This is a genomic window from Lentilactobacillus kisonensis DSM 19906 = JCM 15041, from assembly GCF_001434135.1.
GTDB classification, from domain to species: Bacteria; Bacillota; Bacilli; order Lactobacillales; family Lactobacillaceae; genus Lentilactobacillus; species Lentilactobacillus kisonensis.
Window position 1 is genome coordinate 1 of record NZ_AZEB01000005.1, and the last position, 115,343, is coordinate 115,343.

A 115,343-nucleotide genomic window follows, 5' to 3' on the forward strand; every position below is an offset into this window, starting at 1 on the left:
TATCGCTTTTGACAACTATTTAATATTATCATGATGCTGCATATGTGTCAACAACTTTTTGTAATCCGTTAACTTTCAAAAAATGGATTTATTAAAAGCCGCACTAAATAATATACCGGCTTTTAATTACGATGTCAACAAAAAAAGGTAAATCAAATTGATTTACCTTAAATAACTATTTAACTCGTGCTAAGAAGTAACGTTTCTTTCCTCTTCGAACAATCACAAACCTACCATCAAACTTAACAGATGGATCAATCATAAAATCAACATCCTGAACTTTTTCACCATTAATTCTAATTGCCCCATTTTTGATATCTTCTCTTGCTTGACGCCGAGATGATTCAATCTTCGTGGTGTCTACCAACCACTGCACAATATTAAGGGGTTCCGCTGAAACTTCAACCGTTGGCATATTCTTGAAGCCCTGTTCAATTTCAGTAGTGGTTAATTTTGATACATCACCAGAGAACAGTGCCGCTGAAATATGCTCTGCCTGCTCAACTGCAGCCTTACCATGCACAAATTCAGTCACTTCTTCAGCAAGTCGTCGCTGTGCTTCACGCTTCTCTGGCTCTGTTTCAACTTTTTTAGCCAACTCGTCGATCTCATCTTGATTCAAGAAGGTAAAGTACTTGAGATAGCGAACCACATCCCGGTCATCTTGGTTAATCCAGAACTGGTAAAACTCATAAGGCGTCGTCTTTTCTGGATCAAGCCAAACATTGCCGCCCTCTGATTTGCCAAACTTAGTACCATCAGCCTTGAGTAGTAATGGAATTGTCAATCCATAAACCTTAGCATCAGCACCTTCCACTTTATGAATCAAATCGGTCCCCGAGGTAATATTGCCCCATTGGTCGGCGCCCCCAAGTTGAACCTGAACATCGTTATGTCGATATAAATGAAGAAAGTCAATTGACTGCAAAATTTGATAAGTAAATTCGGTAAATGAGATTCCAACTTCTAGTCGACTAGCAACAATTTCCTTGTTAAGCATCGTATTGACATTAAATAATTTGCCATAATCGCGAAGAAAATCCAAAAGAGATATTTTGGAAAGCCAGTCATAGTTATTAACGATTTCAAACTTGCCATCCTGGCCAAACAGTTTCTCCATCTGACTAGTAAGGGCCTTTTCATTATGCTTAACCTGATCCATCGTCTGCAAAACCCGTTCAGACTTCTTCCCACTGGGATCGCCGATGGCACCAGTCCCACTACCAATTAAAATAACGGGATGATGTCCAGCTAACTGAAATCGCTTCAAAATCATAAATGGAATCAAATGTCCAATGTGCATACTATCACCAGTGGGATCAATGCCGGCATAGATGCCAACGGACTTTTGGTTTACCAACTCATTTAAACCATCATGATCTGTTTCTTGATTAATTGCACCACGCCATTTCAATTCATCCAAAATATTCATCAATCAATTCCTCCTAAAAAATAAGTGAGCGGATCCAGGCGCTTAGAAACCGGAGTGTAAGTCTCCTTCGAGGGAAATTCCTGGTTCTGGAATTTTTCTCGGAGGTGCTTACGCGCAGGCTTCTGCCTGGAGGAGCTGTCCTAGAATAAGTGAGCGGAGCAGAGCGTTTAGAAACTGGAACATAAGTCTCCTCTAACAGAAATCCCTGGTTTTGGGGGATTTTTGTTAGGGGTGCTTATGTGGAAGTTTCTGCTCTGCGCAGCTGTCCTAGAATAAGTGAGCAGAGTCAGGCGGTTAGAAGCTGGAATATAAGTCTCCTTGGTCAGAAATCCCTGGTTTTGGGATTTTTGATCAAGGTGCTTATCATGGAAGCTTCTGCCTGACGCAGCTGTCCTAGTATAGTGATCAAAACACTTAGGGATCAACACGGAAGCCTTCTCTACAAAAGCCCCTAAATCTAGGATCCTTGTAGAGGTGCCTACATGTAACCCTCCTGCTTTGTTGGGTAGTAGTCCAAATAAAAAAGTCCCTGACATCAACTGCCAGGGACGAAATTTCCGCGTTACCACCCAAGTTATTGCCAGCCAAAGCCAACAATCTCTCATATCATTGATAACGAAATGACTCGTCTAAATAAACCTAACGGACTCAACAGTCGTAATTTCATTAACTAACCGCCCGGTTCACATTAACCACCGAGTTCCTGAATTCTCAAATCAGCTAAATACTTCACTGTATCAACATCCACAAACGATAATTTAATGATAGATGGTCAGCTAATCAATGTCAATGGATTCAGGAAACAAATTAAAGCTGTCCATGAAGCATTTGCTGGTAATACAGTCCTTTATTAGATCGATAGTGACTAAACTCTGTCGGAGACATGCTCCGTGTCTTTGATAGTGTCCATTTTGCCAATTTGGCATCAAAACTTCTAATGTTAGTAGAATAGTTTCCACCCATAATCGTTTGTTTTTTAAAAACGCCTCTTAATGTGGCGTCAGGATAATTATATAAATCCTTTGTCCCAAACGTGTGCCCCAATTCGTGAATGATCACAGCACGCTGCTTTTGTTTGTTATACCGGTTCATCCACGACGTGTTTAAAGCAATGACGCCGCTATTAATCTCAGCCATGCCAGCATACCCACTGGCAAGTTTGTTTGTCCCGGTAAACACAAGTCGTGAGTCAGTCAAGCTAGTTGTTTTACGCAGCACTTTTTGCCCCAGCGCCTTATTCCAGCGATTAGCTGCGTAATCAAGATTGGCTTGATACTTCTTCGCATCCCCCTTGACGTAATACTTAATTGTGCCATTATAAGTCAAATTCTTGTTAGTATGCATTTCACTGGTAAACTTAATAGTTTGGGCTGCTGAAACGTCATCCGACTGGACTGCCAACCCAACAAAGCCAAACAAAGCTACCATCACAACAAAAAAATGCTTAAAACTAAACATTTAGCTCCCCCTTGAATAAATGTCGTCAGGTATCATATTCTCAAATTCATTTAATTTGTCAGAGACGGTGTGCTATGTGAACGCACCTAAGTGAAGAACTTCAAACATCAAAGTTAACCCGTAGCCTTTCAACTGAACCCCCAGCTATTCTCACTTAATTGCGACTTACTTTCCTTCCCCTTGACAATAAATATACAGTAATTCCCAACTTCCCTCAAATTTAAACTCTACGTTTTTTCAAACCTTCTTCACAAAAAATTCAAAATACTGATTGTTGCCTTTTTTTGATCAACAACCTAGAATAAATTTGTAAGTAGAATTATGATCGCTTAATTGATCCAGACTATTTATAGAAAGAAAGCGAGCTAATGTTAAAAATAACCTACGAGGACGGCGGTGCTACCGAAACCATCCAGTACGACTCAGCTAAGGACTTTATGGCAAATCAACGGCTTGAGGTTCCTGACTTGGAAGATTACTACAAAATCCAAAACGTTACTTTAGATGGCAAGCCAATTGATTTAGACGATAAGACAATTATTGGACTATACAAACATTTTGACGATCAAGGCGTCTAAATCTCTTAACGACCCCAGCAAAAAAACATCCGCCAAGCAACTATTGAATCTGCTTAGCGAATGCTTTTTAATTATACGGTTTTAATGTGATTGTGACGCCACGTCCTTAATTTCAAAAGACGTTTCGCCGCCTTGGTCAATCACGCCATAAACGTGTTTATCGTGATGATGATTGAGATAGCCAAAATCCAGGAGAGTTTTATCATCAGATATGGTCACGCCCTTTAACTGACCTCTAAGAAATTTCCTAAGAGCAGGAATTTGCGCATCAAATTTTTGAGCGTGATCAACCGCAGCTTGCAGCGTAAACCCTTGTTCAATGAACCGATTAATATGAAAAATCAAAAATAACGTCCGCAGTGAATACTGCCGAGAAACACCCTTTTTCTGGTCAAGTGGTGAAATATACTTTTGCGCCTCCCAGTACCTGAGCTGGCGGCCGGAAACACCCGTAATTTGCTGGACCTGACCAATTCCAAAGATTAATTTATTTGTATCGATGAATGACTCATCGGGGCTGAAATCTGTCATCATAATTCACCTAATTTGAATTTTATCGTGAATACTCACTCGTGGTCATTATATCAAATCGCCTTCGATTGGCAAACCAGCGTGCGGAACCAAGCGACTAGCAATCAGTTCATAAGTCTCCGCAACTAAAAATCCCGGATTTGGATTTACAGTTGCGGTGCTTATGAGCAGATTGCTGCTTAGTGTAGCACGTTTCCGCTAGGTCATCACAGCCACCATAGCACAGATGAAATTCACAGATCTCGGCTTTTGGCGGTACTTACGCGCAGACCCCTGCTTTACGCAGCTGTCCTACACGAGTACCAATTACCCGGAATCTCTCAAAGTAAGAAATTTTTTTAAATACTTAGGTAACTTCGCTTCCTAGGTTAATATTTTTGCTATAATGCTAGGGATATTAAGAAAGGAATGACTATCATGGGATTTTCTCCAAGACTGATCGTTGCAGACGTATCACTAATCATTTCCATTTTAATCGCAGTTTTGATTCAACGGTCCGCATTTGCTGATAACGTTAAAGTTGGTTTTATTATCCTCGCAGGAATTTTCCTGTTAATTTCCGTTGTCATCAACATTATTGAGGCCAATCAGCGCAGGAAGGATAAAAAGTAGCCCTCAGCAAAACCAACACGATTTAAAAATTTGGAACCCACTTCGCTTATTCTCCCGTCAACCCAAAAGTGATCCACTAATTGATCCTTCATTGGCAAGTTTCAATGATCTATTGATTATCCTGACCAACATCAAACAACAATTTACACAAAGCTTCGGTCAAAAATCCCAGCCATTCCAAGACCAGGAGTGATTGGGATTTTTCGTTACATTCTGAGATCAAAACGCTTATTGCCAAAACGTTGCTAAACTCCGCAATCTAAGCATCTGTTGATCCGGTCTCATCATACAGTTTAATTAACCCCTGAGTCCCTAAATCTCCCATTTTGTTAGCAACCACCATCTTTTCGTACAAGTCCCTAGCCAGCTTCGTCGCAGGAAGATCAATCGCCATTTCATCAGCAACGGTCAGTGCAATCCGCAAATCCTTCAAAAAGTGCTTGGCGGCAAATCCGGGCTTCAAATCACCATTAAGGATTCTGGGGCCATAATTTGCCATACTCCAATTAGCTGCTGCACCGCCATTGATGGTTTGGATCGCTTGTTTAAGATCCAAACCAGCTTTTTTAGCGTATACCAACGACTCAATCATTCCAGTCATCGTCCCCGCAATCATAATCTGATTCGCCATCTTGGCGTTTTGACCTTGACCAGCATCACCAAACCGGCGAATTGAGCTCCCCATTGTCTTAAGAATTGGCTCAACCCTTTCATAAAGAGCAGCATCCCCGCCAACCATAATTGTTAACGTACCATTTTTGGCACCAACGTCACCACCTGAAACTGGGGCATCCAAAACGCCCACTTGATGTTGCTCACCATATTTGGCAATTTTCTTTGCTAAAATCGGCGAGCTGGTTGTCATATCAATGACGACATTTCCTGCCTCAGTACCTTTGAATATTCCATGATCACCAAAATAGATTTCCTCAACATCCTTAGGGAACCCAACAATGGTAATAATCACGTCACTCGCCTTGGCAACCGTCTCTGGTGTATCCAGCCAAGTAGCACCATTGTCCAATACAGTCTGGGCATGAGCCTTGGTCCGGTTATATACCGACACTTCAAACCCAGCACCAAGTAATTGATTAATCATACCTGTTCCCATCACGCCTGTTCCAATAAATCCAATTTTCATATTCTCACCTCAAAATTTATCGATTCTTTACCCGCGCAACCAGTGGTCGCCACCAACGCTCATTTTGAACATACCATTCAATCACTTGATGAATGCCAGTCGTAAAATCAACTTCTGGATGCCAATTCAATTGCTGCCGAATTTTCGTGTCATCAATTACATATTGCTGGTCGTCACCTGGACGGTCTTGAACAAACTGAACTTGGGATCGTGGTAAATCAAGTTGCTTAACAATTAAGTCAACAATATCACGATTACGATGATAATTTTGACCAGCGACATTATAAATTTCACCCGGAATCCCGTGACGAAGAACCGCGTCAATAGCTCGGCAATTGTCCCAAACATTTAACCAATCCCGGTAATTATTGCCATCACCATATAATGGCAGTGGTTGCCCCAAAATCCCCCTTGAAATCATAAGTGGAATTAATTTTTCCGGAAATTGATACTGCCCATAGTTATTTACGGATCGAGTAATATTCACATTGATGCCAAAGGTTTTGTAATATGCTAATACCATCAAATCGGCGCCTGCCTTGGTCGCCGCATAAGGCGACGTTGGATTAAGCGCGTCCGTTTCACGAAATTTTTGGTCAGCTTTTGAACTACCATAAACTTCGTCAGTGGATACCTGGACAAACTTCGTCACTTTAGTATCTCTAAGACAATCCAGCAAACAGCTTACCCCCACATAATTACTGGTTACAAATGACTGGGGATGAAGGATGGACCGATCAACGTGCGATTCCGCCGCAAAATTGACAACTGCTTGGATATGATATTGCGCAATCACCCGTTTAACAATTTTGGGATCAGCAATATTCCCGTGAACAAATATGTACCGAGAATCATTTTGAATCGTCGTCAAATTATTGAGATTTCCCGCGTAAGTGAGTGCGTCAAGATTAACCACTCGATCCTTGATATTGTGACCCAACAAATAGTGAATGAAGTTAGCGCCAATAAAACCAGCACCACCAGTAACCAGGATATTCATCAGTTACCTCCTTAATAACAAACCCAAGAAGATTATAGCTCTAATTTAGCCTCCCTAGCAAAATATAAACAACTTAAAAATCCCCTAAACCAGCCTATATTAGGCCTAGCTTAGAGGACTTCTTTTAGAAACGGTGATGATTGACTGACAACCACGTAATTAATTAATCAATATCAATGGCATCTTCATTTACCCAATACTTAGATGCCTTATTGCTGGCTGAGGTCCTAATTCGATAAAAATCCTCAGTATCCCGTTCACCGTCACCTTCGCGATAATATACCTTGGCCTTCATGTCAACATAAACCCGTTTACCAGATCTGGCTTTAATTTTTGACCAATTGTAGGTCCGATTGTTCTTCTTGGAACCCGGAGCGTATCGATAAAGCCGCTCTTCTCGATAATCGTCATCAAGGGTCGTTTTTAAGTTGGCTTTGCTATAGGTGACACGGTAAACTCTCGACATACTGAAATCCATCGGTTCCACCTTAAGGGATCCATTAGTATTCCCTGCAGCATATTCAGTGTCGGTTGCCGTGGCAATGTCGTTTACGTGAGCTGTTTGTGATGTCCGAATCGTGCCCTTGTCACCGTCAATGCTAAGTGAAAAGCCAACGATGCTGAGCGGGATAAGCAAAAGTACGGCGGCATCGATCAATAGTCCCTTTTTCATGTTCTTCACCTTCCAATGTAAAAATCGAAATTTAAAATCGCATTCTTATTAATATCATAATTATATCTGAATACAAGCGAAATGTCATTAATTAAGTTTAAAAATATTTATTATAATAATTAGACAGAAATGATATAAAACGCTTCCTAAGCTTTCCCTTACGGCTATTCCAATCGCAATGAGATTATAAATAAGTCCCCCTCGTTAAATAATCCTAACAGGATATTTAGTGAGGGGGACTTATTTCAATTCAACAAATAATTATGATGCTTAAATTACTTCATATCATAAGCTTCTTGGAATAGCTTAACGATGTCTTCCTTGGTTCCCTTGCGAGGATTTGAAAAGGCATTACCATCCTTCAACGCATTTTCAGCCATCATTTCAAAGTCTTCTGGCTTGGCACCGATTGCCTTAATACTCCGTGGAATATTCACGTCATCACACATCTGCCGCATTGCCTTAATTGACAGATCAGCTGCTTCACGAACGGATAAGCCGTCCGTATTTTCACCCATGACTTTGGCTAACTGAGCAAACCTTTCTGGGCAAGCAATAATATTGTATTTTTCAACGATTGGCAACAACATTGCACAACAAACACCATGTGGCGCATCATACTGGCCACCAAGTTGATGGGCCATTGCGTGAACATAGCCAAGATCAGCGTTATTAAAGGCCATTCCACCAAGCATTTCTGCTTCAACCATCTTAGTCCGGGCTTCAACGTTATGTCCGTTTGCGTATGCTTCTCGCAAACTTTCTTCAACCAACTTAATGGCTTCGACACACTGACCGTCAGTAATTTCATTTCGATTGGTTGAGACGTATGGTTCAATTGACTGAACAAATGTGTCCATCCCAGTCGCAGCAGTCAAATCAGCTGGCACATCGAGCATTAACATTGGATCATTAAACGATACCAACGGAATATTCCGCCATGAAACCACCACAAACTTCAACTTAGTTTTTTCATTTGTGATCACACAGTGACGGGTTAACTCAGAAGCCGTCCCAGCAGTCGTATTAACGGCCATCAGTGGTGGTAATGGGTTATCCAATGTTTCAATACCAGCCAACTTAGTGATATCATCACCATTAGTCAAAATAATACCGATTCCCTTACCACAATCATGTGAAGAACCACCACCGACAGTAATGATGCTATCACAATCGTTATCTAAGTATACTTTCTTTCCTTCTTGAATATTTCTAATTTTAGGATTAGGTTCAACCCCGTCATAAATCACATAAGGAACCCCTGCCTTATCCAATGATGCTAGTGTCTGGGCAACGGGACCATTTTCCATTGACCGAAGAAAGCTCCCAGTAACAATCAAAGGCTTCTTCATATTCAACATCTTGGTACGATCACCGATTTTTTCAATAACACCCTTGCCAAAAAAGTTCACGCTGGGCATTAAAAAGTCAAAATTCTCTTTCATTACAAATATCCTCCTAAAAATAAGTGAGCGAAACAAAGCGGTTAGAGATCGGAGTGTAAGTCTCCTATCGAGGAAATTCCTGGTTTTGAAATTTTTTCGATAGGTGCTTACGCGCAGATCTCTGCTTTGCGCAGCTGTCCTAATAAAGTGAGCGAAGCAAAGTGGTTAGAAACTGGAACATAAGTCTCCTCCGACAGAAATTCCTGGTTTTGGGGGATTTTTGTCGGAGGTGCTTATGTGGAAGTTTCTGCTTTGCGCAGCTGTCCTAATAAAGTGAGCGGATCCAGATTTCTGCTTTGCGCAGCTGTCCTGAAAATAACCACTCAGATTTGAAACCAATTACATGATAGCATCATCCCATCGTTATGTAAATATTTTCACAAATGTTTACTATTTAATTATTATTTTAAATAAAAGAGTATAATTGCCTTAATATCAAGGTCTGATGTGACATTAATTACCATTAATACTGAAGTGTTGGCGCCAAGGGCAAACGTTTGTGCTTTCAAACTTGTGAACTAGGAAACTCACTTCCACATCCTTTTAAAAGTTGTGCATATGCCGATCGAGGAAGCTTGGTATTTGATACTTTATCATTTCTAATAGTAACTTTGATTGCCATCAAAACAGGTTTTACCAAGTAGTAATTAGTTATGCACCCTAGCAACAAACAACAGATTGCTATTATCTTAACGAAAAGGCCATCATTCCCAAAAAACAGGAATGGTGGCCCTTCATCGTTAACCCTAGAATCCAAACAGCTATTCCTAGATTAACTCTTATTATCAAAAATATTCATTAAATCATCTGGTTCAGCATGATCAGCTAGTTTAACGTAAAAATTAGCAAATGCCAATTGGGCGTATGGCTCAACCCAAAACGATAGGATTCCAAACGACAACCCCTCAAGAATATACCAGCCAATAAAGCTTAGTGCCAAGACAAAATAGTCCATTTTGTGCCCGGCCATCATTTGACGGCTCTTTGTGATGGCCTCAAAATAACCAATCGGCTTTCCCTCATCCAATGCATCCCGATAAATATTAATGGCTTGAACATACGAAAAGCTCTTAATAATGCCAGGAACAATGAACAACATCGACCAAAGCAAAGTTAACACGGTCGTGATAATTCCCATTATAATTGTGCTGATAAAGTACGTCCCGTCATTTAAAATCGTAAATGACTTTGTCACCGGGGCCTCAAATTTCGCCTGGTTTCGTATCAAATCAATACTAGCAAACCGCATTCCAACGGTCAGCAGACTAATGATAAGTGTTAGGCCAGTCAAAATAATTAACAGCATCATCAAGTTTTCAGTATTGGGGTTAAATTCACCTTCCAGCAACTGCGTATAATCCCGCATAAATGTTGGTGACTGCGGATCCATCATCGAACTGGCAAGTGAATATCCGAATTGGAGGATGATAACTGGTAAAAATAGTAGGACAAAGAACGGAAAGTGGCCTGAAAGCAACCGCTTTGATTCTAATTTTAGACTTATTCGATCCATAGAGCCTCCCTTTAGCGCCTTAATCATTAATAGGTTCATTTTACACGTTTCACTTCTTCGATTGAACTAATTTTTTAACCATCTTATTCAAACTCACAACTAATAAAAGGGCAACAACCGCATAAACGGCGCCACCAGGGCCAACTCCCATCAAACCAGCATGAGAAACGATGACCCCACCAGTCGCTGACCCCAACGCAATTCCAAAGTTAGAAAAGATGGAATTTAACGAAGAAGCCAGCACAATTGACTGTGGATAATCCGTTTCAGCAACCTGAAGGAAGAATAGTTGAACCGGTGAATTTAATAATGGCATGGTGAAAATGACTAGAAAAAGCACAACAACCCCTAACCAACTGACGTTAAAGACAATCGGCATCAACATCATCAACCCAAATTGCGCGATAAAGACCGTTGGCATTGCCCGCATTCCTGGCCCTTCGCTTAAACGGCCACTTGCTAAATTACCAATAATATTAGAAATGCCAAACACAGATAATAGAATTGTTAGGGTGCCAACCGAAAAATGCAATTGGTTGGTAATGATCGGCCGCAAATAGGTATAGAAGACATAAATCGCTGCTAAGTTAAACATTGGCAGCAGCATGCTAATTCGAATTCGCTTATCTTTAAAAAGGGAAATTTGACCTTTAACACTGCTTTCCTTAACTTTTAGATCCCGTGGCAGGCTGAGAATAATCAGTCCAATCGTTAATAAGCTAATAATAATGACCGTTAAAAACGACATTCGCCAGCCCAAATTAGTGGAAATCCAAGTCCCAAGGGGCACACCAACGACTGATGCAATGCTAAAGCCTGAGAAGACCCATGATAACAACCACCCACGCTTAGCCATTGGCGCAATGTACCCCACGAAAGTTAGCGCAATTGAAATCGCAGCGCCAGCGACAGAAGCAGTGATAATCCGCGAAACAGCCAGAAAAACAAAGTTCGTTGCTAAGAAGCTCAGAACATTGCCAAGCGTAAAGATCCCCATCATTAAAAGCAAGCCGCCAAATAAATTATATTTTCCAAGTAGAATGGTAATAAACGGGGTGCTAATGGCATAAACAATCGCAAAAATTGTGACAAGATAGCCAACGGTTGCAACAGGAACGTTGAACTGGGCGCCCAAATCATCCAAAATCCCCACAATCAGGAATTCGCTGAACCCCAATACAAATGCAATTAGAACTAGAACAAAGCTTCGAACTTTAAACTGTTTCATTGATTTTCATCTCCTCTATCCATAGTGAGTGGAGCCAGGCGGTTAGAAACTGGAATATAAGTCTCCTCACCCAAAAATTCCTGGGTGAGGAATTTTTGGGTGAGGTGCTTATATGGAAGATTCTGCCTGACACAGCGGTCCTTCATTTTTAGTAACCTCAACCTTTCACATCTTACAGGGTTTTATAGAAAGTATCTAGGTTAATGTTTACTAAAAACGCTAACATGAAGAGGATTTAATGTGGCTGTAATATAAAGTGAGGGCGTCAGGCGGTTAAAAACCGGAGTATAAGTCTCCTTAGGCAAGAATTCCCGGTCTGGAACTTTTGCCTAAGGTGCTTATACGCAGGCTTTTGCCTGGCACAACTGTCCTAAATAAAGTGAGCAGAACCAAGCAGTTAGTAACCGGAGAGTAAGCCTCCATTGAGAAAAATTCCCGAGTAAGGATCTCCACACTTACTAGAAAATAAAAAAGGCCACCGTAGTAGCCCATCTCCCATCATCCTACCTGCCAGTTCCTTCCGCCCATAACCGAACCACCTCAGCAAGGTGATTAAATTCAATTGGCGAAATTGACCCATCATGATGAATCTCAACCAAAACTGGCAATTGGCTGGGTAGTGTATACAAATTCAGTTTTGACAAAATCGTCTGGTACTGCTCATTAGATGCCTGAGAAGCATCAAAATAATCGATTGTCACTGTATTTAACTTGCCAATTGCGGCTAACGCTGGTAGTATTTTTCGACTTAACACATCATTTGGCGAGCCAATGAATAATAACGCCTCTCTATGATCATCAATAGTCGCTGTCAATCCAGCCAAATCAATTGGTGCAATAAACTTAGCATTCTTAAGATTTCGTTTATATCGATGCGTCTCTGAAAACAAAACTAACCGTTCAAATAACTGCCACTTAAACAGTTTTGATGAAGTTAACAAAATAAATAACGGTAATGCCAATATGTAATTAACCAAATAAATCAACAATGATTCAGCATTTTTAAAAAGGGCCGTATCAATTCCCTTGGGTACAAACGCAGAATGATCATTTTGGCCCATTGAAAAATAAGTGGCGCCGTTTCCCATATCCATTGGTAGTGCATCGAGTCCTGAATGATACCCAGCTTCTGAGAAAATTTTTCTAAGCCACATTGAAGAAACTGGAAAAAGGACGCCCGCATTAGTCAGGTTGAGGACGTTTAAAATTATCGTCGATCCACTCGCCCCTCCCGATGCGTTTGATCGGCTAAATACCCAAAAGATGAGTGCATAAAATAAACTCACTGTATATGTTGCTAGCCACTTCGCTATGGATGCCATCAAAATCACTCCCAAATGGATTGTTCAAATAAACCCTAATAATACAAAAAAGCCGACGATTATTATTTCGCCGGCTCCTTCTCGTGAACATCAACTATTTTAATTCGTTCTCCACAGCTGATGCTTTATGAGATATTCCACTTGTCAAAAAGCATCACCTCCTTTTTTGATTGACCATAATATACAACCTTCAAAAGAAAATTGCAACCATTATCATCGATCAATCATCAAAGTCGTTTTCGTGGTCATCCTGTAAGGCATCATCACTCACCCAATACTTTTGGTTCGCATGATTACCAATCTTAATTCTAAAGAACGTTTCATGTTCGGCCTCGTGATCATCTTCATCTTTAAAAGTAGCAATGGCCCGCTTATCCACGTGGACTTTTGTTTGCGAGGAAACGTTTTTAGAATCCCATGAATAAGTCTTATTTCGATCAACCGACCCCGGAACGTATTTATAAAGATGCTCCTCATAGTATTCGTGGTCTAATGTCGTTGTAAACGATTCATCTTGATACTGCACTTTTAAAGCCCGCGGGCTATTAGAATTATTAGCAGTCGTTACCGAGCTGCTCTGAGAGTCACTCTCTGCAGCAGTCTGACTATTACTTGAACTACTAGACTTTGAAGTGTCTTGATTATTTGATTGAGTTGAACAGCCGGCCAAAGCAAGTGGTACAACCAGTATTGCAACCATCGTTACTAATGATTTCTTCATATTATGGCCTCCTTTTAATAATTAGTCAGTAATATTGCTTTGAACCAATTATATCTAAAAGGAACCCTAAATACGAATAAAGTAACTACAACAGCCATGGAACTTCAAGGCACCACACATTAGAATTGTTCCAACCTCTGAGTGCTTTACTACGTTCACTCTTATTAGTCCAACACACTATAGGAAAAATTGTGATAGTACTTATTCGTTGGAAAAATATGATAGCTACCCACACCCTTGTACTTGACCAGCACGTTTTTATAAGTATTATCAATTAACTTTTTCTTAGTCTTATACTGTCCCAAGTCCTTGGAAGCTGACTTTGTCTTATTAAACGAGTACCACGTTCCCCATTTTGATACTTGAAGCTTCTGGTATCCCTTTTTGGATGGACTGTACGTTTTACCGTTATTTGTAAAACTATGTGCCGTTATTTTGATTATATTAAATTTCTTGTCACCCTTATATTCATACCAAGTTCCCCGGAGTTTCTTTGGGGTAGTCGTTGACGAACTCGCTTGGGCTTCGACCGGGTTCGTCGCCAGACTCATCCCCAACACAACCAGTGCGGCGAGAACCAACAAACGTAACTTTTTCATCATCGTACCTCCTTGCGTGAACTACTCGTCACTAAAGTAACGAGCTTCTAGGAACACCGCGGACTTACCAAACATTACCAGAATGTTCAGCAGCGGTTACGGCTATTAACTAAGGGCCGTCCCAGCCCAGATTCGTTTTTCAAGCACTCAAGATATTCTTGGCGGCATTAATATCACGATCATGATTAGTCCCACAATTAGGACAAGTCCATTCCCGAATATCGAGGGCATGGTGACCATCATCGTAGTGGCAATTAGAACAGACTTGGCTGGTTTTCCGTGGATTCACCGTGATTAATTGCTTGCCATACCATTCGCATTTGTAGGCTAACTGTGATCGCAATGCTCGCCAAGCCTGATTCGCAATTGCCCGGGCCAATTTATGATTTTTAAGCAGATCTTTGGTTTTCAAATCTTCTATTTTAATCACATCAGACTGTTCAACTAATTTCTTAGTTAAGTGATGCAGATAATTTTGCCGTTGGTTCGCAATCTTTTCCGCGTACTTCGCCGCCATCCGTTTAGCCTGCTGGTAGTTTCTGAAATCACCAAGGTCGCGTGGAACCAGCACACGATTATGCTTTTCCCAAGCGATTACCTGTTGGGCTTGACGTCTTCTGCGGGCTAACCGTTTTTCCCAATAATGTTTTCTTTGAGACAACTGCTTATCAAATCGGATGGTGGGATATTTAACCCCATCACTGGTAATCATTAAATCGGTGACTCCCAGATCAATGCCGACTTTTTTGCCAGTTTTAGCTAACTGCTCGATTTCTGTGTCCACTAGTAAAATCGCATAGAACTTGCCAGTGGCCGAAAGCCGGATGGTGACGTTTTTAATTTTACCAGCAACTTGCCGGCCGCTGCAGCGCACAACGCCCAATTTAGGCAATTTAAGATGTCTTTCATCAATCAGCTTGATACCCATCCAGGACTGATAACTCTGCTTGGGGAATTTCCGCGATTTAAATTTCGGAAAACCATGTCGGGATTGAAAAAATCGCTGGTAGGCGGTAATTAAATCGTGATTGGTAGCCTGCAAACTGGTACTCTCAGCGGCTTTCAACCAAGGGTATTCCGTTTTTAACGCAGGCAATAGATTGTTCAGCGCAAAGGCATTCGGCAAAGGCGCTTGAGGATTATTCTCATGGCGCTTAATGAGCATGTTTAACATTTGATTCCAAACAAACCGATTATAGCCAAAGTTCAGCTTAATTTTGAGCTGCTGGACCTGATTTGGATAGATTCTTAACTTCACCCCGGCCAAAACCATTGGGATCCCCCCTGATACGCAGATTCGATAATCATATTATATCATGGTGCTAACAATCTTTGGAAGCTAAAGACAGCCAAACTAGGAGGAAATTCAGCACGATCATCACGAATTCATTTTCCAAAAACCACCCGACAGCCACAGCGCGTTAAAGTCGTTGATTCATCTCGGCATTAAAACACCGAGTTTTCTCAACATCTATGTTATAAAAGTATAGCATGCATTCAATCATTTCAATTTAAACATCTGACTACAATTGTTTTACAAAAAGACACCGCCGGCAATTAATACTGCCAACGGTGTCATAATAGTGATTCACAATTATTCAAAAAGCTGTTCAAATCTATTTTTAACAATAATCTTGCTTATTTTTTCAGTAATATTACTGTTTGACAACAAAAGTCACAACCAATAATTGAAGACGAAACTTGTTCGATCGCCTCCTAAGACAGGTCCACGCGTCAGTATCAAAAAAACCACCGGCTAAATTAAACGCTAGTGGCCCTCCAGTGACACATCGCCTGGATCCACTCACTTGGTTATCAAATATTCATATAGATAGAAAGAAACATGGTTAGCGTTCCCGCCATCACGAAAAAATGCCAAATCAAATGCAGGCCTGGGATCCTTGGAAAACTATAGATAACCGCTCCCAGCGTAAAGATCACGCCACCGGCAACGAGTAACCAAAACCCACTAAGGCTCAGGTTGGTATATAATACTTTGCCAAGAAACATACATAGCCACCCCATCAATACGTATATCGACGTTTCAGTTTTTTGGTATTTACCATGAAAAACGATGTGGCTAATGATGCCCGCAATTGCCAAGGCCCATACACTTGCCAAGAGGATATTTCCCCAGATATTGTTTACAAAAATAATGCAATAAGGTGTATAAGTGCCCGCAATTAGTAAAAAAATATTACTATGGTCGAGAATCTGAAATACCCGTTTTGCCCGGGTAAAAACAAAGCAATGCAACAAGGTCGACGCCAAATAAAGTGAAAGGACCGTCACACTATAAATAACCAAACTGATCATTGCCCCTCGCGACAGATTATCATGGTAGGCCCGCATGAATAGCAACCCCGATAATATGATACTTACGATAAAGGAAACCCCATGCGTGATGGCATTTAAAGTCTCGTAGACGATTTGCTGTTTGGTTACAATGGATTGATTTTTCATCATAGTGCCTCCTACTAAAGTGAGCGGAGCAAAGCGGTTAAAAGCCAGAATATAAGTTCCTTCTGGAGAAATTCCTGTTTTTGGGGATTTTTCCAGAAGGTTCTTATATGTAGGCTTTTGCTTTGTGCAGCTGTCCTGTCAACCAAAATAATAAAGCATATTAGTCATTAAGTCAAGGTAACGTAGATATTAAATCTACGTTCTTTATTTTTCCTTAACGATATGTGATAATAACCATATTCAAATCAAGGGAGTTGCTTAGATGCTCAAGCAAACAATCAGTCAAAGATTAGCTAAATTGTCACTGCCATCGTATGACCAATTACCAACAATTGCACTTTATATGGATCAAGTAATTGACCAAACGAATCAATACTTAACACCGCTTACCAATACCAGTATCACGAAATCAATGATCAATAGTTACGTAAAGAAGGGATTGGTTGCCCGGCCGATTAAAAAGCGCTATTCCAAAGACCACCTCGCAACAATTCTTGTCATCAGTGTTTTAAAACAAATTCTGCCACTAGACACTGTCGCCGATGCAATCAAAATTGCTTTGGCCTCAAACCCTGTCCCCAAAGCATATAATCAGTTTGTAACGTTATTCAATTCAGAACTTAAAACAATTGACGATAATCACCCAACTGCCGAACAATATCAGTTAATTGCCATTAAATCACTTCTATATAAGTTGATCGTCGAAGACTTAATCAGAAATAGCATCAAGAAATGAGGACTACCTATGAAAATTACAATTATTCAACACGTTTCCTTTGAAGTCCCTGGGCTTATTGATGAGTGGATTAAGACCCATCATTATCAGTGCCAAATTATTAAATTATTTGAAAACGGCTACCACTTGCCCTCACCTGAAACCGTGGATTTTTTAATTGTAATGGGCGGCCCCATGAGCGCTAATGATCAGCTTCCCTGGATTCAAGCAGAGAGGATGCTTATCCGCCAAGTAGTGACTGCTGGTAAACCAATGCTTGGTGTTTGTCTTGGCGGTCAGCAACTGGCGAAAGCATTTGGCGCAACCATTGTCCCCACCACCAAAGAAGTTGGCTTTGGCCCAGTGATAACGAGCGCCCTCGCCAGGACACGACTGACCACTAAACCTAAGTATCAGGTTCTCCACTGGCACGGGGAAGGCTTCACCATGCCCAGCAACTCCGAAGGCCTGTTTTCAAGTCCCAACTGGCCTAATCAAGGTTTCCAACTCGGTTCGGCAATTGGCCTTCAATTTCACCTAGAATCAACCCCGGCTACCTTAGGCGAGCTGGTTAACGTGGATAGTGACTTTATCAATGGGTCAGTGTTGCGTGAATCTCCTAGTCAGATTTTACAAACCAAATTTGATCCCAATTGCAAAGTTTTGTTGTTCCACATTCTTGATTACCTATCCCATTTTAACTATAACAATGAGTAAATTCATGAATAGTTTGTTAATGCAGCCCAACCTTTTATTACATAATAACGTCAAAAGCACAATGCTTTGACATTGATTTGTAATATTGTATACTCAAGTTGGTTTCAGAGATTGGTTGGAGGACAGCTTCTAACCGCTTGGATCCGCTCACTATTTTCAAAAAGGGGGAGAAAGTTATGCGTAAATTTGCAACTATCATAGCCAGTGCCATTTTAGCAGCGCCATTTATCGGGGTCGCACCATTAAACGCAAATGCTGCCAAGACCAAGAGCTATAAATTTTCAATGACATCATCCAAATTTTTCAAGGCAAAGACTTACCATACTAAGGATAATGCCATTACTGTCTATAAGGGTGCCATTAGTGCCGATACCCCAAATATCGTCTTTACGGTAAAGGGGAAGATCAAGCCAAGCACCACCTTTAAGATCGACAAGACTATTACCGCCAAAAGCTTTGCAACCAAGAAGAACAGTTCCTTCTCTTACGTTAAGGGGCAAGGCTGGGTTAAAACTAACTTGATTACAAAGGGCGCTTTTCATTACGCTGACCGATAAAACAGTCGGATTAATCAATCAGCACGCAATCTCATAAAAGTCACTTTAGGTGCAATGTTCTTTTCGAGCATCGCACCTTTTTCATTAAACTAATCATAGCTGGGAGTTGATTATGATGGATAGACCTACATTAAAGAAGGATGCTAAGAGCATCTTGAATAGCCATTTTCAATTTTATTTTCTTCTCTGGTTGCCGGTATTCATCCTCGAAATCATTGGTGGCTTCTTATATGCACCAGATGTTAGGGATGGCGACGCCTTTACTGCTTCGCAAGACATTGGCCTGTTTATTACATTATTAGCTGCCATTATGGCAATCGGTATTTATTATGTTAGTATCGACGCCATTCGACAGACGCTGCAGTATGACAAGCCGTTGCAAAAATCGTTTACGGTGTTTGCCCGCGGTGAATATTTCCTAGGAACGATTCTGCTATATATTTTGATCTTTATCTTTACTTTCCTATGGTCCCTGTTACTTGTCATTCCCGGTATCATCAAAGGAATTGCTTACTCACAAGCCTACTACATCTATCGTGACGCAATTGATCAAGACAAACCAATTAGCTACCTTGAAGCGATTACCCGCAGCCGAGAATTAATGAATGGTCATAAATGGGAATACTTTGTAATGTCACTCAGCTTTATTGGCTGGCTGCTAGTCGTATTGATTACAGCTGGGATCGCAACTATCTGGGTTCAGCCTTACATGGTATTGAGTTTTGCTAACTTCTATAATGAATTAATCGAACAGTCGGCGGATCAAGACAACCAGCCAACCATTGAAACTACTGGGCCAACCAATTCAAGTGATTCAGATCAGTAATGACTATTACCCACAACCCCAAGAATGGGTGAAAAGAGATATTAGTCATTTTTTGAGCGATAACTTTGATCACTAGGCTATTAACTAAACGAGACCGGCGACAACCAGCTTAATGGTCCACATTTCCATCGAGATGTGAACTCAAGTAGTTACCATTCCCCCTCTCGATCGCTTCCTCCCCAAATTCTTCGTTTACCAGTCATCCAGCAAAAGTTATGATAACAGTAAAGCAAATCATCGACACACACTCAGATTGGAGACATTTACATGCACGTAACAACTTTTGGTGAAATCATGCTCCGGCTAACGACACCGGTAAATCAAAAATTGATTCAAGCAACCCATTTTGACAGCAATTACGGCGGGGCTGAAGCGAACGTAGCCGTGTCACTTGCCCAACTCGGCAATCAGGTCGCCTTTATTACCAAACTTCCTAAAAATGATCTTGGTAATGCTGCCGCCAGTGCTGTCAGCCAATTTGGCGTGACCACAACTCATATTAGCCATGGCGGCAGCCGGCTGGGACTTTACTTTCTGCAACAGGGTAATGGGATCCGCGCCAGCAACGTGATTTACGATCGGGCGAATAGCTCGTTTGCAACCTCTAACGCCACTGACTACAATTGGGACGTCTTATTAACCAATACAAATTACTTTTATATTTCGGGGATTACGCCTGCGCTTTCTAGTGGGTTACAGGAGACCCTATTAACGGCGGTTAAACTCTGTCAACAGCACAACATCACGGTTGTCTATGATGCTAATTATCGAAAAAAGCTGTGGTCGTCAGCCGATGCGGTCGCCTTTAATGAACAACTCATGCCCTATGTCAATATTTGTCTCGTTCATGATGAGGATATTTCCGAGGCGTTTGGTATTGAGACTGCCTTCGACGGTGACCGCCAACACGTGATTGATCAAAAGTCATCGTTCAAAGATAGTATGAGCCTTATTACTGATATGTATCCCAATGTTCATACAGTTGCAAGCATTGTTCGAAACCTTTATTCGGCACAACACGGAAAGTGGACGGCCCTTTTGCTGCGAGACAACCACTTTTATGAAAGTCCCATCTATGATATGACCGTCAACGCAGAAGTGGCTGGTGGTGATGCATTTGGAGCAGCCATCGTTCACGGCTTTCTTCACCACTTTGCTCCCCAGGACCAGCTTAATTACGCCCTGGCCGCCGCAGTTCTCAAATTAACCATCCCAGGTGACTTCAATTTAGCCAGCGATGCTGAAATTCGGGAAGTGATGCAGTCATCTGGTCACTTAATGAATAGATAGTCCAAGCGACCAAATTGTCTTACCAGATTATTTCAAAAACATTAATATTCGGTACCACTCTTGGCAATCTACATTTGGATTGCCTTTTTGCTGGTCTTTTGCAGGGATGGGTCGAACCCACTCCGTTACAGTTTAGTTAAACCATAGAATCACGAATGCGCAACATGTTACAATTTTCATTAGTAATTTAAAAAGGAGCGAATTTATATGAAATTTAGTCAACGGCTAAAACTTGTCCTCATCTCTTGCACCATGATCTTTAGCTTTACGTTTGGTCTGGCTTCCCAATCAGCCACTGCCAACGCAAAGGGGCCTACCCTTACATATGCCAGATCGGCAACTGCCTTAAACGTTAATACCGGTAAAGTTGTTTACTCTAAGGCTGGTGGCACGGCCCGGCCAATCGCCTCACTGACCAAGCTCATGACGTTGTATCTGGTTCGAGAAAAGATCGCAAACGGTGACGGTACTTGGAACTCGAAGGTAAAAACTAGCAATGCCGGGCTAAAAAAGCTTGGCAAATCCAGCGTTTTTGGTGGTTTCAAGTTCACCAAAAATTCCTATACGGTTCGCCAGTTGTACTTAGCCGGTTTAATTGAATCTTCAAATAACGCCGCCATCGCGTTGGGCCAATGGGTAGCGGGCGGTTCAACCCCTAAATATAACAAGAAGTTTATTTCAATGATGAATACCCAGGCAAAACAATGGAAATTAAAGCATACCCACTTTGTTTCGGCCTCTGGCATGGAACAGAATAGCTTATCACCATACGGCTACAATATCGGTGGTGCCAACGCCAATATGGTTTCGTCAAATGACATGGCTAAAATTGCTAAGTATTACGTTACTAACTTTGACGATGTGTTAACCGACGCTTCGGTTAAATCAATGACCGTTAGTGGCCAAACCCTTTATAATTACAATAATCTGTTACCAGGCCGAAAGTATTATCAAGCATCCCTCAACGTCGACGGCCTCAAAACCGGTTACACCGATCCTGCCGGTTACTGTTTTGTCGGTACCGGCCAAAAATCCGGTCACGACCGGATTGTCACGGTAGTATTACACGACGCCAATGAATTCACGGAAACCCGTTCGCTAATGAATTACGTTTACAATAATAATCTCGCGTAATTTGGTGGTTTCCAGGTTAAACTGATAAAATGACCATTTTACAAACAGACTAAACAGAAAGCACCTGAAAACATCGTTTGAATGTCTTCAGGTGCTTTTTTGTCATTTAGAGTGGCTTCCTCATATATTAAAACGGACTGCGTTCAAGTGATTAAACGCAGTCCGTTCACATTTTAATAAGCCTACTCGCTTAATTGATATTTTTTCGTGGTCGGCCAGTCCCCTGACCCTTGTCCAAAATTTCTGGATGATCATTACGGGCGTATGCATAAGCATGTGGCCCCTGGGTATTCTGATAACGATTCGTGCGGTTACGTGATTGGGTGTTTTTGAAATAGTAATAACCGGCAATTGCTGCCATGGCTAAAATTAAAAGTGTCATTGAATACCTCTTTTCATTATTTACTTCCTAAAAAGTTTTAGGAAATTGTCATTAGTTTACCGCGTATTCCAGAAGAGTCAAGATATTTACTTTGATTTTAGCAAGGATCATGGCTACTCCCTACAGCTCAAAGAGATTAGGAATTATTAAATGTTTATTAAACCGCTTTCAAATAGCGGGGTTCCTGTTAAAGTCTCACTGATGACCAAATAACCACAACCATTCCAAATCGAGAATGATTGTGGTTATTTGGTCATTTCTGATATTAAAGTTACAACGTCCAATCCTTCAATTGCAACTTAACAACACCCCAAATGTACGCTGGTATTCATACCCTTAAATATTCCCCTATACAGACGGATAGCGCCATATTTAAATGCATCAATCCAGCTTAAATTTAAACTGTTGCTGACCATCAATTGAATCGACGTTTTCTACCGCGCCGTCAACAGGTGCATGCGTGATCAGGAAGCTGGGATGGAGGTGACTATAAAATTCAAAATCATAAGCCATCCCACCCTTCTCCTTCTTAGCCTGCATAAAACCATTGGTACCATCGGATAACCTCACAGTTTGTTGCTTCTTCTTGGACGGGTCTACATAAATTGTTGTCAATGTTCGCACCTCCACCATTCATTATAGCAGTGAACAAGTAAGATCGTTGAATTTGCCGATATTAAATCGTTTTCATTAAAAATCTCTGGTTCAATAATTTTTTCAAATGACTATACTGGATCTATAGTCAAAATAATGACTCATGATTTGAAAGGAGAACTCATGAAACAATACCATAATCAATATTTCGAAGGTGAACGCCCCCTGTTTGCTGAAACCAATGCCGTCATCGAAGGTACCACGTTTGGTAAGGGTGAGTCTCCACTTAAAGAAAGTCAAAGCATTCAATTAAAAGACGCCATTTTTACCTGGAAATACCCGCTGTGGTATAGCCGCCATGTGCAAGTTGACCATAGCATCTTAGAAACAATGGCCCGATCCGGAATCTGGTACACTCACGATATTTCAATCAACGATAGCGCAATTCAAGCGCCTAAAATTTTTCGGCGCAGTTCTGGTATTAAATTAACTAACGATCACTTTGCAAACGCCGAAGAGACCCTTTGGAACTGTGAGGATATTACGTTAAACAACGTCCAGGCCAGTGGCGATTATTTCGGCATGAACAGCTCAAATATTTACGTTGACCATCTGAATTTAATTGGCAATTACGTTTTTGATGGCGCTAAAAACGTCGAGGTACACAATTCCACGTTTGTTTCCAAAGACGCCTTTTGGAATTGCGAAAACGTTACAATTTACGATTCCACCATCAACGGTGAGTATCTGGCCTGGAACACGAAAAACATCACCCTCATTAATTGCACCATTGAAAGTAACCAGGGTCTTTGTTACATCGATCACCTTAAAATGCGTAACTGTCGACTACTGCACACTGATTTGGCGTTTGAATACTGTTCAAACATTGATGCCGAGATTAATTCCAATATCATGAGTGTTAAAAACCCATTAAGTGGGCGGATTCACGCCCACTCAATTGCGACAGTTATCCTTGATCCAACCAAGGTTAACCCAAGTCAAACAACAATTATAACTGACGATAAAGTACAGGGAAAGGAGACTGCTTGATGTACGACTTCACTTCAATTATCCCCCGACGAAACACCGATTCGGTTAAATGGGATGTTCAGGACAACGAGCTACCAATGTGGGTCGCTGACATGGACTTTAAAGCAGCCCCAGAAATTATCGCTGCCATGAAGAAAAAAGTTGAATTTGGCGTTTTTGGCTATGAAGAACCCCACGCAGATTATTTTCAAGCAGTTGCTAATTGGTACAAACAGGAACATCACGCCGACCCGGCCACTGATTGGATGCTATTTTGTACCGGCGTCGTCCCAGCAATTTCATCAGCGGTTCGGCGTGTCAGCAACGTTGGCGATAACGTGGTCATTCAAGCGCCGGTCTATAATATTTTTTATAACGCCATTATCAATAATGGCCGCCACGTCCTATCCAGCGACTTAACGTATGATCAGCGAACTCACCAGTACAGCATCGATTTCGCTGATCTAGAACAAAAATTAGCAGACCCATTAAGCACCATGATGATTCTCTGCAATCCCCATAATCCAGTTGGCAAGGTTTGGTCAAAAGATGATCTGACTAAAATTGCAAAACTATGTAACCAGTATCACGTCACGTTATTAAGCGATGAAATCCATGGTGATTTGGTATTTGGCCAACCTGATTACACCCCGCTTTTTTCCCTGCCAGAAGCCTTAATTCAGAACGCAATCATCTGCGTATCGCCAAGCAAGACGTTTAACGTGGCTGCTTTACACGCTGCAACGGTGATTGTTCCTAACGAAGCCCTACGAAACAAGGTCAACCGGGGAATTAATACGGATGAGCTCGGTGAGCCAAACTTACTGGCAATTCCCGGGACAATCGCTGCTTACACAAAGGGGCATCAATGGTTAGCCGAGTTGAGACAACAGATCAAGCACAATCACCAAATGGTTGTCGATTTCTGCGCAAAAAACATTCCAGCAATCGCCGTAGTGCCATCCCACGCGACCTACTTAGTTTGGCTGGATTGCTCCCAGCTAACTGATAATACTGATAAGCTTGAGACTTTCATCAGAAAGGAAACTGGCTTATACGTTTCTGCCGGGTCCGAATACGGTGGTAACGGTAACCAGTTCTTACGAATGAACATTGCCTGCCCAGAAACAATGTTGGCCGATGGTCTGCAAAGACTGGAAAAGGGCATCCAGCTATTTCAAAAGTGACCTTCGGGTGAGTCATTGAGATCACGTTTGCTCAGAATAATGATAAGTTCGCAATTTGGTTAATTGTTAAAAATGACTCTAAATTCTCCAATTTTGGGAAGATAAAAGGACCAGCTAGAAACTGAAATTATCAGTTTCTAACTGGTCCTTATTTTTAATTACAATTATGGCCGATAACACCACAAGGCTCTTTTACTTCACCTGATTCACAGGCCACTGTGGCTGTTCACCATTGAGTACCCGTACGACCTCGCTGGCAGCATCGGTTGCCATCCGGGAAAAGCTTTCAACGGTGTTCGAACCAATATGCGGCGTTAACAAGACATTGTCAAGCTCAAAGAAGGGGCTATCTTTTGGTAACGGCTCCCTTTCGAAGACATCTAGTGCCGCCGCAGCAATGGTCTTGTTTCGTAACGCGGCAATCAATGCGGCTTCGTCAATTAAACTGCCCCGGCCTAAATTGATAATCACACTAGTTGGCTTCATTACTGCCAACTCAGCTTTGCCAATGATGTGCTTCGTTTGCGGCGTCGATGCCAAATGAAGCGTTAAAACGTCGCTTTTTTGAATAATCGTATCAAAATCGACAAATTGCCCATAAGGTGACTCTCTTGGGGTCCGATTATAAATTAAGATGTTCATATCTAACGCACTGGCCTTTTTGGCAACCCAATGGCCAATTCGACCGTAACCCACAATTCCAAGCGTCTTGCCTGCCAAGTCAAAGCCTCGGTGCTTCATAGCATAACCCGCATCCCCGCGACACATCGCCATAGAAATATTAGTGAGGTTTTTAGACAAGTCAAACATGTCGGCAATGGTGGTTTCAGCCACCGTAGCCGCATTTGCATGGGGCGTAATTGTCACCCAAACCCCATGATTGGCACCAGCTTTTAGATCAACGTTATCATAACCAACCCCGTGACGGGCAATGATTTTCAAATTCGGCATTTGTGAGATTACTTCTTCGCCAATCTGGTCCACGAATAAAATAATCCCATCAGCATCTTTACCGTACTTCAGAATATTTTCACCACTGGTCGTTGGAACTTCGATTAACTCAATTCCCCGATCAGTTAAATATTGCTTGCCATCTTCTGACAACGTTTCTGGAATCACAACCTTTTTTGTCATAACTGCCTCCATCCATAACATTTCTTAACGTTATATTCTCGCAAATTCACTTACTAATCAAGTAAGCCATTAAAGTTGGATTACTTCACAATTTTTCGATTTGGATCTAGCCAATTGATAATTAAAACAATCAATAGCATGATGACGACAGCCGCAAATACCATGTGTAGTGCGGTTAAAACAATTGGTGCGATGGTCGCCTCGTTGGCAACTGGGGTGGCCTGCTTCGAGCTAATAATACGATTGACCTTAGCAAAGGTAATCCCCCCATGTAACTGCAGCCGAATGACAAAATTCAAAATTGCCCCGTAGACACCAGCCATGACGGTTTGTCCGAGCGAACGGCCGAGGGTTAATACCGAAGTGGCTGAACCAACCATATTTGTGGGTACCAGGTGTTGGCTTAAAATAGTATTCATACTGATCACAATGCCCATACCGGTTCCATTTAACATTGCAATGACGTAAAAGCCCCAGACTGGAAATGAATGGCCAGCAAATATCAGGCCAACATAGCCAATTAACAAAACGCCAATGAGACTAACCGCAATCCACTTAGGGACAAATTTTGCAATCAGGGTCCCAACGGCAAAGGACGCCAGTAGCCACATGATTGAACTGGAGGTGACCACCAAGCCAGCTCCGGTCGCTGACACGTGGTACAGCGATTGCAGCCAAATCGGGAAGTAAACTTGATACCCAATTAGAACCCCGCTTAAAATCATTGCGGTCACGATTTGAATCGTAAAGGTTTTCGAGCGAAACATCTTGGGCGACATTAAAGGATCGGCAAAGCGCCGTTCCTGCCTAAACAATAAGCCAAGGCCAACAAACGCGACGAGGAATAACCCCAGGGCAGTCAACGGTCTCGTATCAATGAATTGAATAGCCAGCAGTAACCCAATTAAGAAAACGGCTAACCAGATAATGCCAAACCAATCAATGATTAACTGCGGCTGGCGGACACCCTTTTCGTGATAACCAAACCATACGAATAATGCCACTAAAATCCCTAATGGTACGTTAACAAAAAATACCCAATGCCACGATAGTTGATCAACCAAAAAGCCACCAATTAAGGGTCCTACCAAAGCGGATAGTCCCCACGCAGTGTTGTTAAAGGCCAGAATATTTGCGCGTTCTTTAAAGCTAAAGTTATCAGCAATAATCGTAAACGTTAGCGGCATCACCGCCCCAGCACCGATTCCTTGAATAGCCCTGGCAAGAATTAAAATTAAGATTGACGGTGCCAACCCACTTAAGAATGATCCGAGGGTAAAAATGATAACCCCCCATTGAAAGACGTTCCGCCGGCCTAAGGTATCCGCTAGCTTGCCATAAATTGGCGTCGTAATGGCCGTTGTTAATAGGTATGCACTCATAATCCAGCTTTGAAACGCTAAGCCGTGCAGCTCACTAATGATTGACGGTAGTGCCGTCGTAACGATTGTCACCTCAACTGACGTCATAAAGGTCGCGATAAACACCGCCGTCATAATAACCCAACGTTTATTGTGGGTCGTACTAACACTTTTTTCTCCATTCATTTAATCCCATCTCACTTCTAATCAATGTTACCATTATACTATTCTAAGTTACCTGAACAACAGCACCCAGTTAAAAATAACGCTAATGAAATGGAGAAGATCAACTTGGTTATTAGCTATCAACCAGCAAAATTAAGCCAGCTTCAAGAAATCATGGCAATCGAAATGACCGGCTTTTCCCCGGCGGAAGCGGCAACTAAAATCGCAATGGCCGATCGAATCAAGCTATACCCTGACACGTTCATTGCTGCCAACATTGATGACAAAGTTGCCGGCTACGTTGTCGGTCCTGCAACTGATCAACGCTATTTAACCGATAACCTTTTCGACCAATCTCATCCTAATCGACCAAACGACCCTTACCTGGCAATTCTTAGTTTAGTCGTTCACCCAGATTATCGTGGTCAAGGGATCGCTGGCCAGTTGTTGTCCCATTTGGCAACAGTCGGCAAAGCGCAACACCGAAGTGCAATTACCCTAACTTGCCTTAAAAAGCTGATTCCCTTTTATGAACAACATGGTTATATCAATGAAGGGGTCTCAACCTCGCAGCATGCCAATGAGATTTGGTACAACATGATTTGTCCTCTGTTATCATAAGCATCTCACCTAAAAATCCTCAAAATCAGGGATTTTGGAGTGAGGCAACATAGTTGAAACGTGCTACACCAAGCAGAAAGCTGCACCTAAGTCACTCCGTTCAAAAATCCAAACCCAGGATTTCTGAACGGAGTGACTTAGGCTCCGCTTTCTAACCGCTTGGTTCCGCACTCTGACCGCTTTGCTCCGCTCACTCATTAGGACAGTTTCTGACCACTTTGCTCCGCTCACTCATTTTGAACTTACGCTCATTCCATGATATGATTCAGCTGACACTTGAAACGCCTACAATTGGGGATGATAAGGATGTTCCAACTTAAGAAAAGTTTCGTTATTGTAAGTTTAATGGCTGGCTTCTTCGCCACAGCAACTGTAACTAGTACCTCCGTTACTTCTACACCACTAAACGCTTCCGCAAAGTCAACGAGCACCAAATCTACGATTACTCACACTATCAAAAGAACGCCGGACCTTAACCCAACTAGTCAAGTCCGGCACTATTCAGCTAAAACCTATTACACCTACTTTAAGTTATTTAATAAAAACTATAATGTTCAGCGGATGAGTAAACCAAGCGTGTTCAAAAATAACCACGCGACCGTTTACGTGCCGTCAGCCCAACTCAGAGAAAGTGGTTACGTGACCGCAGCAATGAAAAATTGGAACGCCGCGTTAGGTACAAGTGTCTTTCGAGTCGGAACGGCCGCCAACCATACTATTACGGTTAATACCAAGAATGGTCCGACTTCCGCAGATGGCTCTTGGGATGGCTACTATCAAACCAACAAAGTTTACGTTAATTCAAACTTTTTCAATAATTCAGCTTACCTGCCAGCCGTTTACTTTGATTTAACGGGTGAAAAAATGGCTGAAGCGGATGCCCCAAATTCGGCGGCCTATCAACAACAATATAAAGAATACTGGACAGCAGTAATCACCCATGAGCTTGGTCATAGCTTAGGTCTGGATCACACTCCTTATGCTAACGACATTATGGCCTCAGAATCTGAAACAGCCGGGGCTGATTTTAAATACAGTTGGCGTGATTATAGGCTTAGCGATAATTCATTTGCGATTTTGACGGATAAACTATCGTCAAGGGATATCAACCGGGCAAAATTGACTCGAGTGATTGGCTACTGGTAAGCAGCGTGATTAACGATTATGAACTTCCTTTCACACCATGTTTTGTCACCCTAATATTGGGCATACCAAAAAGAGATTGAGCAAAAACATTTTGTTCAATCTCTTTTTAGCGTCTAAATAAAGGCTACAAAATAAGGTTATTTTATGTGGATCACTCAGATTGAGTAACGGCAAAGCCCCACGCAGCTACTTCATCGTCCTATCAAAGAACAACACCATATCATCCCACACATCATCCAAATATCCCTTAGCATGGCGGCTGCCCGGAATCATTCTGGTCTGGTATGGAATTTGATGGTCGGTTAAGGCCTTAGCCATATCCAACACGCCACTGGTCGGTACGAATTCATTCAATGAGTTTGCTAGATACATTTGCCCCGTTTTATCGGTTACCCGGTGAACTGGCGTTGCTTCCTCATATTGATCAGTCCGGCCATTAAAGTAGTTAGTTACAAACCATTTATAAAATGGATCATTAGCCCCATCCTGATTAATCTTGGCACTAGCGGTTGAATTGAAGCCACTGGTATCGCCCTCTGCGGCAACAACCGCTTCATGCTCACCTAACCACTTATCAATATCTAAGATTCCAGATAATGACGCAATTGGAATGCCGTATTTGATTGCCAATTCAACGGTCATATTCCCACCAGCGGATGACCCAAACGCCCCAATGTGGTCATGGTCAAATGGTAAATCTGACTGTCGCAGCCACTCATACAAATGATCCATATCTTCCAGCGGCGCCGGGTAGAAGGCCTTTGGTGTAATCCGATAAGCGGGTGTTACAACCAAGTAACCTTCATCCACAAATCGTTTTGATGAATCAGCATCCTTTGACTTGTTACCGCGGAACCAGCCACCACCATGAATATCAATGATTGCTCCCCGACTTTGTTTCAAGTCACCATCATAATAAATATCAGTCAACTGATGATTAATAGAATCATATTCAACGTCTGTTTTGATTACATAGTTTGTCAACATCATTGCCTCCTAAAAGATAGTGAACGGATTTAAGCTCTTGGCAACAGAACATCAGTCTCTTTCGAGGGAAATTTCCGCATTTGGCATTTTTCTCGGGAATGCTTAGGCGCAGGTCGTTGCTTGGAGAAACTATCCGACAAATACTTAACAATTCACAACTGAAGTATCCACCCAGATAATTTAGGAGTCAATCAAATCGACTTATTATAACTATCGAAAATCATTTGTAACTCGCATGGTTACGCTACATCTTCTCTAAGGCTTCCCAAATGCCCGTTAAGTAAGTAATTCCCAAGGCCCGATCATACAACCCATACCCAGGCCGACCGTTTTCACCCCAAATATTTCTACCATGATCCGGACGAATATAGCCATCGTAATTAGTATCGTGGAGGGCCTTCATAATTGCGAACATGTCAAGTGATCCTTCAGATGACAGATGCGCTGATTCATGGAAGTCACCTTGCTTGTCAACAAACTTAATATTTCTAACATGCATAAAGGCTACGCGGTCTTTGGGTACAAAGGCTCGAATAATCTTTGGTAAATCATTTGCAGGATTCTCACCTAGACTGCCAGTACAAATCGTAAAGGCGTTACAGCGGGATTCGTGAAGCCTTTCAATTCGTTTCATATCAGCCATGTTCTTATAAATCCGCGGTAGCCCAAACAATGGCTTGGGAGGATCGTCTGGATGCATGGCCATTCTAACATCGTATTTCTCACAAGTTGGCATAATTGCATCTAAAAAGTATTTGCAGTTTTCAACTAGTTTAGCTTCATCAACATCCTGATAGGCGGCAAAGAGTTCTTGTAGCGTTGCTAACCGCTCTGGCTCCCATCCTGGCAGCGAAAATCCGTTTGCGCCAGTCTTCATTTGCGTCATCAATGCCTCGGGGTCTTTGGGCAGTTTAGCTTGTTCGTACATCATGGCATTTGAGCCGTCTGCTAGTTGGTGATGCAAATCGGTTCTCAGCCAGTCAAATACTGGCATAAAATTATAGCAAATCACCTTAATACCCGCTTTGGACAAATTTTTGATTGTTTGGATGTAATTATCAATGTATCGATCTCGGCTTGGTAAACCGATTTTGATATCATCATGAATATTAACAGACTCAATCACTTCGAGTTTGAGGCCTGCGTCATTTACTTGTTTCTTCAGTGTGTCAATCTCGTCTTGCGGCCAAACTGCACCCACAGGGACATCGTACAATGCACCAACGACTTGTTTTGTCCCTGGAATTTGCTTAATTTGAGACAAAGAAATGTTATCATCCTGCTCCCCAAACCAGCGGAAGCCCATTTTAAGTTGTGACATGATTTTCCTCCTATAAAAAGTGAGCGGAGCAAAGCGATTAGAAACTGGAACATAAGTCTCCTCGGACAGAAATCGCTGGTTTTAGGGGATTTCTGTCCGAGGTGCTTATGTGGAAGCTTCTGCTTTGCGCAGCTGTCCTAAAATAAGTGAGCGAAGTCAGGCGATTTTAGAAACCGGAGTGTAAGTCTCCTTCGGGGGAAATTCCTGGTTCTGGAATTTTTCTCAGAGGTGCTTACATGTAGATTTCTGCCTGACGCAGCTGTCCTAAAATTTGTAAATTTAAGTTTAGTATGACAGCTAGTGCTAAATATCTCAAATTTCTCTTTAAAAGCTAGCATTCCATCTCATCTTTAATCGAAATGAACCGTCATCCATTCAGTGCTCAGGACCCGATATATCATGGTGAAAACAAATGAACAAAACGCAGCAATGAACCACCAAATTGGTCGTACTCATTTGCTGTGCCTTATTCAATATTGTTTATTTCTGCATTAAAGGTAAACCACTCAATTTGTCGCCTCAGGTTGGTTAGCCGTACTAGTTTGCTGTTCTGATTTTCGCGGATTATGATGCCCCGTTACCAAGAAGAACGCGCCAAAGACAGCAAATGCTGAGCAAATCACCCCAATGATCAGGTAGGTTGAGTGAAAGCCGAGTTGATCGTAGCCAGCACCGATAATCCCAGAGAAGATGGTCTGGGAGATCTGAACAGCTGCACCCGTACTCAATGATTGAATCGTTGCAAACTCATTCTTGTTGAAGACTGAGAAGATGTATCCCATCGGGCAGACGAACCAGAATGGAATATAGAATCCAGCTAAGATTTGACCCAATCCAACAAGAACCCAATTGCGGGCAAAAGCAAAAATCAATAAACGAACTGCCATAATCATTGACATAATAACCAGGCCGTTTCGGTAGCCGACCTTCTTAATAATAATCGGAATAATCAGCATCCCTAGAAAGGCAATAACTTGCTGAATTGTGGTGGCATATGAAAATAACATTGTGCCATGGGCAGTATTGAAATAAGACTGAAAATAATTAGATACCTGTTGATCAGCAATTTGTGACAACGGCACGGTTCCAAGAAGAAAGATAACGAAGAAAATGAATGGCTTAGATGCCATGCTCTTCAAAATTCCTTTAACATTAACCTTGTCGTGCTTCTTATCGTGGAGAACAGCTAAGTTACTGCTATCATGCTTGATGAAAAATACGGCCATTACCATGTAAATGAGACCACTGATCGTTAAGCTCCAGAAGAACATTCGGGGTACAACTGAGAGAACATAGCCACAAATTAATGGCGCAATAAAGCCAATAATCGTGACCCCAGAGCGAACCCAACTGTATTGGAAGTTGTTCACAAAGCTCATCCGTTGTTCGTATTGTTCGTTAACACCAGTCCCACCATTCATAACCAGGCCAATTACAAGCCCCATAATGATTGACATCATGTAAGCATTTCCATGGACCGGTAAAATGATCCACTCCATGAATGGTCCCATTAAGACCAATAAAATGGCGGTAATATACAATAAATATTTCTTTTCAAGGACTTTATCGCCAATATAGCCAATGAACGGACCGGAGATTAACCCCATCAATGACATCATCGAAAAGGCCAACCCAACATTAGCGTGAGAATAGTTAGCATATTTAACCAGCCAGAGTGCTGAATAGGTCTGAACAACTGGCCAAATAAAGTTAAACGACATTTCAGAAATAATATACGACCAAAATTTTCCAAACGAATTGTATGGTGCTTTAATTTTTGCCAACATACTTGTCATAGTAATTCCTTCCCTACGCAATTAGTGAGCGACGCAAAGCGCTTAGAAATCGGAGCCTAAGTTTCCTCATCCGGAAATCCTGGGTTTGGATTTTTGGGTGAGGGGACTTAGGCGCAGGTTTCTGCTTTGCACAGCTGTCCTAAAATTATTCTATAACCATTTAGTAACCGTTTACATTTATACTTAAAAATGAAACCAAGCACATTAGTATCATTTAGTTGATTCTCTTTAAGAACCAAGATGTCTTTTTGCTTCTCTATTATCATTTCCAAATAACTACTAGGTTCCGTGCTTGGTTTCCCACTGTTGCTTCGTATTTCTAATAACCTAACTTACCCAATCAATCATGATTTGATTGTTATTGACACCACACTCTTCGCCGGCAAATCAATCACTAATTGACCATTTTTTAAGCTTGCGCCGGTAAATTTCTTTTCAACAACTTCATTCGGATCGTCAAACGTATTATGGGCGTCCATCTTGTTACCAGTGATAATTGATGCATCGCTAATATCTCGATAGGTATCCGAGAAAGTAAAGACAATTTGTCGATCCTGAGTCAGGTCGTAATTTCCAAGTGACACGTTAAGCTCACCGTCTTTCTTGGAAGCTGTATAAGTCACTCTTTCTGGCACATCACCCTCGCCATCAACTAACTGAGCATCCATATGGCGCTGATACATATCAAATACATAGTAAGTTGGCGTCTTAACCATTTGATCGTCCTTGGTTAAAATCATTGCTTGTAAGACATTAATCATCTGGGCAATATTAGCCATGGATACCCGATCAGCATGCTTTTGGAAAATGTTCAGGGTGATTGCCGCCGTTAAAGCATCCCGTAGTGAATTTTGCTGATATAAGAAACCTGGATTAGTATTTTTCTCCACGTCGTACCAGGTGCCCCACTCATCGACAATCAAGTTAACCCGCTTTTCAGGATCATATTTATCCATAATTGCCGTGTGCTTGGTAATCAATCGGTCCATCAATTGCGCCTTAGCCATTGCTGAATACCATAGTGAAGCTGGGAAGCCGGTCGCGCTGCCTTTACTATGATCCCAATCACCAGTTGGCAATGTGTAATAGTGCAAGCTAATGCCATCTAAATACTTGGTGGCATTCTTCATTAACGTCTCTGTCCATTCATAGTCGTCTTCGTTTGGCCCACAAGCAACTTTATAAATAGGATGTTTGGCATCATACTGCGGCAAGAATGTCTGATATTGCCGATAAACATCTGAGTAGTACTCAGGCCGCATGTTACCGCCACCACCCCAAGATTCATTACCGATACCAAAGAATTTCAACTTCCAGGGGTCTTTTTGACCGTTTTTTCGTCTTAAAGTGGCCATTGGTGATTCGCCAGGCATTGTCATGTATTCAACCCATTCAGCCATTTCCTGAACCGTACCACTACCAATATTGGCATTGATGTATGCATCTGCGCCAAGTTGTTTTAACAATTCAAAGTATTCATGAGTGCCAAATGAGTTGTCTTCAGTGACGCCACCCCAATTGGTGTTAACAATTTTTTTACGGTCTTTTTGCGGACCAATGCCCTGCTGCCAATGATACGTATCCGCAAATAACCCACCAGGCCAGCGTAAAACTGGTACATGAATCTGTTTCAAAGCATCAACGACGTCTGTTCTCAGCCCATTGACATTTGGGATATCAGAATGCGGTCCTACGTATAAACCACCATATATCCCACGGCCAAGGTGTTCTGAGAATTGACCATAGATATATTTGCTAATATGAGGCCCTTTTTCTTGATCTAATAATTTGATAGCCATGCACAATACCTCCTTAGTTAATATTTTTATTAATTGACGCAAGGATGATTACCGGTATATCTCCTGTCGACATTAATATAGCGCTTACATAATCGCTTGTAAACCCATTTATAGCGGTTTTATGTAGAAAAGATATTTATTATTGTTACGATTAACTTCCATATTAACTTTAACTAGTGACAATTCGTTTTAAGTGGTCTATTATTAATATAAGCATTACCAAAGGAGTGATCACATGGACCTCGACATTTCTAAAGATTCTCTCGCTGTTTTTGCTGCGTTGGACAGCGACGTCCGAATCCGAATTATTCAATTACTCTCAAAAAAACGACTAAACGTTTCAGAGATTTCAAGTGCCCTGGGGCTCAGCAGCCCTATCACGTTGATGCACCTAAACAAGCTGGAAAAAGCTCATATTATCCGGACTGTTAAAAAGGGGAAACAACGGATTTCCGTTCTCAAGATCGATACCATTAACATTTCATTTCCGCAACAGTTGTATACAACTTACGAGAACTGGAAAGTCGAACTGCCGGTTGGCCAATACACAAATTTCCACGTCGCCCCAACTTGTGGGCTAGCCGGTCCTAAGGGCTTCATTGGCAAAGTTGATAACCCCAGCTACTTTATGGACCCAATGCGTTCCCAGGCGGGCATGCTGTGGTTTGCTAAGGGATTCGTGGAATATCAAATTCCCAACTACTTGAAGTCAGATCAGCAGTTAGAAATGATTGAGCTTACTGCCGAATTAAGCTCTGAATTTCCATTTTCTAATAACCACTGGCCATCTGATATTACCGTTTCTCTAGACGACCATCTAATCGGTGTTTGGACGAGCCCTGGCGATTTTTCCGACACTCGGGGCCGTTACACACCGGCTTGGGTGTATAACGATATGAATCAATACGGGTTATTGGAGTCGTTTCGCATTTCCAAGCATGGCTCATACATCGATGGTCAGCATGCTTCCAACACGTTAATTAGTGATATTGACACCGACAAGCCCTCTTGGACACTTCGCTTCGAGGTAAAATCGGACGCCAAACACGTTGGTGGCTGCACTATTTTTGGTAATAAATTTGGCAATCATGATCAAGGCATTCGCAGCACCTTTTATTACAGTGAAAAAGAAGATCATGATTAAATTAATTGTGAGAGAACAACTCGTCAGAAACGCCAACAATCACATTAGTAGGATACAAAAATGGATCTGAACGAATTTTTATTCGAACAGACCCATTTTTGTTAACCCTTCATTATTTTAAAACCAAAGTCAATATCTTTGCCAGCTGGAATATGGTACTTTGATTCAACATCACTTCCCCAACTGTCAATGCCACCAACTCCCCTTACCGCACCAAGAATTGTCACAACGGTCCGCCGTGGTACCGGGAGTTCTTCTATGTGAGTCGCGTTTTCCAATTCTTCAGCGGTATATGGCAGACAGCTAAACGCAAATGGGGTGCCTGACTCCTCAAATCTAAGGCTAAATGCCCGCTCAGACCGGTCAGCATTATTCTTGGTCCAATCACGGGTAATCGTCACGGCATCGGTATTCATATGAACACCGCAGTCCTGTGGAACTAAGTATTTCGTTACGGGTAGACCAGCCACCTTATACGTGCCTCGTTGGCCGCCAGCCATTCGATCCGGATAGGTTTCTCCAGATAAGCCATCGTATTTGAACCCAGACGCAACGGTTGGCATGAGAAACCGCATCCCAAACACCGGTAAATCTGGCAGGGCAATATTTCCTTTGTAATGAACTTGAACACCAATCGTGCCGTCACCGATAACGGTGTAACTGACACTCACATCGGTTGTCGGCTTAGTTGCCGTTACAAAGTGATAACTAACTTCAATCTTATCCACATACTCATTGTTTGAATATTGATTATTGACCTTGGCCCCTGGAAATTTGATGAGCTGATCATCGACCTTGACGTCAACCCCAACCGATTGGGAGAATAAATCAGCACCTAACCACTGGGCAGACTTTTGTGAAAAACCATTTCCACGGTCATTATCGGTCGTAGCCCGCCAAAAAGTCGGCTTGGGTTCACGATATAGCCATTCCTTGTTATCAATTACGAGCGATTCAATGCCACCCCGACTGTAGCTAAACAGGTAGTGAAACCCGTCCCCACCAACGCCGAGATCGCCGTCACCATAGATCACATGTAACTTGTCAGTTGTATTGACCATAATAGTACTTTACCTCCTGCATTGCGGGCTTCGGTGTTCGATCCGAGAAGAGCAAGCCATCCCCCGAAAATTCGTAATCAGCTGGACGATCATCAAAGTCGCCACCATATCGGAGCACGGCTTGACCAGTCACTTCATCCTTAACTTCAATTGCCTGATCGATAAAATCCCAAATGAACCCACCTTGATACATTGGGTACTTGTCAATTAAGTCTGTATAAGACTTCATACCACCAAGGGAATTGCCCATGTCATGCATATATTCGCATAATATGAAAGGCTTTTGGGGATTGTTTTCTAAATAATCGCGAATGTCAGTCGGAGTTGCGTACATGCGACTTTCAACATCCGAAATCTGCGGTTTATACTTTGGATTGTGAAAAACACCCTCGTAGTGAACCAAACGGTCGGGATCTACTTGTTTATAGTAGCGATTCATGGCCGCAATATCGTCGCCGGCATACGACTCATTTCCCAGTGACCAAAATAGGATACTCGGGTGATTTTTCAGCAATTCATAATTGTTCTTAGCCCGATCTAGCACGGCGGCCTGCCATTGAGGCAGTGACCCGGGAACGTTATACGATGGTTCAACTCCTCCCAGCTTTTGCCACGTTCCATGAGATTCTAGGTTATCTTCGGCCATCACATAAATGCCCTGGGTGTCGCAAAGCCGGTACCATTCAGTGTGGTCAGGATAGTGACAGGTCCGGACAGCGTTGATATGGTTCTCACGCATGACCCGAATATCTGATTTCATATCGTCACTGGTAATTACCCGGCCAGAGTGGCAGTTCCACTCATGACGATTGACACCGTTAATAATCAACCGTTTGTCATTTAACTCAATGATTTTATTGTTAATCTCAATCTTTCTGAACCCAAATTGATAAGGCACCACTTCCAAGACCTTACCAGTGCCATCATCAATTTCAATCAGGAGTTGGTACAGATACGAATGATGAGTATCCCAGAGGTGACACCGTTTAATAACTTGATTGTTAACTTCTAAACGGTTGTTTGCCGGCTTGATGTCTTCAAATAACCGATTACCGTCGGCGTCCCTTACCACAATTTTGACCCTAGCCCGTGGATCCTTAACGGTTAATTTAGCCTGAATCGTCAAATCGCCATCCTCAAAATGATTGATCGGCACTGGCTTAATCAGAAGATCTTCCACGTGAACTTTTGGCTGGGCCATCAGTGAAACATCCCTAAAAATACCGAAGAACCTAAACATATCCTGATCTTCCAGGAAGGCAGCGGTACTTAGCTTGAACACTTCAACTGCCAGCTTGTTTTCACCCGCTTTCAAATACGGGGTCAGATCAAACTCCGAGGGGGTGAAGCTATCCTCAGCGTACCCCAAAAAGTGGCCATTTAGCCAAACATACATTGCTTTTTCAACGCCTTCGAAACGAACCCGGACCTGCATACCCTGCCAATCTGGATTCAGCGTAAATGTTTTAATGTAAGAACCCACTCGGTTATCCTTGGCCTGACTGAACATCCCTTTACCCTCATCATCAGGGTTCAACGCGTACGCGGGCCGGCGAAAAACGTGGCCTTCCCATGGATATAACGTGTTAATATAATGAAATCGATCATACCCAGCAAACTCAATGTGTTGGGGAACTTTGATTGTGTCAAAATCACCGCTGTCAAACCCAGCTTCATAAAAACGGCTAGGGCGGCTCATTGGATCTCGAGAAAATTTGAATTGCCAATTCCCATTCAGGTTTTCAACGTAACTGCTACGATCATTTGTAATCTCATTATTATTTCGATAATAATGATGATCACTATGAGCTGGTATCTGACCAACCCGAAAAACTTCGGGATCATCCAACCAGCTAATATCTGGCTTCATCAACCTATCACACTCCAATCACTTTAATAATCAAATTTGAAACAGCCGTTTTAACCCGACCTGTTTTATCGTAGCCGTTGTCAACACCGCTATTAGTTGTATTATATTGTAACTATGGCAGTATTAATATCAAGTTTCCATCAAAAAATAGGTTATTTTAACCCTAATCACCTGACATTATCCAACCGCCAATATCAAATGAATCGGCACATTAGGTCCCTGCCATCTGGTGCGGCACTACTGATCATCACGCTTATATTTATAAGCCGCGACAAACGTCAGCCCCCGTCGTTTAACAAAGGAGGGTCATTATCCCAAACTAGGAATAATGGCCCTCCTTTGTTCAGTTCTGAGATCTAAGCACTTAACTTCCCAGTCGCTTGATTGCTAACTAATTATTCATCCCGTTTAATATGGGCATTTGGTTCACTTGCTAGCATCTTTGAGAATACATCTGTCAGGGTTTCGCTTTGATCCGCAAACTTCTTGTTAAGAATCAATTGACGGAACTCCTCAATCGAAAGATGTTCCAGATCTTTAAAGGGAAGCGCTGGACTAGCGTTTGTCGTTTGATTTAACCCAGTCTTTAGCGTAATTACCAGCCCGTCCTTGCTATCTAAGGTGACCGTGTAATACTCATAGTAACTTGGTGTCTCATAATTACCAGTCAGTTCTTTGTGACTTTTAAAATAATCACTAATAAAGTCGGCAAATTCATCTTTTGATTGAAGTGCGTTTTTCCAATTCTGTTCATCTGATGACATCGATTATCCTTCTTTCCATGACGGTAAAATCAATCAGCTGCCTAATATTAACGAATGCCTTTAATGGCAAAGATTAGCAGGCCACCGACAATTTCCATTCCTAAGGCAAACATGAAAATTGCACCATAACCAAATCCTTCAACAATCGCCGAAGCCACCATGGCTCCAAGCATTTGCCCAAGGGTATTTGCTAAGTTGATGAGGCCCAGATCCTTACCAGCAGTATCAGAAGATGGCAAAACATCCATGTTCAAGGCACCATCAACGGAATTATATAGTCCATTACCAAAGGCAGCGATTACAGCGTAGGCAAACATTGCCCAGGCTTCCTTAATGAACATTGGGAAGATTGCAGCCAACCCAAGGGCAAAGGTTGCAATTACAACTGGTGCTTTAACCCGCTTCATCTTATCAGCAAGTGGCCCACCAACTAAGGCGAAGAGAACCCCAATGACTAACATAATCATTGAGAAAATTGAAATTGAAGCACCGGCTGATTTAGTATTTTGACCGATATAATCAGTAAAAATAAATAGCTGGAAAGTCGTAACAATGGTTGACCCAACAACCATGAAGAACTTACCACCCAAGGCAAGATAGAAGTTTCTTGCCCCATGGGTTGGGAAGAAGAAGTATTTCTTTAACGTATCCTTGTTAAACTGAACTTTAGGTTCATCTAGGTTACCCTTTTCTTGAATGAGTAATTCATGAATGATTGCCAAGACAACGGTTGTAGCTGCCATGACATAGATCCCGAATTTAACGTTTCCTAAGAATTGAGCAGCTAGTAGGGCAAACCCTTGCTGAGCAATTGTGAAGCCAACCCCGTAAAATGTCGATACCGTGCCTCGCCATTTAGGTGCAACCCGGTCAGAAATCTGAGGGTAAATCGCCGCGGCAATCGCGTTCTCGGCCGCCGCTGCAACAATCCAAACAAGAATGATCCCCACAACCGACTTCATGTTAGCAATGATGACCAAAGAAATCGCAATCGCAATGGTTCCTAATACAATGTATGGTTTCCGTTTACCAAACCGAGAACGCGTAACATCTGAAAAGGCCCCAAACATTAAGTTCGCAATCGCACCGGTAATTGAAGCGATCGTTGCCAAAATTCCGACTGCCCAAACCTTGTGAACCGGATCAATTTGAGCAAATAACTGTGGAATTAAAACACTTCGAGTCGACCCAATCGGCCCATACCAGCAAAGTGGTGCAAGAAACATCGCTGATGAAACTAGCCAGGGTAGCTTTGGTTGTTCAGAATCCTTAACCTTGGCGTTGGAAATTTCACCAACCGCCGTTTCAACTACCTTAGGCTTTTTTGTATCTTTATTTGCCATTATTTTCACTCCTATACTGTTCCGTTTTCTACTAAATCCGCTAAACCAAGAACTGGTTAACTCGTATCCTGACTGGCTAACACATTCAGACACCTTCCTATAACGTTGAATTGACTGCGATGGTTAACAACGACGATCACATGTTTTTGCTGGTTAACCGCTTACATTTAAGCTTAGATATATAAGTCCCCAGGTAGCTAACTTTCACGAACCCAAAATATATTGCAACGTTTCATTTTACTTAAGAAAAAGTTTTCTAATCAGTGTAAAAGTTATTTACCAATATTAATACGAGGGGATACTCATATATCAGCACCTTTAATATAGCTTTATGTGTAAGCGTTGTCAATATTATTTTTGCTATTTTTACTAAAAATAGCACGACAGCCAAAAGTTAACTAGTAATGGCTAAGTTGTAACTTGCTTCGTATCGCTTTACACGTCTATGTTTCAAAGAAATCTAGTCAGTGCCTAACGATCATCCCCTAATAACGCCTAAAAGTCAGCCAATTAATTTTAAACAGATTTTTTGTATCTGATATACCACAGTGATTGACCGTCATCAAATTTTTCTTTATTTTAGTAAACCGTTTTTAACCTATTAAAAAAGACCATTGGCAACATTATGACGCATTACCGATGATCTTCTATAAGCAATGTCAGGACATTTCTCCGAGCCTCGCTTGAAGCCCAGAAAGTGATCTTCTGCCCCTTTCAACATTGTAGCCTCATACTCACTACATTTTGTGTCTCACCCGTAGCAAAACCAGCAGCCAAACAATCGCAAATAACGATATCCCGATCACAATCAACCAAGCACTGCTGAAGGTTGCTAACGGGAGCTTGACGTTCATGCCATAAAATCCCGTAATAATTGTCGGCACCGCCATCGTTAGTGACCAAATTGTCAGAAATTTCATCGTATCGTTTAAGTTATTATTGGCAATACTATTAAACGTATGATCAATTCGATCCACCACTTGCGTTTCGATTTCAACCATTCGTTGGACCTGTTCAGCTTCAATGGTCACGTCCTCAAACAGATCCCGCTTTTCCTGGTCAGCGCCCTTGCCAAAATGGCTACTCGGCATCCGTCGCAGTAAGCTCAGGTTAAGCTGAACCGCACTGGTTAAAAAGGTTAATGTCTGCTGTAAATGAGACAGGGCAATCAAATCAGCATTTTTGGTTTTCCGATTTAACATCTTATCCAGCAAATTCCGTTTCCGAGTGACTGACCTTGCAATTGGAATATAACTATCAATCAACAAGAACAAAGCTTCGAGGATAAACGAGTCCGTGGTCTTAACTTCTGGGTTTTCAAAGGCCGACTGAAAGGCCTCGTTCACTTCCGTCATGTGACTTTGATTAAACGTGAAGAGGATCCCCTTATGAATCAAGATTCCAAATGGTTGGGTAATGTAGCGAATATCTTTTTTGTTCAACGCATAGGGCGCCAGCATGATAAACAGTTGGTCATCTTCATTAGCGTCATAAACATAATTGGTACTCTCGTCTTTATCAGTAACGTATTCGATAATATCCTCATCGATACCGTAATCATCTTGAAGTTTTATTTGTTCATCGGGCGTTAACTTGATGGTTTCGATCCATTTTGTTCCATCAATGGTTTTTTCAGGTTTAATCATATGAGCAGTCCCCTTATTTTTAACTACTTTTATCTTACCCTAAAAGAAAAGAAGCTGCAGGCAAAATTGCCAAGCAACTTCTCGTTTTCTTAAATACTTTTATAAAGAGTGCGCGTCACTAAGAAATGATAGTCGGAGCATCCTGTTCTTTAGGTGAAGGATCAACGTCCGCATACTTTTTATAAAGGAATTTAAGCTCTTACTTCACTATTCCAAGTGATTGAAAAATCAAGTAAATGTTCAACACAATCAGCACAATCGTTGCAATCCAAGCTGCATACTTCACCCAAGCGCGATTGACAAATTCACCCATCAACTTCTTGTTACTGGTGAAGAGTACTAGTGGGACCACCGCAAATGGCAAGGCAATACTCAAGAATACTTGGGACAACGTCAGTAGGTCCTCTATCTTGGCTTCATTGCCGTGATAGTAAATTGCAAAGGCAATCACTGGTGAAACTGACAGGAGCCGGGTTAACAACCGTTGTGCCCACAAAGGCATCTTTAAGTGAATGAACCCTTCCATGATGATTTGACCTGAAAGCGTTCCAGTAATCGTTGAACTTTGGCCCGATGACAGTAAGGCAACGGCGAACAACATACTCAACAGTGGGCTGGCAATTGATCCAACAATATGGGAGTTACTCAAGGCGTTGAACAGGTCGACAAACCGGCCGAGTTGGCTGTCCGTTCCGAAGAATAATGCAGCTCCAAGTACCAGTAACAAGCTGTTAACAACAAAGGCAATCGTCAATTGAATATTTGAATCAATCGTCGTGAACTTGATAGCCTTCTTAACAGCGCCCCGATCATTGCGGTCAAGTGCACGGGTTTGAGAAATTGACGATCCCAGGTAAAGGTCATGGGGCATTACCGTTGCCCCAACAATCCCAAGGGCTAAATACAACATTGACTTGTTAGTGACAATGTCAGTTGATGGGAAGTAGCCTTCCAATAGTTCGGTTACTTGCGGTCCTGATAAGAAAACTTCATATGAGAAGACCAGTAGGATAACTGCAACCAAGGTCGCCACAATTGCTTCAATCTTTCGGAATCCTAACTTCATTAATAATAGCAGGATCAACACGTCAGCACTCGTAATCAAGATTCCAACGATTAAAGGAATATTGAACAATAACTTAATCGCAATCGCAGAGCCAATAATTTCAGCAATATCGGTTGCCATAATTGCTAACTCGGTAATTATCCAAAGTACAAATCCAACCCGCTTAGAGGTCTTCTCACGGGTTAATTGAGCTAAATCCTTCCCAGTAACAATCCCTAATCTAGCAGACATTGCTTGCAGCAGCATCGCAATTAAGCTTGAAATCAGGACAACGGACAGCAAACTATACTTAAACTGAGCACCACCGGCGATTGACGTAATCCAGTTCCCTGGATCCATATAGCCGACTGCAATCAGGATTCCCGGTCCGGTATAGGTGAGTAACGTCTTCCAGAAGCCGGCATTGTCTGGTACCTTGATACTGCCGTTAACTTCATCCAGACTCTTACTCGGTGTTTCTTCAAATGAAAATAACTTCTTCTTTGGTTCCATAGTGTTCTCTCGCATTTCGAAAGCCCTCTTTCCATTGGTTTGAAATTCAGGTCAGTTATTTGAATGAACTCAACTAATTGCCGATAGTTATTATAGGCTGATCCTATTTTTAGTCAACCCTAAACTATTTGTGATAAGTGGGTGAAAATAAATGCTACCGATTACATCATTAGCAAATCCATCTTTCGAAGCTTTCTTTTTTATTTTTGATCCATATTCATTATAACCTCTTTTGGTGATAATTTAACCGTTATATTATAGATGGAATTCATATTAAGCAGGTCCGCCTTTAGCCACAAAATCCATCAGTCCCTGGTATCCTTTTTGGACTTCATCATGTTTTTTTGACTTATCTGGTCTAAATCATTGCTATTTTGGATGATGGCTGTTAAAGTATAGATAATGTATTTATACTTCGAAACAAGGTACACCGTTCTATTAAGAATGATCCCTATTTTCAAGTTTCAAATGCAAATATAACGGCGCAAAGCGCATGGAGGTTTCATTCTTATGGAACAAGGTACAGTTAAATGGTTTAATGGCGACAAGGGTTACGGATTTATCACTTTAGAAGACGGCAAGGACGTATTTGTTCACTTCTCAGCTATCAATGCTGACGGTTACAAGACCCTTGAAGAAGGCCAACATGTTACCCTTGACGTTGAAGACAGCGACCGTGGCCCACAAGCTGCTAACGTTTCTGTTGTAAACGACTAATTTAATTTAGTAATAAAAAGTCTCCTGTGAGGGGCTTTTTATTTTGCTTAATTTTAAGTAAGACAAAAAACGGGTTACACCCCAGCTGAGGTGCAACCCGTTTTTTGTCGATTATCCAAACAAACTACTTTTTGGTAACTGATACATATTTTTGATTTGCTGTGACATAGTCGCCATTAGTTAACTGGAATCTGGTGACACTGCCTTTTACCACGATTCGCTTGACTTTGAGTGTCGTTCCTTTCTTGAGCCGTTTGCCTTGCTTAGAAGTCAATCGGCTGTTCTTATATTTGAAGATTCCCTTGGTATTCTTGACGGTTACTTTATAACCAGTCAACTTGCCGGTGTAGTATGCCTTTTTAACCTTGGTTCCCTTTACGAAGCCTTGGCTAGCCGTGACATATTTACCGTTTGTCAGGAGATATCTTGTCGTTTTACCAGAACGAACGATCCGAGCGACGTGTAGAACAGTACCAGCCTTTACATAACGTCCCTTCTTAGCCTTCTTGAACGTCTTACCAGAATACTCATACAACCCCTTGGCATTAGCTACATAAAGAACTGAATTCTTGTAGAGATCGTCATTGTACTTGGAAGCAATCGTCGTAAAGCCGGTAAAGGTCTTCAATCCAGTTACATGAGAACCATCAGTCAAAATCAACTGCGTCTTATCGCCGACTTTTTCAACTCGTACCACATGCAAAACTGTACCAGCTGGAATGTAGTTGATTCGTTTACCACTTGCCGTGTAACGATACAATCCCTTTCGAGTAGTCGTTGTCTTGCCAGAAAGCGTTGTCCAGTAATTATTGGCAGTCTTAGCAGCCGCACTCGACGTACTAGTAGAGGCACTAGTTGATGGCGTTGCTGATGAAGAAGTGGCCGATGAGCTGGTATTGGCTGATGTTCCAGAACCGCCAGCAATACCACCACTTATTGAACCACCGCCATTTGTCGATGTCGTCGCAGCAGCACTAATTGCTTGGGCAGCACTTGTTGCAGCACTGGCAGCCGTACTGTTTACAGCGGCACTAGCAGCACTCGCAGCTGAAGTAGCAGCGGAGGCAGCAGCCGAGGCAGCGGCACTCGCTTGTTCTGAAGCATCTTTACCAGCTGCAGAAGCACTCGCAGCAGCCGAAGCCGCCGCACTGGCTACAGCAGCACTGGCACTTGTAGCGGCACTCACTTGAGCACTTGCAATTGCGGCACTGGTAGCAGCCGAAGCCGAAGCAGCAGCGCTCGCTACGGCAGCACTCGCAGCACTATTCTTTTCAACAGCCTCGCTAGCAGCTGCGCTAATAGCAGCACTAGCTGAGTCCGCAGCACTGGTTGCTGCCGTTGACGTTGCAGTGGAAGCAGCGGAGGCAGCTGTAGATGTCGCAGCAGAAACAGCGGCACTGACTTGCTCTGATGTCGTCTTGCCAGCAGAACTGGCCGAGTCGGCAGCACTCTTTGCAGCGGAAGCAGCAGCACTCGCAGCGGCAGATGAAGCATCAGCAGCACTTTGAGCGGCACTCGCAGCAGCACTGATTGCTTTGACAGCACTTGTTGCTGCACTAGCCGCAGCTGATGAAGTAGCAGCCGAAGCCGAAGCAGCGGCACTAACTGCCGCACTTGTAGCAGCAGAGGCAGCAGCACTTGCTTGCTCTGAAGCATCCTTGCCAGCTGTAGAAGCACTAGCAGCAGCAGAGGCAGCAGCACTCGCAATTGCGGCACTCGCACTAGCAGAACCACTGGCGGCAGCACTGGCAATCGCTTCACTGGCAGCAGTAGAAGCGCTCTTTGCGGCACTCGCTGCGGCACTGGCAGCTGCACTACCCTTTTCGGCAGCTTCACTAGCAGCAGCACTGATTGCGGCTGAAGCCGAAGCAGCGGTGCTTGCGGTAGCAGCACTTTGAGCGGCACTCGCAGCTGAATTGGCAACTACTGCAGCAGCAGAGGCGGCAGCACTCGCTTGTTCAGAAGCGTTCTTACCGGCCGCGCTTGCTGAAGCAGCAGCACTCTTTGCAGCACTGGTAGCGGCATCTGCAGCAGCACTGGCTGAATCTGCAGCACTTTGAGCAGCACTGGCGGCATCACTGATTGCTTTAGCGGCACTCGCAGCGGCGCTCGCAATTGCTTCACTTGTAGCGGTAGAAGCAGCACTCGCAGCGGAAGTAGCAGCACTGGCGGCAGCGGAAGCAGCAGCACTCGCTTGTTCTGACGCATTCTTGCCAGCTGCACTAGCAGAGGCAGCAGCACTCGCAGAATTTGCCGCGCTGGTTTCAGCACTGACAGCAGCACTGGCTACCGCTGCACTCGCGGATTTAGCAGCACTCGCAGCAGCTTCACTGGCAGCACTTCCCTTTTCAGCAGCAGCACTCGCAGCAGCACTGATTGCGGCACTGGCGGAAGCCGAGGCAGCAGAAGCAGCACTCGCAGCGGCGCTTTGAGCAGCACTGGCAGCATCGCTGATTGCTTTAGCGGCACTGGCGGCAGCACTGGCAATTGCAGCACTTTCAGCGGCGGAGGCCGATTTAGCGGCAGAGGCAGCAGCACTCGCAGCTGCAGAAGCAGCAGCACTCGCTTGTTCAGAAGCATTCTTACCGGCAGCACTAGCTGAGGCAGCAGCTTCACTGGCAGCACTACCCTTTTCAGCAGCGGCACTCGCAGCGCTACTAATGGCAGCACTAGCTGATTCGGATGCGGCAGAAGCAGCAGCCGAGGCAGCAGCACTCGCACTTTCAGCAGCGGAAACAGCACTCGCTGCAGCACTGGCGGCAGCGGAAGCAGCAGCACTAGCTTGCTCAGAAGCATTCTTACCTGCAGTCGAAGCTGAGGCAGCAGCACTTGCTGCAGCAGAAGCAGCGGCACTGGCGGCAGCACTCGCAGCTTCACTTGCTTTTTGAGCATTAGTCTGAGCAGCAGAAGCAGCAGTAGAAGCTTTTGACGCTGAAGCAGCAGCACTTGCAGCTGAAGCGGCAGCACTCGCAGCAATATCTTTTGCAGCACTCGTACCAATCTGATCAGCAGCAGCACTCGCACTTTCAGCAGCAGAAGCCGCGCTTGCAGCAGCGACACTTGCTGACTTAGCAGCAGAAGCAGCAGTAGAAGCAGCATTTGATGCCGTTGTATTATCACCATCACTAGCCGCACTGGCTGCAACGTTAGCGGCACTCGTAGCCAAGCTGGCAGCGGCACTCGCTTGAGCAGAAGCATCACTTGCCGCCACAGAACCCGCATTAATGGCCGCCGAAGCGCTGGCACTGGCAGCTGTGCTAGAAGCTACTGCACTAGTATACGATTCACCTGCTTCACTAGCAGCCGTCGCAGCGGAGGTAGCATTAGCTGCGGCGCTCTTAGAATTTGCCAAAGCCGCACTAGCAGAAGCCACTGCAGCAGAAGCACTCGCTGCAGCTTCAGGAGTCTTAGCAATCGAGGCAGCAGCTGAAGCAGCTGAAGCGGCGGCACTCGCAGCTGAAGCGGCAATGCTGGCACTGGTAGCAGCAGAAGCAGCCGCACTCGCTGCATTCCTTGCAACAATTGAAGCAGACTTAGCGTCAGAAACGGTTGCCGCACTTTTGGCAACTGCCGCGGCACTAATTGCAGATGAAGCATTTACTGAAGCAATATTAGCAGCGGAGGCAGCAGCTTCACTCGCAGCACTAGCAGCGGAAGCACCACTAGTTACTGTGGCATTAGCTGAACTGATAGCGGCACTGTCTGCGTCTGCGGAACTTTGAGCAGCACTGGCAGCATCACTAATTGCTTTAGCAGCACTCGCTGTTGCATCAGAAATTGCAGCACTTTCAGCAGCAGAAGCTGATTTGGCAGCCGAGGCAGCGGCACTGGTAGCAGCCGAAGCAGCAGCACTCGCTTGTGCCGAAGCATCTTGACCAGCAGCCGAAGCACTCGCTGCAGCTTCACTGGCAGCAGCGGAAGCAGCAGCACTCGCGGCATTTGCAGCGGACGTTGCAGCACTTTCAGCCGCACTCGCTACCGCAGCACTCGCTGATTTAGCAGCCGAGGTGGCAGCACTCGCTGCGGCACTCCCCTTTTGAGCAGCTTGACTAGCGGCATCGCCAATAGCCGCACTCGCAGAGGCCGAAGCAGCGGAGGCAGCAACACTCGCTGCAACACTAGCCGAGGCAGCAGCGGAAGCAGCACTCGCTGCGGCACTGGCGGCAGCGGAAGCAGCAGCGCTGGCTTGTGCTGAAGCATCTTGACCAGCAGCCGAAGCACTCGCAGCAGCGGCTGATGCAGCCGAGGCAACGGCGGCAGCAGAAGCTGAAGCAGTATTTGCAGCACTTTGAGCGGCACTGGCAGCATCACTAATTGCTTTAGCAGCACTCGCGGTTGCATCAGAAATTGCAGCACTAGCAGCGGCACTGGCTGATTTGGCAGCCGAAGCAGCGGCACTCGCTGCGGCTGAAGCAGCAGCGCTGGCTTGTGCTGAAGCATCTTGACCCGCGGCCGAGGCACTGGCGGCAGCAGCACTCGCGGCAGCGGAAGCAGCAGCACTCGCGGCATTTGCAGCGGACGTTGCAGCACTTTCAGCCGCACTCGCTACAGCGGCACTCGCTGACATGGCAGCTGATGCGGCAGCACTCGCAGCGGCACTTCCTTTCTGAGCAGCTTGACTAGCGGCATCGCTAATAGCAGTGCTAGCCGATGCTGAAGCTGCGTTCGCAGCATCGGAGGCAGCAGCACTGGCCGAAGCAGCCGCAGAAGCAACGCTCGCGGTCGCACTGGCGGCGGCAGAAGCAGCGGCGCTGGCTTGTGCTGAAGTGTCTTGCCCCGCAGCACTCGCACTCGCTGCAGCACTCTTGGCAGCACTCTGAGCAGCACTAGCCGCACCCGATGTAGCAGCACTAATTTGATCAGCAGCAGAGGTAGCAACACTCGCTGCGGAAGCAGCACTTTCAGCGGCGGAGGCAGCACTGGCCGCAGCAGCACTAGCACTTTTAGCAGCTGCACTCGCTGCACTGGTTCCTGCTTGACTGGCCGCACTAGCCGCACTGGTTGATGCACTAGCGGCACTAGCGGCAGCAGCACTCGCTACAGCGGCAGCACTTCTAGCAGCACTCGCTGCGGCACTCGCTGCGGCACTCGCTGCGGTATTATCAGAAGCAGCTGAAGCGGAGGTAGCAGCACTCGCTGCGGAGGCAGCAACACTGGCAGCACTCGCAGCTGAAGCACTCGCCGTCTTGGCATTATCAGCAGCTGAGTTAGCGGCAGCAGAAGCACTCGCAGTTGTTGTCGCATCAGAGATAGCTGCACTGGTATAAGCATCTGCAGCTTCACTAGCAGCAGTAGAAGCAACCTTGGCAGCACTAGCAGCGGATTTAGCATTATCTAAAGCCGCACTGGCTGATTTAGCAGCACTGGCAGCAGCTTCACTCGCAGCTGGCGTTCCTGCAACAATTGCAGCACTAGAAGCAGCGGAGGCAGCAGTAGAAGCATTTGCAGCAGCAACACTAGCACTCGTGGCAGCGCTATTAGCCGCACTTGCCGCAGCGCTGGCAGCAACTGAAGCAGATTTAGCATCACTGACGGTTGTTGCCGTCTTGCCAGCAGAAGCAGCACTCGTTGCTGTGGCTTCATTTTCAGCAGCAACACTCGCAGCATTGCTTGCAGCAACACTCGCACTTGCTGCCGTATTTGCGCCACTGGTTATCGTCGAAATTGCGGCACTCGTGGCAGCCGAAGCCAAATCGCTGGCAGTTTTAATAGCTGCAGAAGCACTAGCAGCAGCACTGGTTGCCACACTTTGAGCAGAAGCGGCAGCACTATTTGCCGTGCTAGCAGCTGCAGATACAGCATCACTAACAGCAGCAGATGCACTCTTTCCTGCTGAAGTAGCTGAGGCAGCCGCAGAATCGGCAGCCGACTTAACAGCAGCACTAGCGGAATTAGCAGCTGAAGCAACGGCATCACTAGCAGCATTAGCGGCGCTTGTAGCAATGCTTTGAGCCGAACTTCCAGCAGAATCGGCGGCTGATTGGATCGCAGCACTGGCCGAGGCAGAGGCTGAATTAATGGCATCACTAGCAGCCCTTTGAGCAGCTGAAGTAGCAGCAACAACTGCTGCACTCGCTTGTTCAGAAGCATTCTTTCCAGCCACACTAGCGGAAGCAATGGCCTCAGAAGCGGCTGTGCTAGCGGAAGCTGCTGCAGAGGTTTGATTTGCCGTACTCTGGTTAAGTGCCGCAATTAATGAATCAGTGGCCGCACTGGCAAACTCGGAAGCTGACGCAGCACTAGCCGAAGCAATCTTGGCAGCACTAGCAGCGGCACTGGCTGCGGAACTAGCCGAATTAAGGCTTGCCGAAGCGGCGGACGTATTGCCTGCCGCACTCGCAGCGCTTTGAGCAACCGCAAATTCACTGGCGGTCTGATTAGCTGCACTGGTTGCTATGCTAGCAGCAGCCGATGCAATAGCGGCAGCACTCGTTGCAGCACTCTTAGCCAACGTTGCTGAGGTGACATCCCCAGCCTTAGCAGCCGAAGCCGCACTGGCTGCAGCGGCACTGGCACTTTGATAAGCAGCCGATGCAGAAGCTACCTGATCGCTAGCAATCGCAGCCACACTCTGGGCATCGCTAGCAGCCGACACAGCAGCTGATTCAGCCTTCGTTTTAGCTTGAGCATTTGCAGCACTAGCAGCTGATACGGCATTGTTATATGCGGCACTGGCAGCTGCGGCACTGGCAACCGCGTTAGAAGCGGCCGCACTTGCAGATTGATAAGCATTCGCCGCACTAGTAGCCGCACTGGCAGCCGAGCTAGCTTGATCCTGGGCGTCCGCATATGAAGCATCACTTGTCGAAATTGTTTTGGCAAGATCAGCAGCACTGGCAGCGGCTGCTGAAGCCGCACTCGCAGCAGTAGAAGCAGCCAAAGCAGCACTGGTGGCATTACTTCCAGCAGCACTCGCAGCAGCACTTGCTACGGCTGCTGAAGTTAAATCACCGTTTTTAACAGCAGTGGTAATTGAATCACTGGCAGCACTAGCAGCGGCAGAAGCACTTTGAGCAGCACTCGCAGCCGTACTTGCATTCGCCGCTTGGGCATCAGCATTGGCTGCAGCTGAAGTGATCGCCTGCGTATTTGTCTGGGAAACCAATGCCTTTACAGCATTATTTAAGTTAGTGGTTGCTGTTAGAATATCTGTAGCACTCACTTTACTCAAATCTGCTTTAGCACTGGCTGAAAGCGTTTCAGCGGCCGCTAATGCAGTTTTAACCGCATTATAACTAGTCGTCGTGTACTTGGTTGAATCAATCGCGCTCGCAGCACTAATTGCCTGATCCAAACCAGAGGTACTCTTAGTAGCTTCCGTTAATGCCTTATTCAACGCAGCCGCAGCTGAATCTGCACTACTCTGTGTCACAGCAGCCGAAGTTGTCATTTGGTTTTCAGTGGCTTGCGCAGAAGTCAAAATGCTTTGAGCATCCGAAAGTGTCGATACCAAAGCATTCCATTCATCCGAAGTTGCCTGAGTAGAACCTTGTCCGGCAGCAACAGCAGCACTAGCAGCTGAAACAGCAGCACTCAATGCACTGGTATCAGTTGGTACATAGAAGTGCCCAGTAACGGTATTTTCAAGACCGCTGACCGTTGTCCCACTCGGTTGAATATCATTATTCCCGGTTGAAATACCGGTTTGAACCCGAGTCGTTGCATCCACGTATTGACCAGCCTTCAAAGCAGGGATCGAAATTGACCACTTGCCGTTGGCGTCCGCTTGGATGGTTGATTGGTATGCCCGGGATCCATCAGAATTGTAAATTGAAACTTGAACGGTATAAACGTTAAGGTCGCCTGAAGCAAGCGAGCTAGTCTTCGAACTACTAATAGCATCACTAAAGCTAGTACCAACTGGTGTGATCGTCGTAATCGTCCCGTCAAGGGTTTGTGATCCTTGGCTCATTGAATTAAAGTCAACGTTAACGTACGGCGTTTGACCATCTTGCAGGCCATTTGACAAATAACCTACAGTACCATTCGTAACCTGGCCAGATGCACTAACTCGCTGAACCTGAGCTGTAATGACGTCACCAGTATTCAAGGTGGTCCCAGAAACAACGTTGCCATTCTTATTACCAAACGATGCTGAGAAAGTACCGTCGGAATTAACCGCCGTGGTAACTGTTTGCCCTGTGGTCTTATCAGTAACGATCACCTGCAGCACATCGCCACTATTATTAGAAGCAGCCGCTGCAGAGAAGGCAGCTGAATCAAGTTTGCCACTAACGGTGTTTGTCCCTTCAGCAATCACTCTGGTCAAGCTGCCACTGGTAACTGCTGGAACGGCACTTTGAATACCTGCAGACAAGGTTGCCAATCCACCGGTGGCGCCAGAACTCCAATCAGTGCCAGTTTGAGAACTACCAGAAGTCGTGCCGTAAACGTTGGCAAAAGTGGTGGCATCACTGAGGGTCTTCCCCTGGGTCGTTGAAAATCCAGTGGCACCAGCAGTAACTGTAATCGTGTTGGCCGCCGTTACAGCATCTGAACTAGCATCGCTCGCGAGCGTTACTCGTTGCAAATATGTGCCAGTATCAGCAGACCATGTCTTTAAATTCAAAGTAAAGACATAGCCAGCAGCAGTGGTCCCACCACCAATCACTTTACTATTAACGGTGAAGACTGTTTGCCCTTGGCTATTAACAGAAGTCGTAACTTGAAAATCACCAGTATTAATTGCATTAGCCAGAGTAGTTGTTTTAGTGGTATCCAAAACGGACACAGTAGTTCCAAGAATATTTATACCACCTGAGGTGACCGATTTCATTCCGGTACCGGCACTACTACTACCACCCGCTTCATAGTAAGAAGCTGTAACATACTTTTGCCAGTCACTACTATTGAAAAACGTTGTCAAGGTAGTTGGCAAAGTAAACGTTGTTGTATAACCGTTTCCCACTGAAAGTAAATTGGAAATTGAGGAAGCATCCCCAAAAGTAATGGTCCCAGCGCTAGCATTAATCGTGTTAGTTGCCTGACTTTCTAAACTATCATCTTTGAGATCATTGTTCGTCCCATAGACATAGAAGTAAACACCAGTATTCAAACTAATCGACCCACCACCAGTCTTAGACAAGTTGGCGGTATAAAAGTTCACGGTGTTATATGCCGTTTGCAAGGTCCCCGCGTCAGTCGTGCCACTGTTCAATGTGTTGATAGCTGTTTGAATCGCGTTCTTCAAATTCGTAATAGAATCTGAAGAGACCCCAGACATCACTGTTGAATTCGATGCAGTTGACTGAGCAGCGGACAAGGCTGTCTTCAATTGGTTCTTATAAGCAGCTGCAGAGGCGTCGGTTGGCACCGTTGCCCAAATAGCCGTTGTCAGCTTAGCGGTATCGCTTGCCAAAGTTGACGCATTGGAATCGTTATAGCGCGCATATTGGGCATTGGCTAAAGCAGCAGAAAGTACTTTATAAGAATCAGTAGTCACACCATTGCTACCGGCACTGCTAATACCACTTGCCGTATTGATAAACTGATCCAAGCTATCAATCGTAACTTGGAAAGTAGTTTTAAGATCGTTAATGGCACTGGTAATTGCCGCAGAAGCAGCTGCAAGCTTATCAGGTGTACTTGCACTATCACTTAACACTGCCGTGGCGGAGGTAATAGCCGAACTCAATGCACCAGTTGTCGAAGCATCGAATGCTGATCCGGAACCAGCGTTAAGCAACGTTGTCCCACCGGAAATTGCATCACTCAAGCTACTCGTATAAGTGTCCTTGCCATTTCCAAACAATGCCTGGTAGGCTTTATTTAGTGAAGCCGTGGCGTTACTAATTTGATCAGCAGTTGCCCCAGCATTGTTCAAAACTGAAGTCGCATAGACATAGGCACTTGAAAAATCGCCCCATGTACTTGAAGCGTAATTAGCTGAAGCGCCGGTCGCTTGATAGGTAACCTTAGCTGTGTTAATTGCAAATGATAGATCAGTTAAGCTGGCTGCCTTAACTAACCCGCTAACTGCTGCAGACAAATTACCCATTGCGGTCTTAGCGGTATCTGCAGCCGTTGAATCGGTAACGGCACTAGCAGCACTTAAGGCGGATTTTAATGTGTAATTGAAGCTGATGTATACGAACCGGCACTGGCAATCGCAGCACTTGCTGAAGCCGCTAATGAACTGTAACCGCTGGTAACTGCTTTGGTCGTCGATTGATTAAGAGTTGTAATGGCATCTTGTAACGCTTTGTAGATAGCCGCTGCCCGATCACCGGTAGCAGCAGAATTAGCAGCCGTACTTGTCGCAGCAGAAAGAGCCGTGTTGTATGCCTTCCAAGCTTCTGAAGTGTAGCTAGCCGAAGCAGAAGTCGGAAATTCTGCGTTAGCTGAAGTAACGGCATCGTTCAAAATAGCAGTGGTAATTTGTTTGCCGTCACTGGTAGCCGTTGGAATCAAACTCTTAACTGCGGTATTAATCAACTTTGTTGCTGCATTAAGAGCCGTTAAGCTTGAGCTGGCCGACAATTGATTCAAATCACTGACGGTCTCACTCATTTCTGCATAGGACTGACCGGTATAATTACTTGCCGTCGATGGAACGCTATTTAAAGCATTTGAGTATGCGGCATAGGCAGCTGATTTAGTAGTGGCAGCACTCAAAGAAGCCGTGGCTGCTAGTACATAAGCAGCTGCGCTTGGTGCCACAACAGCTGCAGAATCAGCATAGGTCTGGGCAAGAATTGCTTGTGCGCTAGCAAGCGTTGCAGCTGTCACTGAAGCAGCATCACTATTTAAAGCTGAAGCTAAACTGCTAGCGGCACTGGCAGCAGCGTTCGTCAATCTAGCTGAACTAGCCGCTAAAAGAGCTTGATCAGATGCTACGGTTGAAGCAGACTTGGCAGCTGACAACCCAGCACTAGCTTTAGCAACGTCACCAGTTGGAACTGCAGCAGAAGCAGATGCTGCCCCTGCGCTGGCACTAGTGACTGCCTTTGAAGCAGCTAGTGAAGCCGCGCTAGCAGCCGAAGCCGCAGATGCTGCGATACTGCCAGCAGCAGATGCCTTCGCATCAGTAGCGCTTCCTGAAACGGCCGCTGACAAAAGATCCGTCCCTGATTCACTGGCCGCCTCAATTGACGTTAAACTGGCACCTAGAGCAGCTGTCTTAGTTGCCGATTTAGTCGTTGCAGTCGATGAGTCAGTCTTACCCGCACTACTATTCGTGCTTGTGCTGGTCCCAGACGTAACCGACTGATCGGAAGTTGATTGAGCCGAGGAACCGCTTGTTGTACCGCTCTCATCGCCGGTCGATGAACTACTTTGCTGGCTTGAATTAGCTGATGCTGTGTCTTCAGCCGCTGAAGACGTACTAGTAGTCGTTGTCGTCTTTTGATCAGCGGCGGATTGAGTGGATGAATCAGCTTGCTTAGCAGTTGAACTTGAGGCATCCGATTGAGTCTCACTAGTGGAAGCAGCACTTGACTGAGCGCTACTTTGATCTGATTGAGTCCCTTCAGAACCAGAAGTTTGATCGCTGCTTGAAACAGTTGAGGTTTTACTTGAACTACTGGTGGTCGAACCGGTTGTTACTTCAGCGGTCGTGCCATCAAGCGAAATAGCTGAATTTGAAGTATTATCGTCTGATGGTTCAATCACTGCCGTATGATCGCCGGTTGATCCCCCTGTACTTATTGATTGGTTGGTTGAAGATTGCACATTTTCAGTCTTCGCAGCCTCGGTGCTAGCAGAAACAGACGTTGAGTCAACAACTGCCCCACCAAGTGAAAATGTCACAACGGTGATCGCGGCAAACAGCCACCGCTTACCACTCTTGTACATTTTATAGTGCTGCTTTTGACTAATAATACTGTCTTCAACCATTTTATTGTGTTTTGACAATATCTGTTACCTCCCCAAAAAACGAGCTTATAATAGTCTCTAGAATCAAGTTATTTGTCGCGCATTCCTCCTTTATTTATACATCTGATAAGCATATTATTTAATTTAGAAATTGTTAATGACGTATTAACTTTTGCTTATATTAAAAAATAAACCGTTTTCATTGCAATAATTTTAATCAGATGAAGTTTTACTTAACTATATGTGTTTCTAGTTGATTATTAACCCAATAACAACTACACTACATGAAGTAGTTAGCTATGTTACTAATGAAATAGCATTAATTACATAGTTGTAACAAATGTAGTGGTAAACTAGTCATATAATGAACGCCATTAACAACTTCATTAGACGGATTTTAACACATAATCACAAAAATGGCTCAAATTATTATCATTTTTTAGTTACTTTTTGTTAATGAATTTTTATTCATAATAATTAATAAAATCAACTGGAGGTATTTTTATGTTATATTTTGTCAATTTCAATATGCCAGTGAACAAATCAGGAATTGAACACGCTCAACTCAAACGAATTGCCCTATTTAAAGCACATAAGGTACCCGCAAAGATTGTCACTAGGGATTATGACCCGCAACTGCATTACAACCTCAAATATACCGACTTAACTGACGACGATATTTTAAATGAATTTGATTACTTTCAAAAAGCTACTCACGTCAAAACCAAAGAAGTTACGCCGGCTGACGTTAAGATACCCGCAAATTTCAGCGATCACGTCGTCAAAAACTGGGTTGCCGACCAAAATTACTACGAATACTATCACAACCAAGCTATTTTCATGCGGGTTGCGGTCTTTCCAAATACTCAGCAAGTCGCTGCCGTCCACTACTTTGATACACTGCAAAATTTATACCGAGTTGATTATTATGATCGACGAGGCTTTGTCTCAAAGGAGCAGTACTACACACCTGATAACAAAGTCAACATGGAGCAGCTACTGCGCCCGGACGGTTCAGTGGCTGTCCAGCAATTTTACCGCTTTGACCGGTCTATGAAGCGGACAACTTCCCAATTCCGGGTGGTTAATTACCAAGGTAAAGATTACGAATTTAACACGATTTCCGAACTACTGCGCTTTTGCCTGGACGAACTTGCCAGAAAGGACCCCCAAGTCAGTATTTTCGTGTCAGACCGATCCTTAGTTGATGATTGGTCGATCATGCACATGCAAGAAAAGTCTTATAAAGTGCTGCATCTCCACAACTCACAAACCAATGACGCCAACGATCCAATGCATTCCGGGCTTAATTACAATTATGAACTTGGCTTAAATAATCTCGATAAATGGAACGCCATTATCACCGCCACCAAAAAGCAAGCAGATAACGTAGCCGCTCGGTTTAAGCCACAAATTCCAATCTTTGTCATCCCGGTTGGCATCGTCCCAAATTTAGTTTTGACAGAAAATCGGATTCCAATGACTCAGCGAACAGCTGGCAAGGTCATCGCCGTTGCCAGAATTTCTAATGAAAAACGCCTGGACGATCTTGTTCGGGCGATTGGTCAAGCTCGCGAATCGATTCCAAACATTACGTTAGATATATATGGTTACGAAAATAGTGAAAACGACTACGCTGAGCCTAAAAAAGTCCGTCGGGTTATCAAAGAACTAGGATTGGAGGACGTTGTCAAGCTCAAAGGTTATACGAATAATTTGCTGCCGGTTTACCAGCAGGCCCAGGTCTTTGGCCTTACGAGTCGAATGGAAGGCTTTAACCTGTCGTTACTGGAAGCTATTTCACATGGCGTAGTCGGTGAAACCTACGACGTTAATTACGGCCCCAACAGCATTGTTAAGGATGGCATCAACGGCCATATTGTCGCGTTGGGCAACTGGCATCAAATGGCAAATAACTTTGTCAAACTGTTTAAGAACCCCGCGCTGCTACAAAAATTGAGTGATGGTGCTTATCGGTCTGCGGAAGAATACTCGCCAGACAATATTTGGGCGACATGGATCAATCTTATTCAAGATGCCAACCAGAAGATTTCAGACAACTAAGTGGGAAGGTGCAAGTATGTATTATCTTTTAATCAATAGTTTAGGCGAAGACAACATTGAAATTAACAATAATATCAAGCAACAGCTTCGAGTTTTCAAAGCGTATGACAAACCAGTAAAGATTGTGACCCGAAATTACGACCGCTTCCAATCACAGCGTTGCGAGCAACTTGGTATTAGTCAAGCAGACGTCATTAATATGTTCGATTATTTTCAGGAAACCGTTACGATTGACCATAAAAAGCCGACCATCCATGACCTGCCGCAAATTTCTAAACGTGCTTATGAAATTCAACCTCACGGCCCCAACTATCAAGAATTGCGCGACGGTGGCCGACTCATTGCCCACGTTCAAATTATGCCAACCACCGTTGGTCAGGTGAATGATATTCAATACTTCGACGAATTTGGCAATATTTCCGTCACCCAAAATTACGATTGGCGCGGCTTTAAATCATCGGAAGACTATCTTCACCCCGATGGTAATTTTGCCTATACCTTTTGGTTTAATAAGGCGGGGCAACGGGTTTTACAATTAGTTCATATGTATAATGCCGACAAGAAAGTAATTCCCACTAGCTATCATCTAGAAAACTATCACAATAACGATTACTTATTTAGCAATATTGACAACTTATTTAGCTTCTTCCTGGATCAGCTCATCAAAAATGACGATCAGGCAACCCTGATCGTCAATAACCCTGAGGATCTAGCAACCGCGGTTCAAAGTTTAGACAGTCATCCACGGATTTTTCTACGCTACCAGCATCTTTTTGACCCCCAGCAAGTGATTACCAATTCAACCAGTAATCGAATTACAGACACTATCGTCAGCAACAGTAGTCAAGCGGCCGCTCTGCGGGAACATTCAGACCAAGTGATGCCTGCCGTAATCGCAGATATGAGTCTTTCAGACACCGAACTTCATGCTGAATACACCCCGATTGCCAAGCGGACGCACAACAACGTCGTCGCGTTTACTGATTTCACAGACGATATCTCGTTTGTCACTATTTTGAAGGCTTGGCACCTTGTAAGGGAGACCATCCCCGATGCCAAATTAACGCTATGCAGTAAACCGGACTCCCGGGTTGATCTGGTTGCCGTTTTCAAAAAAATCAACGCCGAACATTTGCAAAAGATTGTTAACGTCGTCATTGACCAAAATGGGATCGACCAGGCAGTCTCAACCTCAAAGCTCATCTTATTCTTATCAAAATTTGCCGCAACCCCAACAACACTGTTATACAGCTTCAAAGACAGAATCCCGGTTAGGGCAACGTTAAGCAGCGAATTGGCGCCATTAATTTCAGATATGGGAATCGGCACCCCGATCTCCAGTAACGCGGAAGAAATTGCTAAATCTGTGATTAACTTACTACAGAATGAATCGGAACAAGCAACGGCCGTCCAAACTATCGAAACCGCACGAAACCAGTTAACCATCGATCATTATTGGCAGGCCTGGCAGAAAGTCTTGGATTAACAAACTGGAATTATGCCCGGGCTGAAAGCCATTTAAGTTTTTAATAATAACAAATAGATGCCGAATTCAGACTCAATTGTGAGTTGCTGAATTCGGCATCTATTTGTCTTTTTACATCTTGATTTTTACCCTTTACCATCCTTAAAGGCTGGATACAACGTCATGCCCCCGTCAACAAACAATGTGATGCCAGTTACGTAGCTCGATTCTGTCGATGCTAACCATGCGGCAGCGGCGGCAACTTCCTCGGGTTTCCCAATTCGATCCATCGGCACCATTGCAACTGTTTGATCGTATTGCGCCTGATCCGCAAACTTCTCCGCGTTGATTGGCGTATTAATTGCACCGGGACCAATTGAATTCACTCGAATACCGTCCTTTGCATATTCCATCGCAATTGACTGGGTAAATAACTTAATACCACCTTTAGCCGCTGCGTAGCTCGCAAACGTCGGCCAAGGAATTTGTTCGTGAACCGAAGACATGTTAATGATATTACCATGCTTATTAGTTTGCTTGAAATAGGTTAAGGCTGCCTTTGACCCAAGAAAGACGCCCGTTTGGTTAACGGAAATCACTTTGTTCCAATCAGCTAACGAAAGCTCAGTGGTTGGGGATTTAATCTCCATACCGGCGTTATTTACCCAAACGTCGCAGCTGCCGAAGTTAGCAATCGCCGCCTTTAACAATGCCTGGCTACCATCCTCAGTTGAGACGTCAGCTTTAACGATAATGGCTTCCCCACCATTTTCTTTGACTTCGGCCGCCGTCTTTTTTGCATCGGCATCACCACTATTGAAATTAATCACAACCCTCATATGTTCCTTACCAAACCGTTTGGCAATCGCACTACCGATTCCCTTCGAGCCGCCAGTAATAACAGCAACTTTGTTCTTCAAATCTTCGTACATCCGTATTCCCCCTGTTTCATTAAAATATCGTTGTAATAACAGCACCGGCAACGATCAATACTAATCCCATTATTGTATACATCAATTCACGGCGGCTCTTAGTCTCATGCATCCAGACCATCCCAAGCAATGTTGAAATCACCACTGAGACTTGCGAGACAACAAACGCGGTATTCACACCATTTGCTTTAACCGAAAGAATATATGTAACCGCCGCAAATGAGAAAATCAGGCCGCCGATAATATTAGTCCAGCTAGTTTTCTCCTTAAAAACGTTTCCCTGCTTAGTTGCCAAAATGTAAATGACCGCAGCGAGTACCATCCCAATTGACTCAGGTAAAAAGATTGCTAAGCCGGATTCACTTAATCCCCGGGGAATTGAGTTATAGACCCAGTAGCCAGCCGAAGTTAGAATCAACATAATAATCGTGTTGACCCGCTGCTTATTTTTTCCCTGTTGTTTACGATCGGTAATTGATGTAAGCCAAATACCGATAATCAGCAATAAGACCCCAAGCGCACCAAACGCTTTTTCAACGACCGTCGACCATTCGCCAAAAATGAAGACCCCAATCAGTGACGTCCCCACTAACTGTAACCCAGTAGAAATCGGCATTGTTTGGGAAACGCCTATTTTTTGATAACCATGATACTGGCCAACTTGACCAACAATCCAAAAAGCGCCTGCAAACGCTGCCAATAAAAAGCTCTGTAAAGTGATTTGGGGCCGTAAAACAATAAACACCCCAACACTGGCGATCAAAGTTCCCAACGCCGTTCCTAAAATTTCGTTTGATGGTTTCCCACCTAGCTTCGCAACAACCGGCGGCAAAAGCCCCCAACCAAGCGCTGGCAGTAATAATAACAGTGTATTCAAACCTTCAACCTCCATTTATTAAAAATAAAATCACTAAGAACTACGTCATATAATTCCAAAATGTAAATGTAAACGAATTCTGGAAAACCTTTACAATTTTTTGCCATTTTCTTGAAATTATTTTTCAATACCGAAATAGGGATCAAGACGTTATCGGCACCATGACGATGCGGGATAAGATCTTGACCCCTATTTAAAATTAATCATTAGCAATCATACAGTCATAAGGTACTATGTTCGTTGGTTAATTGGCCGCAGTAAAATTTCATTAATCGCCACGTTCTGCGGTTGATCAATTGCATACGCTACTGCATGGGCAACATCAGCTGCGGACAAGCCGGCCGTTTGCTCTTGCACTTTAATTTGTTCACGCGTTTTTTCATCAGAAATTGTTCGGTACAATTCCGTTTCAACGGCCCCCGGTGAAATCATCGTTGTCCGGATATGATGATCAACCTGTTCTTGTCGGAGACCATCCATAATGGCTTGAATCGCGTATTTAGTCCCCGCATATACGGCGGTCCCTGGATGAACCACGTGACCAGCAACCGAATCAGTGGTAATGATGTGCCCGTGCTTTTGAGCAATCATGATCGGCAATACCGCAGCAATCCCATATAAGACGCCCTTAACGTTAACGTCAATCATGCGTTCCCACTCATCAACTTTTAAATCTGCTAGTGGTGACACTGGCATTAACCCAGCATTATTATACAAAACATCCACTTTACCAAATGTTGATTGTGCAAGATCAACTAAGGACTTAACGCTGTCCCGATTGGTGACGTCCGTTTCTTGATAAACCACCTGGTCACCACCAAATTCAGCGGCAATTTCTGCTAAGCGATCTTTTCGCCGAGCACCAATTACAACGTGGGCACCAGCCTTCGCCAATACTTCGGTCGTTGCCTTACCAATCCCACTAGAAGCCCCCGTAATTACGACTACTTTATTTTTGATCGTCAATCAGCTCACTCCCTTATAATCGTCTCTAATTCAAAATGGTTTAAAAAACTTTGCCCAAACCGCGTCGAATTCTTGAGATAATCCTTGCCAAACTCATCAATCAAACCATGAAACTCTTGCGCGTCTTGATACGTAAAAGTCGTTGGCAATGCCACCCGACTCTTTAATTGATGATAATTAGTCGTTGGATACCCTAAGTAGTTAAAAAGCTTACGAGCATATTTATCCGCGATAAATGCTGGCTGATCGAATACATAAACAATTAAGGAGTCAGCGGTTTCTTCACCAATCCCGGGCAAAGCCAATAGGTCATTTCTCAAGTTAGCCCCTGCCATTGTTTTAAGCTTATCAAAATCACAATTTACTTGATCAAACCATCGAAGAACATTCAGCAAGCTTTTACTTTTATTTTTATAAAAACCGCTTGGGCGAATTAACGTTTCTAATTCTGACTGCTTGAGCTGCAGAATATTGTGAACATCCAGATTCGTTTTAGCCCTTAGATTATTAAGGGCCATATCAACGTTATTCCAATTAGTGTTTTGAACTAAAATCGCCCCAATCACGATCTCCATTTTACTATCGGCAGGCCACCAATGCTGCGGCCCCATTTCTTTGAACATCTTACGATAGAGTGGCACAGGATTAATCACGACTATCATCACCTCCTGGCATAAGTTCATTATAATGCAAAAGCTCCAACTGGGTGAACAACCCCCATCTCCTTTATTGATTACTTTTATATCCCATTTACGCTGCCACAAGTACCAGTCTCTGCCAGCCAACAAAAGCGCGCTGTTATTCCCAAAAATCAGGAATAATAGCGCGCCCCATTTAATTCTGGGATTTCAGCAGCAAGCATCCCAGTGTTACTTCATTCTCTATTAAATTTCGGCATCAAACGATCATCATTGCCTTAAAGCTTGTCGATTGGTTCCTTTAGCTTCTTTGATTGGTACCACAGAAACGCCCAGGCAACGAGGCCAAAGAAGATTGGGCCGATAATCGTCCAGAATGCTGTGACGTAATCGTGAGCAAAAATTGGGGCAACGGCGGTAAAGCCAATCCCAATAATTAATACCAGCATGACAATTGCCACAATGATATCGGTTACCCACCGATTGGTAAAGATTTCAAACGGCCGGTTAAGGTCCTTACGCCGTTTAAAGAATGGGAAAGCGCCAATTAGAAAGAGGTACGGAAACGACGTTGAAATGTTTCCCATATTCGTTAAAATCATATAAAACTTCTTAGCACTGGAGCCACCAAAGGTCACGAAGAAGATCAAGACAGCCACAACGGCCGCCTGCGTCCACATGGCAAACGCTGGCATCCCCTTATCGTTTAATTTTGTCATTCTCGCAGGCCAAAAGTCAGGGTTTGAGCCCATAATAAATGACTTCAATGGTGAATAGATCAAAATAAAGAACGACCCCATATACGCCATGAACATGCTCAACCCAGCAAACCGGGCAAATGACGTTCCAAGAATCAAACAAGCTGCGTGGGACAGATGCAAGCTCTGGCCCAGTACAACCCCTAAATTATTCATCAAAACATAGGTAATATTCCCTAAGTTAACTTGACCGCGACCAATCACTGAATGCCAGTTGGCACTAATCCCCCAGAGGAAAATTGAGAGCGAATAAGCCACCATGATTACCATTGTTGAGATAACCAGCCCCTTTGGAAAATCCCGTTCAGGATTATCCATACTGTCGGTCACCCCGCCCATCGTTTCAGTACCGGCATAGGCAAATACCGCATAGATTACAAACGATAGCAAGGCAAGTGACGACTGAAAGTCTGGATTAGGTGATTGGACAAAACTATGTAAGCCATTGATCGGTTCTGCCAACTGGCCACCATTCATAATCAAGATTACCAAACTGGCAATCGCAAAAATAACCGTTAACAGTGACACAAAGATCCCACCTAATGATGTAATCTTTGAAATGGAATCAACACCTCGAACGGCAAATGACGTGACCACGAGGATCCAAAAGATCGCCATAATCCCGATCACCTGATTGGAGTTAAGTCCTAAAAACGCCCAGCTCTGAGTTTGATCATGACCAAAGATCGTGGTTGAAAACGGAATCCAAACCTTGGAGGCAGTCGACATCAGCCAAATGATCCAAGAAGACAGCCAGATAAACGTGCCAATAAAGGCCCAACGATCACCGATTGAACCAGCCAACCAGGAATAAATCCCGCCATGCGCATCTTTAAACGTTGACCCATACTCAGCGAACATTAACGTGCTTGGCAGCAAGAATAACAGCGCCGCAAACACGTACCAAATAATACTTGCATACCCCATTTGATCAAACGCCACCGTCGTATTGGCAAAGCCGTAGATCGTTGACATAATCATCAAAATAAGGCTGATCAGTGTAATCTTTTTCTTATTCATTATAATTTCGTTCCCCAAAAATTTATTTGTTAACAATTGCTTTCTGATCTCAAAAACACACTTAACTTTATCATTTGGTCATTAAATTTATAACAATGAAATCAAAAAATTAGCCGTGAATTATTAAAAAACACTCGCCATCTTCTCAGTAAATAAGCGAAAAAATCATGACTTCAGCTTTTAGGCTTAATCAAAAACAGTGGTGATTCCTTTACAACAACCCGTTTTCTTTAGCCAATTTGTGACCGAACTTTTAAGCCGATCATTATTCCAACATTACAAAATAATAATTATCAATGATAAAAAAGTGGCGAAAATTTAATCTAACACGCTTCTAGTTCTAAAAAGCGCTCCAACCATCGCCGTCATCGGCTACGATTGAAACGCCTACTATTTTGATACATTACTGAACCACTCCAAGTTACTTAGCAGAAACGTGTTCACTCACTGCGGCTTTTTTTGCCATCATTCGATCTTGAAAGTAGAACACAATCGCAATGCCAATGAGAACGACACTAAACACTGGGAACGGTGCGCCCAATCCAGTAGTTCCTGATACGGCTTGGGCAACTTTCATGCCAAACGGTGATAAGAAGTTTCCAAGATTGCAGCCAATAAGAATTAATGAAGTTGCAAACGCCATACTTTTCTTTGAAACATATAAGCTAAGTGAGTTGTAAATGAAGGGGAAGATTAAACTGCCAGGAATGCCACTAATGACGTACCCGAACAGCAACATCGTGAAGTTATCACCCGAGAAGCCAACAAGTAGGTTTGCAATGATTAACAAGCCAATCCCAATGTAGAGACAACCTTTACCCGTCCATTTGTTCAGGAGGCCAAAGAAGCTGCCAGTGACGATCCCAATAATCGGCATTGCGGCCAAGATATTCGAGGCATTATAGTTTTCGCCCTTAATTGCAACGGCCATCGATGAGAACCGAACACTCAGCGCCGTAAACATCATAACCAGGAGCAAAGCAAAGATTGCCATAATCCAAACAGTTGGTGATAAATTGAATTGAGACTCCGTCTCTGCGCTTTCGCCAGTCTTTGGTTCCGTATTAACTTCTGGGGCAAAAATCCAAAAGAGAACTAAAATTGGAAAGGCAATTAAATAAATGGCAAATGACATGTGCCAGTTCATTGCTAACAGAACGCCAGCAATAATCGTCAAAGTAGCGTTACCAACGTTTTCAACTGATCCCCTAAATCCCTGAAGGGTCGCCTTTGTGTTTGGTTCGCTATCGAATAACACGTTAATAATCGAAACGGCCAGTGAATTAATTAACCCAAAACCGGCGCCTAATAGGAACCGGCTGGCCAAAATCACCGAATAATCTTGTAGCAGCATTGGTGCCCCGCCGGCAACACCGACAAGCAACAGGCCAAGCGCAATTGTCTTTTTAATCCCAATATGATCAGCTAACACAGCGGATAACAGCACGAAAATAACCACTGATAATGCCGGAGCCGTCGAGAGCAGCTCCATTTCCGTATTGGAAATTTTTAACCCAGATTCAATTAACGGCAGCGCCCCGTTAATCGAACCAGCACTTGTTAAAACTAACGAAACAGATAGAACCGCTAGTTTGCTCATAAAGCTATTTTTATTTCTCATTGCTTGTCTCCCCTTTTGATGTGAATCCCGGTTTGTGAAACTGTTTACAGTAACCGTTTTCATTTTTGTTTACTGTTTACTTATACGCCATTTAAACAGTAAAAGTCAAGAATAACTTTCCCTGGGATTCTCTCAATACTGACGTTGGTTGCCTTAAATCCAAGCGATTTCAGGTGTTGATCTTTTTATTTTAAAGACAAGTCCCTCATGCTCATTTAAACAGATTGAAGATGTTTGAGTTCCCCGGTTGACACAAGTCCTAAAAGCGCTTACAATTATTTTTATAAACGTTTACTGTTTACTATAACTTTTGGTGGAGGAATTTTAACTATGCCAGCACAAATCAAGGTATCAAAAGTCAATCACAACCTGATTTTTCATTTGACTAACTCAAACATCAGCTACATCCTAGGCGTCGAAGAACACGACGTTCTCACCCATTATTACTTTGGCAAACGGGTTAACGATTACTCGGGTGTTTTGAGCTATCCCCGATTGGACCGCTCATTTTCACCTAATTTCGCTGATGCGACTGACCGGAACTACTCAATTGACACGCTTCCCCAAGAATATCCGAGCTTTGGCGCCGGTGATTTTCGGGAGCCAGCCGTTGTCGTTGATCAGGCAAACGGATCATCAATCACGCAATTTGCTTATCAGGATTATCAAATAACTGATGGCAAACAAACCTTAGCTGGATTGCCAAGTACTTTCGCTGACTCAGCGGATGCTAAGACGCTGTCAATTAGGCTCTATGATCACGTTGCTAAGATTACTGTCAAGCTCAATTACACAATTTTTGCGGATTCAACCATTATTACCCGCAGCACCAAAATCGAAAATAACGGCGAGCAACCTGTTGATATCCGCCGGGCTACCAGCATGAACTTGGACATTCCGCGAAATAACTACCAGTTGCTTCAATTACCTGGCCGCTATGCAGAAGAACGCCAACTATTCATTGAGGATATTAATCCTGGCATCAAGGTGCTTGATTCAAAACGCAGTGCATCCAGTCACATGCAAAGCCCCTTCTTTGCCCTGGTAACGCCTGGTATTAACGAGCAAAGTGGCACCGCGTACGGGTTTAGCTTAATTTACAGTGGTAGCCATAAGAGTATGATTCAAAAGGACCCTTACGAACAGCTGCGCATCCAAATGGGTATTAACGACTTCAATTTCAATTGGCAGCTAGCCAAAAAGCAGTCATTCCAGACACCAGAAGTTATGATGAACTACAGCGATCATGGTTTAAACGCCCTTTCTCAAAGTTTCCATCAACTGATTCAGCACCACTTAATTCGGTCAAAATTTGTAGATAAGCCACGCCCGATTTTGATTAACAACTGGGAAGCCACCTATTTTGATTTTGACGAAGAAAAAATTCAGCGAATCATCAAGAAATCCGCTGAATTAGGGGTTGAACTATTCGTATTAGATGACGGCTGGTTCGGCCACCGCAACGACGATAAATCATCATTGGGTGATTGGTACGTTAACAAGCAAAAATTACCAAACGGCTTATCAAGCTTAGCCAACCTTACCCATAAGCTCAACATGAAGTTTGGCCTATGGTTTGAACCCGAAATGATTTCGGCTGACTCTGACCTTTACCGCGAGCACCCTGACTGGGCAATTCAGACACCCAATCGGCCAATGTCGCTGGGCCGTGATCAATATGTCCTGGACTTTGGCCGCAAAGAAATTCGCGATAATATTTTTAAACAAATGTGTGCCATTTTAGATCATGCCGATATCGATTATATTAAGTGGGACATGAACCGCAACATCACTGAGCTTTATAATCGCAACCTTCCCGCTGCTCAACAAGGAGAAGCGGCCCATCGCTACATTCTTGGGGTCTATGACTTTATGGATAAGCTCACAACCAGGTACCCCAACATTTTATTTGAAGGCTGTTCTGGTGGCGGTGGCCGCTTTGATGCCGGGATGCTTTACTACACGCCACAAATTTGGACGTCTGATAATACTGATGCGGCAGAACGGGTCCGGATTCAATATGGGACCAGCTTGGTCTTTCCACCGGTCGCAATGGGTGCCCACGTCTCAAAGGTAACCAATCCCAACACTGGTAGAACCATCGACATCAACTTTCGATCCATGGTAGCCAGTTCCGCCAACATGGGCTACGAACTCGATCCATTCACACTAACCGATGAACAGATCAAAGTCGTTGAGACAGAAAATCAGTGGTATAAGGATAATCGTGATCTCATTCAGTTTGGGCAGCTTTATCGCCTTATCAGTCCATTCAAAAATAACCAGGCAGCCTGGATGTTCGTCAACGATAATCAATCAGAAGCCATTGTGATGTTCTTTAACCTGATGAACCAACCTTCATACCCGTTAACCGTTTTAAAGCTCCAGGGCCTCGACCCAGATACTAAATACCAAATCAATGGTCACCAAATTGCCTATGGCAGTGAATTGATGAACCTTGGCTTCTACCCAATGGGCCAGCCAACCCATGACTTTACCAGCGCCCGCTTTGAAATTAAGAAAGTGTCGTCTCACGCTGAATGAGCTTCCCCTGTAACGTCAATTGGCGAATCGTTGATTTTTCTGATTGCAGCTCATTGACTAAAATCCGAACCGCTTCAGCACCAATTTCCATTGTTGGAATTTGGAAAGTCGTTAAGCTGGGAACTAAATACTTCGCAAAATCCAAGTCATCAAAACTGATGACCTGGATTTTTTGTGGTACCGAGACGTTTAGCTCATGCAAGCAGCGAAGGATACCCATCGCAATCGGATCAGAGGCGGCAATAATAGCGTTCATCCCTGGATAAGCCGTCACCAGTCGCTTGGTTGCTTCAAACCCAAATAATGGGGTCCACTCCCCAATCTCACAGTGGGCCGTTCTGGATTTTGCCGCCGCCATATCGATCTTAAATAATTTCTCCCGAATGTCGGCATGTTCGTGAATCTGCTTGCCATTAAGCCCAATACTGCGAAGACGGCCACCAATAAAGCCAATCTCCCGCAAGCCTTGATCCAATAACGCACCTAACGTATCCTCAAACATATCCGCCAGGTTAGGGCTAACCCGATTGGCAATTAAGTCACTAATTTGATTGTCCACTAAAACCAGGTGCTCGTTTTGGCTTCGCAATTTTTCAATAACCTGATCCTCAATTGAGCCAACTAAAACTAAGCCAGCGTATTTCGGCAAATCGTTCATCACCGGTGCTTCCTGCAGCCGATAAACCGTTTTGACTTTGTAATGCGCTTCTGCGGCCGCTTGAGAGACTCCCTGCATAATCACCCTGAAGTAAGCATCGTTAACCTCTTCTTGCTCGCTTAAAGTCGTAATCACGCAAAGTGAATGAACCCATTTCCGGCCATTTCGCTTGGTTGGTTGATAGTTATATTTTTTGATCATGTCCAAAACGCGCTGCCGGGTTTCAGCCGAAATCGATAGGGTTGGATCTTCACTTAAGACCCGCGAAACAACTCCGGGAGATACTTGGGCGAGCTTGGCTAATTGACGAATGTTAATCATGATGGAACTCCTTAGTGCTTTATTTTGAACTGAAGATTTGTTTACTTATAAAGTATATCAGACGAATGCACGATTACTCACTGGAAACAAAAAAAGCATCCGGTTTGTGACCCGAACGCTTTTAAACGTGTCTAATAGTTTCCTTGAATCACTAATTTCTTATTACCTGTAATGTAATTGCCATTTACTAGTTGGTAACGGGTTGTCAAATTGTGCTTAACAATCTTTTTGATGGTCAGATGGGTGCCTTTCTTATAATTGGTAACCTTGTTGGTCAAGTTCACCCGCTTGTAGGCATTAACGCCCTTTTTGTTAATAACAGTAATCTTGTTATTTTTAGGCATTGACTGGTAGTAAACTGGCACAACGTACTTTCGGTTCGCAGTAATATAGCCAACTTTGCCCGCGGTCTTGCTACCGTGGTTCACATCCCGAACCTTGTAACGAAGTGCACCATTCGTTGAACGAGCATAATCCACAACGACAAACATCGGTCGGCTAACTCGTTTAACTTTAGGATATTTGGCGATTCGTTGACTGTTCTTGAAATTAGAAGTCTTATATAGATAGATTCCCTTGGTTGCGTACACAGCGGCACCCTTCACAGCAGCATAATTGGGAACACTTGGCTGTTCAGTCACAGTTGGCTGTTTGCTAGGGGTTGGAACCGTTGGCGTTGTACTTGATTCCTGCTTTGCTAGTACCGGATTATCACTTGGACCTGACGGCACAACCGGCGCTGTCTTAGGCACAACGTGGACCGTCAAGTTGTCCGTATCCTTGGTTAATGTATAAGCAATTGGCTTCGGGTCAACTAATTGATAGCCGGCAGGCGCAACTGGTGTGTACTCACCAGTTTTGCCAACAAAGCCATCGATTGGCTCAGAATATACAATTGCGCCATTAGCATTATCATTCACATAGTTAACGGTTGCTGAGGCAGGCTGGTATTGATAGGTAACGGTGATGGATGTCGGAGTTATTTGACCATACATATTTATATCTAATGGTGGCGTACCATCAAAGGCGATTCCCGCTTTTGTGGCATCTAAAAAATTAACAAGTGCTTCAGAAATTGTGCTGAATGATTTCATGAACCCTTTATCCACCAGCGATTGAAATCCATCCATGTACTGATACGATATTTGGGGTGGATCATTAGGGTTAGATGGTTGAATTGTTCCAATTACTCGATTATTTGGAGTATCTAACAAAAAAGTCTTACTCGAAGTATTTGTATAAGCTTGAAAAGTCGGATCTGTTATGAACTTAACAGAGTGAAGCGTCTTCGCTGGATCATACCCTGGCACGCTCACATTAACACAATTTGCATTAGGATTAGCAACTACAATCGTAAATTGTTCCGGTGCTTTTAGCTGATTGCCCTTGGTATCGACCACATAAACCTTTGTTGTAATCTCAGTCGGTGTATCGTCAGCCTGAACATCATGAGACTGACCCCCAACTAAAAATACAAGGACAGTGGCTAAACACGCAAAGCACGCCATCATGATCCTCTTTATTATTTGATTCCTTATCATTATTTCCCCTCCAATTATAATAATGATAACTCAATTAACCATATCCATCTTTAGTATATGTGAATTATTTTTCAAAATCAAATTTAACAATCCTCTGGCAAAAAAAGAGCCAACCTAAAATAGATTGACTCTAAAACTTTATTCGATTAACATTCAACTATTAATCCAACTTCGTCTTATTCAAAACATTCAACTTATCATCGAAATCATAAACAACGGGTTCGCCAGTTGCCATTTCCAAGTTCATGATGTCTTCATCAGAAATGTTTTCGATGTACTTTGAGAGCGCACGTAATGAGTTACCATGAGCAGCGATGACCACGTTTTGGCCGTCAAGCAACTTAGGCGCAATTTGGTCTTCCCAGAATGGCATTACCCGTTCCAAAGTGACCTTCAGGTTTTCACCACCAGGGATAATATGGGGATCAAGGTTAGCGTAACGACGGTCATGGACAGCTGAACCTTCGTCGTCTGCTTTCAAAAGTGGTGGCAAAACATCGTATGAACGACGCCAGATGTGAACTTGGTCGTCACCGTACTTTTCAGCAGCCTTTTTCTTGTTATGGCCTTGAAGGGCACCATAATGACGCTCGTTTAAACGCCATGACTTAACTTCTGGAATCCAAAGTTGATCTGAGTATTCCAAAACGTAATGTAAAGTCTTGATTGCCCGGGTTAATACAGACGTGAACGCAAAGTCAAATTCAATTCCAGCTTGTTTGATTAACTTACCAGCATTGATTGCCTGCTTAACGCCTTCTTCACTTAAATCAACATCGACCCACCCAGTAAATTGGTTGGATAAATTCCATTCACTTTGACCATGACGAATTAAAACAAGTTTTGCCAATATTATTACCTCTTTCTCTTTTTGTCTATCAGTTGATTTTACACCAAATACGAACTTTTTTCAGCCTTTTTTAGGCCCATTTTTGTCCTCAGTTGCCACCACTGGTTTATCATGGCGCTTAACCCCCAGGATATCCAGAAAGAACGTAAAAATCGGCACCCCACAGATTAAGCCCCAGATGCCAAAGAAGTGCTCACCGACTAATAGTACCACAAAGGTATAAAAGATCGGCAAATTCGTCTTTGACGCCATAAAGTTAGGATTTAATACGTAGGCTTCAAAGGCGTGCACGATGATAATCGTAATGACCAAATACAAGACATCCTGAATCCCGCCAACTGAATAGCCGACAAGCGATAACGGGATAAACGAGATAATCACCCCGGCAACTGGAATCAAGCTGAGAATAAACACCATTAGCGCTAACACCGCCAGTTGTGGCAAATGCATGAATGCCATGGCAATCGTGGTTAAAATGGTATTGCAGATTGCGATGAAAAACTGAGCTTCAATCACAACCCCGAAGGTCGCCACAAACTTCTTACCAAAGAAATAAAGGTCTTGGAAGAACCAGCCAAAATCACTTTGAAGAAATAACCGGGAGAACTTATCCATTGTCGCCCTTTCAACCGTGAAAAAGAAGCTGAGGATCATCGATAAAAAGAACGTTAATCCCATTGTTCCAACACCGGCAACGTATCGCCAAATAAGGGAAACCCCGTTTTTCATTTGCGCCATAATATTACTCTGCTTAACAAATTCATTAAACCAGCGAATGGTTGTATCATCCGGAACGTTTTTAGGATTTGAATAAAAATTGATGATGTCTTGAGTCGCATTGAGCGCTTGATTAGCCACCATTGGAATGTATTTTGTAATTGCGTAATACATCCCCAAAATGACTAAAACATAAACAGCCGTCACAATCAAAGCGCTTGGGATTCTAATATACTGGCGAATCTTATTAGTGAGCTTAACCACCAACAAGCTAAAAATAAACGTCAATAAGACCGTACTCATCATGCTTCTAGTCACATAGAGTACAAAAATGACAAACATCAATACGACAAATCGTCGCAGCGCCACGTTATTAATGAATTTGGACCACGCCGTCAAACAACCAACTCCCTCAAACCCTACGGTAGATTTTTACTAGCGCCTTAATAATACCTTGCCAAGGCGGTTCTTAACAAGTGTGATTAGGTTTATTTAACTATTTTGGGATGGAAAGCTTGAGACCATTTATATCTCATCTCTCCAAGTGATGGTGCATCTTCGAATGGGGATGGTGAAGAACTCCATACAGAAAAAAGGTTGTCGTCATGTTTTTGCTCACATGGCTGCAATCTTTTTTGAGTCTTGATTACTTTTTGGGTGTTTTTTAAGATCGTCGAGAGTATAACTTTAGCGAATGTTCTATCTTATATAGATTAGGACCGCTCCGCAAAGTAGAAATCGGAGTGTAAGCCACTCCAACCAAAAAATTTCAAAACTGCTTAGTGGTTGACTTTAGGCTACATAGATTAGGACCGCTCCGCAAAGCAGAAAGCTGCACCTAAGCCACTCCGTTCAAAAATCCAAGCCCAGGATTTCTGAACGGAGTCACTTAGGCTCCGCTTTCTAACCGCTTTGCTCCGCGCGCTTACTTGTAATGCGCCTTCGTATAAGTCCCAATCGACTGATTATTATTATGGGCACCCTTAATCACATTTCTAACATCCTGGTCACTCATTGCATTTGAGTCGACGCCTGCCACACTGATTTTCTTTCTAGCACTGGCAATTTGGGATGCGGTGATTTCTTTACCATTGATTTCCTTTTCACCCGGAGTCACGGTAAATTCATTGGACCCCTTGTAATTAGCCGCTGCCTTCTTTTCTGATGAAGTTAGGCTTGCGCTGCTATTTGAGGCAACGTTTGGATTATTGTTGGTATTGCTGCTTGAATTAGATGATTCAAAGTCGTTAGAATTGCTGCTGGTACTGCCGTTAAGGGCACTATTGTTTTTATCCCGTAATTTTTCAGCCCTTTGTAAGATATCCTTGTAATATGACTGTTTAATTGATTTATCCGAGAAAATCTTATCCAAGGTACTATTCGACTCAGCGTACTTGCCTTCACCAGTCTGGTTTAGTGCCTGATTATAAATATCGTTATACTTCTTATCGTTTGCCTGAATGGTTTTGATCAGTGCTAACCGTGACTTGGCCCGATTCTTTAATAGTTCATTTCCTTTCTTAGTGTTAACGACCGATTGATAATTGCCCTTAGCAGCTGAAAACTGACGGTCATTAAATGAACTATTAGCGGACATGAACGATTGGGTCTGATTTAAAACCGTCGTTGCTTTTTCATCGTTAGGCTTTCTCTTTAAAGCATTTGTATATGCGGTTTCAGCAGCCGTATAGTTTTTATTTGAAAGCTGTACAGTCCCACGTTGCATGGCGTCCGTATAAAGCTTTTCATTCTGGCTGTGTCGGGCAAATGCATAACCACCAACCGAAAGCGCGATAACAAGGGTGATTACAATCCAAATCCATCTTTTCAAAGTGAAGCCCTCCTAAAAAAATAAGTGAGCGGAGCAGAGCGGTTAGAAACTGGAACATAAGTCTCCTCTAACAGAAATCCCTGGTTTGGGGGGATTTTTGTTGGTGGTACTTATGTGCAGAATTCTGCTTTGCATAGCTGTCCTAAATATTTATTCACGTTTATTATAACATTATTGGCCCACTGACATTCAAGCCCTCAGTTGCGTTAAAATAAGAATAATGAATAAGTGTCCCATCTCACGATAATAAGTAACATATCGATGACACTTTAGCAAAATCTAAAAACATATCTTTTAAACTTTCTACCATATTATATAACCAGTCCAGATGATTTCTGAGGCAAATTTTGTTACATTGATCATATTGTATCAAAGAAGGGAGTCCCAATCATGGCAAACGATTCCGAAGACTACATTAAGCAGCATATGTTCGGTAACCCCCAACTAAAGCCCGATGAAAAGCGTGCGTTTCTCGGTAACTTTAGGGAGCGGGTTGCCTTGGCCCTCACAATTAGTCAATTACGTCAGTCCGAGACGACGGCGATGGTTGAAAAAGTCATCACCAATTATCCTGAATACAGAATGTATTTGAACGGGAAAATGGATGATACGTTAATTGAAGATTACATGGGGATGGCAATTGACCATCATTATCAATTTACCGTCCTAGTTCAAAACGGTGTCCGGGTGGCCGCCCACACTGGCCCAAATGATTTTGGGTTAGTGATTGCCTCGCCAAATGAAAAGATTAAACGAAGAATTTTACTCTGAATCAAACGCCTAAAGATACCATACGACCTATTTTACAATATGTCGGGTGGTGTTTTTTGTTTTTAAATCACCCTAAACGAGTTCACGCGTCACGTTAATCCTTTCCATTAAAAATTAGCTCTCAGTTTCACTTCCTTGGCAAGTCGGTAAAAACGTGGCAAAATGAATTTGACAAACGGATTTACACAGCCTAATATTATTTTTAATTAATTTTATTGCGAAATTTCTAATAATTATTCAAGTTGAATCGAGGTTAGATTATGAAGCCCTATCAGTTACGAACGGTTGGTGACCGGGCAGTCTCCATTGAATTTCCAAACGAGATCAATCCAGAGATCAATCTACGGCTGCAGGCATTAGCAAAAATCATCACGGCGGACAAAATTACTGGCATTAGGGCCGTTATCCCCGCCTATCATACGTTGCTGGTTACTTTTAGCGCGATGGTCACAACCCCAGATTCACTTAAATCACGGCTAGACCAGATCATTGCCGATCAACTGGCTGCTCCACTCCCCTCTAAACGGACCCTAATCATTCCAGTCTGTTACGAAGAACCATTTGCACCAGACCTCGCAGACGTTGCTGATTATGCAGGTATTTCAGTCGATGAGGTCATTCAACGGCATACCAATCAATCCTATTTGATCTACTTCCTTGGCTTTTTACCCGGCTTTGCATACATGGCAAGCGTTGACAAAAAAATTGCCATGCCCCGTTTATCTAAACCCCGAGTTAAGATTCCAGCGGGAAGTGTTGGGATTGCCGGCATTCAAACGGGCTTTTATCCGGTCACCTCACCGGGTGGCTGGCGCCTCATCGGCAAGACGCCCTTAACGTTATACCAGCCAGAAAATCCTGAACCTTTTTACCACGCCGGCGACGAAATTAAATTTGAAGCCATCGACAAAGAAACGTTTGCGGCCATCCAAAGGGCCGACAAGCTTGGCCATTATCACGTAAAGGTGGTGAACGAAAATGCCTAACTTATCAGTTATTCAACCAGGGCTCCAAACAACAGTCCAAGATTTAGGCAGGGAGATCCACCAAATTGATGGCTTCCCCGTGTCCGGGAGCATGGATCAGTCATCCCACCGGCTTGCTAACTTATTAGTCGGCAATCCTGGCAGAACAGCTTGCTTGGAATTTGCGTTAACTGGACCAACGCTGATTTTTCGGACAGCCACGTTTATCGCAGTTACGGGTGCTCAATTCTCACCAACCTTAAATGGAGACCCCATCCCACAAAATCAAGCCATTCAAATCCACAAAAACGATCAGTTAGAAATTGGAACAGCGAAAACTGGCCGCTATGGTTATCTGGCAATCAAAGGTGGCATCAAGGTTCCCATTGTTATGGATAGCCGCTCAACGACATTAAGAATTGGCATTGGCGGCTTCCATGGCAGAGCCCTGGTGGCTGGTGACCAATTACCAATTCAAACCCAAAATACGCTTTCCAGTTACGCTCACCGACGAGCTCCCCAAGAATTTCTAACCAGCTTCCGTAACCCGTTAACAATGCTTCAAAATCCGCTCACAATTCGAATCTTAAAGGGCCCTCAGTGGGAGTTGTTTTCAAAAGCAGATCAAGCCCGGCTCCAAAATCAGCAGTATCAACTCACCAGTGAGGCAGATCGCATGGGCTACCGTTTAGCTGGCAAACCATTGACTACCAGTACACAGAGCCTGCTTTCTGAGGCAACCGTCTTTGGCGGGATTCAAATCACCACTAACGGCCAACCAATTGTTTTACTGGCAGACCGGCAGACAACGGGTGGCTATCCAGTCATCGCAACCATTTTCACAGTTGATATCGGTAAGATCGTTCAGTGTCAAAATCACCAGCTGATTCAGTTCCAGTTAGCGGATCTACAATCAGCGGAAAATGACATTCAAAGGCAAAGTCAATTGCTCCAGCGTTTAAAGGCCGAATTTAATGACCAGCGCTATCAAGAGCCAATTGGAATTAACCGAGCAGCGGCCCAGCGGATTCAGGAACTGTTTTAAGGATAGCGCCATCAAGCAGAATTCTGCGTGTAAGCTACCCCTGCCAAAATCCTGAGACCGGGAGTACACTTCCAAGCTACCAAGATCTAGTATTTTAGTCATCATAGATTAGGACCGCTCCTCCAGGCAGCAATCTGCGTGTAATCACCTCCAGCAAAAATTCCAAAACCAGGAATTCCCGCTGGAGGAGACTTACACTCCGATTGCTAACCGCCTGGATCCGCTCACTATACTTTAGGAGGCGTCAAAAATATGAACATCGAGACAATCCGAGAACTTGCGAAAATTTTGAAAGATAATAACCTGTCAGAATTAACGTATCAGTCCGGAAATCAACAGCTCAAATTAAAACAAAAGTTAAGCCAATCAACACAATCGGTATCTACCAATCTTTCACAAGACTCTCCCACTCAAGCTGAGGAGCCGAAAACCATTAATGCCACCACCATTGGGACTTTTTATTCTTCCAAATCACCCGATGATCCCCCCTTTGTCTCGGTTGGCGACCCAATCGCGGTGGGTGACACGATTGGGATTATCGAGGCCATGAAGGTCATGAATGAAATCAAAGCCGATAAAGCGGGAACGGTTACCCAGATTCTCGCTACGGACGGTCAAGGAGTTGAGTTTGATGAACCACTTATTCAACTTGCATAAACCAATTAACCAGTGGCCATTTCACAAGGTATTAGTCGCCAACCGTGGCGAGATTGCTGTCCGAATTATCCGAGCCTGTCATCAGTTAGGCCTACAAACCGTGGCAATCTACTCGACTGCTGACAAGGATGCACTCCACACCAAACTAGCCGATTCAGCCATTTGTATTGGTCCAGCAAATGCAGCTAATAGCTATTTGAACATCAACAACATTATTACCGCTGCTCAATTAACCGGGGCTGACGCGATTCATCCCGGTTATGGCTTTCTTTCAGAAAACGCCGATTTTGCCCGGGCTTGTGAACAGAACCATCTCATTTTCATCGGTCCAAACGCCGATGCAATTTCCCTGCTTGGCAACAAAGAACAAGCCAGAGAAACGATGAAGCAAGCGGGAATGCCACTCGTTAAGGGGAGCCCCACCGTTTTAACGGACTCAAAAGTCGCATTAGCTGAAGCGAAAAAAATTGGCTTTCCCATCATGATTAAGGCAAGCGCTGGTGGCGGTGGTAAGGGAATGCGTGTCGTTGATTATCCTGAACAATTTGAGAGTACCTTTGATCTCTGCCAGGATGAAGCTAGATCTGCATTTGACGATGACCACATGTATCTCGAACAGTACCTAACCCATCCCAGGCACATCGAAATACAGTTAATTGCTGACAAAGCTGGCAAGGTTCTGGCAATCGGTGAGCGGGACTGTACGATCCAAGCCAATCACCAAAAAGTAATGGAAGAAGCCCCAGCAGTTGCCTTAGATGACGCCACCCGCCAAAAGATGTTTTCCACTTGTGAACAAGCTGTTGGTAAGCTCCACTATGAAGGTGTTGGCACCGTCGAATTCTTATATAACGGCCCTGGCGCGTTCTACTTCATGGAAATGAATACCCGGATCCAAGTCGAACATCCAATTACCGAGCAAACGACTAATCTTGACCTTATCGACGCCCAATTCAGGGTAGCCGCTGGTGAAACCCTCGTCGATACAAGACCCACCGTTTCAAATTTTGCTTTGGAATGTCGCATTACTGCTTTAACTCCTGGAAAGATTACCGGCCTTCACTTACCTGGTGGCCTGGGGGTTCGAGTTGATACCGCGCTTTACCAAGGCTACACAGTGCCACCTAACTATGATGCAATGATCGCTAAACTCATCGTTTTTGGTCCTAATCGCCCCGCTGTTTTAAATAAAATGCGCAACGTGATTGATGAAACCGTCATTAGTGGTATTTCAACCAATTTAGAACTATTAGCCCAGCTACTCGCTGAACCTGACTTGATTGCAGAAAAGACTGACGTTAATTGGTTGGATCAACAACTTGCCCAAAAGGAGGCAGATACCTATGACAATTAACCTCGCTAATGTATCGCCCGTATCACTTCGGCAACTCATCCGCAGTGGTGACTTTACAGGCCAAACAAGTGGTCTTTGCCCTGGCTACACACAAGCCAACTTAGTCATCTTGCCCCGCAGCCTTGCTTATGACTTTTTACTTTTTACCCAACAGAATCCTCGGCCCTGTCCCGTGTTAGAGGTAAGCGATACTGGTAGCCGAAAATTACATGAGTTTGCCAGCGACGTTGACCTTGCCAATGATTTTCCACAATATCGAGTTTATCGAAACGGTCAGGTTGCCGCTGAAGTCACTTCGGTCGCCGATATCTGGCAGGATGATTTTGTTAGTTTCATTATTGGCTGCAGTTTTTCATTTGAATCCGAATTACTAGCGGCTGGTATTGAAGTTCGAAACATCACGGAAAAGGTGAACGTGCCGATGTTTAATACCAACATTCCGTTGAAATCCGCTGGTCCTTTTCACGGCAACATGGTCGTCAGCATGCGTCCCATCCCTGAATCACAAATTCCAACCGCCGTTCAGGTCACTGGCGCAATGCCCAAAGTTCATGGCGCTCCCATCCAAATTGGCGATCCACAAGCAATTGGCATCACTGACCTTAATCACCCCGACTACGGCGATTCGGTCACAATCAACCCTGGTGAACAGCCCGTATTCTGGCCGTGCGGGGTTACCCCACAAAACGTCATTATGCAGACGAAGCCGCCATTGGTCATTACCCACGCGCCTGGTCATATGTTGGTAACGGATGTTGTGAATGCAACGCTGAAATATTAATAGGACAGCTGCGCAGAGCAGAAATCTGCGTGTAAGCACCTATCGAAAAAATTCCAAAACCAGGAATTTCCTCGATAGGAGACTTACACTCCGATTTCTAACCGCTCTGCTCCGCTCACTTTACTTAGGAGGTTCTTCAAAATGACAACAATTGATTTAAATAGCGACCTTGGTGAAAGCTATGGTCGTTATCATTTAGGTAACGATGATCAGGTAATTCCTTTAATTAGTTCTGCCAACATTGCCTGTGGCTTTCATGCTGGCGATCCTGACGTGATGTATCAGACCGTTTCCATGGCTGAAAAAGCCGGTGTTGGCGTCGGTGCTCACCCAGGCTTTCCAGATCTTGATGGCTTTGGCCGCCGAAAGATGGACCTTTCACCGGACGCCGTTACACACATGGTAACCTACCAAATCGCCGCGTTAGCCGGATTCACCAAAACGCATCGTTTGCACCACGTTAAAGCTCATGGTGCCTTATACAACGCCGCTGGCAAAGACCTTACCTTGGCAACCGCAATCTGTAAGGGCATCAAAGCTGAAGATCCTCATTTACTGGTTTATGCGCTATCAAACAGCGCTTTAGTGACCGCAGCAAACAATCTCGGTCTTCCAGTTGCCCAGGAAGTATTTGCAGATCGTAATTATCAAGCAGATGGCAGCTTAGTTCCGAGAAGCCAGCCCAATGCCGTTTTACACGACCCTGACGCAATTGCAAAACGCACAATTTCAATGATTAAAACCCAATCGGTGGTAGCCGTAACGGGCGAAACGGTCCCAATCAAGGTTGATTCAATCTGCGTCCACGGTGATAACGGCGCAGCCTTAGAAATTGTTAAACACCTCACCCAAGCACTCAAACAAGAAGGTATTGCCATTAAAACCCGTTAATTTGAAAGGAAAATGCTTATGAAAAACTCCCAAATTCCCAATCCCGCAAAGGATAAACGAATCCGCAGTGCCGCGCTTGGAGCCGCCTTTTTAATGGCCATGGCCGCAGTTGGCCCAGGCTTTTTAACCCAAACTGCCATGTTCACTGGCCAGCTAGGGGCCAACTTTGGCTTTGCAATTCTCATATGTATTCTTGTCGATATCGTTGTTCAATTAAACATTTGGCGAATTATTATTGTTTCTGGGAAACGCGCGCAAGTGATTGCTAACGAGGTGTTCCCTGGCTTAGGTTATTTACTTTCATTTTTAGTTGCCATGGGCGGATTATTCTTCAACATTGGTAACATTGGTGGTGCTGGTTTAGGCCTCAACGTCCTTTTTGGCATTTCACCAGAAAATGGTGCTTTGATCGCGGCCGCAATTGCGATCAGCGTTCTCATTATCAAAAACGCCCTCAAAGCAATGGACATCACGGTTCAGATTTTAGCAGTTATTAAAATTGGTATTTTACTTTATATTTTATCCGTGATGACCGTTCCCTATGGCACTGCGGCGGTTCATGCCTTTGACCCTTCAAACGTTAATTTTTATTCCATCGTTACCATTGTTGGTGGTACTGTGGGTGGTTACATCTCATTTTCAGGTGGTCATCGATTACTAGAAGGTGGTGCCAAGGGGCCTGAAAGTATCAAGTACGTTAACGAAGGCGCCCTAACCGGAATTGGAATTGCGTCAGTTATTCGGGTCATGCTATTCTTGGCAGGATTAGCGGTTGTTACCGCCGGCTTTAAGTTAGACCCAGCCAATCCAGCTGCCTCAATCTTTAAGTACGCAGCTGGCAACTTTGGCTATAAGTTCTTTGGCCTTCTCTTATTTGCTTCAGGGATGTCCTCTACATTAGGTTCAACGTTTACGTCTACCTCATTTTTGGATTACGCGGTAAGTGATCGGACGGGTGTGATGTTCAAACGTTATCGTAGTAGCTTCATCATTGGTTTCATTATTGTTTCAACGGCGATCTTTTATTTCATTGGCAGCCCAGCCAAAGTATTAGTTGTCGTTGGCGCAATCAATGGTTTCGTCTTACCAATTGCTTTAGCAATCTTACTGGTAGCTGCAAGGAAAAAGCCGATCATGGGTGTTTCCTACCACCATCCTGCTTGGTTAACATGGACAGGTTGGTTGGTAGTGGCTTTCATGGCTTACGCGGGTGTGCGGACGATTATGATGCTATTCGCATAGTGAGCGGAGTCAGGCGGTTAGAAACTGGAATATAAGTCTTCTCACCCAGAAATTCCTGGGCTTGGAATTTTTGGGTGAGGTGCTTATATGTAAATTTCTGCCTGACGCAGCGGTCCTAAAAACAGTGAGCGAAGCAAAGCGGTTAGAAAGCGGAGCCTAAGTGACTCCGTTCGGAAATCCCTGGGTTTGAGGTTTTTGAACGGAGTGGCTTAGGTGCAGCTTTCTGCTTTGAGGAGCGGTCCTAATCTATATAAGATAGAACCCCCCAAAAACAACCTCACTCCATACAATCGCAAATCCGTATCTCTATTTACATCCATAACTCATTACCTAAAATCATTAAAAAAGGTCTGTGACCCCACCAATTGGAACTAACCAATCAGTGAAGTCACAGACCTTTTATGTAAAATATCCAATTTAAACCACCAGGGCTAATAAAAAGACGGCACACAATCCTAACACAACTGAAATTGCCATTGACCTTGTCCAATAGGCAATCCCAATCACAATAACCGCAGCAATCATTTCTGGCGCCCGATTCACAACTGATACCACGTAGTCTGGGGTAATAAAAATATCCTTTACAACTAGTGCTGTGAATAGCGATACTGGCACATACCGCATCCATTCGTTGAACCAGTTAGGAATCTTGCGGGTTCGAAAAAATAGTAGTGGAATTAATCGTGGTGCAAACGCCACGCAAAAACATCCTAATATCAACCAAACGTGTTGTGTCGTGTTCCATTCCATAAAAACTAACTCCTACTCATCAACGTCTTCAGGTGACCCAGCTGGATTCTTAATGTGCCTTAATAGACTGCTGTTCGGGAAAAATTTTCTAATAGAGGCTTCTGCCATAAACCCAATAAATGATGCGACGATTGTCGAAATAACCAATCCTAGCGTTGATTTGGTCAAAACCATAAAGTAAGCGGCCAAAAAACCGGATAGGATACAAATCAAAATAATTAACCCATTCTTCAATTGCACCACAATCATGTACAGGAATAGCGCGGTCAAGGCAAAATGCACAATTGTCAGATCAATGTGAATTGCGCTACCAATCAAACTGCCAATCAGATTACTAATTGTCCAAAAGACCAGCGTCATGTGTTCAACGTGCAATGCCTCTTTAGGCGTAAACTTCTTATCCGTCGAAAACTTTAAATAATTAAGCGCATAATTTTCGTCATTCATCGACGCCGCAAATAACGCGGTAAACCCTAATGATTGACCATGTAAGTATTTCGAAAGGCTTGATCCCAATAATGCATAACGCAGTTCTAGAAAGAACATCATCAAAATAACCGAATACATTGGTGCACTGGTAGCCAATAGTGATGCAATCAAAAACTGCGCGCCACCTGAAAACACCATCACAGAAACCATCAACGTGGTCCACACGTTGAATCCAGAAGCGTTCAATAAAATACCACATGCCAAGCCAATTGGAATGTAACTTAAATCAACTGGCAGCGATGCATCTAGAATTCTACGCCAGTATGGCAGCTTCTCTCTAGATTTCGCTATGTTTTTACCCAAAAGGATTCCTCCATCATTAAGCAATAACTAACCTACTTCAGTGTAAAAATCATGTAAACACAATCCAGGTACAATTATATTGGATATCGTCCAATTAATAAACACTTTTAAGCAATTGTTTTGTTAAAATAGCCGCAAAATCGCCCGCCATAGGAGAATAAATGGGTTTGCTTTTTTCACAGCCTTCTGAGTAACCAACTGAATTTTGCTGTAGTAGCCCCGTAAATACTTGGGCAAGACATCTTTCAATGTCAGATGAGCCTTGCCTGCATGAGTCCCCTTCTTCGCCGGAGCAGTAATTTTTTGATTCAACTTGACAAACTTGCCACGAACTTGCCGCTTCGTTACGGACTTTGGTGCCCATACCCAAGTAGTTTGCTTGGTGACTGCTTGAACAGAAGTCTGCTTACCATCGGGAACCCCGGCCTTGCCAACGCCTTGAATCTGACTGCCTTTTTTGAGGGTAATGGGATGCTGCTTAGTAAAGACATACCGCATCAGTTTGGCAGTTTGGGTAAATCGAGCTGGGTCACTGGCTCCTTGATTGCGAGCACCTAAAACAACCGTAACAATTCGGTGTTTGCCCCGGGTAGCCGACCCCACAAAACAGGCGCCAGCTTTATCAGATGTTCCGGTCTTCAAGCCATCAACAGTCACCCCAGTAGCAATCTGCCTATCGTTAAGCAGCTGATTATGGCCAGCAATCGCCTTGCCGTAAAATCGTGACTGGGATTGCTTCGTAATCTTGGTTACTTTGGGAAATTCCTTAACCAATCGGCTAGCTAACAAGGCAACGTCACTAGCAGACAACTCATTTTCAGCGTTAGCACCCACATGTGGCAATGCCAATTTACCAGTCAGTTTGTTAGTCAGACCAGAAGCGTTATAAAATTTGGCATCCGTAATGCCAAGCTTCCGAGCCGTTTGATCCATCAGTCGGGAAAATTTCACCGGCGTCCCAGCAATTTTTTGTCCCAACGCCAAGGCAGCAGCGTTTGCTGAAGCTACTAGAGTTGCGTTTACTAATTGCCGAACTGAGTAAGACTTGCCAGCCACCAACGGCACGTTAGTCAACTCAGCCGCCGTGCTCAGCTTTGCAAGGGCTGGTGAAATTTTAACTTGATCACCCCATGCTAACTTTTTTTGTTTGATTTGGTGATGAACGATATAAATAGTCATTAATTTTGAAACTGATGCAATTGGTAATGCTTGATGGGCATTTTTTTGATACAAGATTTGGCCAGTATTAGCGTCAACGGCAACCGCCGCTTTTGCAGCAATCGTTGGCTGAGCGGCGGCCCTTACGCGCACACTAGCCGCCCCACTAAAGGACAATAAAAAAGTGCCAATTAAGGCAATTACTAGTTTGAATCGTAACTTCATAAGAATCCCTTCTAACGCGTTCCCTTTAACTTATCACTTGGTTTTGACAATCGATCCCCATGATTAATCGGCACATGGATTGCAAACGTGGTTAAATTCATGTCAGACGTCACATTAATGTAACCCCCATGAAGATCAATGATGCTTTGAGCAATTGCTAACCCTAAGCCAGAGCCACCAGTGTCTTTATTTCGAGACTCTTCAACCCGATAAAACCGCTCAAAAATTTGATCCAGTGACTTCTGGGGGATCTGTGGGCCGTCATTGGCCACGTCAATCACCGCTTCACCGGGCTTGCCAACTCTAGCACTTAAAAAGATGTTGTGACCACCCTTACCATACTTGATCGCGTTAGAAATGAGGTTGTTAAACACCCGGCCCAACTTTTCCGCATCCGCTTCAATGTACAGCGGCCGGTCAGTATTTTGGGCTGAAATCGCCAACCCCTGTTTCTTAGCTTCCAACTCAAAGCTTGCAACTAACTGCTCCATCATTTGGTTAAGGTCAATCTTATTGATGGAAAGTGGCGTACCCGTCTGTTTCACCTTTGTGTACTCAAAGAGATTATCAACTAACGATTTCATTTGCTTGGCTTTGAGATAAGCAATTTCAGTGTATTTAAGCAAGTCTTCTTCGCTATGGTACTGCTTATCCTGGATGAGCCCCAGATAACCCAAAATTGAAGTTAACGGTGTCCGCAAGTCATGGCTAACGTTGGTAATCAATTCATCCTTAGAACTTTCAATTGCCCGTTCCTCATTCATCGACTGGATAACGCTATCAACTAACGCGTTAATGCTTTCAACAACTGACTGCGTGTTCCCCTTGAACTTGAACCCAATTCGATGATCTAGATGACCATTGGCAATATAATGCAATTCACTGATAATATGGCGAAGCTGCATCTGATGGTAACGCCGAATTAACCGCCAGTACACCACTGCAGCGTCAAACAGCAACATTAAAGTAATGAAGATGTTTTCCCAACTCCATAAGTGAAAGTGGTCGGGGCCAATAATGATCGATCGTTTAATAATAAAAATACCGTCCCGCAATCCTGGATTGGTCATAATCGATTCGTTGATCAGAATAATAATCGACAAATTCAACAATAAAAGCAGGATGACCGTTACAATCCCTTCCAAAAATAGTTCAGTTTTTTCACGGCCAGTTAACTTCAAAATAATTCCCCTTTTTTAACAGTTAATTAATGTGATTCAATCTTGTACCCAACGCCCCAGACAGTTTGAATAACCTTCTCACCATTGGTTGCTTCTTCAATTTTATCGCGCAGATGGCTCACGTGAACCATGACGGTCTTCGCAGAAACAATGCTTTCTTGGCGCCAAACTCGTTCAAAAATTTCATCGGCTGAAAAGACCCGGTTAGGATGGCTGGCCAGCAAGTAGAGAATGCCAAATTCTAACGCTGTCAGTTGAATTAACGTACCGGTGATGGTTTTGACCTCATGAGAGTCCTTATTAATCGTAAGCGGGCCAATGTCCAATACATCAGGCGTATCGTTAGTGACATGTTCTTCAGTCCGCCGAAGCAGTGACTTCACTCTGGCCATCACTTCAAGGGGGTTAAATGGCTTAGTGACATAATCGTCAGCACCACTGATCAACCCCTGAATCTTATCCATATCTTCGGTTTTAGCAGATAGGACAATAATTGGAATCTGGGAGTCTTTTCTGACTTCTTTGATCACTTCAATTCCACTCATTCCAGGCATCATAATGTCCAAAATCATTAAGCCAATATCAGATTCTGTCCGCAAGCGGGTCAACGCCTCTTTACCACTATATGCCGAAACTGGTTCATATCCTTCGTTTCGAATATAAATTTCAAGCAACTGAGCAATTTCTTTATCATCGTCGACAACTAATATTTTCATGGTCTGTTCTACCTCATTATTTGTTTTTAAATGCTAATTAATTTGATTGAAATTCATTGAAATGAATAATTCAACATAAAGTTTACACTTTTTATAGTAAACGACAACTGTCCTAATTATAGTGAGCGGAGCAGAGCGGTTAACAATCGGAGTGTAAGTCTCCTTCAAGGGAAATTCCTGGGTTTGGAATTTTTTGAAGGTGCTTACGCGCAGATTGTTGCTCTGCGGAGCTGTCCTATATAGTGAGCGGAGCAGAGCGGTTGACAATCGGAGTGTAAGTCTCCTTCAAGGGAAATTCCTGGGTTTGGAATTTTTTTGAAGGTGCTTACGCGCAGATTGTTGCTCTGCGGAGCTGTCCTATATAGTGAGCGGAGCAGAGCGGTTGACAATCGGAGTGTAAGTCTCCTCCGCCTGAAATCCCGGTTTGTGGGATTTTTGGTGAAGGTGCTTACGTGCAGATCCCTGCTTTGCGTAGCTGTACTAATTATACTTGGTGCGGCTGGGTTTCACCATTCCAAATAATCTTAACGCGGAAAGCTTAACGGTTACTTAAAGAGTGGGAAAAAGTAGCTAGTCCACACAATGCTAGCTTTGGAATCAAAAAATGAAGGTGAGACAGTTGTTATTTCTGCCCACCTCCAATCTTATTTAATATTTTTTATTGTAGCAATCCGCTTAGAAGCTCATCCCCTGTGCATTGAAACTAGTTTTTTGCTGCCACTGATAAAATGACCGTTTGTTAGCTGTAAGCGGGTGGTCGATCCATGACGAACAAGATGCTTAACTCGCAAAACCGCATTGTGTGAATGTTTGCGAACTCGATTATTGTTAGATAAGTTTGTCCCCTTATACTCGTAAATTCCATTTACTGCGTATACATATACATGCTTCTTGGTAGTTTTCCAATATAACGCCGCAACAAACTTTGGGTTAGCGGTTATATAGCTTCCATCACTCAGCTTGTAACGTAATTGCCCTGTGGTTGATCTTGCCGTCCCAACTACAGTAAATGTCGGCGCATTTCGCCGGGTTCGCTTTGAGTAATGCTGAACTCGGTGGCCTTTTTTGAATGATGGGCTTGTATATCGGTAGAGTGCCTGCTTTGCGTAAACCTTAAATGGGGCCACTTTCTTAGTCCGGGCAACGTTGACATTAACGGACGGATTGGTCGTTTTGCCGTTGCTATCCTGATTTATTGAAACACCCGTCTCATTATTGGTGCTTGGGGCAGAACTCACAACCGTTTGATTTCCAATCAAGTTGTTGGTTGGCGTCCCGGAATTCGAGCCATTTTCCGATTGAATCTTCTTGAAGGCAACAAGCGTGGCGTCCAACTCTTCCTTAGCTTGATCCCGCTTAGCCTGAGCAACATCATTTGCCTTCTGAGCCGCTTGAGTATTTTGGCTCGCATTCGTATATTGCTTTGTTGCGGCGTCCAATTTAACCTGAGCAGCATCTAATGTGGTCTGCGCCTTAGTCAGCGTACTGTCAGCGTCTTTGATATTATTTAACTGCTTCGTAAGTGTGCTAACGGCAGTATTAGCAGTGGTTAGCTTTTGATTTAAATCGTTCAGTGTTTGATTAACCGTACTTTGGCTCTTCTGCAAGCCAGCCTGGTTAGAAGTTGCTGTAGCTAGTTTTGTCTGTTCCGCTGCTAAATCAGTTTGAGTAGCTGTCAACGTTTTTTGAGCATCATCTAATGCTTGCTGCTTGGCGACCTTTTGCTGTTGGGAGTCAGTTTGTTGCGCCTTTAACTTGTTCAAAGAGTCCGTATCAGCTGTTAACTGGGAATTCGCCTTGTCAGCAGCATCCTGCGCATCTTTCTGAGCACCCTGGGCTGCAGTTAACTGATCGGCCAACTTGCTAATATCACCTGCTTTTGTAACTGTATCCAGATTAGTTTGAGCATCCGTGACTGCTTGAGTGGCATCAGATAATGATTTTTGTTGATCCGTTAACTTTGCCTGGAGGTCTTTAACCTTTTGATCGTTGCCAGTACCATCTGGAACTGGCAACGTATTAGTGGTATCAAACTTGGTTGGATCCTTGATGTAAGCCCTGGTGTCATCTGGCACCAATTCTAAGTGAATTTGATCTAAATTGTCCGTTCCAACACCAAGAAATTCGGTCACTTTGCCAGCGTTAATTCCCAACAAGGAGGTAGCATGAAGATAATCTTCTCCGTTACCATCATTAAATAACATGTCAATCACAGCTGTAAAAATCCCCTGCTTCAAATCAGCCATTGTTTTACCCTGATTTAAAATGTAACCTGCCGTACCCGCATCTTCGTAATAGTTTCCTGCATCATTAAGGCCATATTGGGACGCTGCCTTTTCTATCCCTTCGTTATAGTGACCGCCTTTAGCACTAATATCCCAAGTCTTTTTCCCGTTGGCATCACTATATTGCTCATATTGCTCAATAACAGCCTTAGCAAAGTCCAAGGAACTTTGGGTAACTTTTAACGCTGGGTAACCAAACTGAACCCGGGCACTATTTATCAATTCAGCTGTAAATTGGGTCAACGCCAATTGGTCTGCCGCTGATAAACTGGTCATATTGACCTGTTGAGCCTTATCCGTTGCAGTGGGTGTGTAACCATTAGCGTTTAAATCAACCCCGAGGTTAGCAATCGGATTGATTGCTTTAGAAGCATCGTCATACATTTGCTGGGTTGCGTTCTGATTATGAATGACATCTGCTAATTGTTGAAAGAGTGCTTCATTATATCCAGTTGGTAACTTAATACTAATATTGTCCGCTTCAAGCGCCGCAATTGACGCCTTAGTTTGATCCACTACAGTTTGCGCATCGGTTTGCGCTTTCTTAGCATTATCCAGCTGGGTTTGTGCGGTACTTATCTGACTCGAAGCAGTCTTTTTTGCTTCATCTAAAGTCGTTTGGGATGTTGTAACCTTTAACTTCGCATCGGTAAGCTTAGCAGTTGCAGAATCTACTGCAGATTGGTCATCCGTCACCTTAGTCGTTGCACTGGTAACATCTTGGTTAATATGATCTAGATCGCTAAGTTCCTTGTTTAACTTGTTGACGTCATCGGCTCCTTGACTCACCTTGGATTTAAGCGACGTAATCTGCTGATTGATGCTATCAATTGTTGACTGGCCGTCAACTAACTGTGATGCTAACGTCTTGGCTTGAGCCTGTGCAGTCGAGAGATCAGTCGTTGTTTTCATAATCAGTTGTTGTTGCGCCGTTAATTGATCCCCAAGGTCCTTAATCTTTTGAGCGTCTTCAGGACTAGCATTCTTTTGAGCAGCTGATAAATCAGATTTAGCCGAATTGAGCGCTTGGTTAGCTTGATCCAAAGCTTTTTGAGCAGATTTTAGAGAAGTTGTATTGGTCATCAAATCTGTTTGTGTCTTCTGAAAATCAGTTAGTGCTTGGTTATACGTTGCTTGAGCTGCATCAACCTTAGCTTGAGCTGCCTTCAATTGATCGGTCAAATTACTGGTAATAACTGAGTTGTTCTGATCGGCATGAGCAGTTGCCGTCAGAGAATTTCCTGGCAAAAAGCCACCAGCAAAGCCCCCTAACGCAATTGCCGAAAAGAAGATAACCTGCTTCCATTTTTTGTTCATATGTTGTTCTCCCTCATTTTCTACTTAGCATACCCCCTCCGGATATACCTGTGCGTATTATAACCTTTATCTAATATGATTATCAAGCCCAACAATGGCTTAGAACAACCAATTACCTCGCTACTGATAACGCAAAAAAGCAAGGTAGCCAAATCCGGAAAATGATTTGAAACTATCTTGCTTCTACGATAAGTCAAATAATATCTGTTAGGCCAATTATTCCAACAGAGCCGCTATTTTCCTTGCTTCTCCAATAACTGCTCTTGCATCTGATCCAGCTTATGAGTGACATACACTGGAAATTCGTCTGGGTTAACCAGTCGCTTTGTTGCTGACGGAATTTCTGCCAGCATCTTTTTACTGTGAGCTTGGATTGCAAATACGTCGGGCAAGTCAGCTTTTAAGTTGTCGCCATCCAAAACAGCTTCTTGAAGCGGCACCGCATCAAAATCTTTGATGAATTGATCACGTTTAGTTGCTAACGGGTTAGCCTTAACCACGTCTAATTGATCGCCAAGCTTTTCGTCCTTTAATGCAATCACATCGGCAAATGCCTGCTTAGTACCGTGATGATATAGCCGATAAGCTTGCTTGAGACCAGGCAACGTCACCTTTTCCCGGCTCGCGCTCACCTTAATTTTTGGAATTAACTGATCGCCCTCTGAAACTGCGGCTAACTTATAAACACCACTCAGGACTGGTGATGACGCACTGGTAATTAAATTCTCACCAATTCCAAAGTTATCTAGTGGCGCCCCTTCATTTAACAGTGACATCACGACGTGTTCATCCAAGGCATTCGATGCCGTTATTTTCACTTCAGGCAAGCCGGCATCATCAAGCTGCTTTCTTGCGCCACGGGCCAACTGAGTAATATCCCCGGAATCAATTCGGATACCAACCGGCTGGTGACCGTTTTGCTTGAGTTCTTTAAAGACCTTAATCGCGTTAGGAACACCCGACTTTAACACATCATACGTGTCAACAAGTAATGCAGCGTTGTCTGGATATACTTCCGCCCACTTCTCAAAAGCACTCAATTCATCAGGGAATGCTTCAATCCAAGCATGCGCCATCGTCCCAGCTGCCGGAATTCCGAACTTTTGGGCGGCCAAAACGTTTGAGGTACTTGTACAGCCACCAATAACCGCTGCTCTGGCACCATAGACGGCACTACTTGCTCCTTGTGCCCGTCTTGCCCCAAATTCCATCACTGGGCGATCACCAGCCGCATAAGTTATCCGGCGCGCCTTCGTGGCAATCAAAGATTGATGATTCATAATATTAAGGATGAGAGTTTCAAATAGCTGGGCCTGCAATAAAGGCCCCCGGATCGTCAATAACGGTTCCCGTGAAAAGACTGGCGTTCCCTCAGGAATAGCGGATACTTGGCAGTCAAAGTGGAAATGAGCGAGGTAATCCAAAAAATTATCCTGAAACAATCCTAGTGATCGTAAGTAATCAATATCTTGCTTATCAAAGTGAAAATCATGCAGATTCTCAACCACCTGCTGCAAGCCCGCACAGATCACAAAGCTACCATCATCTGGCACCTTCCGGAAGAAGACATCAAAGACCCCTTCTTCTTCGGGAATGGTTTGGCGGTAACCGTTTGCCATTGAAAGTTCGTATAAGTCCGTTAACATCGATAAATTATCCATAAGTCATCCTTCTTTTCTACTGATTAAAGGTATTAAAGTATCATTAACTTTTATTGTTGCAAATAAAAGTGACCACAACTTTTATTCTACGGTAACGCGATTTAGGGTTTATTTCAAGCCCCAATGAACGCTAATTTGTACACTCGGGCTGGGCGACCAGGTCGGTTATCAGCAGAGGTACCAACCGCAGTAAACAAGTGCCGGTGGCTCTTTTTAAAATTCGAATTATCAATTTGATTAATCGGTGTCTTTAAAAATGGTGAATAGACCATGCGGGCATCCTTCAGTGTAAAGCTAGCACCAAGGACCAGTAAAATATTGGGTTGATAATCCAACTTGTTTTTGATCCGATCACAAGCAATCTTTAAAATCCACTCATGGTCAAACGCAAGATGCGTTTCTGGTTTTGACTCATTGTGAGCAAATCGATCATAGTAGTCCCCTTCATTCGAACATTCCGAGGTTTGAAAGGCAAGCAGCCCGTTTGAAAACCGGTAGCTTGAATCTGTGTAGCCCATCGCAAACCATTTGGCATCAACAGCCCCATATCCAGGTTCCAAGTGCGGTTTGTCCGGTAAGAAAGTCATGTAGGCTAACGATAACGCCCGCGATTTGGGTGTCCGCAATTTATTGGTGAAAGTTGCCAACTGTTCTGTATGGCTATTTGATAATTCCATCCCGATCTTTTCTTTAACAAGTCGTAACGCTGCCTCATCAGCACTTTCCTGTAGCCGCATAAACGTTTCTGGCAGCGCCCAAAATTGATTGTAAGGAGAATTATCCCGCTTAACCAATAAAATGTTGACCTGATTGGTTGCCCGGTCAAAGCTCCAAATAATATTGGTAATATTAATAAAAGGTCGTTCAAGAATATTAGAAGTTGCCAAGAAGATGCCTCCATTTTTTAAATAATGATTTATTAGGACAGCTACGCAAAGCAGAAGCTTGCACCTAAGCCGGCTCGACCAAAAATCCAAGACCGGGATTTCCGGTCGAGATAACTTAGGCTCCAGCTTCTAAGCGCCTGATTTCGCTCACTTTATTAGGGCAGCTACGCAAAGCAGTAATCTGCGTGTAAGCACCAAAGATCCCTAGCCCAGGGATTCCTGGCCTAGGAGACTTACACTCCAATTTCTAACCGCTTTGCTCCGCTCACTCATTTTACCATTTTGGAATTCATTAGATAGTGACCTAATTAATTGTGTCTCAACCCGCTTCAGATTATAATGACATTAGAATAATGTTGTTATAGGAATGATATTTGCCATTTTGATAACAACCATTGCCCTTTGCCAGTTAAGCCAAAGGAAGTGTTATCCGTGTCCGAAAAAATAATTAAACACTTTACGATTGCTTTTCTCGTCTCATTTATTCTATTGTTGGGCGGCAGTATTAAGGCCTCAGCAGTTGCCCCCATCACGCCTCATGGGACCGCTCGGTTTGAGTCAGCCACCGCAACCATCGATACCACAAATAATTCAGTCCGCTACCAAAAAATCTGGGATAAGGCGGTTCAAGCCTGGAATCAAACCGGCGTCTTTGAATTTGTCCCGACGACTGATTCAGATGCTCAGGTTACAACGAGCACTAATTCAGGCCTTGGTGGTGCTTATACGGGTATGACCTACATCACGACTGGCAGCGATGGCTATATTCAGCATACCGAAAGCGAACTCAATCCGCAGACATTAAAAGTTTATCGATACTCAACTTCAGAAATGGTCAACGTGGCTGAGCATGAATTAGGCCACTCGATTGGTCTCTTGCATAATCCCAATCGGGCGAGTGTCATGTTTGCGGCCAACCGCTACTACAGTATCCAAGCCGTTGATTCTAAAAGCGTTCAGCAGCTATATACCACTCAAGCTGATCGAATCGCAATCTCGAACAAAAAGATCATTTTCCGTGACCCCGTCAACATAAAATAAAATGATGGTTCATTATCAATCCCTTATCTGGCCTGATAATGGATCATCTTTTGGGTATCTAGCCGTTTACCGCTTCTTTCAATAAAGCAGCGTTTCGCTGTAATTCAGTCAACAACGACCTCTCCGGCCAGTAAAGCCCTTGAAAACGCCAGGGTAGTAAAACAAATCCGTCGCCTGAGCCATCAAATAAACGTTGACCGCGGACATCAACTGCTGGCTGGCGAAGCGTCATCGTCTGATTGGCCATCGCTAACCCATTTAGCTGGGTACCATAGAATTGCTCAACCCCTTCAACATCGACTTTTTGAATGCCATAAAAGCGGTTAGCTGGATACATCACGCTTGCCACATTTGGATTATGGTTAAGTCCAATCGCGTGACCAAGCTCATGTTCAGCCACGTTAACCATTTCAGAGGTCGAGTACCGGTAAATCTTAAGTGCTTGCGGATTAAGCTCAACATCTATTCGGTGAAGGTACCCCTGCTTATTGAGGCTAATGTACGTCATGCCTGGGTAGTCCGCCCCTAATTTCGAGTCAGTGCCAGTAGTTATGTTGGCTAAGGCCTTGGTTATGACAAAGTGAAACGCCCCGGTGTGATTCCACGCTTGAATGGCCTGACGCCAAATTCGGCGAAACTTTGCGGAATTCTTAGAAAGGTTGACCGTGGCCGTTGGGTTGGCAAATTTCGCCGTCCCATGCGGGGTAACCGAAGCTGGCGCAGCCATGACAGGTACACTGCCCACCAAAATAAAGAACAGGGAAGTTAGCAAGATGCCACTCATTAACGAGCTTATCTTTCTGAGCATATTGCCCCCCTCTCAACACACATTCAACAACAACGACGATTAATCGACTTCCTATATTATATAACAATTAGTTTATATTTTGGAGAAATGATCCAGTAATTGACAACTTAGTTCGATTAACCCGGATTGTCAATCCTTGCAGTTAATATATTACCATTATTTGGGCTTTATATTCACCTAAATGTTATACTATCGGTGATAATAAAACTCGGAGGGACTGAACCGTTATGACTCAAACAAACCAAAACCGACTCCAATTAATCCTCATTATGACGGTCGTATTTACTGCCACTTTTACCACTTTGAGTGAGTCGGTAAGTCACGCAAAATCACTTCACGATCAGCAGATGTCAACTAGCCAGTCAATTCAGGTCACCCCGCTACAAAACACGATTGTCTTCGTTAGCAATGACACCAATATTTACAGTAACCTTCGCCTGACTAAAGTCGTGTATCACGTTAACCACACCGCTAACTATTTACCCGTCACGTCAACCAAACGTGCCGTGATTAACAATCCACAGCAACGCTCAAGTACGTATGTCTATGTGATTAGTAATCAAGATCACCATGTTCGCGGTTGGGTTGATGTTAAAAACGTTGCCCTATCATGCTAATGACTTTCACCATAAACGTCACTAGTAAGTAACTCAGTGTTCCTTCATTGGAAAATTTCAGCTAACGATAAACAAGCAGTCATCCTCGAAATCTGGATGACTGCTTGTTTTTTGAATAATTTTTTTAATTAGCAGGTCCCCTCAACAGAAACCAAACGCTTATTTATCTGGCGAGTAACTTAAATCAGCTATTTAGAGAAAAGAAACACAGCCAAACTGACTAGTTTTCGGGTTCGTAATTAGGGGCTTTTTTTGTGATGGTAACATCATGCGGGTGTGATTCTCGTAGACCAGCGTTAGAGATTTCAACGAATTGTGCGTTATCGTTTAACGCTTTGACGGTTGCAGAACCAGTATAACCCATTCCGGAGCGAAGACCGCCAACCATTTGGAAGACAATATCGTTAATGCTTCCTTTATACTCAACTTCGCCTTCAATGCCCTCTGGAACCAATTTATTGGCTTCACTGACACCACCTTGGAAGTAACGGTCAGCGGAACCATGTTGTTGTTCCATGGCCGCAACACTGCCCATCCCACGGTAGGTCTTGTACTTCTTGCCGTTTTCTTCATAGACATCACCGGGTGCTTCTTCGGTTCCAGCTAACATGCTGCCGAGCATAACGGCAGTGCCACCAGCTGCTAACGCCTTAACGATATCACCAGAATACTGAATGCCACCATCGGCAATAATTGGCTTGCCCCATTTTCTAGCAACTGAGGCAGCGTCATAGACAGCCGTAATTTGAGGAACCCCGACACCGGCAACAACCCGTGTGGTACAGATTGAGCCGGGGCCAATTCCAACCTTAACGACATCAACGCCTGCTTGGTACAAAGCTTCAGTCCCAGCGGCAGTTGCAACGTTGCCAGCAATTAAAGTCGTGTCAGGATAGTGATCACGGATTTGAGCAATTTTTCGAAGAACGCCAGCTGAATGACCATGAGCCGTATCAATCACAATTGCATCCGCACCGGCTTTAAGAAGGGCAGAAGCGCGGTCAAAGGTATCAGTTGATACCCCAACAGCTGCGGCAACTAACAATGCGTCGTTACCATCAACAGCTGCTTTTGGCGTTTCAGCCGTCTTCTTCACAGCCTTCACCTTGGCAACTTCACCCGCTTGGGCTTCAATACTAAGGTTCTTATGAATAACTCCCAAGCCACCAAGCTTTGCCAAGGCAATTGCCATCTTCGATTCGGTAACAGTGTCCATTCCGGCACTGATGAAAGGAACATTTAACTTCAGATTGTCAGCTAATTGAACTGATAAATCCACATCATTTGGTAAAACATCACTCGCTGCGGGAACCAACAGCACATCATCAAACGTATATCCCTTTTTGCCGAACTTGCTATCCCAACTAACCATCTATCTCGCTCCTTTAATTTTTTAGTTGCTTAGTAACATATCACGTTAGCTCAAAACAAGCAACGATCGTTATCAAAGTCTAATCCCGATCTCATAATTAGTAACATCGCTAAGTAACGGGTTCTTAAAAGTTGTTATTGATTATACACGAACTTTTAGAATAGTTAAAGGACTTTATTCAAATTAATTTGCAGATTTTACAATTAATACCCTGCCAATATTTTTTAATGTTCGTGTTTTACGGATAAAATAAAAGCCCACTGATAATCAGTAGGCTCAACGAACAATTTGACTATTAAAACTTAACGATCACCTTTAGAATAAACCACCGGTGATATTGAATCGACGCTTATACCACCACGAACCCCCAGCACTCAACAGACCAAGGACAAGGTAAGCGTAACGGTTCAGGGCAGGGTTAATCACTGCCGGAAGCATCGCAGCACCAGTGAAGACACCCATCCAGACAACCACAAACACAATCATGATTGCAATTCGAATCCAAATAGAATATTTGTGTTTAACACCAGGCGTAAACATCATTGTTACCAGTGGAATTCCAACTCCGGCAATTGCGGCACTAATAATGATACCAGTAATTCCCATAACTGGCTGTGGGTGCCCTTTTGAAGGGAAGAAACTAATAATCCCATACATAAATGTAAAGATCATTAAAAATAACAAGGCATTATAGCCAGCGTTTGGCCAGTAATCCCGCTTTGGATCTGGTTTTCTCTTTGGTGGGTTCAGGATTGTCTGAACCCTTTGGTCAACTGTTCCCCACATGTTTCGAGCAGTTTTCCCCGACTTCTGGCCTTCAACTAATTCCTGAACCATTTTGTTAACGGTTTCGGCTTTTTGAGCTGCAGTCAACTTGGTCCCGGCAAGGGCCTGGTTAAATTTATACATATACTCTGCGTTTCGCTTGGTTAAGCCAACGTTATCAAATTGGGAATGAACGATCTTCGCAGACCGATCCCGATCTTGATGGACATGGGCGTTTTTTTCGCGGACGCTCATACTTTGTTTTGATTCGTCATTATTACTACTCACTTGTTTCGCTCCTTAATGATTGGCTGGGATGGTTGTTAGGTTGAAATGATCCTTCGTTAAATTTTCGGGCTGTGTTGGACAGAAGCATACATGGACACATCTGATAGAAATTGGGCACTGTTTGGTGGATGTCCTATGCTACATAGATTAGGATCGCTCCGCAAAGCAGAAACTTCCGCATAAGCACCTCTGACAAAAATCCCCAAAAACCAGGGATTTCTGTCAGAGGAGACTTATGCTCCAGTTTCTAACCGCTTTGCTCCGCTCACTCTCACTATACATTGAACCTAAACTCCACAATATCCCCATCTTGCATTACGTAATCTTTCCCTTCCAGCCTCAGCTTTCCGGCATCCTTAACTGCCGCTGGTGTTTTATATTTGTCCAAATCTTCGAACGCCATAATTTCTGCTCTGATAAAGCCTCGTTCAAAGTCTGAATGGATGATGCCGGCTGCTTGAGGGGCCTTTGTTCCCTCTTTAAACGTCCAGGCACGGGTTTCCTTGCCACCCGCTGTGAAGAATGTCTGTAACCCTAAAAGCTTATATGAGGCGCGAATAAGCCGGTTTAAGCCAGGCTCCTTAACTCCTTCAGCCTCAAGAAATTCCTTTTTCTCAGCGTCATCTAATTCAGCGATTTCTTCCTCAGGTTCTGCAGCAACCGCAATTGCTTGGGCACCTTCCTTATCGGCAAAATCCTTAATGACATCAAAATATTTAGAATTTTCAGGATCAGCCATGTCATCCTCGGCAATATTGGCAACGTAGAGAACTGGTTTACTGGTGAGTAAGAAGAGTCCCTTTACAATTTTTTGTTCATCTTCATCGAATTCAATTGACCGAACTGAGCCACCGTCCTCTAAAACTGGCTTGATTTTCTCTAATACCGCTAATTCAGCCTTGGCTTCTTTATCAGCACCTTTGGCAGCTCGTTGTACCTTGCCCAGTCGCTTATTAACGGCATCCAAATCGGAGATACCTAATTCCAAATTAATCGTTTCGATATCGTCAATTGGATCAACTTTCCCGGTAACTGTCGTGATATTATCATCGTCAAATGCCCGCACCACGTGCACAATGGCATCTACTTGACGAATATTTTCGAGAAACTTATTCCCAAGTCCTTCACCTTTACTGGCACCCTTAACAATTCCGGCGATGTCGGTAAACTCAAAAGTGGTTGGAACGACTTTTTTAGCTGGGATTAGTTCCTGGATTCGATCCAAACGCTTATCAGGAACTTCAACCATCCCCACATTAGGATCAATTGTGGCAAACGGGTAATTTGCCATTTCAGCCCCAGCTTTAGTGATCGCGTTAAATAATGTTGATTTACCGACGTTGGGTAACCCAACGATTCCTGCAGTTAATGACATAAGTTAACAACTCTTCTTTCAGTTTATTTTTCAGCCTTTTCAAGGATTTTTTTTAATTTATGGTCGAACTCTCGGCGCGGCATCATCACAATGTGACCGCAGCCGGTACACTGAATTTTAATATCAGCCCCCATCCGAATGATCTCCCAGCGGTTGGTGCCGCATGGATGAGGTTTTTTCATTTCAACAATATCGTGAAGATCGTACATGGTTGATCATCCTTTCCAGAGTGCGAACCCAAGCAGTTAGGGATCGGATTGTAAATCTCCTTTGAAGAAAATTCCTGGTTTTGGAATTTTTTCAAGGGTGCTTACACGCAGATTTCTGCTTGGGTGAACACGTTTCCACTAGGTTGCTTAGAAAAAATACAGATTGTCGCCTACCACTCTGCTCGACAGAACATGGTAGCAGCATTCGATTTTAGTTGTTTCTGTGTTTTTATAGATTTGAGGAGAAGGCTTGGCGTTAGTGCCAAGTTCTTAAGGGTCGTTTTATTTTTCACATTGAGCTAGACAGATCCGCAAAGCACACACCTACGCATAAACACCACTAACAAACTGTTTAGTGATTGTCCTAGGCTACATAGAGTAGGACCGCTCCGCAAAGCAGAAACTTCCGCATAAGCACCTCTGACAAAAATCCCCAAAACCCAGGAATTTCATCTTCTTGGCAACATTGTGGAAACGTGCTACACCAAGCAGAGACTTGCACCTAAGCCTTCTCCACCAAAAATCCAAAACCAGGATTTCTGGCGGAAAAGGCTTAGGCTCCAGTCTCTAACCGCTTGGTTCCGCACTCTAACCGCTTTGCTCCGCTCACTTAGTCTAAATCCACCCCAAACATCTCCAAAATCCGGTTCAAATCATCTGTTGACGCATATTGGATCTCAATTTTCCCCTTCCCCTTTTTACGAGAGGAATTGACAATTGCAACCTGTGTGCCAAATTTTTCCTGCAGTTGGCCTTCAGATGCCCTGACAAATGGTGACTTTCGGGGAGCCTTTTTCTTCTTGGTACCCTTTTTGCCGTTAATCTTAGCGGCTGCCTGTTCTAGTTGACGAACCGTCATGGATTCTGTAACTGACTTCTTAGCTAGCTTGATTAAATCCTGTTTATTATTAACTGACAGCAGTGTCCGGGCCTGACCCATCGACAACTTGTTATCTTCAAGTAACTCCTTAACTTCAGAGGGAAGGCCTAAAATTCGGAGATAATTCGCAATATACGGACGACTCTTACCAAGCCTTGACGCAACTTGCGCTTGGGTCAAATCCAAGCGGGTCATCAACATATTATAAGCTTCAGCTTCCTCTAAGGTAGTCAAGTCTTCTCGCTGCAGATTTTCCATAACAGCGATTTCCATCATTTGCTCTTCGGTCGCATCCCGAATAATCGCTGGAATCGTCTGCTGCTTAGCGATTTTAGATGCCCGCAGCCTTCGTTCACCGGTTAGCAACTCATAAGAGTCGACTTCTGGATCGGGCTTGCGAACGATAATTGGCTGGAAAACACCGGAGTTTTTTATTGAAACTGCTAAATCCTGAAGCGCCTTTTGGTCAAATCGATGCCTTGGCTGATAAGGGTTAGGCCTGATTTCACTAACTTCAATGTCAATAACATCTTCCTTGCTGGTATCAACGTTATTATCCTGGAAAAGGGCTTCAATTCCCTTTCCCAGCCCTGTGGGTTTCTTCTTATTAGCCATGGTTTGCCAGCACCTCTTTCGCCAACTTCATATATTTTTCCGCACCCTTTGACTTAGGATCGTAATCCATAATTGGCAATCCATAACTTGGCGCCTCAGATAATCGGACATTTCTTGGAATAACCGTTTCATAAACTTCATCTTTAAAGTATTTCCGAACTTCAGCATTTACTTGTTCACCCAAATTAGTACGCGCATCAAACATGGTGAGCAAGACGCCTTCGATTTTTAAATCCGGGTTAAAATGCTTTCGAACCAGGTCAATCGTGTTTAACAACTGACTCAATCCTTCCAGTGCATAGTACTCACTTTGGACGGGGATTAAGATCGAATCACTTGCCGTGAATGCATTAACAGTAATAAGGCCGAGGGATGGCGGGCAATCAATCAAGACAAAGTCGTACTGATCCTTTACAGCATCTAACGCATCCTTTAACCGAGTCTCCCTAGCCATTTGCGGCGTTAGCTCGATCTCTGCTCCCGATAACTGAATCGTGGCGGGGACAATATCTAAGCCGTCATGATCTGTATGTATAATCGTTTCCTGCATTGGTTCTTCGTTAACCAAAACATCGTAAACGTCTTTTTTGATATCCGCTTTAGAAATACCAACCCCACTGGTTGCGTTTCCCTGGGCATCCGCATCGACTAACAGAATTTTCTTTCCCAGCGTTGCCATGCCGGCCCCTAAATTAACAGCCGTCGTGGTTTTCCCAACGCCACCTTTTTGGTTAGCAAGTGAAATCACATATGCCATTATTCATCCCTCCTTATCATTTAATTGGTAATTGGTTCCCTATTCGGTGTCCCAGGCTTTCGCGGGTACTTTTTAGGGGTATCGTTAACTTTGTCGATTACAATGATATGCCTTGCTTCTTCAGAAATCGGCAGTGAAAATTCAAAATCACCGCTGACCTTACCACCTAACACCTTGATGGCAGCCTTTGAATCAGCTAATTCATCTTCGGCTTTGGCAGCTTTCATTGCAATCATTTTGCCGCCAACTTTAACGAGCGGTAGACACAATTCGCTAAGGACCGCCATTCTCGCAACTGCGCGGGCAGAGACGATATCAAAACTTTGACGCTGAGGTGATCTTTTAGCCCCAAATTCTTCAGCTCTCGCGTGGAATAGCGCAACGTTATCAAGCTTAAGTGTGTCAACTAACGTTTGTAAAAAATTAATTCGCTTATTTAATGAATCAACGATCGTTACTTTTAATTGTGGAAATAATATTTTAAGCGGAATTGACGGAAATCCAGCGCCGGCACCAACATCACAAATCGTCAATGGTTCCGTTTGGATTTGTGAAACAAAAAAGGCTGGCGTTATCGAATCATAAAAATGTTTTAAATAAACTTCCGGTTTTTCTGTAATTGTCGTGAGGTTAACATGTTCATTAACCGCCACCAACAGCTTAAAATAGGCATCGAACTGACTCATTTGCTCGTCAGTAACTTCGATACCTTTATCTAAAAGGACCTTTAAAAATTGATCGTTGTTCATTTATTATTTCTCCTACCATGTGAAACAATCTGTTTCACGTCTTAGTATACTTTACCTTAAAATCGCTTATATGACAAGCCACCCAAGCCTATTAATTCTAGCGATATTGTGATTAAAATGCAAAACAAAAACAGTCAACTAAAATAATTGACTGTCCCAAGAAACTAATCATTTATTCAGATAGTAATTACTGCTTAGCAAGTTCCTTCATTACATCTTGAACTACTGGATTTGCAAATACATCGTCTGCCGCCTGTTTGATAATTCGCTGTTGATCCGGCTCTGATAATTTGTTGCTTCGGATGTTCCCGGGTTTAACAATTTTTACTTTATCGTATTTTTTCATTTAATCGCCCCTATCAAAAGAATTAGAACCATTGTCATCACTTCTTAGCTGTTCCAGCGTATCCCACTTTTCATTAAATAAATTTAGCCTAACGTTTTTCAAAATATAACTTGAAATCTGCTTCGTGTCAATTAATCCAACCGCAATTTTAAGTGACATATCAATTAATTCTTGTTTTAATCCTGGCGTAAAAATAAAGTCATAGTCATTTGAATGTAAAAACACTAACATTGCGACCATTGCCGTTCGCTTATTACCATTTGAAAACGACTGCAATTTGCCAATTCGCTCCCAAAGATAAGCTGCTTTCTTGGTAAGTGTGGGTTCTTGATTTTCTCCATATATGACTGGACTGCCGAGATAATCAAGAACGTAGCCAATGTGATTCTTACCTTCAGGGATCTTAAGCCCTCGTAATCCATAAACACCGTCTTCCTCATACATTTGCTGCGCATTTGAATTCCAATCAACTAAATTATTCATCGAAGGCACAATTGTCTCAATGGGAATAAGAAATATTCTGTTCTGAATCTTTCCTTGCAGAAAAGTGTTTATTGAATAAGCCCTTACTGACCACGGAACTAATTCCAAACTGATTTTATCTATCCCTCCCGCAAAGCGCTCTCGATAGGTTTTCAGGAATAATTCAAGCAATTCATCCTGTTGTTCAGTCGTATCAAACGGTACCACAATTATCCCAGAATAATGGACACCATTTAGATAACCACCTTTCAGCTCATGATTCCCTAAAAAATTTAATGGCCTTAATTCGTCTTTAAATGAATCACCCAGTGTCATCAATAAATTCACCCCATGGATTCGATGTATTTGTATTTTATTTTAACAGAAAGTCATTCTGAAAATAAAAAAGACGATCAATTAATAATGACCGTCTCTTCGATGAATTATTTCTGAATCTGACTTACTTCTTCCAAGAACCACTTATTAAACGCTTCAGCATCAATGTCCACGCAAACATTGGCATTCGTCTTGCCATCGTGATAAGCACCACGGATATCGCCGACCGTTTCGCCAATTGCTGGCCCATCAGTCACGATATCGATCCACATCTTCTTAGTCGTGATTGCTTCTGGATGAAGGAGATAGAAGATCGTGTTAACATCGTGCATTGCGATCCCTTTATCACTGTTATCGCCATCCTGGCTGATAATATCGTGGAGCATCTTACCCGTTTCATTCATATGTTCGAGCTTGCTAAGTGAATCAGGCGTCAATAAAGCCTTCATGGTGATATCCAGGCCAACCATCGTAATTGGAATACCAGAGTTATACATAATTCGAGCAGCGTCAGGATCAGTAAAAACGTTGAACTCAGCGGCACTGGTCATATTACCTTTACCAAGTGACCCGCCCATAGCAACAATTCGTTCAATATGATCCTTAACTTCTGGATACTCACTGAATAGTAACGCAATGTTTGTGTATGAACCCGTAGGAACAAGTGTAATCTTCTCGTCACTGCTCATAATAGCATCATGCAATGCTTCAACGGCACTGACATCAAGTGGCTTGGGCAGATCCTCCGGAAAATCATAACCGGGCATCCCTGATTCGCCATGAATTCTAGCAGCATCTTCAAACTCCTTGATTAATGGTTGTTTGGCACCAGCAGCCACTGGCACTTTTTCATTGAAGAAACGGACAATCTTTTGAGCATTCTTCGTAGTCTTGTCGACCGTCACGTTACCAGCAACACTGGTAATCAGTTTTAAATCAATTTGAGGGTCATTTAACGCCATAGTTAAAGCAGCAGCGTCATCAATTCCTGGGTCAGTATCCATTATAATTTTAATTGTCATAAATTAAATCTCCTCCTTAAATCAAACGCTTACAAATTTTTGGTAACAGGAAGCGAGCAATCTTAAATCTGTTCGCTTCCTTTGATAACTATTAATAGTGGTAATGCCATCCCTCAATCAAAATGTCATTTCCAGTTCCCATGTTAATCTCAAATAGCCAGACAGGCACTTATAGTAATGCACTTAAAATGAGATCACACAAGAACAACGCTCCCAATACATACGTTGGAACAGTGAGTTCGTTTTGCCTTCCCGCCGCAATCTTCAATATTGGATACGCCACGAAGCCAAACGCTAGCCCCGTTGAAATACTAGTAGTAAATGGGATAATCACCACAATTAGGAACGCTGGGAACCAATCGGAAAAATCAAACATATTGATTCGACTTAGCTGGTTCATCATCAGCGCACCAGTAATAATGATTACTGGTGAGATTGCTGCCTGGGGGACATATGATAACAATGGGATAAAAAACATCGACAGCGCAAACATAATTCCAGCAACAATTGATGTTAATCCCGTTCGACCACCACTCTCAATTGCCGAAGCACTTTCAGCCGCAGCCACCGTCGGACTGGTTCCTAAGATTCCGGAAAGCAAACTGGTCACGGAACTTGCCTGAAATGCTTTTTTAAACTTCTTAGGATTTGGCATGATCCCTTCCAGTAATCCCATCGACTCAAAGACTAAAATCATCGTCATCGAAAAGACCGCCAGGACAAATGGCACGCTCAAAATCCGGCTAAAGTCGCCCTTAGCAAATACCTCACCATATTTGGCAATATCACCAATTCCGACTGAAGGTGATGCTTGATCCTTAATTCCAAACACAATTCCCACCACTGAAGTGACTAGAATGCCAATGAAAAAGCCACCAGTCACATTTCTAATGAACAAAAACAGTGTCAACAATAAACCAAAGATGGCTAATAAAGTCGCCGGTTTGGTCATGTCACCAAGCGCTAGAATAGAATTTTTTCCTTGCTGGATTAACTGCGCCTTCTCAAGCCCAATTTCCACCAAGAACAGGCCAATGCCAGCCGTAATCCCAGCCTTTAGTGTATCGGGAATCCCCTTAGCAAGAATTTCACTTAACTTGGTAAAAGCGATTAAGACGTAAATCACACTGGAAACAATTGATATTCCCAACGCTTCTTGCCAAGACAACCCCATTGCAACAACTACTGTATATGTGAAGAATGCATTGACACCCATCCCCGGTGTCAAAATAACCGGTGCGTTCGCCCAAAAGCCCATGATCAAACAACCAATGAGCGATGAAATAATAGTGGCGAACACGCTCAGATCTGTCGGAATTCCGGCATCTTTTAAAATAATTGGGTTAACAATAATGATATAAGAAATCGCGAAGAAACCGGTGATTCCCGCAATCATTTCCCGTTTAACGAGTGATTTATCTTTTATAGCCTCGCGAAGCCGCAGCTTGTTGGCTACGGCTTCGGCTTGTTGCTTCTTATCCAAAAACAAAACCTAACTTTCTAACTTTCAATATTACCAAACAAATAAGCCAACGATACCAGCTGACATCAGTGATACCAAGATACCTGAAAGTAACATTGTCAAAACGTTCTTACTGATCAAATCATTCTTTTCCTTATCAACCAAACCTTTAAAGGCCCCGATAATCATACCAGTCGTTGAGAAGTTCGCAAATGAAGTGATAAAGACAGTCAATTGCGCTTGATAATGGGCAGGGAAGACGTTGAGGTTGTTGATCGTACCAGCAATCTTACCCATAACAACGAATTCGTTGGTGACTAACTTCATTCCCATAAATTGTGCAAATTGGAAGGCTTGGCTGACATCAAGACCCATTAACCATGCAAATGGGAACATGATGATTCCTAAGATATGTTCCAATGATAACCATGGATTGAAGAGGGCCAAGATCTTGTCAATCAAAGCAGCTAAGGCAACAAAGGCGATAACGTTAGCAGCAATGATTAAGATCAAACGACCAGCACCAAGAATTGAGTCGCCCAAGAATGAGAAGTATGGTTCCCGTTTCCCATTTGCCTGAACATCACCCGCTTCAACAGCTGCTTCACTGGTACCACTACCACCCATTTTAGCGATAGTATCTTCTTCTGGAGTCACCTTAACAGGGTTCAAAATACTTGTAATAATCAAAGCGTTTAAGACGTTCAATGGAATGGCAGTCAAAACGTATTGGCCAGGAACCATTTGGGTATATGCACCAATGATGGAAGCCGTCACACATGACATTGACATCATAGCCAATGTTAAATTACGCTTTGCTGACATTTGCTTTAATTGAAGTGATGAAACGGCAAGAGCTTCAGTGTTACCAAGGAACATCATTTCAACGGCAAAGAATGATTCAAACTTAGGGGCGCCGGTGATGAATGAAAGTCCCCGACCAACCCATTTGATGATCCAAGGCAAGACACCTATGTATGTCAAGGTATCAAACAGAGGTACAATCATCAAGATTGGCAACAAGGCACTCGTGACGAAGTTCATTGATTTGGCAGTTCCGCCGTACTGAGTTGTCACCCAGTTTGGCAAAGCAAAGTTGATTCCTTGATAGGCAACTTGAACCAACCAGTTGAACCCGTCGGCTGCGGCCTTAACGGCGTCACGGCCCCATGCAAAGCTGGTCAAAATCCAGGCCAAAACAAGGTTAATCACTAATACGACAGCGACAGAACGCCAGTTAATACTTTTCTTTGCATTTGAAAATAGCAAGGCAATTCCAAGGTACACAACGATCCCCAGAATATTAACTAGCAAATATGTTAATTGCATATTCTAAAATCCTCTTTTCTGAATTTATAAACAAAAATGGCTAGAAACAAAACTTGACGACTATCCTCCTTATACGACGGAATTGGTTTTAAAATTGAAACCCAAATTAATAATACGATGAACTAGGTCAGTTCACCAAGAAAACTGCTTCCAATAAAGGCTGCGGAAGCGTCAAGATTGAAGATGTCAACCAGCGTTGCGGCAACGTCGGCAAGCGACTTACGAACGCCTAAAGAATGCCCCTCAGAATTTGATGGGACGTATGCAATCAACGGGAGATACTCTCGTGTGGGGGTGGTGCTATAAGTTGGATCGTTAGCAAATGATGATGTGATGAGTAATAGATCTGTACTATAAAGCTCATTGATCAACTGTGCTAGTTGCTGATCGACAAACCGAAGCGACTTAGCACACCCTTCAATGTCAGCCTGTTTGCAGCAAGCTTGCAGGCCATTTAGCCTCATGTAAATTAAACCGTTGCTCGGCGTAACTACCTGCTGATGTAATGTTTTGAACGCCTTCACATCATTGTTAGCGGGCAAAATCGTCGAAAGGTCTTGATTAAATATGTAACTATCATAAGTGCTAATGACGACCGACCGATTCACCCCATTCCCCTGGTACACGAGGGAATCGATGGCACTGGTTACCCTTACTGCAGACTGGTAATCAAACATTTCCCGCAAACCACTGTTAAGGTTATTACGATTTGTTGCTACCTGCACCTTTCCAAAAAAGCCCAGTGGTGCCTCAACGGGTGAAATGCCAACTACTGGATTACCAAAACGGATGTTACCAAGCCCCAGACGGGTTAGTGTTGGCAATTTAAATCGCCCACCAACTTTATTGGCAATGTGGCCAAGCATATCTGCACCCACTGAATTAAATTTAGCTGCATCACTCGCTTCACCAACGCCAAGGGAAGATAGATCAACGATAATTACCCTCTGAAAATCCATGGAAGCCACCCTTTCCCCTTCAAGTTCCATCAATTGTGAAATGATTCTACATGAATAGGATACCCAATTAGCTGGTTGATGTAAATTAAATTCGGCAAACAAGCGAATAAGTAATACCTTTTACTTACATGATTACGCTTTCATTATAGCAAACATATCATGATCTCACAACTTATTTTTCGGAACCGCTGAAGTAAAATAGTTTGGAGTTTTACTGAGTCGCGTTCAAATGTAAGACCCATCATAGCACCTAACTCCTTGATATCAGGAAGATTGACACAATTGAACATGTGTTAAACAAGGACATGAACATTCTGTCTATAAGTTATTAATTAACCTGACAATTAGATAAGTCTGTTAATATATATCAAATTAGTAATCAAAGCTGTTAAAACGGTTAATCTCAATGATTACAATTAGATAATGTCGTTCGGACGGATTTTATTACTTGTTAAAAAGTGGTACAAGCCGGTTTTAAGGTCACATAGCAAAAAGAAGCGCAGCTGAGTAAGAATCAACCCATCTAATATCCCAGTCCTATCGATCCACACGCCATTCCCCAGCTGTGTATCTTGGCATTTTACACAAAAAAATAGGATTTAAACTCGTTATTTGCGTGCTACGAGTTTAAATCCTATGTGGAAGGGATTGTCGGGGTTAATACCCACTTCAGTAATAATTTAATGTTTTATCGCCTCAATTTAACTAATTGTTGATCCATCTGCCGCAAACTTTAATCACTCTTTTTAATTTACTTTTGATAAATTTGCCGTGCGATCAACGAATGGTTCTTCGTGAAACTAATTGTATCAACTTGATATCTCATCAATTTGACTGCGGAACCATCTGGCTTACTACAAGCGACCTCTCACGTTAACCTAATTCAATTACTCCAACAGGTATTAATAGTGAGCCTTCAAGTTGCATAAACATTTGAAACCAAACTCATTATATTCAAACACTTAATCACCTGAATTAATTTTGTTATTTTAACGCTTAACCATTTGAAATTCTCTTGAGACTTATGAAACATTGATATTCAAATACTAATGGTACATGATACTCAAATTCACGTTCCTAAATACTTCTTGAAACTTTCAAACCTTAATCCTTAAAATAATCATCCGTCATTCCAAACTGTGAAACATTTGAAAATAATCTAGTGTCATTCCAACATATTAATTCTTGGATCAGAGAACATTCAAAGTAGGTGAAACCCCTATGCTTCGAACTTCCTTTCCCTTCCTTGACTATATAATACCATATCTGGAAGCGTTTGCAAGTATTAGTTCTCAAATTCTAAAATTAATCAAGATACCATGCACAGCAAGGGATTAGTGGCAAATCAAACAATAATCCCTAACGTTTGCAGTGGCACTGGCACTGGCACTCCAGACCAATCATCCAAACCAACAAAAAGCCAACTACCCCATATTGGCATAGTTGGCTTTAGATGGCGCCCTGTAACTAGGACCGATCGTTATTTAAATAAGAAACGTAATGGATCAAACGCAAAGAACGATAATCCTGCAAGCCCAATCACCGCAACCGTCGCAATTAGCGGCCAGAGATCTGAAACCCCAGTCTTATCATGCATGAGATACTTAGCATTCGACACCGGTGTTGTGATGGTCACCTTATCACCATTAGTTGTCGTAAGCCGGCCTCTGTTAACGTTATTGTTCTTCACGGTTTTGTAAAATGAATCACTAAACGTATCAAAGGTGACCAGCTTAGTCTTGCTCTTCGCTTGGTGCCTGCCATCACTTTCAATGATAGCGTCTTCTAGATTAGGCTTAGAAATTGCCTTACCCGTTACCGGCTTTTCAATTTTAGATTGATTAACCGGAAATTGACTTGGATTAACCGAACTAACCCCGGTTGCTGCCGGCGGATTACCACTCACTGAATTCTGACTTTGTGGCGTGGTCGCCGCTGGTTGGGAACTTGCTGGCTGATCATTTGGAATCACTTGGTTGATAATTGCCTCTAAGACATCGTCAACGCTGCTTCCCTGGGTTGTAGCACCCGGTTTGCCAATTCCAATCATCGCCTGTTGAAATGGTGTCTTGGTAGATGAATCGTCCTTAGAATCGATGGCTTTCGAAATAACCCCACTAGCCTTCACGCTTTGTGAATTGACGCTAGTTGAATTATTGACCGAACCATCATCCTTAGCTGACTTAGCTTCGTTAGCATTATCAGTTGCTTTTGATTCAGAATCTGTTTGCGTAGCCGGTGTATCTTTAGCCGACGATTCAGAAGAATCCGAATTGTCAGCTTGCGTATCCGAATGGTTACTATCAGAATCCACACTTGTCCCATCATTATCACTACTAGCTGAACGATCAGCTGGCTGAACCTGATTGTCGTTGGCGTCCTGATACGAAACAGAATCGTCGCTCTTTGAATCAGTCACGTGTTCTGCTGGCGTCGTACTGGTGTCTGAGTTGACCTCAGTCTTAACCGTTGTTTCTTGCTTGATATCCTGCGGCGTGGTAGCCGCGTTCCCCTGAATACCAAAACCAAAAGTTACCAATGCAAACGATGTTACAAAGAGTGGCAACTTACCCTTAATCTGCTTTCTCATAATATTGTTATCCCCTGACTTGGGTGCATTCAAAACATACTATTAAAGTATATAGTCCAATGTTATGTTACTTTGTCCCATTTGGCAAGTTGGTTATGTACTTTTCATTATCGTGTAAATGTCTCGTAACATATCAATGGTATATTTAAACTTGATTGAAACCATATTGAGGAGATAATGATAATGTTTAAAAAAGTTTACATAGTGGCAGCACTTGCTGCAACAATGGGGGTAGCCGGCTTAAGTTCGACCGCTCACGCTGCAACTACCAAGGCCACCCCAACTTCAACGTCAACCGCTAAGCAGCCTAATGCGACCAAAACTAATCAAAAAGACGACCAGGACGATGTGAAGCCAGCAACCGTTGTCAAAACAACCGACTTATCGGACGAACCAATGCCCTATCATATGAAATCCGGCTATATTTATTCAGATTCAGGCCTCACAAAAACACTGGGGTCTGCTAAGGACTTTGCTAACGTCACCTTCTACGCATACAAAAAAGTCACAATCGACCGCTCGGCTCAGGGCAGTGGTAATTCCGTTTTCTATTATGTTAGAAGTGGCAGCGGTAAACAAACCGGTTATGTGTGGCATGGCAATCTTGAGGGTATCGCGGAAGGAACTTTTAATATCGCAATGAAAAACAGCAATTATTTTAAATCAAACAAAATCATTACGATGGGCGACTCGATTACTTGTGGTTATGACGGTTACCAAACACTAACCAACATGGGTTACCCAACGTGGTTATCACGTTATCTCAATACCAAAGTCACAAACGTCGGCTATAATGGCGCCTTTTTGGCACAGGGTGATGGCAACGTGGAGACGCCTGGTGATTTAACCACAGTTGTGAATGAACACAATTTCAAAAACTATAACGTTGCTACGATTGCTTATGGCACCAACGATTATGGTCATTCAACCAACTCACTAGATGATATTTCTGCCGAGTTAACCAAAGATATCAAGAAGATGAAGTCTGACAATAAGAACTTGATTATCTATGGCATCTTGCCACTTACCCGCTACGATAACAACACCAATTCTGATGAAGTGGCTGGTCAGGGTGGTTACTCGATGAACCAATTGCGGGATGCTGAAGCTCAGGTTTATAAAGATAACAATATCCCATATCTTGATTGGCGTAACGATGCCAAACAGATCATCACGGACGCCAATCACACCACCCGCTTTAATGACGGCCGCTTACATCCAAACCCAATGACCTATCAGTTAATGGGGAGAGAAATCGCCCAGTTTATGATTAAAAATTATCCTGAAGATATGATTAAAACGAGTAAGACTACCACAAATAAAGCGACAACTAAGAAGAAAACAGCCACAAAAGCTACTACTAGGAAAACAACTACTAAAGTAACCAGTCCGGCTAATTACTAAACTTAGACAGCAGTAAAAGGACCATTGGAAATTTTTCAAATTTCCAATGGCCTTTTTACTGCTCAATGTTACATTGCAGAAGCATGGGGATAAAGCCGCTTCCGGTCATATAAGCCAACGCGAATCATTAAGGCACCCCATCGTCAAAGCGCAAACTTAGCTCGATTATAGTAAAATACAGTAAAGAAGGTGTGGACATGCGCGTTGCTTTCAACAAGCCGAACGAAGAACTGCCATTATACTGTGATAGTATTGGTTATCATTGGCCGCAGCCGCCAATTCAGCGTTCTAACGGCTACTATGCTTACCATTGGCTGCAAACTGAAACAGGAACGGGAATTGTTACCATTAACCATCAGCGAATGGTCCTGGGTCCCAAACAAGGCGTCCTATTTCGACCGCGAATTGCTCACGACTATCACCCAAAAGATGGACACAATTGGCAAACCGCTTTTCTATCATTTAACGGTACCCTGTGTGATCAGCTGGCTGACTTTCTCAATCTAAAGGACTTTATATATATCGACCGCGTATCGCCTGAGTTAGCCTCATTTATCTCTGAAAGCTTCAATGATTTTAATAGTAGTAACGTTGCCGCAATGTTAGACCAATCCGTTGAACTTTATAAGTTTATGGTATTACTCCGCCAAAATAAGTTACTAAAAAATCGCCATTATCAGGACCAGCCAATCGCCATGCCAATTATTAGCTATATTTCAAAGCATTATGCCGAAACCATTTCAAACGAACAGCTGGCTAAAATTACAAAGTACTCAATCACCTATCAAAATCGCGTCTTCAAGCAAGTTTACAACATGACGCCCCTTGCATATTTGAACAGCTATCGCATGAAAAAAGCGAAAGCCTTGCTACTAACCCATCCCACTTGGGAAATTCAAAAAATCAGCAATCAGGTTGGTTTCCGTGATCCATCGCGATTTATTCACCAGTTCAAACGATTTTATAAGACGACCCCTGCCCAATTCAGAAAATTTATGTAAAAACGGCTTAATTTGAGAAACACCTCAAAGTTAGTGGAAAAACTTTGGATGTTTTTCAAATCAAGCCGTCTTTTTTCACTT

94 protein-coding genes (1 of these 94 running past the window's edge) are annotated in these 115,343 nt (G+C 43.4%); 29 read left to right on the top strand and 65 right to left on the bottom strand.

Going from position 1 to position 115,343, the window contains the following annotated elements:
- Positions 1–175: 175 nt before the first annotated feature.
- Complete coding sequence (gene tyrS, locus FC98_RS03680) at positions 176–1,432, bottom strand: tyrosine--tRNA ligase (RefSeq protein WP_008856042.1); 1,257 nt, start codon at positions 1,430–1,432, stop codon at positions 176–178.
- Positions 1,433–2,239: 807 nt separating this feature from the next.
- Entirely contained in the window at positions 2,240–2,890 is a 651-nt protein-coding gene (locus FC98_RS03685) for a zinc metalloprotease (RefSeq protein ID WP_008856044.1), read from the bottom strand.
- A gap of 368 nt (positions 2,891–3,258) precedes the next feature.
- Between FC98_RS03685 and FC98_RS03690 the strand changes: the two genes are divergently transcribed.
- Positions 3,259–3,468: a hypothetical protein gene (locus FC98_RS03690; protein WP_008856045.1), complete on the top strand. Its 210-nt coding sequence runs from the start codon at positions 3,259–3,261 to the stop codon at positions 3,466–3,468.
- Positions 3,469–3,549: 81 nt separating this feature from the next.
- On the opposite strand, the gene FC98_RS03695 is transcribed toward FC98_RS03690, so the two are convergent.
- Positions 3,550–4,002, bottom strand: coding sequence for a MerR family transcriptional regulator (locus tag FC98_RS03695; protein WP_008856046.1), 453 nt, complete (start codon positions 4,000–4,002; stop codon positions 3,550–3,552).
- Between the two features lie 414 nt (positions 4,003–4,416).
- Here FC98_RS03695 and FC98_RS03700 point away from each other — a divergent pair, with 414 nt between their 5' ends.
- Positions 4,417–4,611: a hypothetical protein gene (locus FC98_RS03700; protein ID WP_054656036.1), complete on the top strand. Its 195-nt coding sequence runs from the start codon at positions 4,417–4,419 to the stop codon at positions 4,609–4,611.
- Between the two features lie 259 nt (positions 4,612–4,870).
- On the opposite strand, the gene FC98_RS03705 is transcribed toward FC98_RS03700, so the two are convergent.
- The 11 genes from FC98_RS03705 to trhA all read right to left on the bottom strand — a co-directional run bounded on the left by FC98_RS03705 (position 4,871) and on the right by trhA (position 16,719).
- The gene (locus FC98_RS03705) at positions 4,871–5,752 is read right to left on the bottom strand and encodes an NAD(P)-dependent oxidoreductase (RefSeq protein WP_054656034.1); all 882 of its coding nucleotides are present in this window, start codon (positions 5,750–5,752) and stop codon (positions 4,871–4,873) included.
- Positions 5,753–5,768: 16 nt separating this feature from the next.
- Positions 5,769–6,752 carry a dTDP-glucose 4,6-dehydratase gene (gene rfbB, locus FC98_RS03710; protein ID WP_008856049.1) on the bottom strand — a complete coding sequence of 328 codons (984 nt, stop codon included), beginning with the start codon at positions 6,750–6,752 and terminating at the stop codon, positions 5,769–5,771.
- 163 nt (positions 6,753–6,915) lie between these two features.
- Complete coding sequence (locus FC98_RS03715; protein WP_008856050.1) at positions 6,916–7,425, bottom strand: hypothetical protein; 510 nt, start codon at positions 7,423–7,425, stop codon at positions 6,916–6,918.
- 275 nt (positions 7,426–7,700) lie between these two features.
- Positions 7,701–8,870 (bottom strand): iron-containing alcohol dehydrogenase, encoded by a 1,170-nt coding sequence (locus tag FC98_RS03720; RefSeq protein WP_056949216.1) that lies wholly within the window; start codon positions 8,868–8,870, stop codon positions 7,701–7,703.
- Positions 8,871–9,642: 772 nt separating this feature from the next.
- Complete coding sequence (locus FC98_RS03725) at positions 9,643–10,383, bottom strand: DUF975 family protein (protein WP_040471124.1); 741 nt, start codon at positions 10,381–10,383, stop codon at positions 9,643–9,645.
- A 49-nt stretch (positions 10,384–10,432) separates the two neighbouring features.
- A complete protein-coding gene (locus FC98_RS03730) occupies positions 10,433–11,611 on the bottom strand; it encodes an MFS transporter (protein ID WP_008856054.1) in 1,179 nt (392 codons plus the stop codon).
- Between the two features lie 503 nt (positions 11,612–12,114).
- Positions 12,115–12,933 carry a hypothetical protein gene (locus FC98_RS03735; RefSeq protein WP_008856057.1) on the bottom strand — a complete coding sequence of 273 codons (819 nt, stop codon included), beginning with the start codon at positions 12,931–12,933 and terminating at the stop codon, positions 12,115–12,117.
- Between the two features lie 220 nt (positions 12,934–13,153).
- Positions 13,154–13,654 carry a hypothetical protein gene (locus FC98_RS03740; RefSeq protein ID WP_008856058.1) on the bottom strand — a complete coding sequence of 167 codons (501 nt, stop codon included), beginning with the start codon at positions 13,652–13,654 and terminating at the stop codon, positions 13,154–13,156.
- A 164-nt stretch (positions 13,655–13,818) separates the two neighbouring features.
- Positions 13,819–14,253 (bottom strand): hypothetical protein, encoded by a 435-nt coding sequence (locus tag FC98_RS03745; RefSeq protein WP_040471125.1) that lies wholly within the window; start codon positions 14,251–14,253, stop codon positions 13,819–13,821.
- Positions 14,254–14,392: 139 nt separating this feature from the next.
- A complete protein-coding gene (locus FC98_RS03750; RefSeq protein WP_056949217.1) occupies positions 14,393–15,526 on the bottom strand; it encodes an RNA-guided endonuclease TnpB family protein in 1,134 nt (377 codons plus the stop codon).
- Between the two features lie 542 nt (positions 15,527–16,068).
- Positions 16,069–16,719: a PAQR family membrane homeostasis protein TrhA gene (gene trhA / locus FC98_RS03755; RefSeq protein ID WP_008856063.1), complete on the bottom strand. Its 651-nt coding sequence runs from the start codon at positions 16,717–16,719 to the stop codon at positions 16,069–16,071.
- Positions 16,720–16,978: 259 nt separating this feature from the next.
- Here trhA and FC98_RS03760 point away from each other — a divergent pair, with 259 nt between their 5' ends.
- From FC98_RS03760 to FC98_RS03785, 6 genes are all read left to right on the top strand, one after another.
- Positions 16,979–17,452 (top strand): DUF1836 domain-containing protein, encoded by a 474-nt coding sequence (locus tag FC98_RS03760; protein WP_008856065.1) that lies wholly within the window; start codon positions 16,979–16,981, stop codon positions 17,450–17,452.
- Positions 17,453–17,461: 9 nt separating this feature from the next.
- Positions 17,462–18,148, top strand: a complete 687-nt coding sequence (locus FC98_RS03765) for a type 1 glutamine amidotransferase (RefSeq protein ID WP_056949218.1) — start codon at positions 17,462–17,464, stop codon at positions 18,146–18,148.
- A gap of 176 nt (positions 18,149–18,324) precedes the next feature.
- Positions 18,325–18,705, top strand: a complete 381-nt coding sequence (locus tag FC98_RS03770; RefSeq protein ID WP_235803572.1) for a signal peptide protein, YSIRK family — start codon at positions 18,325–18,327, stop codon at positions 18,703–18,705.
- A 112-nt stretch (positions 18,706–18,817) separates the two neighbouring features.
- Positions 18,818–19,531, top strand: a complete 714-nt coding sequence (locus FC98_RS03775; RefSeq protein ID WP_338033567.1) for a DUF975 family protein — start codon at positions 18,818–18,820, stop codon at positions 19,529–19,531.
- Positions 19,532–19,798: 267 nt separating this feature from the next.
- Complete coding sequence (locus tag FC98_RS03780) at positions 19,799–20,821, top strand: sugar kinase (RefSeq protein WP_008856069.1); 1,023 nt, start codon at positions 19,799–19,801, stop codon at positions 20,819–20,821.
- 207 nt (positions 20,822–21,028) lie between these two features.
- On the top strand, positions 21,029–21,955 hold the full coding sequence (locus tag FC98_RS03785) for a D-alanyl-D-alanine carboxypeptidase family protein (RefSeq protein ID WP_008856070.1): 927 nt from the start codon (positions 21,029–21,031) through the stop codon (positions 21,953–21,955).
- A 190-nt stretch (positions 21,956–22,145) separates the two neighbouring features.
- Here FC98_RS03785 and FC98_RS03790 read toward each other — a convergent pair whose 3' ends face one another.
- Together FC98_RS03790 and FC98_RS03795 are read right to left on the bottom strand one after the other, a co-directional pair.
- Positions 22,146–22,337, bottom strand: a complete 192-nt coding sequence (locus FC98_RS03790) for a hypothetical protein (protein ID WP_056949220.1) — start codon at positions 22,335–22,337, stop codon at positions 22,146–22,148.
- 381 nt (positions 22,338–22,718) lie between these two features.
- Complete coding sequence (locus tag FC98_RS03795; RefSeq protein ID WP_235803573.1) at positions 22,719–22,961, bottom strand: hypothetical protein; 243 nt, start codon at positions 22,959–22,961, stop codon at positions 22,719–22,721.
- Between the two features lie 153 nt (positions 22,962–23,114).
- On the opposite strand from FC98_RS03795, the gene FC98_RS03800 reads away from it, so the two are divergent.
- Both FC98_RS03800 and FC98_RS03805 read left to right on the top strand, forming a co-directional pair.
- The gene (locus tag FC98_RS03800) at positions 23,115–23,981 is read left to right on the top strand and encodes a DUF3737 family protein (RefSeq protein WP_054655022.1); all 867 of its coding nucleotides are present in this window, start codon (positions 23,115–23,117) and stop codon (positions 23,979–23,981) included.
- The gene (locus FC98_RS03805; RefSeq protein ID WP_008856074.1) at positions 23,981–25,147 is read left to right on the top strand and encodes a MalY/PatB family protein; all 1,167 of its coding nucleotides are present in this window, start codon (positions 23,981–23,983) and stop codon (positions 25,145–25,147) included. The genes FC98_RS03800 and FC98_RS03805 overlap by 1 nt, the downstream gene beginning before the upstream one ends.
- A 192-nt stretch (positions 25,148–25,339) precedes the next feature.
- Here the strand turns inward: FC98_RS03805 and FC98_RS03810 are convergent, their stop codons facing one another.
- Both FC98_RS03810 and FC98_RS03815 read right to left on the bottom strand, forming a co-directional pair.
- Positions 25,340–26,281, bottom strand: a complete 942-nt coding sequence (locus tag FC98_RS03810; protein ID WP_056949221.1) for a phosphoglycerate dehydrogenase — start codon at positions 26,279–26,281, stop codon at positions 25,340–25,342.
- A gap of 80 nt (positions 26,282–26,361) precedes the next feature.
- Entirely contained in the window at positions 26,362–27,828 is a 1,467-nt protein-coding gene (locus FC98_RS03815) for an MFS transporter (RefSeq protein ID WP_008856076.1), read from the bottom strand.
- A 105-nt stretch (positions 27,829–27,933) separates the two neighbouring features.
- Here FC98_RS03815 and FC98_RS03820 point away from each other — a divergent pair, with 105 nt between their 5' ends.
- Together FC98_RS03820 and FC98_RS03825 are read left to right on the top strand one after the other, a co-directional pair.
- Entirely contained in the window at positions 27,934–28,428 is a 495-nt protein-coding gene (locus FC98_RS03820) for a GNAT family N-acetyltransferase (RefSeq protein WP_040471134.1), read from the top strand.
- A 306-nt stretch (positions 28,429–28,734) separates the two neighbouring features.
- Positions 28,735–29,574 (top strand): matrixin family metalloprotease, encoded by an 840-nt coding sequence (locus tag FC98_RS03825; RefSeq protein ID WP_040471136.1) that lies wholly within the window; start codon positions 28,735–28,737, stop codon positions 29,572–29,574.
- A 186-nt stretch (positions 29,575–29,760) separates the two neighbouring features.
- On the opposite strand, the gene FC98_RS03830 is transcribed toward FC98_RS03825, so the two are convergent.
- From FC98_RS03830 to FC98_RS03845, 4 genes are all read right to left on the bottom strand, one after another.
- On the bottom strand, positions 29,761–30,558 hold the full coding sequence (locus FC98_RS03830; RefSeq protein WP_054655055.1) for an alpha/beta hydrolase fold domain-containing protein: 798 nt from the start codon (positions 30,556–30,558) through the stop codon (positions 29,761–29,763).
- Positions 30,559–30,805: 247 nt separating this feature from the next.
- The gene (uxuA, locus tag FC98_RS03835; protein ID WP_040471141.1) at positions 30,806–31,882 is read right to left on the bottom strand and encodes a mannonate dehydratase; all 1,077 of its coding nucleotides are present in this window, start codon (positions 31,880–31,882) and stop codon (positions 30,806–30,808) included.
- A 506-nt stretch (positions 31,883–32,388) separates the two neighbouring features.
- Positions 32,389–33,678 (bottom strand): MFS transporter, encoded by a 1,290-nt coding sequence (locus FC98_RS03840; RefSeq protein ID WP_054655024.1) that lies wholly within the window; start codon positions 33,676–33,678, stop codon positions 32,389–32,391.
- A gap of 344 nt (positions 33,679–34,022) precedes the next feature.
- Positions 34,023–35,477, bottom strand: coding sequence for an alpha-N-arabinofuranosidase (locus FC98_RS03845; RefSeq protein ID WP_056949222.1), 1,455 nt, complete (start codon positions 35,475–35,477; stop codon positions 34,023–34,025).
- A 235-nt stretch (positions 35,478–35,712) separates the two neighbouring features.
- On the opposite strand from FC98_RS03845, the gene FC98_RS03850 reads away from it, so the two are divergent.
- On the top strand, positions 35,713–36,621 hold the full coding sequence (locus FC98_RS03850; RefSeq protein WP_008856084.1) for an ArsR/SmtB family transcription factor: 909 nt from the start codon (positions 35,713–35,715) through the stop codon (positions 36,619–36,621).
- Positions 36,622–36,722: 101 nt separating this feature from the next.
- Here the strand turns inward: FC98_RS03850 and FC98_RS03855 are convergent, their stop codons facing one another.
- The 6 genes from FC98_RS03855 to FC98_RS03880 form a co-directional block, all read right to left on the bottom strand.
- Complete coding sequence (locus FC98_RS03855; protein WP_008856085.1) at positions 36,723–37,682, bottom strand: beta-galactosidase small subunit; 960 nt, start codon at positions 37,680–37,682, stop codon at positions 36,723–36,725.
- Complete coding sequence (locus FC98_RS03860) at positions 37,666–39,552, bottom strand: glycoside hydrolase family 2 TIM barrel-domain containing protein (RefSeq protein ID WP_054655058.1); 1,887 nt, start codon at positions 39,550–39,552, stop codon at positions 37,666–37,668. Before FC98_RS03860 ends, FC98_RS03855 begins: the two co-directional genes overlap by 17 nt.
- A gap of 395 nt (positions 39,553–39,947) precedes the next feature.
- Positions 39,948–40,316: a hypothetical protein gene (locus FC98_RS03865; protein ID WP_008856087.1), complete on the bottom strand. Its 369-nt coding sequence runs from the start codon at positions 40,314–40,316 to the stop codon at positions 39,948–39,950.
- A 47-nt stretch (positions 40,317–40,363) separates the two neighbouring features.
- Positions 40,364–41,659 (bottom strand): MFS transporter, encoded by a 1,296-nt coding sequence (locus FC98_RS03870; RefSeq protein WP_008856088.1) that lies wholly within the window; start codon positions 41,657–41,659, stop codon positions 40,364–40,366.
- A 737-nt stretch (positions 41,660–42,396) separates the two neighbouring features.
- Positions 42,397–43,305 (bottom strand): magnesium transporter CorA family protein, encoded by a 909-nt coding sequence (locus tag FC98_RS03875; RefSeq protein WP_056949223.1) that lies wholly within the window; start codon positions 43,303–43,305, stop codon positions 42,397–42,399.
- Between the two features lie 199 nt (positions 43,306–43,504).
- On the bottom strand, positions 43,505–44,878 hold the full coding sequence (locus tag FC98_RS03880; protein WP_008856092.1) for an Nramp family divalent metal transporter: 1,374 nt from the start codon (positions 44,876–44,878) through the stop codon (positions 43,505–43,507).
- A 495-nt stretch (positions 44,879–45,373) separates the two neighbouring features.
- Here FC98_RS03880 and FC98_RS03885 point away from each other — a divergent pair, with 495 nt between their 5' ends.
- The gene (locus FC98_RS03885; RefSeq protein WP_008856094.1) at positions 45,374–45,580 is read left to right on the top strand and encodes a cold-shock protein; all 207 of its coding nucleotides are present in this window, start codon (positions 45,374–45,376) and stop codon (positions 45,578–45,580) included.
- A 124-nt stretch (positions 45,581–45,704) separates the two neighbouring features.
- On the opposite strand, the gene FC98_RS03890 is transcribed toward FC98_RS03885, so the two are convergent.
- Entirely contained in the window at positions 45,705–55,577 is a 9,873-nt protein-coding gene (locus FC98_RS03890) for a DUF5776 domain-containing protein (protein WP_056949224.1), read from the bottom strand.
- A gap of 65 nt (positions 55,578–55,642) precedes the next feature.
- Complete coding sequence (locus FC98_RS03895) at positions 55,643–57,433, bottom strand: KxYKxGKxW signal peptide domain-containing protein (protein ID WP_054655033.1); 1,791 nt, start codon at positions 57,431–57,433, stop codon at positions 55,643–55,645.
- 465 nt (positions 57,434–57,898) lie between these two features.
- Between FC98_RS03895 and FC98_RS03900 the strand changes: the two genes are divergently transcribed.
- Together FC98_RS03900 and FC98_RS03905 are read left to right on the top strand one after the other, a co-directional pair.
- Complete coding sequence (locus FC98_RS03900) at positions 57,899–59,458, top strand: glycosyltransferase (protein ID WP_056949225.1); 1,560 nt, start codon at positions 57,899–57,901, stop codon at positions 59,456–59,458.
- Between the two features lie 16 nt (positions 59,459–59,474).
- Positions 59,475–60,944, top strand: coding sequence for a glycosyltransferase family protein (locus FC98_RS03905; protein WP_050806252.1), 1,470 nt, complete (start codon positions 59,475–59,477; stop codon positions 60,942–60,944).
- A gap of 125 nt (positions 60,945–61,069) precedes the next feature.
- Here FC98_RS03905 and FC98_RS03910 read toward each other — a convergent pair whose 3' ends face one another.
- From FC98_RS03910 to FC98_RS03935, 6 genes are all read right to left on the bottom strand, one after another.
- Positions 61,070–61,855 carry a glucose-1-dehydrogenase gene (locus FC98_RS03910; protein WP_056949226.1) on the bottom strand — a complete coding sequence of 262 codons (786 nt, stop codon included), beginning with the start codon at positions 61,853–61,855 and terminating at the stop codon, positions 61,070–61,072.
- Between the two features lie 19 nt (positions 61,856–61,874).
- Entirely contained in the window at positions 61,875–62,732 is an 858-nt protein-coding gene (locus FC98_RS03915; RefSeq protein ID WP_056949227.1) for a GRP family sugar transporter, read from the bottom strand.
- 231 nt (positions 62,733–62,963) lie between these two features.
- The gene (locus tag FC98_RS03920) at positions 62,964–63,698 is read right to left on the bottom strand and encodes an SDR family oxidoreductase (protein ID WP_056949228.1); all 735 of its coding nucleotides are present in this window, start codon (positions 63,696–63,698) and stop codon (positions 62,964–62,966) included.
- A 5-nt stretch (positions 63,699–63,703) separates the two neighbouring features.
- Entirely contained in the window at positions 63,704–64,360 is a 657-nt protein-coding gene (locus FC98_RS03925; protein WP_172633911.1) for an endonuclease III domain-containing protein, read from the bottom strand.
- Positions 64,361–64,614: 254 nt separating this feature from the next.
- Positions 64,615–66,114, bottom strand: coding sequence for a glutamate/gamma-aminobutyrate family transporter YjeM (gene yjeM / locus FC98_RS03930; RefSeq protein ID WP_008856105.1), 1,500 nt, complete (start codon positions 66,112–66,114; stop codon positions 64,615–64,617).
- 421 nt (positions 66,115–66,535) lie between these two features.
- Positions 66,536–67,735 carry an MFS transporter gene (locus FC98_RS03935; protein ID WP_054655039.1) on the bottom strand — a complete coding sequence of 400 codons (1,200 nt, stop codon included), beginning with the start codon at positions 67,733–67,735 and terminating at the stop codon, positions 66,536–66,538.
- 330 nt (positions 67,736–68,065) lie between these two features.
- Between FC98_RS03935 and FC98_RS03940 the strand changes: the two genes are divergently transcribed.
- Positions 68,066–70,279 (top strand): alpha-galactosidase, encoded by a 2,214-nt coding sequence (locus FC98_RS03940; protein WP_056949229.1) that lies wholly within the window; start codon positions 68,066–68,068, stop codon positions 70,277–70,279.
- Here the strand turns inward: FC98_RS03940 and FC98_RS03945 are convergent.
- From FC98_RS03945 to FC98_RS03965, 5 genes are all read right to left on the bottom strand, one after another.
- On the bottom strand, positions 70,251–71,258 hold the full coding sequence (locus tag FC98_RS03945; protein ID WP_008856110.1) for a LacI family DNA-binding transcriptional regulator: 1,008 nt from the start codon (positions 71,256–71,258) through the stop codon (positions 70,251–70,253). The two genes, FC98_RS03940 and FC98_RS03945, sit on opposite strands and share 29 nt — an antisense overlap.
- A gap of 131 nt (positions 71,259–71,389) precedes the next feature.
- A complete protein-coding gene (locus tag FC98_RS15395) occupies positions 71,390–72,799 on the bottom strand; it encodes a DUF5776 domain-containing protein (RefSeq protein WP_008856111.1) in 1,410 nt (469 codons plus the stop codon).
- Between the two features lie 160 nt (positions 72,800–72,959).
- Complete coding sequence (locus FC98_RS03955) at positions 72,960–73,649, bottom strand: 2,3-diphosphoglycerate-dependent phosphoglycerate mutase (protein ID WP_008856112.1); 690 nt, start codon at positions 73,647–73,649, stop codon at positions 72,960–72,962.
- A gap of 60 nt (positions 73,650–73,709) precedes the next feature.
- A complete protein-coding gene (locus FC98_RS03960; protein WP_008856113.1) occupies positions 73,710–74,708 on the bottom strand; it encodes an AI-2E family transporter in 999 nt (332 codons plus the stop codon).
- 583 nt (positions 74,709–75,291) lie between these two features.
- Positions 75,292–76,197: an outer membrane protein assembly factor BamD gene (locus FC98_RS03965; protein WP_054655048.1), complete on the bottom strand. Its 906-nt coding sequence runs from the start codon at positions 76,195–76,197 to the stop codon at positions 75,292–75,294.
- A gap of 390 nt (positions 76,198–76,587) precedes the next feature.
- On the opposite strand from FC98_RS03965, the gene FC98_RS03970 reads away from it, so the two are divergent.
- The 8 genes from FC98_RS03970 (at position 76,588) to FC98_RS04005 (ending at position 83,903) form a co-directional block, all read left to right on the top strand.
- On the top strand, positions 76,588–76,968 hold the full coding sequence (locus FC98_RS03970) for a YueI family protein (protein WP_054655050.1): 381 nt from the start codon (positions 76,588–76,590) through the stop codon (positions 76,966–76,968).
- A gap of 260 nt (positions 76,969–77,228) precedes the next feature.
- Entirely contained in the window at positions 77,229–77,954 is a 726-nt protein-coding gene (pxpB, locus tag FC98_RS03975) for a 5-oxoprolinase subunit PxpB (protein ID WP_008856116.1), read from the top strand.
- Positions 77,947–78,978 (top strand): 5-oxoprolinase subunit C family protein, encoded by a 1,032-nt coding sequence (locus FC98_RS03980; protein WP_008856117.1) that lies wholly within the window; start codon positions 77,947–77,949, stop codon positions 78,976–78,978. The genes pxpB and FC98_RS03980 overlap by 8 nt, the downstream gene beginning before the upstream one ends.
- A gap of 252 nt (positions 78,979–79,230) precedes the next feature.
- Positions 79,231–79,635 (top strand): acetyl-CoA carboxylase biotin carboxyl carrier protein, encoded by a 405-nt coding sequence (locus FC98_RS03985; protein ID WP_008856118.1) that lies wholly within the window; start codon positions 79,231–79,233, stop codon positions 79,633–79,635.
- The gene (locus FC98_RS03990; RefSeq protein ID WP_008856119.1) at positions 79,610–80,989 is read left to right on the top strand and encodes an acetyl-CoA carboxylase biotin carboxylase subunit; all 1,380 of its coding nucleotides are present in this window, start codon (positions 79,610–79,612) and stop codon (positions 80,987–80,989) included. Before FC98_RS03985 ends, FC98_RS03990 begins: the two co-directional genes overlap by 26 nt.
- The gene (locus FC98_RS03995) at positions 80,979–81,770 is read left to right on the top strand and encodes a putative hydro-lyase (RefSeq protein ID WP_202812861.1); all 792 of its coding nucleotides are present in this window, start codon (positions 80,979–80,981) and stop codon (positions 81,768–81,770) included. The genes FC98_RS03990 and FC98_RS03995 overlap by 11 nt, the downstream gene beginning before the upstream one ends.
- Positions 81,771–81,911: 141 nt before the next feature.
- Positions 81,912–82,661 (top strand): LamB/YcsF family protein, encoded by a 750-nt coding sequence (locus FC98_RS04000; protein WP_008856121.1) that lies wholly within the window; start codon positions 81,912–81,914, stop codon positions 82,659–82,661.
- A 12-nt stretch (positions 82,662–82,673) separates the two neighbouring features.
- Positions 82,674–83,903 (top strand): NRAMP family divalent metal transporter, encoded by a 1,230-nt coding sequence (locus tag FC98_RS04005; RefSeq protein WP_008856122.1) that lies wholly within the window; start codon positions 82,674–82,676, stop codon positions 83,901–83,903.
- 417 nt (positions 83,904–84,320) lie between these two features.
- Here the strand turns inward: FC98_RS04005 and FC98_RS04010 are convergent, their stop codons facing one another.
- The 8 genes from FC98_RS04010 to FC98_RS04045 form a co-directional block, all read right to left on the bottom strand.
- The gene (locus FC98_RS04010; RefSeq protein ID WP_056949230.1) at positions 84,321–84,653 is read right to left on the bottom strand and encodes an AzlD domain-containing protein; all 333 of its coding nucleotides are present in this window, start codon (positions 84,651–84,653) and stop codon (positions 84,321–84,323) included.
- Between the two features lie 12 nt (positions 84,654–84,665).
- Positions 84,666–85,445 (bottom strand): AzlC family ABC transporter permease, encoded by a 780-nt coding sequence (locus FC98_RS04015; RefSeq protein ID WP_054655053.1) that lies wholly within the window; start codon positions 85,443–85,445, stop codon positions 84,666–84,668.
- Positions 85,446–85,568: 123 nt separating this feature from the next.
- A complete protein-coding gene (locus FC98_RS04020; protein ID WP_008856125.1) occupies positions 85,569–86,828 on the bottom strand; it encodes a D-alanyl-D-alanine carboxypeptidase family protein in 1,260 nt (419 codons plus the stop codon).
- An 11-nt stretch (positions 86,829–86,839) separates the two neighbouring features.
- Positions 86,840–88,009, bottom strand: coding sequence for a sensor histidine kinase (locus FC98_RS04025; protein ID WP_008856124.1), 1,170 nt, complete (start codon positions 88,007–88,009; stop codon positions 86,840–86,842).
- Between the two features lie 26 nt (positions 88,010–88,035).
- Positions 88,036–88,725 carry a response regulator transcription factor CroR gene (gene croR, locus FC98_RS04030; protein WP_008856123.1) on the bottom strand — a complete coding sequence of 230 codons (690 nt, stop codon included), beginning with the start codon at positions 88,723–88,725 and terminating at the stop codon, positions 88,036–88,038.
- A gap of 683 nt (positions 88,726–89,408) precedes the next feature.
- Positions 89,409–92,327, bottom strand: coding sequence for an SEC10/PgrA surface exclusion domain-containing protein (locus FC98_RS04035; RefSeq protein ID WP_056949231.1), 2,919 nt, complete (start codon positions 92,325–92,327; stop codon positions 89,409–89,411).
- 233 nt (positions 92,328–92,560) lie between these two features.
- Positions 92,561–93,988, bottom strand: a complete 1,428-nt coding sequence (locus FC98_RS04040; protein WP_056949232.1) for a nicotinate phosphoribosyltransferase — start codon at positions 93,986–93,988, stop codon at positions 92,561–92,563.
- A 113-nt stretch (positions 93,989–94,101) separates the two neighbouring features.
- Positions 94,102–94,875 carry an NrtR DNA-binding winged helix domain-containing protein gene (locus FC98_RS04045; RefSeq protein WP_191981997.1) on the bottom strand — a complete coding sequence of 258 codons (774 nt, stop codon included), beginning with the start codon at positions 94,873–94,875 and terminating at the stop codon, positions 94,102–94,104.
- A gap of 432 nt (positions 94,876–95,307) precedes the next feature.
- Between FC98_RS04045 and FC98_RS04050 the strand changes: the two genes are divergently transcribed.
- Positions 95,308–95,916, top strand: a complete 609-nt coding sequence (locus FC98_RS04050; protein ID WP_050806228.1) for a matrixin family metalloprotease — start codon at positions 95,308–95,310, stop codon at positions 95,914–95,916.
- A gap of 58 nt (positions 95,917–95,974) precedes the next feature.
- Here the strand turns inward: FC98_RS04050 and FC98_RS04055 are convergent, their stop codons facing one another.
- Positions 95,975–96,724 carry a matrixin family metalloprotease gene (locus tag FC98_RS04055; protein ID WP_056949233.1) on the bottom strand — a complete coding sequence of 250 codons (750 nt, stop codon included), beginning with the start codon at positions 96,722–96,724 and terminating at the stop codon, positions 95,975–95,977.
- A gap of 227 nt (positions 96,725–96,951) precedes the next feature.
- Here FC98_RS04055 and FC98_RS04060 point away from each other — a divergent pair, with 227 nt between their 5' ends.
- Complete coding sequence (locus FC98_RS04060; RefSeq protein ID WP_008855462.1) at positions 96,952–97,341, top strand: hypothetical protein; 390 nt, start codon at positions 96,952–96,954, stop codon at positions 97,339–97,341.
- Positions 97,342–97,561: 220 nt separating this feature from the next.
- Here the strand turns inward: FC98_RS04060 and guaB are convergent, their stop codons facing one another.
- The 14 genes from guaB to FC98_RS04125 all read right to left on the bottom strand — a co-directional run bounded on the left by guaB (position 97,562) and on the right by FC98_RS04125 (position 112,857).
- Entirely contained in the window at positions 97,562–98,713 is a 1,152-nt protein-coding gene (gene guaB / locus FC98_RS04065; RefSeq protein WP_056949234.1) for an IMP dehydrogenase, read from the bottom strand.
- 315 nt (positions 98,714–99,028) lie between these two features.
- Positions 99,029–99,766: a DUF1129 family protein gene (locus FC98_RS04070; protein WP_082602751.1), complete on the bottom strand. Its 738-nt coding sequence runs from the start codon at positions 99,764–99,766 to the stop codon at positions 99,029–99,031.
- A gap of 274 nt (positions 99,767–100,040) precedes the next feature.
- Complete coding sequence (ychF, locus tag FC98_RS04075) at positions 100,041–101,141, bottom strand: redox-regulated ATPase YchF (protein ID WP_056949235.1); 1,101 nt, start codon at positions 101,139–101,141, stop codon at positions 100,041–100,043.
- Between the two features lie 23 nt (positions 101,142–101,164).
- Entirely contained in the window at positions 101,165–101,350 is a 186-nt protein-coding gene (locus tag FC98_RS04080; protein WP_008855456.1) for a DUF951 domain-containing protein, read from the bottom strand.
- A 610-nt stretch (positions 101,351–101,960) separates the two neighbouring features.
- Positions 101,961–102,845 carry a ParB/RepB/Spo0J family partition protein gene (locus FC98_RS04085; RefSeq protein ID WP_008855454.1) on the bottom strand — a complete coding sequence of 295 codons (885 nt, stop codon included), beginning with the start codon at positions 102,843–102,845 and terminating at the stop codon, positions 101,961–101,963.
- The gene (locus tag FC98_RS04090) at positions 102,838–103,602 is read right to left on the bottom strand and encodes a ParA family protein (RefSeq protein WP_008855453.1); all 765 of its coding nucleotides are present in this window, start codon (positions 103,600–103,602) and stop codon (positions 102,838–102,840) included. The genes FC98_RS04085 and FC98_RS04090 overlap by 8 nt, the downstream gene beginning before the upstream one ends.
- A gap of 20 nt (positions 103,603–103,622) precedes the next feature.
- Positions 103,623–104,351 carry a 16S rRNA (guanine(527)-N(7))-methyltransferase RsmG gene (gene rsmG / locus FC98_RS04095; RefSeq protein WP_008855452.1) on the bottom strand — a complete coding sequence of 243 codons (729 nt, stop codon included), beginning with the start codon at positions 104,349–104,351 and terminating at the stop codon, positions 103,623–103,625.
- Between the two features lie 187 nt (positions 104,352–104,538).
- Complete coding sequence (locus FC98_RS14610; RefSeq protein WP_008855451.1) at positions 104,539–104,697, bottom strand: hypothetical protein; 159 nt, start codon at positions 104,695–104,697, stop codon at positions 104,539–104,541.
- Complete coding sequence (locus FC98_RS04100) at positions 104,698–105,495, bottom strand: type II toxin-antitoxin system death-on-curing family toxin (protein WP_008855450.1); 798 nt, start codon at positions 105,493–105,495, stop codon at positions 104,698–104,700. It abuts the gene before it with no gap.
- 107 nt (positions 105,496–105,602) lie between these two features.
- Positions 105,603–106,517 (bottom strand): ribonucleoside hydrolase RihC, encoded by a 915-nt coding sequence (gene rihC / locus FC98_RS04105; RefSeq protein ID WP_008855449.1) that lies wholly within the window; start codon positions 106,515–106,517, stop codon positions 105,603–105,605.
- A 169-nt stretch (positions 106,518–106,686) separates the two neighbouring features.
- Positions 106,687–108,000 carry an NCS2 family permease gene (locus tag FC98_RS04110; protein ID WP_008855448.1) on the bottom strand — a complete coding sequence of 438 codons (1,314 nt, stop codon included), beginning with the start codon at positions 107,998–108,000 and terminating at the stop codon, positions 106,687–106,689.
- A 30-nt stretch (positions 108,001–108,030) separates the two neighbouring features.
- The gene (locus tag FC98_RS04115) at positions 108,031–109,308 is read right to left on the bottom strand and encodes a NupC/NupG family nucleoside CNT transporter (RefSeq protein WP_008855447.1); all 1,278 of its coding nucleotides are present in this window, start codon (positions 109,306–109,308) and stop codon (positions 108,031–108,033) included.
- Between the two features lie 122 nt (positions 109,309–109,430).
- Complete coding sequence (locus FC98_RS04120; protein ID WP_054655536.1) at positions 109,431–110,267, bottom strand: alkaline phosphatase family protein; 837 nt, start codon at positions 110,265–110,267, stop codon at positions 109,431–109,433.
- A 1,480-nt stretch (positions 110,268–111,747) separates the two neighbouring features.
- The gene (locus FC98_RS04125) at positions 111,748–112,857 is read right to left on the bottom strand and encodes a hypothetical protein (RefSeq protein WP_008855445.1); all 1,110 of its coding nucleotides are present in this window, start codon (positions 112,855–112,857) and stop codon (positions 111,748–111,750) included.
- Positions 112,858–113,040: 183 nt separating this feature from the next.
- Here FC98_RS04125 and FC98_RS04130 point away from each other — a divergent pair, with 183 nt between their 5' ends.
- Together FC98_RS04130 and FC98_RS04135 are read left to right on the top strand one after the other, a co-directional pair.
- Positions 113,041–114,261 (top strand): SGNH/GDSL hydrolase family protein, encoded by a 1,221-nt coding sequence (locus tag FC98_RS04130; RefSeq protein ID WP_235803574.1) that lies wholly within the window; start codon positions 113,041–113,043, stop codon positions 114,259–114,261.
- Between the two features lie 197 nt (positions 114,262–114,458).
- Positions 114,459–115,262 (top strand): AraC family transcriptional regulator, encoded by an 804-nt coding sequence (locus FC98_RS04135; protein ID WP_056949236.1) that lies wholly within the window; start codon positions 114,459–114,461, stop codon positions 115,260–115,262.
- A gap of 80 nt (positions 115,263–115,342) precedes the next feature.
- Here FC98_RS04135 and FC98_RS04140 read toward each other — a convergent pair whose 3' ends face one another.
- Position 115,343, bottom strand: a 1-nt sliver of a protein-coding gene (locus tag FC98_RS04140; RefSeq protein ID WP_054655534.1) for a DUF5776 domain-containing protein. 1,649 nt of this gene lie beyond the right edge of the window; only 1 of the gene's 1,650 nt is visible here; its start codon lies off the right edge, out of view; only part of the stop codon is in view: it crosses the right edge, with 1 base visible at position 115,343.

Excerpts from the sequence above, each read along its gene's own strand:
- FC98_RS03850 (WP_008856084.1), top strand. The coding sequence starts at position 35,713 with ATGGACCTCGACATTTCTAAAGATTCTCTCGCTGTTTTTGCTGCGTTG.
- FC98_RS03925 (WP_172633911.1), bottom strand. The coding sequence starts at position 64,360 with ATGATAGTCGTGATTAATCCTGTGCCACTCTATCGTAAGATGTTCAAA.
- FC98_RS03770 (WP_235803572.1), top strand. The coding sequence starts at position 18,325 with ATGCGTAAATTTGCAACTATCATAGCCAGTGCCATTTTAGCAGCGCCA.
- FC98_RS03745 (WP_040471125.1), bottom strand. The coding sequence starts at position 14,253 with ATGAAAAAGTTACGTTTGTTGGTTCTCGCCGCACTGGTTGTGTTGGGG.
- FC98_RS03870 (WP_008856088.1), bottom strand. The coding sequence starts at position 41,659 with ATGGCAAATAAAGATACAAAAAAGCCTAAGGTAGTTGAAACGGCGGTT.
- FC98_RS03875 (WP_056949223.1), bottom strand. The coding sequence starts at position 43,305 with ATGATTAAACCTGAAAAAACCATTGATGGAACAAAATGGATCGAAACC.
- tyrS (WP_008856042.1), bottom strand. The coding sequence starts at position 1,432 with ATGAATATTTTGGATGAATTGAAATGGCGTGGTGCAATTAATCAAGAA.
- FC98_RS04125 (WP_008855445.1), bottom strand. The coding sequence starts at position 112,857 with ATGAGAAAGCAGATTAAGGGTAAGTTGCCACTCTTTGTAACATCGTTT.
- FC98_RS04100 (WP_008855450.1), bottom strand. The coding sequence starts at position 105,495 with ATGACACTGGGTGATTCATTTAAAGACGAATTAAGGCCATTAAATTTT.
- FC98_RS03690 (WP_008856045.1), top strand. The coding sequence starts at position 3,259 with ATGTTAAAAATAACCTACGAGGACGGCGGTGCTACCGAAACCATCCAG.
- FC98_RS03945 (WP_008856110.1), bottom strand. The coding sequence starts at position 71,258 with ATGATTAACATTCGTCAATTAGCCAAGCTCGCCCAAGTATCTCCCGGA.
- FC98_RS03890 (WP_056949224.1), bottom strand. The coding sequence starts at position 55,577 with ATGGGTAATTTGTCTGCAGCAGTTAGCGGGTTAGTTAAGGCAGCCAGC.
- FC98_RS03735 (WP_008856057.1), bottom strand. The coding sequence starts at position 12,933 with ATGGCATCCATAGCGAAGTGGCTAGCAACATATACAGTGAGTTTATTT.
- FC98_RS04040 (WP_056949232.1), bottom strand. The coding sequence starts at position 93,988 with ATGGATAATTTATCGATGTTAACGGACTTATACGAACTTTCAATGGCA.
- FC98_RS03900 (WP_056949225.1), top strand. The coding sequence starts at position 57,899 with ATGTTATATTTTGTCAATTTCAATATGCCAGTGAACAAATCAGGAATT.
- FC98_RS03995 (WP_202812861.1), top strand. The coding sequence starts at position 80,979 with ATGACAATTAACCTCGCTAATGTATCGCCCGTATCACTTCGGCAACTC.
- FC98_RS14610 (WP_008855451.1), bottom strand. The coding sequence starts at position 104,697 with ATGAAAAAATACGATAAAGTAAAAATTGTTAAACCCGGGAACATCCGA.
- FC98_RS04035 (WP_056949231.1), bottom strand. The coding sequence starts at position 92,327 with ATGAACAAAAAATGGAAGCAGGTTATCTTCTTTTCGGCAATTGCGTTA.
- FC98_RS04135 (WP_056949236.1), top strand. The coding sequence starts at position 114,459 with ATGCGCGTTGCTTTCAACAAGCCGAACGAAGAACTGCCATTATACTGT.
- FC98_RS03940 (WP_056949229.1), top strand. The coding sequence starts at position 68,066 with ATGCCAGCACAAATCAAGGTATCAAAAGTCAATCACAACCTGATTTTT.
- FC98_RS04060 (WP_008855462.1), top strand. The coding sequence starts at position 96,952 with ATGACTCAAACAAACCAAAACCGACTCCAATTAATCCTCATTATGACG.
- FC98_RS03800 (WP_054655022.1), top strand. The coding sequence starts at position 23,115 with ATGAAACAATACCATAATCAATATTTCGAAGGTGAACGCCCCCTGTTT.
- uxuA (WP_040471141.1), bottom strand. The coding sequence starts at position 31,882 with ATGTCACAACTTAAAATGGGCTTCCGCTGGTTTGGGGAGCAGGATGAT.
- FC98_RS03985 (WP_008856118.1), top strand. The coding sequence starts at position 79,231 with ATGAACATCGAGACAATCCGAGAACTTGCGAAAATTTTGAAAGATAAT.
- FC98_RS03810 (WP_056949221.1), bottom strand. The coding sequence starts at position 26,281 with ATGACAAAAAAGGTTGTGATTCCAGAAACGTTGTCAGAAGATGGCAAG.
- FC98_RS03865 (WP_008856087.1), bottom strand. The coding sequence starts at position 40,316 with ATGTCATCAGATGAACAGAATTGGAAAAACGCACTTCAATCAAAAGAT.
- FC98_RS15395 (WP_008856111.1), bottom strand. The coding sequence starts at position 72,799 with ATGATAAGGAATCAAATAATAAAGAGGATCATGATGGCGTGCTTTGCG.
- FC98_RS04010 (WP_056949230.1), bottom strand. The coding sequence starts at position 84,653 with ATGGAATGGAACACGACACAACACGTTTGGTTGATATTAGGATGTTTT.
- FC98_RS03720 (WP_056949216.1), bottom strand. The coding sequence starts at position 8,870 with ATGAAAGAGAATTTTGACTTTTTAATGCCCAGCGTGAACTTTTTTGGC.
- rfbB (WP_008856049.1), bottom strand. The coding sequence starts at position 6,752 with ATGAATATCCTGGTTACTGGTGGTGCTGGTTTTATTGGCGCTAACTTC.
- rsmG (WP_008855452.1), bottom strand. The coding sequence starts at position 104,351 with ATGAACAACGATCAATTTTTAAAGGTCCTTTTAGATAAAGGTATCGAA.
- FC98_RS04130 (WP_235803574.1), top strand. The coding sequence starts at position 113,041 with ATGTTTAAAAAAGTTTACATAGTGGCAGCACTTGCTGCAACAATGGGG.
- FC98_RS03990 (WP_008856119.1), top strand. The coding sequence starts at position 79,610 with ATGAACCACTTATTCAACTTGCATAAACCAATTAACCAGTGGCCATTT.
- FC98_RS03880 (WP_008856092.1), bottom strand. The coding sequence starts at position 44,878 with ATGCGAGAGAACACTATGGAACCAAAGAAGAAGTTATTTTCATTTGAA.
- ychF (WP_056949235.1), bottom strand. The coding sequence starts at position 101,141 with ATGTCATTAACTGCAGGAATCGTTGGGTTACCCAACGTCGGTAAATCA.
- FC98_RS03960 (WP_008856113.1), bottom strand. The coding sequence starts at position 74,708 with ATGTTTGTCATTTTTGTACTCTATGTGACTAGAAGCATGATGAGTACG.
- FC98_RS03860 (WP_054655058.1), bottom strand. The coding sequence starts at position 39,552 with ATGAAGCCAGATATTAGCTGGTTGGATGATCCCGAAGTTTTTCGGGTT.
- FC98_RS03715 (WP_008856050.1), bottom strand. The coding sequence starts at position 7,425 with ATGAAAAAGGGACTATTGATCGATGCCGCCGTACTTTTGCTTATCCCG.
- FC98_RS04000 (WP_008856121.1), top strand. The coding sequence starts at position 81,912 with ATGACAACAATTGATTTAAATAGCGACCTTGGTGAAAGCTATGGTCGT.
- FC98_RS03705 (WP_054656034.1), bottom strand. The coding sequence starts at position 5,752 with ATGAAAATTGGATTTATTGGAACAGGCGTGATGGGAACAGGTATGATT.
- FC98_RS03760 (WP_008856065.1), top strand. The coding sequence starts at position 16,979 with ATGCTCAAGCAAACAATCAGTCAAAGATTAGCTAAATTGTCACTGCCA.
- FC98_RS04080 (WP_008855456.1), bottom strand. The coding sequence starts at position 101,350 with ATGTACGATCTTCACGATATTGTTGAAATGAAAAAACCTCATCCATGC.
- FC98_RS03885 (WP_008856094.1), top strand. The coding sequence starts at position 45,374 with ATGGAACAAGGTACAGTTAAATGGTTTAATGGCGACAAGGGTTACGGA.
- FC98_RS03855 (WP_008856085.1), bottom strand. The coding sequence starts at position 37,682 with ATGGTCAATACAACTGACAAGTTACATGTGATCTATGGTGACGGCGAT.
- FC98_RS03700 (WP_054656036.1), top strand. The coding sequence starts at position 4,417 with ATGGGATTTTCTCCAAGACTGATCGTTGCAGACGTATCACTAATCATT.
- FC98_RS03905 (WP_050806252.1), top strand. The coding sequence starts at position 59,475 with ATGTATTATCTTTTAATCAATAGTTTAGGCGAAGACAACATTGAAATT.
- FC98_RS03765 (WP_056949218.1), top strand. The coding sequence starts at position 17,462 with ATGAAAATTACAATTATTCAACACGTTTCCTTTGAAGTCCCTGGGCTT.
- FC98_RS03840 (WP_054655024.1), bottom strand. The coding sequence starts at position 33,678 with ATGACAAGTATGTTGGCAAAAATTAAAGCACCATACAATTCGTTTGGA.
- rihC (WP_008855449.1), bottom strand. The coding sequence starts at position 106,517 with ATGACAATTAAAATTATAATGGATACTGACCCAGGAATTGATGACGCT.
- FC98_RS03685 (WP_008856044.1), bottom strand. The coding sequence starts at position 2,890 with ATGTTTAGTTTTAAGCATTTTTTTGTTGTGATGGTAGCTTTGTTTGGC.
- guaB (WP_056949234.1), bottom strand. The coding sequence starts at position 98,713 with ATGGTTAGTTGGGATAGCAAGTTCGGCAAAAAGGGATATACGTTTGAT.
- FC98_RS03935 (WP_054655039.1), bottom strand. The coding sequence starts at position 67,735 with ATGAGAAATAAAAATAGCTTTATGAGCAAACTAGCGGTTCTATCTGTT.
- croR (WP_008856123.1), bottom strand. The coding sequence starts at position 88,725 with ATGAAAATATTAGTTGTCGACGATGATAAAGAAATTGCTCAGTTGCTT.
- yjeM (WP_008856105.1), bottom strand. The coding sequence starts at position 66,114 with ATGAATAAGAAAAAGATTACACTGATCAGCCTTATTTTGATGATTATG.
- FC98_RS04120 (WP_054655536.1), bottom strand. The coding sequence starts at position 110,267 with ATGGATTTTCAGAGGGTAATTATCGTTGATCTATCTTCCCTTGGCGTT.
- FC98_RS03980 (WP_008856117.1), top strand. The coding sequence starts at position 77,947 with ATGCCTAACTTATCAGTTATTCAACCAGGGCTCCAAACAACAGTCCAA.
- FC98_RS04005 (WP_008856122.1), top strand. The coding sequence starts at position 82,674 with ATGCTTATGAAAAACTCCCAAATTCCCAATCCCGCAAAGGATAAACGA.
- FC98_RS03815 (WP_008856076.1), bottom strand. The coding sequence starts at position 27,828 with ATGAATGGAGAAAAAAGTGTTAGTACGACCCACAATAAACGTTGGGTT.
- FC98_RS03775 (WP_338033567.1), top strand. The coding sequence starts at position 18,818 with ATGATGGATAGACCTACATTAAAGAAGGATGCTAAGAGCATCTTGAAT.
- FC98_RS03695 (WP_008856046.1), bottom strand. The coding sequence starts at position 4,002 with ATGATGACAGATTTCAGCCCCGATGAGTCATTCATCGATACAAATAAA.
- FC98_RS03970 (WP_054655050.1), top strand. The coding sequence starts at position 76,588 with ATGGCAAACGATTCCGAAGACTACATTAAGCAGCATATGTTCGGTAAC.
- FC98_RS03780 (WP_008856069.1), top strand. The coding sequence starts at position 19,799 with ATGCACGTAACAACTTTTGGTGAAATCATGCTCCGGCTAACGACACCG.
- FC98_RS03730 (WP_008856054.1), bottom strand. The coding sequence starts at position 11,611 with ATGAAACAGTTTAAAGTTCGAAGCTTTGTTCTAGTTCTAATTGCATTT.
- FC98_RS03805 (WP_008856074.1), top strand. The coding sequence starts at position 23,981 with ATGTACGACTTCACTTCAATTATCCCCCGACGAAACACCGATTCGGTT.
- FC98_RS04085 (WP_008855454.1), bottom strand. The coding sequence starts at position 102,845 with ATGGCTAATAAGAAGAAACCCACAGGGCTGGGAAAGGGAATTGAAGCC.
- FC98_RS03790 (WP_056949220.1), bottom strand. The coding sequence starts at position 22,337 with ATGACACTTTTAATTTTAGCCATGGCAGCAATTGCCGGTTATTACTAT.
- FC98_RS04090 (WP_008855453.1), bottom strand. The coding sequence starts at position 103,602 with ATGGCATATGTGATTTCACTTGCTAACCAAAAAGGTGGCGTTGGGAAA.
- FC98_RS04055 (WP_056949233.1), bottom strand. The coding sequence starts at position 96,724 with ATGCTCAGAAAGATAAGCTCGTTAATGAGTGGCATCTTGCTAACTTCC.
- FC98_RS04115 (WP_008855447.1), bottom strand. The coding sequence starts at position 109,308 with ATGCAATTAACATATTTGCTAGTTAATATTCTGGGGATCGTTGTGTAC.
- FC98_RS03845 (WP_056949222.1), bottom strand. The coding sequence starts at position 35,477 with ATGGCTATCAAATTATTAGATCAAGAAAAAGGGCCTCATATTAGCAAA.
- FC98_RS03910 (WP_056949226.1), bottom strand. The coding sequence starts at position 61,855 with ATGTACGAAGATTTGAAGAACAAAGTTGCTGTTATTACTGGCGGCTCG.
- FC98_RS03725 (WP_040471124.1), bottom strand. The coding sequence starts at position 10,383 with ATGGATCGAATAAGTCTAAAATTAGAATCAAAGCGGTTGCTTTCAGGC.
- pxpB (WP_008856116.1), top strand. The coding sequence starts at position 77,229 with ATGAAGCCCTATCAGTTACGAACGGTTGGTGACCGGGCAGTCTCCATT.
- FC98_RS03750 (WP_056949217.1), bottom strand. The coding sequence starts at position 15,526 with ATGGTTTTGGCCGGGGTGAAGTTAAGAATCTATCCAAATCAGGTCCAG.
- trhA (WP_008856063.1), bottom strand. The coding sequence starts at position 16,719 with ATGATGAAAAATCAATCCATTGTAACCAAACAGCAAATCGTCTACGAG.
- FC98_RS03740 (WP_008856058.1), bottom strand. The coding sequence starts at position 13,654 with ATGAAGAAATCATTAGTAACGATGGTTGCAATACTGGTTGTACCACTT.
- FC98_RS03825 (WP_040471136.1), top strand. The coding sequence starts at position 28,735 with ATGTTCCAACTTAAGAAAAGTTTCGTTATTGTAAGTTTAATGGCTGGC.
- FC98_RS04020 (WP_008856125.1), bottom strand. The coding sequence starts at position 86,828 with ATGAAGTTACGATTCAAACTAGTAATTGCCTTAATTGGCACTTTTTTA.
- FC98_RS03785 (WP_008856070.1), top strand. The coding sequence starts at position 21,029 with ATGAAATTTAGTCAACGGCTAAAACTTGTCCTCATCTCTTGCACCATG.